General features: G+C 44.0%; 119 protein-coding genes, 1 tRNA gene, 1 rRNA gene and 1 riboswitch (1 of these 122 running past the window's edge). Of the genes, 73 read left to right on the top strand and 48 right to left on the bottom strand.

All coding sequences use genetic code 11. From position 1 onward, the window contains the following. Together pstB and B3014_RS12340 are read left to right on the top strand one after the other, a co-directional pair. A protein-coding gene (gene pstB / locus B3014_RS12345; protein WP_414683053.1) for a phosphate ABC transporter ATP-binding protein PstB crosses the window boundary here: on the top strand, positions 1 to 569 show its 3' portion. 253 nt of this gene lie to the left of the window's left edge; 569 of the gene's 822 nt are visible here — the last part of the coding sequence; the start codon falls outside the window, past its left edge; the stop codon is at positions 567 to 569. Positions 570 to 583: 14 nt separating this feature from the next. Further along, a complete protein-coding gene (locus B3014_RS12340; RefSeq protein ID WP_289244478.1) occupies positions 584 to 1,300 on the top strand; it encodes a hypothetical protein in 717 nt (238 codons plus the stop codon). Here B3014_RS12340 and B3014_RS12335 read toward each other — a convergent pair whose 3' ends face one another. The 19 genes from B3014_RS12335 to B3014_RS12245 form a co-directional block, all read right to left on the bottom strand. After that, complete coding sequence (locus B3014_RS12335) at positions 1,301 to 1,600, bottom strand: hypothetical protein (RefSeq protein WP_289244479.1); 300 nt, start codon at positions 1,598 to 1,600, stop codon at positions 1,301 to 1,303. A gap of 66 nt (positions 1,601 to 1,666) precedes the next feature. Further along, entirely contained in the window at positions 1,667 to 2,398 is a 732-nt protein-coding gene (locus B3014_RS12330) for a hypothetical protein (protein ID WP_289244480.1), read from the bottom strand. 11 nt (positions 2,399 to 2,409) lie between these two features. Further along, positions 2,410 to 3,636 (bottom strand): beta-ketoacyl-ACP synthase, encoded by a 1,227-nt coding sequence (locus B3014_RS12325; RefSeq protein ID WP_349675880.1) that lies wholly within the window; start codon positions 3,634 to 3,636, stop codon positions 2,410 to 2,412. Beyond that, entirely contained in the window at positions 3,636 to 4,361 is a 726-nt protein-coding gene (locus tag B3014_RS12320) for a 3-ketoacyl-ACP reductase FabG2 (RefSeq protein ID WP_289244481.1), read from the bottom strand. Before B3014_RS12320 ends, B3014_RS12325 begins: the two co-directional genes overlap by 1 nt. Continuing rightward, positions 4,358 to 4,810, bottom strand: coding sequence for a hypothetical protein (locus tag B3014_RS12315; protein WP_289244482.1), 453 nt, complete (start codon positions 4,808 to 4,810; stop codon positions 4,358 to 4,360). The genes B3014_RS12320 and B3014_RS12315 overlap by 4 nt, the downstream gene beginning before the upstream one ends. Next, positions 4,807 to 5,988, bottom strand: a complete 1,182-nt coding sequence (locus B3014_RS12310) for a beta-ketoacyl-[acyl-carrier-protein] synthase family protein (protein ID WP_289244483.1) — start codon at positions 5,986 to 5,988, stop codon at positions 4,807 to 4,809. The genes B3014_RS12315 and B3014_RS12310 overlap by 4 nt, the downstream gene beginning before the upstream one ends. Before the next feature lie 7 nt (positions 5,989 to 5,995). Next, positions 5,996 to 6,400 carry a DUF3261 domain-containing protein gene (locus tag B3014_RS12305; RefSeq protein WP_289244484.1) on the bottom strand — a complete coding sequence of 135 codons (405 nt, stop codon included), beginning with the start codon at positions 6,398 to 6,400 and terminating at the stop codon, positions 5,996 to 5,998. A 128-nt stretch (positions 6,401 to 6,528) separates the two neighbouring features. Next, positions 6,529 to 7,764, bottom strand: coding sequence for an NAD(P)/FAD-dependent oxidoreductase (locus B3014_RS12300; RefSeq protein WP_289244485.1), 1,236 nt, complete (start codon positions 7,762 to 7,764; stop codon positions 6,529 to 6,531). Then, positions 7,739 to 10,057: an MMPL family transporter gene (locus tag B3014_RS12295; protein ID WP_289244486.1), complete on the bottom strand. Its 2,319-nt coding sequence runs from the start codon at positions 10,055 to 10,057 to the stop codon at positions 7,739 to 7,741. The genes B3014_RS12300 and B3014_RS12295 overlap by 26 nt, the downstream gene beginning before the upstream one ends. After that, positions 10,057 to 10,623 carry an outer membrane lipoprotein carrier protein LolA gene (locus B3014_RS12290; protein ID WP_286303656.1) on the bottom strand — a complete coding sequence of 189 codons (567 nt, stop codon included), beginning with the start codon at positions 10,621 to 10,623 and terminating at the stop codon, positions 10,057 to 10,059. The genes B3014_RS12295 and B3014_RS12290 overlap by 1 nt, the downstream gene beginning before the upstream one ends. Continuing rightward, positions 10,620 to 11,027 carry an acyl-CoA thioesterase gene (locus tag B3014_RS12285; RefSeq protein ID WP_286303655.1) on the bottom strand — a complete coding sequence of 136 codons (408 nt, stop codon included), beginning with the start codon at positions 11,025 to 11,027 and terminating at the stop codon, positions 10,620 to 10,622. Before B3014_RS12285 ends, B3014_RS12290 begins: the two co-directional genes overlap by 4 nt. Beyond that, the gene (locus tag B3014_RS12280; RefSeq protein ID WP_289244542.1) at positions 11,024 to 11,971 is read right to left on the bottom strand and encodes a hypothetical protein; all 948 of its coding nucleotides are present in this window, start codon (positions 11,969 to 11,971) and stop codon (positions 11,024 to 11,026) included. Before B3014_RS12280 ends, B3014_RS12285 begins: the two co-directional genes overlap by 4 nt. Further along, complete coding sequence (locus B3014_RS12275) at positions 11,961 to 12,710, bottom strand: glycosyltransferase family 2 protein (RefSeq protein ID WP_289244487.1); 750 nt, start codon at positions 12,708 to 12,710, stop codon at positions 11,961 to 11,963. The genes B3014_RS12280 and B3014_RS12275 overlap by 11 nt, the downstream gene beginning before the upstream one ends. Further along, positions 12,703 to 14,388, bottom strand: a complete 1,686-nt coding sequence (locus B3014_RS12270; protein WP_289244488.1) for an AMP-binding protein — start codon at positions 14,386 to 14,388, stop codon at positions 12,703 to 12,705. The genes B3014_RS12275 and B3014_RS12270 overlap by 8 nt, the downstream gene beginning before the upstream one ends. Beyond that, positions 14,385 to 14,927 (bottom strand): hypothetical protein, encoded by a 543-nt coding sequence (locus B3014_RS12265; RefSeq protein ID WP_289244489.1) that lies wholly within the window; start codon positions 14,925 to 14,927, stop codon positions 14,385 to 14,387. Before B3014_RS12265 ends, B3014_RS12270 begins: the two co-directional genes overlap by 4 nt. Next, positions 14,924 to 15,178 (bottom strand): acyl carrier protein, encoded by a 255-nt coding sequence (locus tag B3014_RS12260; RefSeq protein ID WP_289244490.1) that lies wholly within the window; start codon positions 15,176 to 15,178, stop codon positions 14,924 to 14,926. The genes B3014_RS12265 and B3014_RS12260 overlap by 4 nt, the downstream gene beginning before the upstream one ends. Positions 15,179 to 15,187: 9 nt before the next feature. Next, entirely contained in the window at positions 15,188 to 15,448 is a 261-nt protein-coding gene (locus B3014_RS12255) for a phosphopantetheine-binding protein (protein ID WP_289244491.1), read from the bottom strand. Further along, positions 15,432 to 16,199 (bottom strand): lysophospholipid acyltransferase family protein, encoded by a 768-nt coding sequence (locus B3014_RS12250; protein WP_289244492.1) that lies wholly within the window; start codon positions 16,197 to 16,199, stop codon positions 15,432 to 15,434. The genes B3014_RS12255 and B3014_RS12250 overlap by 17 nt, the downstream gene beginning before the upstream one ends. A 5-nt stretch (positions 16,200 to 16,204) precedes the next feature. Beyond that, positions 16,205 to 16,933, bottom strand: coding sequence for a beta-ketoacyl synthase chain length factor (locus B3014_RS12245; RefSeq protein ID WP_289244493.1), 729 nt, complete (start codon positions 16,931 to 16,933; stop codon positions 16,205 to 16,207). Positions 16,934 to 17,120: 187 nt separating this feature from the next. Here B3014_RS12245 and B3014_RS12240 point away from each other — a divergent pair, with 187 nt between their 5' ends. The 3 genes from B3014_RS12240 to B3014_RS12230 all read left to right on the top strand — a co-directional run bounded on the left by B3014_RS12240 (position 17,121) and on the right by B3014_RS12230 (position 20,316). Further along, positions 17,121 to 17,561, top strand: coding sequence for a hypothetical protein (locus tag B3014_RS12240; protein ID WP_289244494.1), 441 nt, complete (start codon positions 17,121 to 17,123; stop codon positions 17,559 to 17,561). Continuing rightward, positions 17,551 to 18,282, top strand: a complete 732-nt coding sequence (locus tag B3014_RS12235) for a 4'-phosphopantetheinyl transferase family protein (RefSeq protein WP_289244495.1) — start codon at positions 17,551 to 17,553, stop codon at positions 18,280 to 18,282. The genes B3014_RS12240 and B3014_RS12235 overlap by 11 nt, the downstream gene beginning before the upstream one ends. Before the next feature lie 261 nt (positions 18,283 to 18,543). Next, entirely contained in the window at positions 18,544 to 20,316 is a 1,773-nt protein-coding gene (locus B3014_RS12230) for a methanol/ethanol family PQQ-dependent dehydrogenase (RefSeq protein ID WP_286306105.1), read from the top strand. 588 nt (positions 20,317 to 20,904) lie between these two features. Here the strand turns inward: B3014_RS12230 and B3014_RS12225 are convergent. The 3 genes from B3014_RS12225 to B3014_RS12215 form a co-directional block, all read right to left on the bottom strand. After that, entirely contained in the window at positions 20,905 to 21,738 is an 834-nt protein-coding gene (locus B3014_RS12225; RefSeq protein ID WP_289244496.1) for an OmpA family protein, read from the bottom strand. Between the two features lie 160 nt (positions 21,739 to 21,898). Continuing rightward, a complete protein-coding gene (locus B3014_RS12220; RefSeq protein ID WP_289244497.1) occupies positions 21,899 to 23,041 on the bottom strand; it encodes a PilT/PilU family type 4a pilus ATPase in 1,143 nt (380 codons plus the stop codon). A gap of 11 nt (positions 23,042 to 23,052) precedes the next feature. Then, positions 23,053 to 24,090 carry a type IV pilus twitching motility protein PilT gene (locus B3014_RS12215; protein WP_286303641.1) on the bottom strand — a complete coding sequence of 346 codons (1,038 nt, stop codon included), beginning with the start codon at positions 24,088 to 24,090 and terminating at the stop codon, positions 23,053 to 23,055. Between the two features lie 90 nt (positions 24,091 to 24,180). On the opposite strand from B3014_RS12215, the gene B3014_RS12210 reads away from it, so the two are divergent. The 6 genes from B3014_RS12210 to pyrE all read left to right on the top strand — a co-directional run bounded on the left by B3014_RS12210 (position 24,181) and on the right by pyrE (position 28,768). Beyond that, positions 24,181 to 24,870, top strand: a complete 690-nt coding sequence (locus tag B3014_RS12210; RefSeq protein WP_286303640.1) for a YggS family pyridoxal phosphate-dependent enzyme — start codon at positions 24,181 to 24,183, stop codon at positions 24,868 to 24,870. A gap of 48 nt (positions 24,871 to 24,918) precedes the next feature. Then, a complete protein-coding gene (gene proC, locus B3014_RS12205) occupies positions 24,919 to 25,752 on the top strand; it encodes a pyrroline-5-carboxylate reductase (RefSeq protein WP_289244498.1) in 834 nt (277 codons plus the stop codon). Continuing rightward, complete coding sequence (locus tag B3014_RS12200) at positions 25,745 to 26,314, top strand: YggT family protein (protein ID WP_289244499.1); 570 nt, start codon at positions 25,745 to 25,747, stop codon at positions 26,312 to 26,314. Before proC ends, B3014_RS12200 begins: the two co-directional genes overlap by 8 nt. A gap of 63 nt (positions 26,315 to 26,377) precedes the next feature. Beyond that, positions 26,378 to 27,526: a homoserine O-succinyltransferase MetX gene (gene metX, locus B3014_RS12195; protein WP_289244500.1), complete on the top strand. Its 1,149-nt coding sequence runs from the start codon at positions 26,378 to 26,380 to the stop codon at positions 27,524 to 27,526. Further along, complete coding sequence (gene metW, locus B3014_RS12190; RefSeq protein WP_286303636.1) at positions 27,526 to 28,128, top strand: methionine biosynthesis protein MetW; 603 nt, start codon at positions 27,526 to 27,528, stop codon at positions 28,126 to 28,128. The genes metX and metW overlap by 1 nt, the downstream gene beginning before the upstream one ends. Continuing rightward, positions 28,124 to 28,768, top strand: coding sequence for an orotate phosphoribosyltransferase (gene pyrE, locus B3014_RS12185; protein ID WP_289244543.1), 645 nt, complete (start codon positions 28,124 to 28,126; stop codon positions 28,766 to 28,768). The genes metW and pyrE overlap by 5 nt, the downstream gene beginning before the upstream one ends. Positions 28,769 to 28,771: 3 nt before the next feature. On the opposite strand, the gene B3014_RS12180 is transcribed toward pyrE, so the two are convergent. Further along, positions 28,772 to 29,527 carry a sulfite exporter TauE/SafE family protein gene (locus tag B3014_RS12180; RefSeq protein WP_289244501.1) on the bottom strand — a complete coding sequence of 252 codons (756 nt, stop codon included), beginning with the start codon at positions 29,525 to 29,527 and terminating at the stop codon, positions 28,772 to 28,774. Positions 29,528 to 29,555: 28 nt separating this feature from the next. Between B3014_RS12180 and B3014_RS12175 the strand changes: the two genes are divergently transcribed. Continuing rightward, on the top strand, positions 29,556 to 30,209 hold the full coding sequence (locus tag B3014_RS12175) for a DUF4124 domain-containing protein (RefSeq protein ID WP_289244502.1): 654 nt from the start codon (positions 29,556 to 29,558) through the stop codon (positions 30,207 to 30,209). Here B3014_RS12175 and hisC read toward each other — a convergent pair whose 3' ends face one another. From hisC to B3014_RS12125, 10 genes are all read right to left on the bottom strand, one after another. Beyond that, a complete protein-coding gene (gene hisC, locus B3014_RS12170) occupies positions 30,210 to 31,265 on the bottom strand; it encodes a histidinol-phosphate transaminase (RefSeq protein ID WP_289244503.1) in 1,056 nt (351 codons plus the stop codon). A gap of 2 nt (positions 31,266 to 31,267) precedes the next feature. After that, a complete protein-coding gene (gene hisD, locus B3014_RS12165) occupies positions 31,268 to 32,569 on the bottom strand; it encodes a histidinol dehydrogenase (RefSeq protein ID WP_289244504.1) in 1,302 nt (433 codons plus the stop codon). Continuing rightward, entirely contained in the window at positions 32,562 to 33,206 is a 645-nt protein-coding gene (gene hisG / locus B3014_RS12160) for an ATP phosphoribosyltransferase (protein WP_289244505.1), read from the bottom strand. Before hisG ends, hisD begins: the two co-directional genes overlap by 8 nt. Then, a complete protein-coding gene (gene murA, locus B3014_RS12155) occupies positions 33,199 to 34,482 on the bottom strand; it encodes a UDP-N-acetylglucosamine 1-carboxyvinyltransferase (RefSeq protein WP_289244506.1) in 1,284 nt (427 codons plus the stop codon). Before murA ends, hisG begins: the two co-directional genes overlap by 8 nt. 23 nt (positions 34,483 to 34,505) lie before the next feature. Next, a complete protein-coding gene (locus B3014_RS12150) occupies positions 34,506 to 34,727 on the bottom strand; it encodes a BolA family protein (protein WP_289244507.1) in 222 nt (73 codons plus the stop codon). A gap of 18 nt (positions 34,728 to 34,745) precedes the next feature. Next, a complete protein-coding gene (locus B3014_RS12145) occupies positions 34,746 to 35,051 on the bottom strand; it encodes an STAS domain-containing protein (RefSeq protein WP_289244508.1) in 306 nt (101 codons plus the stop codon). Beyond that, positions 35,048 to 35,593, bottom strand: coding sequence for an MlaC/ttg2D family ABC transporter substrate-binding protein (locus B3014_RS12140; RefSeq protein ID WP_289244509.1), 546 nt, complete (start codon positions 35,591 to 35,593; stop codon positions 35,048 to 35,050). Before B3014_RS12140 ends, B3014_RS12145 begins: the two co-directional genes overlap by 4 nt. Before the next feature lie 90 nt (positions 35,594 to 35,683). Next, positions 35,684 to 36,145 carry an outer membrane lipid asymmetry maintenance protein MlaD gene (gene mlaD, locus B3014_RS12135; RefSeq protein WP_320167367.1) on the bottom strand — a complete coding sequence of 154 codons (462 nt, stop codon included), beginning with the start codon at positions 36,143 to 36,145 and terminating at the stop codon, positions 35,684 to 35,686. A gap of 8 nt (positions 36,146 to 36,153) precedes the next feature. Next, positions 36,154 to 36,933, bottom strand: coding sequence for a lipid asymmetry maintenance ABC transporter permease subunit MlaE (gene mlaE, locus B3014_RS12130; RefSeq protein WP_286303624.1), 780 nt, complete (start codon positions 36,931 to 36,933; stop codon positions 36,154 to 36,156). Further along, positions 36,930 to 37,733: an ABC transporter ATP-binding protein gene (locus tag B3014_RS12125; RefSeq protein WP_289244510.1), complete on the bottom strand. Its 804-nt coding sequence runs from the start codon at positions 37,731 to 37,733 to the stop codon at positions 36,930 to 36,932. The genes mlaE and B3014_RS12125 overlap by 4 nt, the downstream gene beginning before the upstream one ends. 216 nt (positions 37,734 to 37,949) lie before the next feature. Here B3014_RS12125 and B3014_RS12120 point away from each other — a divergent pair, with 216 nt between their 5' ends. Genes B3014_RS12120 through B3014_RS12110 form a run of 3 tightly spaced genes read left to right on the top strand, consistent with a single transcriptional unit; the run spans position 37,950 to position 40,249 of the window. Beyond that, positions 37,950 to 38,513: an SRPBCC family protein gene (locus B3014_RS12120; RefSeq protein ID WP_289244511.1), complete on the top strand. Its 564-nt coding sequence runs from the start codon at positions 37,950 to 37,952 to the stop codon at positions 38,511 to 38,513. A gap of 7 nt (positions 38,514 to 38,520) precedes the next feature. Next, on the top strand, positions 38,521 to 39,504 hold the full coding sequence (locus tag B3014_RS12115; protein ID WP_289244512.1) for a glutaminyl-peptide cyclotransferase: 984 nt from the start codon (positions 38,521 to 38,523) through the stop codon (positions 39,502 to 39,504). A 16-nt stretch (positions 39,505 to 39,520) separates the two neighbouring features. Beyond that, positions 39,521 to 40,249 (top strand): class I SAM-dependent methyltransferase, encoded by a 729-nt coding sequence (locus B3014_RS12110; protein WP_289244513.1) that lies wholly within the window; start codon positions 39,521 to 39,523, stop codon positions 40,247 to 40,249. Between the two features lies 1 nt (position 40,250). Here the strand turns inward: B3014_RS12110 and B3014_RS12105 are convergent, their stop codons facing one another. The 3 genes from B3014_RS12105 to B3014_RS12095 all read right to left on the bottom strand — a co-directional run bounded on the left by B3014_RS12105 (position 40,251) and on the right by B3014_RS12095 (position 44,570). After that, a complete protein-coding gene (locus B3014_RS12105) occupies positions 40,251 to 41,579 on the bottom strand; it encodes a replication-associated recombination protein A (protein WP_289244514.1) in 1,329 nt (442 codons plus the stop codon). After that, positions 41,576 to 42,208: an outer membrane lipoprotein chaperone LolA gene (lolA, locus tag B3014_RS12100; protein WP_289244515.1), complete on the bottom strand. Its 633-nt coding sequence runs from the start codon at positions 42,206 to 42,208 to the stop codon at positions 41,576 to 41,578. The genes B3014_RS12105 and lolA overlap by 4 nt, the downstream gene beginning before the upstream one ends. A 64-nt stretch (positions 42,209 to 42,272) precedes the next feature. Further along, complete coding sequence (locus tag B3014_RS12095; RefSeq protein ID WP_289244516.1) at positions 42,273 to 44,570, bottom strand: DNA translocase FtsK; 2,298 nt, start codon at positions 44,568 to 44,570, stop codon at positions 42,273 to 42,275. A 134-nt stretch (positions 44,571 to 44,704) separates the two neighbouring features. On the opposite strand from B3014_RS12095, the gene trxB reads away from it, so the two are divergent. Genes trxB through B3014_RS12075 form a run of 4 tightly spaced genes read left to right on the top strand, consistent with a single transcriptional unit; the run spans position 44,705 to position 48,501 of the window. Further along, positions 44,705 to 45,640: a thioredoxin-disulfide reductase gene (gene trxB / locus B3014_RS12090; protein ID WP_289244517.1), complete on the top strand. Its 936-nt coding sequence runs from the start codon at positions 44,705 to 44,707 to the stop codon at positions 45,638 to 45,640. A gap of 50 nt (positions 45,641 to 45,690) precedes the next feature. Further along, positions 45,691 to 46,131: a universal stress protein gene (locus B3014_RS12085; RefSeq protein ID WP_289244518.1), complete on the top strand. Its 441-nt coding sequence runs from the start codon at positions 45,691 to 45,693 to the stop codon at positions 46,129 to 46,131. Positions 46,132 to 46,135: 4 nt separating this feature from the next. After that, entirely contained in the window at positions 46,136 to 47,413 is a 1,278-nt protein-coding gene (locus tag B3014_RS12080) for an MFS transporter (protein ID WP_289244519.1), read from the top strand. Positions 47,414 to 47,469: 56 nt separating this feature from the next. Further along, positions 47,470 to 48,501 (top strand): GGDEF domain-containing protein, encoded by a 1,032-nt coding sequence (locus B3014_RS12075; protein WP_289244520.1) that lies wholly within the window; start codon positions 47,470 to 47,472, stop codon positions 48,499 to 48,501. On the opposite strand, the gene B3014_RS12070 is transcribed toward B3014_RS12075, so the two are convergent. Next, positions 48,494 to 48,778, bottom strand: coding sequence for a hypothetical protein (locus B3014_RS12070; RefSeq protein ID WP_289244521.1), 285 nt, complete (start codon positions 48,776 to 48,778; stop codon positions 48,494 to 48,496). The two genes, B3014_RS12075 and B3014_RS12070, sit on opposite strands and share 8 nt — an antisense overlap. A gap of 1 nt (position 48,779) precedes the next feature. Next, positions 48,780 to 50,024 (bottom strand): M48 family metallopeptidase, encoded by a 1,245-nt coding sequence (locus B3014_RS12065; protein ID WP_289244522.1) that lies wholly within the window; start codon positions 50,022 to 50,024, stop codon positions 48,780 to 48,782. A gap of 114 nt (positions 50,025 to 50,138) precedes the next feature. Between B3014_RS12065 and orn the strand changes: the two genes are divergently transcribed. From orn to B3014_RS12035, 6 genes are all read left to right on the top strand, one after another. Continuing rightward, positions 50,139 to 50,696, top strand: a complete 558-nt coding sequence (gene orn / locus B3014_RS12060) for an oligoribonuclease (protein WP_289244523.1) — start codon at positions 50,139 to 50,141, stop codon at positions 50,694 to 50,696. Between the two features lie 64 nt (positions 50,697 to 50,760). Next, on the top strand, positions 50,761 to 50,919 hold the full coding sequence (locus tag B3014_RS12055) for a DUF2256 domain-containing protein (RefSeq protein ID WP_289244524.1): 159 nt from the start codon (positions 50,761 to 50,763) through the stop codon (positions 50,917 to 50,919). Then, the gene (locus B3014_RS12050) at positions 50,855 to 52,387 is read left to right on the top strand and encodes an exonuclease domain-containing protein (RefSeq protein ID WP_289244525.1); all 1,533 of its coding nucleotides are present in this window, start codon (positions 50,855 to 50,857) and stop codon (positions 52,385 to 52,387) included. The genes B3014_RS12055 and B3014_RS12050 overlap by 65 nt, the downstream gene beginning before the upstream one ends. A gap of 5 nt (positions 52,388 to 52,392) precedes the next feature. Continuing rightward, positions 52,393 to 53,931 carry a cryptochrome/photolyase family protein gene (locus tag B3014_RS12045; protein WP_289244526.1) on the top strand — a complete coding sequence of 513 codons (1,539 nt, stop codon included), beginning with the start codon at positions 52,393 to 52,395 and terminating at the stop codon, positions 53,929 to 53,931. After that, positions 53,931 to 55,322 (top strand): deoxyribodipyrimidine photo-lyase, encoded by a 1,392-nt coding sequence (gene phrB, locus B3014_RS12040; protein ID WP_289244527.1) that lies wholly within the window; start codon positions 53,931 to 53,933, stop codon positions 55,320 to 55,322. The genes B3014_RS12045 and phrB overlap by 1 nt, the downstream gene beginning before the upstream one ends. A 58-nt stretch (positions 55,323 to 55,380) precedes the next feature. Beyond that, positions 55,381 to 56,760 carry a sensor histidine kinase gene (locus B3014_RS12035; RefSeq protein ID WP_289244528.1) on the top strand — a complete coding sequence of 460 codons (1,380 nt, stop codon included), beginning with the start codon at positions 55,381 to 55,383 and terminating at the stop codon, positions 56,758 to 56,760. Here the strand turns inward: B3014_RS12035 and B3014_RS12030 are convergent, their stop codons facing one another. Together B3014_RS12030 and queG are read right to left on the bottom strand one after the other, a co-directional pair. Next, complete coding sequence (locus tag B3014_RS12030; RefSeq protein ID WP_289244529.1) at positions 56,761 to 58,698, bottom strand: methyl-accepting chemotaxis protein; 1,938 nt, start codon at positions 58,696 to 58,698, stop codon at positions 56,761 to 56,763. A gap of 54 nt (positions 58,699 to 58,752) precedes the next feature. Continuing rightward, complete coding sequence (gene queG, locus B3014_RS12025; protein ID WP_289244530.1) at positions 58,753 to 59,823, bottom strand: tRNA epoxyqueuosine(34) reductase QueG; 1,071 nt, start codon at positions 59,821 to 59,823, stop codon at positions 58,753 to 58,755. 45 nt (positions 59,824 to 59,868) lie between these two features. On the opposite strand from queG, the gene B3014_RS12020 reads away from it, so the two are divergent. From B3014_RS12020 to B3014_RS12000, 5 genes are all read left to right on the top strand, one after another. Next, positions 59,869 to 61,350, top strand: coding sequence for an NAD(P)H-hydrate dehydratase (locus B3014_RS12020; protein WP_289244531.1), 1,482 nt, complete (start codon positions 59,869 to 59,871; stop codon positions 61,348 to 61,350). A 9-nt stretch (positions 61,351 to 61,359) separates the two neighbouring features. Next, on the top strand, positions 61,360 to 61,815 hold the full coding sequence (gene tsaE, locus B3014_RS12015) for a tRNA (adenosine(37)-N6)-threonylcarbamoyltransferase complex ATPase subunit type 1 TsaE (protein WP_289244532.1): 456 nt from the start codon (positions 61,360 to 61,362) through the stop codon (positions 61,813 to 61,815). 98 nt (positions 61,816 to 61,913) lie between these two features. Beyond that, positions 61,914 to 63,260 carry an N-acetylmuramoyl-L-alanine amidase gene (locus B3014_RS12010; RefSeq protein WP_289244533.1) on the top strand — a complete coding sequence of 449 codons (1,347 nt, stop codon included), beginning with the start codon at positions 61,914 to 61,916 and terminating at the stop codon, positions 63,258 to 63,260. A gap of 33 nt (positions 63,261 to 63,293) precedes the next feature. Next, positions 63,294 to 64,949: a DNA mismatch repair endonuclease MutL gene (mutL, locus tag B3014_RS12005; RefSeq protein WP_289244534.1), complete on the top strand. Its 1,656-nt coding sequence runs from the start codon at positions 63,294 to 63,296 to the stop codon at positions 64,947 to 64,949. A 32-nt stretch (positions 64,950 to 64,981) separates the two neighbouring features. Next, positions 64,982 to 66,082: a hypothetical protein gene (locus tag B3014_RS12000; RefSeq protein ID WP_289244535.1), complete on the top strand. Its 1,101-nt coding sequence runs from the start codon at positions 64,982 to 64,984 to the stop codon at positions 66,080 to 66,082. Between the two features lie 81 nt (positions 66,083 to 66,163). On the opposite strand, the gene B3014_RS11995 is transcribed toward B3014_RS12000, so the two are convergent. Together B3014_RS11995 and B3014_RS11990 are read right to left on the bottom strand one after the other, a co-directional pair. After that, entirely contained in the window at positions 66,164 to 69,265 is a 3,102-nt protein-coding gene (locus B3014_RS11995; protein WP_289244536.1) for an efflux RND transporter permease subunit, read from the bottom strand. A 41-nt stretch (positions 69,266 to 69,306) separates the two neighbouring features. Next, entirely contained in the window at positions 69,307 to 70,389 is a 1,083-nt protein-coding gene (locus B3014_RS11990; protein WP_289244537.1) for a hypothetical protein, read from the bottom strand. Positions 70,390 to 70,528: 139 nt separating this feature from the next. Here B3014_RS11990 and B3014_RS11985 point away from each other — a divergent pair. From B3014_RS11985 to dhaL, 9 genes are all read left to right on the top strand, one after another. Next, positions 70,529 to 70,604, top strand: a tRNA-Phe gene (locus B3014_RS11985). A gap of 317 nt (positions 70,605 to 70,921) precedes the next feature. Continuing rightward, complete coding sequence (locus tag B3014_RS11980) at positions 70,922 to 72,121, top strand: porin (RefSeq protein ID WP_289245366.1); 1,200 nt, start codon at positions 70,922 to 70,924, stop codon at positions 72,119 to 72,121. A gap of 444 nt (positions 72,122 to 72,565) precedes the next feature. Beyond that, complete coding sequence (locus tag B3014_RS11975) at positions 72,566 to 73,531, top strand: ABC transporter substrate-binding protein (protein WP_289245365.1); 966 nt, start codon at positions 72,566 to 72,568, stop codon at positions 73,529 to 73,531. A gap of 108 nt (positions 73,532 to 73,639) precedes the next feature. Beyond that, a complete protein-coding gene (locus B3014_RS11970) occupies positions 73,640 to 74,587 on the top strand; it encodes an ABC transporter permease (RefSeq protein WP_289245364.1) in 948 nt (315 codons plus the stop codon). 9 nt (positions 74,588 to 74,596) lie between these two features. After that, positions 74,597 to 75,505: an ABC transporter ATP-binding protein gene (locus B3014_RS11965; protein ID WP_289245363.1), complete on the top strand. Its 909-nt coding sequence runs from the start codon at positions 74,597 to 74,599 to the stop codon at positions 75,503 to 75,505. Continuing rightward, positions 75,505 to 76,269: a creatininase family protein gene (locus B3014_RS11960; RefSeq protein ID WP_289245362.1), complete on the top strand. Its 765-nt coding sequence runs from the start codon at positions 75,505 to 75,507 to the stop codon at positions 76,267 to 76,269. Before B3014_RS11965 ends, B3014_RS11960 begins: the two co-directional genes overlap by 1 nt. Before the next feature lie 26 nt (positions 76,270 to 76,295). Beyond that, on the top strand, positions 76,296 to 77,666 hold the full coding sequence (gene glnT / locus B3014_RS11955; RefSeq protein WP_289245361.1) for a type III glutamate--ammonia ligase: 1,371 nt from the start codon (positions 76,296 to 76,298) through the stop codon (positions 77,664 to 77,666). 85 nt (positions 77,667 to 77,751) lie between these two features. Continuing rightward, positions 77,752 to 78,201 carry a nickel-responsive transcriptional regulator NikR gene (nikR, locus tag B3014_RS11950; RefSeq protein ID WP_007147022.1) on the top strand — a complete coding sequence of 150 codons (450 nt, stop codon included), beginning with the start codon at positions 77,752 to 77,754 and terminating at the stop codon, positions 78,199 to 78,201. Between the two features lie 75 nt (positions 78,202 to 78,276). Beyond that, on the top strand, positions 78,277 to 78,906 hold the full coding sequence (gene dhaL, locus B3014_RS11945; protein ID WP_289245360.1) for a dihydroxyacetone kinase subunit DhaL: 630 nt from the start codon (positions 78,277 to 78,279) through the stop codon (positions 78,904 to 78,906). Here the strand turns inward: dhaL and dhaK are convergent. Then, positions 78,903 to 79,889, bottom strand: coding sequence for a dihydroxyacetone kinase subunit DhaK (gene dhaK / locus B3014_RS11940; RefSeq protein WP_289245359.1), 987 nt, complete (start codon positions 79,887 to 79,889; stop codon positions 78,903 to 78,905). The genes dhaL and dhaK overlap by 4 nt on opposite strands. A 24-nt stretch (positions 79,890 to 79,913) precedes the next feature. Continuing rightward, positions 79,914 to 80,759 carry an HAD-IIA family hydrolase gene (locus tag B3014_RS11935; RefSeq protein WP_289245358.1) on the bottom strand — a complete coding sequence of 282 codons (846 nt, stop codon included), beginning with the start codon at positions 80,757 to 80,759 and terminating at the stop codon, positions 79,914 to 79,916. Positions 80,760 to 80,952: 193 nt separating this feature from the next. Between B3014_RS11935 and hxlA (B3014_RS11930) the strand changes: the two genes are divergently transcribed. The 7 genes from hxlA (B3014_RS11930) to prmB all read left to right on the top strand — a co-directional run bounded on the left by hxlA (B3014_RS11930) (position 80,953) and on the right by prmB (position 87,186). After that, positions 80,953 to 81,594, top strand: a complete 642-nt coding sequence (gene hxlA, locus B3014_RS11930; protein ID WP_007147026.1) for a 3-hexulose-6-phosphate synthase — start codon at positions 80,953 to 80,955, stop codon at positions 81,592 to 81,594. A 311-nt stretch (positions 81,595 to 81,905) separates the two neighbouring features. Next, positions 81,906 to 82,223 (top strand): hypothetical protein, encoded by a 318-nt coding sequence (locus B3014_RS11925; protein WP_286303584.1) that lies wholly within the window; start codon positions 81,906 to 81,908, stop codon positions 82,221 to 82,223. Positions 82,224 to 82,373: 150 nt separating this feature from the next. Then, positions 82,374 to 83,357 (top strand): transaldolase, encoded by a 984-nt coding sequence (locus B3014_RS11920; RefSeq protein WP_286303583.1) that lies wholly within the window; start codon positions 82,374 to 82,376, stop codon positions 83,355 to 83,357. A 166-nt stretch (positions 83,358 to 83,523) separates the two neighbouring features. After that, the gene (hxlA, locus tag B3014_RS11915; RefSeq protein ID WP_286303582.1) at positions 83,524 to 84,159 is read left to right on the top strand and encodes a 3-hexulose-6-phosphate synthase; all 636 of its coding nucleotides are present in this window, start codon (positions 83,524 to 83,526) and stop codon (positions 84,157 to 84,159) included. Between the two features lie 11 nt (positions 84,160 to 84,170). Beyond that, positions 84,171 to 84,710 (top strand): 6-phospho-3-hexuloisomerase, encoded by a 540-nt coding sequence (gene hxlB, locus B3014_RS11910; protein WP_289245357.1) that lies wholly within the window; start codon positions 84,171 to 84,173, stop codon positions 84,708 to 84,710. Positions 84,711 to 84,853: 143 nt separating this feature from the next. After that, positions 84,854 to 86,263 carry a 3-isopropylmalate dehydratase large subunit gene (gene leuC, locus B3014_RS11905; protein ID WP_289245356.1) on the top strand — a complete coding sequence of 470 codons (1,410 nt, stop codon included), beginning with the start codon at positions 84,854 to 84,856 and terminating at the stop codon, positions 86,261 to 86,263. Then, positions 86,260 to 87,186 (top strand): 50S ribosomal protein L3 N(5)-glutamine methyltransferase, encoded by a 927-nt coding sequence (gene prmB / locus B3014_RS11900; RefSeq protein WP_289245355.1) that lies wholly within the window; start codon positions 86,260 to 86,262, stop codon positions 87,184 to 87,186. Before leuC ends, prmB begins: the two co-directional genes overlap by 4 nt. On the opposite strand, the gene B3014_RS11895 is transcribed toward prmB, so the two are convergent. Both B3014_RS11895 and mutH read right to left on the bottom strand, forming a co-directional pair. Continuing rightward, positions 87,183 to 88,496, bottom strand: coding sequence for a diguanylate cyclase domain-containing protein (locus B3014_RS11895; RefSeq protein WP_289245354.1), 1,314 nt, complete (start codon positions 88,494 to 88,496; stop codon positions 87,183 to 87,185). The genes prmB and B3014_RS11895 overlap by 4 nt on opposite strands. A 57-nt stretch (positions 88,497 to 88,553) precedes the next feature. Continuing rightward, the gene (gene mutH, locus B3014_RS11890; RefSeq protein WP_289245368.1) at positions 88,554 to 89,225 is read right to left on the bottom strand and encodes a DNA mismatch repair endonuclease MutH; all 672 of its coding nucleotides are present in this window, start codon (positions 89,223 to 89,225) and stop codon (positions 88,554 to 88,556) included. A gap of 117 nt (positions 89,226 to 89,342) precedes the next feature. Between mutH and B3014_RS11885 the strand changes: the two genes are divergently transcribed. Together B3014_RS11885 and B3014_RS11880 are read left to right on the top strand one after the other, a co-directional pair. Beyond that, complete coding sequence (locus B3014_RS11885; protein WP_349675882.1) at positions 89,343 to 90,209, top strand: ABC transporter ATP-binding protein; 867 nt, start codon at positions 89,343 to 89,345, stop codon at positions 90,207 to 90,209. Positions 90,210 to 90,214: 5 nt separating this feature from the next. Further along, positions 90,215 to 90,997 carry an ABC transporter permease gene (locus B3014_RS11880; RefSeq protein WP_289245352.1) on the top strand — a complete coding sequence of 261 codons (783 nt, stop codon included), beginning with the start codon at positions 90,215 to 90,217 and terminating at the stop codon, positions 90,995 to 90,997. Here the strand turns inward: B3014_RS11880 and dusA are convergent. Continuing rightward, entirely contained in the window at positions 90,994 to 91,986 is a 993-nt protein-coding gene (gene dusA / locus B3014_RS11875) for a tRNA dihydrouridine(20/20a) synthase DusA (protein ID WP_289245351.1), read from the bottom strand. The two genes, B3014_RS11880 and dusA, sit on opposite strands and share 4 nt — an antisense overlap. A 72-nt stretch (positions 91,987 to 92,058) precedes the next feature. On the opposite strand from dusA, the gene B3014_RS11870 reads away from it, so the two are divergent. The 25 genes from B3014_RS11870 to B3014_RS11750 all read left to right on the top strand — a co-directional run bounded on the left by B3014_RS11870 (position 92,059) and on the right by B3014_RS11750 (position 114,362). After that, entirely contained in the window at positions 92,059 to 92,751 is a 693-nt protein-coding gene (locus B3014_RS11870; RefSeq protein WP_289245350.1) for a M48 family metallopeptidase, read from the top strand. Positions 92,752 to 92,822: 71 nt separating this feature from the next. Beyond that, positions 92,823 to 92,901, top strand: a riboswitch (S-adenosyl-L-homocysteine riboswitch). Between the two features lie 91 nt (positions 92,902 to 92,992). Further along, positions 92,993 to 94,153, top strand: a complete 1,161-nt coding sequence (gene metK / locus B3014_RS11865; protein ID WP_289245349.1) for a methionine adenosyltransferase — start codon at positions 92,993 to 92,995, stop codon at positions 94,151 to 94,153. A 21-nt stretch (positions 94,154 to 94,174) separates the two neighbouring features. Further along, positions 94,175 to 95,485, top strand: coding sequence for an adenosylhomocysteinase (ahcY, locus tag B3014_RS11860; protein ID WP_286303574.1), 1,311 nt, complete (start codon positions 94,175 to 94,177; stop codon positions 95,483 to 95,485). Between the two features lie 63 nt (positions 95,486 to 95,548). After that, a complete protein-coding gene (gene metF, locus B3014_RS11855; RefSeq protein ID WP_289245348.1) occupies positions 95,549 to 96,400 on the top strand; it encodes a methylenetetrahydrofolate reductase [NAD(P)H] in 852 nt (283 codons plus the stop codon). A 94-nt stretch (positions 96,401 to 96,494) separates the two neighbouring features. Next, positions 96,495 to 97,949 carry an RNA polymerase factor sigma-54 gene (locus tag B3014_RS11850; protein WP_286303573.1) on the top strand — a complete coding sequence of 485 codons (1,455 nt, stop codon included), beginning with the start codon at positions 96,495 to 96,497 and terminating at the stop codon, positions 97,947 to 97,949. A gap of 35 nt (positions 97,950 to 97,984) precedes the next feature. Continuing rightward, positions 97,985 to 98,311 (top strand): ribosome hibernation-promoting factor, HPF/YfiA family, encoded by a 327-nt coding sequence (hpf, locus tag B3014_RS11845; RefSeq protein WP_286303572.1) that lies wholly within the window; start codon positions 97,985 to 97,987, stop codon positions 98,309 to 98,311. 16 nt (positions 98,312 to 98,327) lie between these two features. After that, positions 98,328 to 98,789, top strand: a complete 462-nt coding sequence (locus tag B3014_RS11840) for a PTS sugar transporter subunit IIA (RefSeq protein WP_286303571.1) — start codon at positions 98,328 to 98,330, stop codon at positions 98,787 to 98,789. Between the two features lie 2 nt (positions 98,790 to 98,791). Next, complete coding sequence (locus B3014_RS11835) at positions 98,792 to 99,310, top strand: HPr kinase/phosphorylase (protein WP_289245347.1); 519 nt, start codon at positions 98,792 to 98,794, stop codon at positions 99,308 to 99,310. 117 nt (positions 99,311 to 99,427) lie between these two features. Beyond that, the gene (locus B3014_RS11830; protein WP_289245346.1) at positions 99,428 to 99,835 is read left to right on the top strand and encodes a PTS sugar transporter subunit IIA; all 408 of its coding nucleotides are present in this window, start codon (positions 99,428 to 99,430) and stop codon (positions 99,833 to 99,835) included. Continuing rightward, positions 99,832 to 100,101, top strand: a complete 270-nt coding sequence (locus tag B3014_RS11825) for an HPr family phosphocarrier protein (protein ID WP_289245345.1) — start codon at positions 99,832 to 99,834, stop codon at positions 100,099 to 100,101. The genes B3014_RS11830 and B3014_RS11825 overlap by 4 nt, the downstream gene beginning before the upstream one ends. Continuing rightward, positions 100,098 to 101,846: a phosphoenolpyruvate--protein phosphotransferase gene (ptsP, locus tag B3014_RS11820; protein ID WP_289245344.1), complete on the top strand. Its 1,749-nt coding sequence runs from the start codon at positions 100,098 to 100,100 to the stop codon at positions 101,844 to 101,846. Before B3014_RS11825 ends, ptsP begins: the two co-directional genes overlap by 4 nt. Before the next feature lie 176 nt (positions 101,847 to 102,022). After that, entirely contained in the window at positions 102,023 to 103,381 is a 1,359-nt protein-coding gene (gene mgtE, locus B3014_RS11815) for a magnesium transporter (RefSeq protein ID WP_289245343.1), read from the top strand. 24 nt (positions 103,382 to 103,405) lie between these two features. Next, entirely contained in the window at positions 103,406 to 104,503 is a 1,098-nt protein-coding gene (aroC, locus tag B3014_RS11810; RefSeq protein ID WP_289245342.1) for a chorismate synthase, read from the top strand. 9 nt (positions 104,504 to 104,512) lie between these two features. Then, positions 104,513 to 105,676: an MFS transporter gene (locus B3014_RS11805; RefSeq protein WP_289245341.1), complete on the top strand. Its 1,164-nt coding sequence runs from the start codon at positions 104,513 to 104,515 to the stop codon at positions 105,674 to 105,676. Between the two features lie 124 nt (positions 105,677 to 105,800). Beyond that, entirely contained in the window at positions 105,801 to 107,150 is a 1,350-nt protein-coding gene (locus B3014_RS11800) for a Na(+)-translocating NADH-quinone reductase subunit A (protein ID WP_289245340.1), read from the top strand. Between the two features lie 3 nt (positions 107,151 to 107,153). Further along, a complete protein-coding gene (locus B3014_RS11795; protein WP_289245339.1) occupies positions 107,154 to 108,362 on the top strand; it encodes an NADH:ubiquinone reductase (Na(+)-transporting) subunit B in 1,209 nt (402 codons plus the stop codon). Between the two features lie 4 nt (positions 108,363 to 108,366). Then, complete coding sequence (locus tag B3014_RS11790) at positions 108,367 to 109,191, top strand: Na(+)-translocating NADH-quinone reductase subunit C (protein ID WP_289245338.1); 825 nt, start codon at positions 108,367 to 108,369, stop codon at positions 109,189 to 109,191. Between the two features lie 3 nt (positions 109,192 to 109,194). Continuing rightward, complete coding sequence (locus tag B3014_RS11785; RefSeq protein WP_286303560.1) at positions 109,195 to 109,857, top strand: NADH:ubiquinone reductase (Na(+)-transporting) subunit D; 663 nt, start codon at positions 109,195 to 109,197, stop codon at positions 109,855 to 109,857. Then, positions 109,858 to 110,466, top strand: coding sequence for an NADH:ubiquinone reductase (Na(+)-transporting) subunit E (gene nqrE / locus B3014_RS11780; protein WP_286303559.1), 609 nt, complete (start codon positions 109,858 to 109,860; stop codon positions 110,464 to 110,466). After that, positions 110,466 to 111,683, top strand: a complete 1,218-nt coding sequence (gene nqrF / locus B3014_RS11775; RefSeq protein WP_289245337.1) for an NADH:ubiquinone reductase (Na(+)-transporting) subunit F — start codon at positions 110,466 to 110,468, stop codon at positions 111,681 to 111,683. Before nqrE ends, nqrF begins: the two co-directional genes overlap by 1 nt. Next, positions 111,684 to 111,881, top strand: a complete 198-nt coding sequence (gene nqrM / locus B3014_RS11770) for a (Na+)-NQR maturation NqrM (protein ID WP_286303557.1) — start codon at positions 111,684 to 111,686, stop codon at positions 111,879 to 111,881. Between the two features lie 21 nt (positions 111,882 to 111,902). Further along, positions 111,903 to 112,364 carry a CBS domain-containing protein gene (locus B3014_RS11765; RefSeq protein ID WP_289245336.1) on the top strand — a complete coding sequence of 154 codons (462 nt, stop codon included), beginning with the start codon at positions 111,903 to 111,905 and terminating at the stop codon, positions 112,362 to 112,364. 61 nt (positions 112,365 to 112,425) lie between these two features. Next, positions 112,426 to 112,641, top strand: coding sequence for a DUF2007 domain-containing protein (locus tag B3014_RS11760; protein WP_289245335.1), 216 nt, complete (start codon positions 112,426 to 112,428; stop codon positions 112,639 to 112,641). Between the two features lie 63 nt (positions 112,642 to 112,704). Further along, positions 112,705 to 113,658, top strand: a complete 954-nt coding sequence (gene cysK / locus B3014_RS11755; protein ID WP_289245334.1) for a cysteine synthase A — start codon at positions 112,705 to 112,707, stop codon at positions 113,656 to 113,658. Between the two features lie 332 nt (positions 113,659 to 113,990). Further along, on the top strand, positions 113,991 to 114,362 hold the full coding sequence (locus B3014_RS11750) for a cupin domain-containing protein (RefSeq protein ID WP_289245333.1): 372 nt from the start codon (positions 113,991 to 113,993) through the stop codon (positions 114,360 to 114,362). A 733-nt stretch (positions 114,363 to 115,095) separates the two neighbouring features. On the opposite strand, the gene rrf is transcribed toward B3014_RS11750, so the two are convergent. Then, positions 115,096 to 115,210: ribosomal RNA gene (gene rrf / locus B3014_RS11745) — 5S ribosomal RNA — on the bottom strand. Positions 115,211 to 115,343: the final 133 nt, after the last annotated feature.

Raw genomic sequence — 115,343 nt, 5'->3', positions numbered from 1 at the left:
ACAAACATGATATCTACAGCAAAAAGGTCGATGCAGTCATCGTCAGACGTTATATCGGCATGGTGTTCCAGTTACCTAATCCTTTTTCTATGAGCATTTACGATAATGTTGCCTTTGGCCTGAGACTAAACGGTTACAAAGGCGATGAGGAAGAGATGGTCGTTAAAGCACTAAAACGTGCGGCTATCTGGAATGATGTCAAAGATAAATTGAAAAACAGCGGATTATCTTTATCAGGTGGTCAGCAACAACGTTTGTGTATTGCCAGGGCCATTGCCACAGAACCTGATGTGTTATTAATGGATGAACCTTGTTCAGCTCTAGACCCGATTGCCACGCGTCAGATCGAAGAGTTGATGGTAGAACTGAAACAACACTACAGCGTGGCTTTAGTCACACACAATATGCAACAAGCCATGCGTGTGGCTGATACAACAGCATTTCTGGGTGTAGATATTTCACAAGGTGGCCGTACTGGTTATCTGGTTGAAATGGACGACACCAAAAAGATTTTTGAAGATCCTCAACAGTTATTAACCAAACAGTATGTGCGAGGTGAGTTTAGTTAATCTAAACCATTATTATGGGTTCATCATCACTTAATGCTGTTCACAGTGCGACACAACATGATCTGACAGGCAATATTGCTCGACTCAATATTAGCGCTGTCAGATCACGTCTGCTTGATACGCAAAAACACTTTGATAAGATTAATAAAACCCTCACCGTTCAGAGAACACCACCATCTAATGAAGTGATTGAAAACATTGTTGCCGGCTACGCCAAGATAGATTTTTATCTGGCGAATGACATTGATCTTTTCGCCATGGGTAATTCACATTTACTGTTAGAACTTAATCACATAGTGCTTTATCACACTTCATCAATATCTGAAGAAGAATCTCAACATCAATTTAAAGCAACAAAAGCCCACTTCTACGCAGCACGTAATGGTGGTATTGGTCAGCTTATGGACTGGTTGGCACTCAATCAACACACCAATATTTGGAAGCGAACGGCCGGTTTATTCACCAATATACTGAGTCAGCCTCAACTGTTTCTGGAAGGCAATCATCGTACAGGTTCACTCATCATGAGTTATTTACTGATGCATGAGGGCTATCAGCCGTTTGTGTTGTCTTACGAGAATGCCAGACATTTTTTCGAGCCTGCTGAACTGACCAAAAAACGTCGTAAGAAATCATTAGTCGACGATTTTATTTATCTGCCAAAACAAACACGTAAATTTGCCAAGTTGCTGAAAGACGAGCAAAAAAGACAATCTTTTTTGAAAAATTAGCTAGTGATAACGGGTCGTAGACGTTTTTTCTTTTAATTCACCGCGATTGGATTCAATAATTCTTTGAAACTTCTCCGGATCTTTACGAAGAATATCGATATATTCACTGACCAGGTCATGCCACTGATTACCACCATGAATAGCAAACTTTTCCAAAGCAACTAACAATAATTTGGCTGCCACTCTAAGTTCTTTACTATCAGCCTCACCATACCAATCAAGCAGCTCATTATAGAGCTCTTCGATCTTTTCCAGAGGCGTGAACTCTACAACCATCTCTTCAGAATCTTTGTCACTCATCTCAGCACTCTTTAAATGAAGTTGTCTCTGGGCAAACAGTTATGTAGAAAAAAGGGCTTACTCCAGTTACTTAGCATATTTTTGAATTTTTCGATGTGGCGTCTTCTCAGCTACTTCCGCCAACAGAGCTTCATGTCCAGAGTCTTGTTTAAGCACTTTACAGATCCAGGCGGCCGTATCTTGCCCCAAGGCATCCAAACCAGGGTTCATGTACATGCTCTCTAACTGCTCAGTAAATAAAGCCATAAGTTCAGGGTCATGAATATTTTCATGAAAAGAAGCTCGCGCGGCCAGTCGCTGTGTGTAGCTATCACCCGTTTGTATCATCCGCATATACATCTGAACTTCAAACGGTTTTTCCGGTTGTTCGATTACCACATGACTTAACTGACGCTGGACCGAAATATAAGTACTTAAGTCGCTCAAGGCCTTTTTGGCATGTCGTTTAACTTTTGACTCCGCCGCTTTTTTTGCTAACAGTTCAAGCGTCGATGTGTATTTTGGGTTCCCACTGTATCCCAGCGCTCTTACCTCATAGGCCATCAAATTACGCTTATCTGAGTCATATAGCTTTTCTTGGTAATTTGCCAATAAATCGGCTTCCAACACATCATATAAGCGAGGATCTGAAATACCTGACCACTGTAAACGTTCCAGGACAGTCTCTTTGCGTTCTTGTGAACCTGTTTGCACCACATTTAATACTGCATCAATCTGCTCATCTTTACTCTGATAAGCCACAGCATTCATTGAAAGTGCGGTGAATAGTAATGGAATAAGCTTCTTCCCTAAAGTCATGAGTTATCCTTTTAGTTCCATCGTTGAAAAATAAGTGACGTGTTAATACCGCCAAATGCAAAGTTATTAGACATCACATAATCGGTATGAATTTGCCTGGGAGCATTCATGATGTAATCCAGCGTGCCACAATCGGGATCGACTTCATCCAGATTTGCCGTCGCATGAAACCAATCACTGTTCATCATTTCAATAGCGACCCAGGCTTCTAATGCACCACACGCACCTAATGTATGACCAGTATAACTTTTAAATGAGCTTATCGGCGTACTGGAACCAAACACGGCTTCGGTTGCCGTGGTTTCAGCAATGTCTCCACGATCGGTAGCCGTTCCATGAGCACTGATATAGCCAATATTTTCAGGCTCAATAGCGGCATCTTGTAGCGCTAATTCTATGGCCTTTTGCATGGTAGCAGCTGAAGGCTGAGTCACATGACTGCCATCCGAATTTGTGCCGAAACCAATCAGCTCAGCATAAATAGTCGCACCTCTGGCTTGTGCATGTTCCAGCTCTTCTAAAATCAAGGTACAGGCACCTTCGCCAATTACCAGACCATCTCTGTCTTTATCAAAAGGTCTGGGAGATAAATGCGGTGTATCATTCTTAATACTGGTGGCATATAAAGTGTCAAAGACTGCGGCCTCAGTAGCACATAACGCCTCACAGCCACCCGCAATCATAATTGTCTGTTGGCCGGCTTTGATGGCTTCATAAGCATAGCCAATGGCCTGACTCCCAGAAGTACAGGCACTTGATGTTGTTAATACACGACCTCGCAAACCAAAATAGATACCGATATTCACGGGAGAGGTATGCGCCATCATTTTAATATAGGAGTTTGCATTCAGTCCTTCGCATGAGTGATTCAATAGCATATTGCCAAAATCGGCGACAGCACCGGTATCACCAGCCGAAGAGCCATATGCCACACCAACCTCACCACTATGAAGAATAGGATCTTTAAGAAGACCAGCCTTCTCTAGTGCGAGCTCGGTACTCAAAACGGCTAATTTAGCCACTCGCCCCATACTGCGTAAATCCTTACGCTTATAATGCGCAGGCATTTCGAAGTCTCGTACCGGTGCACCAAGGCGCGTATTTAACTCAGCATATTTATCCCACTCATCAATGCGGCAAATCCCCGTTGTCATCGTTTCCAGGTGATGGCGAATAGTGGCCCAATCATTTCCTATAGGCGAAAAACCCGCTACGCCTGTTACAACTACGCGTTTCATCAGACCATTCCACCATTCACTGAAATGACTTGGCGCGTAATATAGGCAGCACCTTCTGACATTAAAAAACTCACCGTCGCTGCGACTTCTTCGACTTTACCAACACGTTGCATCGGTATTAGTTTCATCGCTTCATCCATGAAAACATCTTCTGTCATCTCTGTATCAATTAACCCCGGCGCGACACAGTTCACTGTGATTTTACGTTTAGCTAATTCAATAGCGAGGGCTTTGGTCGCACCGATAATACCGGCTTTGGCAGCACTATAATTAACCTGTCCACGATTACCAGCCACGCCAGAAACGGATGACATAGTGACAATCCGACCGGGTTTACGTCTTCTCACCATCGGCATGGTGAGTGGCTGTAATACATTATAAAAACCATCAAGGTTCGTTCTTAATACCAGATCCCACTCTTCACCAGGCATAGCAGGAAAAGCATTGTCTCGCGCAAGGCCAGCATTACAAACCACACCATAATACGCACCATGTTCTTCAACATCCGCTTCAAGCACTGCCTGGCATTGCTTTCTATCAGCAATATCAAACTGTAATATGCGAACCTGCCGACCAAGGGCTTTAACCTCTTCAGCCACGGCTTCAGCCTCAGTCCGCTTGCTACGGCAATGCAGCACGATGTCATAGCCATCATTCGCAAGCTTAATCGCAACAGCGCGGCCGATACCTCGGCTTGAGCCTGTTACTAATATGGTTTCGCTCATTGTTTTGCTTCCTTAATAAACTGACTGGCATCGTCTGGTTGAAATACATTTAAATTCGCTGTGGCTTCCACATTGAATGCCGTCAACATGCCTTTAAATACATGTAATCCATTTTCAGCCACCATGTCTCGCTCGACTCTCACCGTTAACGTCAGTCCAGTAGCAAACCATGGCACGTTCGATTCATAACGCCGTGTGCCGAGTAGAAACCCAAGCTTGGGTGGCTGATTTTGTTTTCTTTCCTGCACACCTGAAAAAGCCGCGATGGCTTGAGCAAGGTATTCCAAACCAACCCATGCCGGCACGCCCTGTTCCTCTGCAAATAACGTGGCTGAGGAGATATCGACCTCCGCTTCCAACCAGTCATCGCCATAGGCTGTCACACGACTTAACAATGACATGGTGCCTGAATGGGGTACAAGTTCGTCTACAGAATACTCAATACTCATTCTGCTCGTTCCATCACTAAGGCCACATTATTACCGCCAAAAGCAAAGGAATTGCTTAATACGCGTCGTACAGGTGTTGATGTGTGCTGACGCGTCACAAAATTCAGTTCTGGCAATTCAGGATCAGCATTGCCATCCCAGTGATGAACTGGCAACACAGCATTGTCCATTAAGGTTAGCCAGCAAATAGCCGCTTCTACTGCACCCGCAGCACCTAGTGTATGTCCTGTCATGGGCTTGGTAGAGCTACATAAAACCGATGCAGGAAAAACACGACTAACAGCTCGCGACTCCATTTGATCATTCAACGGCGTCGCTGTGCCATGTAGATTCACATAATCAATGTCATCAGCTTTCAGACCAGCATCAGCCAATGCCATTCTCATGGCTCGTTCGGCTCCAGTTCCTTCTGGTTCTGGGGCAGAAATATGGTGGGCATCACTACTTTCACCAACACCTGATAACTTAACACCTTCAGGATTAGCAGAGACAATAAACAACGCACCAGCCTCCCCAATATTGATGCCATTTCTATTCTGACTAAATGGGTTACAAATCGATTTGCTGACCGCTTCCAATGCTGAAAAGCCTTGTAGAGTGAGCTTACACAGTGTGTCGACACCACCCGCAATAACCACATCACAAAGCCCGGCAGTAATAAGCCTCTTGGCTGAAGCCAAGGCTTTGGCACCTGATGAACAGGCTGTAGATACAGCATAGACCGGACCTAAAGCGCCAGATAGTGTTGCAATGAACTCGGCCGTATTGGCCATTTCCTGAATCCTGTAATGATAGTTTTCAGGTAAGCCATTTCCTTCGACATAAGACTGGATAGCGTTCTCAGCATCAGAAATACCCGATGTACTGGTTCCAATCACCACACCGACTCGCTCAGCACCATAGTTTTTTATGGCCTCATCAACCCTTTCCTGAATCTGATGATATACCGCCAAAGCCAGTTGGTTATTTCGACTTTGCCAGCATGCCTCTTCCATTGGAATATCAGGTAATACTTGTTGACACATAGCGACAGGCACAGGCTCTGTACCATAGGCACCAGACAGGGTCATGAGATCGTTTGGTTCAGCCTCAAGTCCACACTTAAGTTCCAGTATATTGTGTCCGGCAGCACACACTACCCCTACCTGATTCAGGTAAACATTTTTTTTATCAGTCACACTGTTATCAACTCTGTAAGGGCGAAATCATCACACGGTAATGATGCTGTTTATGGTGAATATCAACGTTATCATCAGACATCCTTACGTCAAGGATAAGTGTATTACCTTTATATAAACGGCGATAATTCGTAGTAAGTTCAACTTGCCAATTCAACCGTTCATTATAATACTTGTGCACCGTTTTTTCTGGCCACAACGCAAATTGCATAACAGACATCACTTCTTCGAGAGGTAATGTCATATCCGTCAGATTAGTCGCTTGAAAATGGTTACCGTCATAGTTCATTTTCAGCAGAGTCTGGCCAGTTGGTGTTATCACAGCCACACGAAAATCCAACGTTGTAAACCGACTCAAGGCAATAAACGACTGTGGCTGCTTATCTTGAATCACGGTGACTTTTTGTTTCATCAGTCCCGCCTTTGGTCCCTCAGCGGGTGATAATAATAACAACGTATTTTCTGGCATCAGTAATGGCCGAAACAGACTACACGCTGTCAGCGTAAAAAATAGGAGGCCTAAGAATAGGATGCGCGGCATTACCTGTTTCTGCATAACTCTGCCAGAGAACTTAACCGCTTCACATCTTTCACGTATGGGTTGTGCGTGTCCCAAGCGTATCCGGCCAAAATAGAACTAATCATCCGTTTTATAGGTGCATTTTTATTTCGGGTAAAAATAACATCCTGTAGCCTGCCATCGTACCAGGCTTCAACAAACTCTTTAAAAGTATGAATCCCCTGCTGTAGCGGCAAAACAAAGACGTTATGCCAGTCCACTTCTTCCCCCTGTAACTGCTTATCAAGTACGGAAGCAGCCAAACTGGAGGACTTGAGTGCTATCGTTACTCCGGAAGAAAACACAGGATCCAGAAATTCACCCGCATTGCCCAATAAGGCGTAGCCATCCCCATAAAGCTGTGAAACATCACAGGCATAGCCGGTAAGCTCACCAACCCGAGTATCAAAGTTTGCCTGTTTTAGTAACGTCGCCATCCAGCCTGACTCATTAATGAGCTGTTTGAGTTTATCCTCAGTCTCACCATCCAGTTGCTGAATAAATGCCTGTGTAGCAACGACACCAACGGATGAACGGCCATTACTAAACGGTATCAACCAATACCAGACATCTTGGAAGTCGGGATGCACTGTAATGAGAATTTTATTGCGATCATAAGTTTCATCCTGTATTCGGTCTTCAATGTGTGTAAACAACGATGTCCTTGATGGAAAGTTTGACGGTTTATCCAAGCCTAATAAGCGAGGTAATACACGCCCATAACCGCTAGCATCCAACACAAACTGACTGCTCAGTTTATAGACATCGCCATCTTCATCCGCTACGGTGACATACGCCGTTTTCTGGTGATATTCAAATGCAGTGACGGTCTGCCCATAACAAATCTCAACACCTTGCTGCTCAGCAGTATCAGCCAGAATTTTGTCAAACTTATCGCGTTGTACCTGATATGTCGTCCCCCACCCCTCAGTGAACTTCTCGTTAAAATCAAATGATTCATAACGTTCTGCACAGCTGAAGGCGGCGCCATTTTTAAATTGGAAACCGGCCGCATGAACGGCATCCAACATATTGGCCTGCTCAAGAAAACGCATACTCTGCGGCAGCAAACTTTCACCAATGGAGAATCGCGGGAAATACGTCTTCTCCAATACTACTACTCGGTAACCACGCTGATTTAATAACGCAGAAACAACTGCACCTGCTGGCCCAGCGCCAATGACGATAATGTCATACTGACTTTGTGTTGCCTTCAACACTCTCTCCTTGAGTTATACGACGAAAAAAGGTCGCTAAAATCCACACCCATGACAATCCCAACAATACTGTCAAACCAAAATGCATCAATACTGGTGTCTGACTCAACGCTAATAGACCAAAAGCCATTAAACTTGTCAGCACCGACAATGTGACCGCTAACCAGGTTTGAGTCGCCCCTGAGGTTTCTGTCAAAAAGATTCCCATATCAATGCCAATACCTAACACCAGAATTAAGGCCATAAAATGAAACAAATTCACGCCAGGTAGCACAGCCATTAATATCGCTAACGTAAAGAAGGAGGCTAACATGGGCGGCAAAATAATTCGCCAAGTGGCGTTTTTATAGCGCCAAAATAAAATGGCAAAAACACCAATATAGGCCAAACACATCCACAACATAATTTGTTGTCGATAATCCTGCATCAAGTTTGAAATGGCATCGACCTGATCCACTAAAATCAGTTTTGGCACCGTCGCTTGTAACTGCACTAATGCCTGTGCTGATAATGAGTTCGAGGAGGCGAGACTGATAACTGTCGCTAAACCGGCTTGTTCTGACTCAATAATCGGTGAGGACAGTAATCCCCCCTGCTCATCTTTTCTGTCAGGTGTTAAGCGGTTCAGTTTGTCATTATCAAGTTTATGCCAAGCTTGCCCAGTCATCTGCTCGGAAGCGTTCAGCAATTTATATAGCGAACTCAATTCTTGCTGGTATAAGCGTGCCACTCGTTGACTATTATTAGTCTGTGTTTTCTTCGATGGCACCGATTCCGAAAGCATGCGGTAATGAGAAATTTGACCTTGTTGCTGTAGCCTTTCTAATACGGGTTTGAGTTGCTCTTCTTGTTGTAGACAGAGTTCTATTTGCTCGCAGGGGTTTAACAAAAACTGTGTACTACTGTTAAGACCTAAAGCGTGTTGGACATATTGCTCTTGAGCTAGCAACTCAGGGGGAGATGTTTGTAATAGCCGGATATCATCTTCTGTTTCGCCATAAAACACACTGATTGCAGCGGCAATAGTAAGGAAAATTAAGAGAATACGGACAGAGAGACTCTGCCCAACACTTGGTAGCTGTTGTTGCCAACGATAAATCCTATCACTTAATCGTGGCGTCGTGATCGGCAAGCGTCTTGTCATTAATGGCAACCATAATACGACTGTTAACCAGGCTGAAATTAGTCCGACAATAGAAAAAAGTGCCATCTGTCGCAGCCCTGGGAAAGGGGTAATCGCTTGAGCAGCATACGCCAAAACACTTGAAAGTAGACCTAATGCTAACCCTGGCAAGATATGCGATATAACATCTCGCCGTTGTTGTCGTTCACATAAAAAATGCAGGGCATAATCAATCGCCACACCGATTAAGCCAGCTCCAAAGGCAAACGTCACGATATGTACGCGTTCAAACATCAAAAACGCTACAGATGAGGCCACGATTAAGCCAATAAAGACAGGGAGTAATAATAAAGTGACACTATAAAATCGTTTAAAAACCCACCACATCAGCAGCACAATGCCGAGCAGCGAACCGATACCTATCGTCGACATTTCTTTTTGTGCTTGCTTGGCACCAGCATCGGCATGAACCAGTAAGCCAGAGAGCTGCAGCGAGACACCTTTATCTTCCAGCTTGTCTTTTTGCTGCTGATAAACACCTAAAACCGCTTTCTGCGTTGCCATTGAAAAAGCATCATCCGCTAAATTCACTATCACGAGATAGGTATCATTTTTTCCTCTGAGCTTTAGATAATCATCTTCTGAAGTGACATTAATGGGTGATTCCAACTGCTCTAACCACGATGACATCAGACCAAAAGGGTCATCAACCAGCGAATGTCCACCAAGACTCACGGGATTCAAAATGCGTGACAATGCTCGTTGTTTAACGATATCGCTTTTGTCAGTATCAATAAGTGTGACTAACTCATCTGTCAGCAAACCATAACGATAAGGGTAAAGCGTCTGTTGATACTGTGTGAGCGTGGAAGCTTCAAATTGTGACAGCACAGAACTGACTTGTGGCAATGCACGAAGAGAATCCGCCAGAGCTGTCGAAGACGCTTGTCTGATTTCTTTATCCGATGCTGTCACCAGAATAAGTAGTCGCTGAGAAAACTGCCGTCCCATCTGCTCAGAAGCGGCTTTAACGAGAGGCTGCTGCTCAGATTGTGGCAACAGACTCATCATACTGGTATCTAATACTGGCCGATTAGAGGCTGTAATACCTATTAGCAGTAGGACAACAAGTAGCCAAACCCATGCCAAGAATTTAAAGAAATTGTTCATCAGTGCGACTGCGATAATTCACTAAATGTAATATGTGTTTTATCACCATTATGTTCGTTCAATGTGACTTCTCTAAGCCATTTATCTCCTGATAACTCCACACTGCTGACAACTTGTTTTAAGGTCTGTTTTTTGGGCGTTAAGGTCACATGCCACTGCTCACCATGCTGTTCACCATTGGCATAGAAAAACTCGGCTAAGTCGTGCCATTGCGCGGTTAACACAGCAAAAAAGATGTTACTCAGGATCTGAACTGAGGGATTTTTATCCGTTTTGATATGCAAAATTTCATTATTTCCCTGACGGCTGACAATATCATCAGGTGTCATTGTCAGTTCATTTTCTATCGGTGTTTCAGTCATCCAATGGATGAACTGATGACGTTGGTATTCAAATCTCCCTTGGGACGTTAAGGTAGTATCAAACTCGACAATCTGCTTCTGTTGCTCGAACCGCCCCTGAAGAGAGGCTGGAGAATCTGTGAGTTTGGCAAGTAAGTCGTAAGATAATTCTGCCTGTGCGGAAAAACTAATGAACAGCATCATGAGCATAGAGAGTCTGATCATGCTGTCACCCCAATTTTTTCAAATAAAATAGCGGGTGAGACAAATAACATTTCATTATTTGACATATCCACGGCGACTTGTACGGTATAGCCTTTGGTCAGTCTTTGCCCTGTAACCAAGTCATCAATCTGATAGTTTATTTTCAGACGATTCTCCCACTCCACCAGCGTTGCTATCACCTTCACTTTTTGTTGAAACTTTAGTGGGTGTGCATAACGAATACGTAAATCAATCACAGGCCAGGCATACCCTGACTGTTCCATTTCCGGATAGTTATATTCAATTTTATCCAATAAGGCACAGCGAGCAATTTCAAAATATTTCACATAATGACCGTGCCAGGCAACGCGCATCACATCAACATCGTGAAAAGGGACTTCAATAATCGTTTCTACCTGAATCACTGTTTCTCCTCAGTTTGCTGAGTTTGTGGTGTCATTTTTTGCCAAAACGGATAAAAATTAAACCATTGCAGAGGGGCAATATGGCAATAATGAGCCAATCTATCAGCATATTGTTGGACAGTATTTGTTAATAAAGCCTGCCGTTGCTGTCGAGTGAAAGATAACTTTTCAGAAAATAACTCTGTGTAGATGTGATACATCTTGTCTTGCTTAAGGCAAAACATCAGATAGACCGGACACTTTAATAAACTCGCTAATAGAAAGGCGCCTTGAGGCAAAGCCGCTTGTTCACCTAAAAAGGTGACTTCAGAGACTCGTTGCTGACCAGTGACCGGTGTTCTATCACCAGCAATAACAAGAAACTCTCCAGCTTCAACACGTTCAGCCATCATCATGGCAAAGGCCGGGCTCATATCAGTCACTTGATACATCTTAACCTGTGTCGTATTGCCTACCTTTTTCATTAAGGCATTAAATTTTTCAGCATGTTGGGTGTAGACCAGCAAGGTCAATTTCAAATTCGGCTGTTGATGTGCCAATGCATTACAGACTTCGGTATTACCCAGATGGGATACCACAATAATACCGCCCTGCTTTTGTTCAATAGCCGCTTCAAACTGACCGTCACTATGAAAGCGTACATCTTTGAGTTGAATACGTCCCATCCATGCCAGTAATTTATCCAGCAGAATGTCAGCAAACATAAGAAAGTGTTTAAATGACGATAACCTACCTAAGTCAGGATAGGTCTCGGTTAGTCGTGATAAATAATGTTGTGAAGCTTTTCTAGCTTCTCGACGGGTTAAATAATAGTAAGTCATCACCGGAAATAAGCAGAGACGAAAAGCCCATCGACCAAAGACCCGATAACAAAATAATAGAATCTGCATGCCGATGACCGTCCCGGACTCGGCCACACGCGACCAATGCGAATTATTGACCATCACGTTTACGCCATAATAAACACGGCATACGCCACAACATGCCAAAAAACAGCCGTGTATGCATGAGCGTAATCAAACCATTATCCTTCCATAAAAGAAAGTGAGAAACACCATCCAGCGGATAATGCACTTTCGTCGGTAAATTAGTGACTTTCTGATAACGCCATAGCCATCTGACGATGACTTCCGGATCAAAGTCCATACGGTTACCACAGTGAAAAAGCAGCGTTACAGTCTGTTGCAGCGGATAAACCCGAAACCCACACATACTATCTTTAATGCTAAAGGATAAGGTATTAATCCAGATCCATATATGAGTCAGATAACGACTGTATAAACGTATTTTAGGCACTGATTCATCATACTGAGGGTAGCCAGTGATAAGCGAGTCTGGCTCACTTTCTGCTGCTTGAATAAAGCGGGTAATATCTGCCACATCGTGTTGACCATCCGCATCGATTTGCAATCCATGTGAATAGCCATTATCCAACAACCATCGCAGACCCGCCTTCACCGCGGCGCCTTTACCGCCGTTCACTTCTAGGCGAAGCAAACTTAACTGATGCGGAAACTGTTCAGCAAGAGCAATCAATGTTTGCTGACAGGGTATATCACTGCCATCATCCACCAATAGAATAGGCAATCCAGAGGCCATGACTTGGGCCACAATCGTCCCAATCGCATGTTCATGGTTATACACTGGGATCACAATGGCAGGATTAAAGATATTTTCAGGCATAACAAACCTTTCCGCTTGAGTGAACGCCCTTCTCAGAGGAAAAACTGAAACTCAATTTCTGCTTGGAGTGGTCATAACTTAACGATAAGCTGACTACACTTCCGGGCAGGATCAGTTGTTGAAACTTAATCGCTTCCAGTCGATGGAAATGACCTGAAATATTAAGATATTTTTGTCCGAGCTTGGCTGCCCAGTGCAATTGCACAACGCCAGGTAAAATAGCCTGCTGTTGAAAGTGCCCATCAAAATACAGAAGCTCTTCAGGTATGCGACAGCTGAAATCCGCCGCCTGTTCACTCACAGTTTCAGCTTCAATGATAGGCCAAACTGTATCGGGCTTATCAAACAATGCTGTGAGCGCATTCATGGTTAATTTTCCTTGTGTATTCACTGGCATCGCCTCAATAAAACGCCAGCGTCTCGGCAATAAAACAGGCTCAAACTGATCGGCTAATGAGTGTTTCATGCTTTTTATAAGTGCTTTTCTTCCCTGAGTGATGAGCTGCTGCTGACCGCTCTCAGATAACACGGCCACCACGGCTGTTTCTGTACGCTTTCTGCTCAAGAGTATGGCTCTTGCTTCAGCAATCCATGGGTGCTCTATTACTGCATTGGCTAATTCAGTCAATGAGAGGCGTTTTCCCTCGACTTTCACGATAGGGTCATGCCTGCCTAGCAAAGCAAAATCACCCTGAGGATCAAATTCAATATGATCAGCTAATACATATGAATTTCCACCCTGAACAAATCTTACTTCAAGCCCACCCGTCTCCACTGTCTTTAACTGAACATGAGAAAGTTTATGCCACAAAGCATCGTGCTCAGTATCTTGTTGACAGCGCCAAGCGATGGCCCCGGTTTCAGTACTGCCATATATCTCCTTAACTCGCACATCGAGATAAGCAGACACATTCATACTCTCGGTTCGGGTTAATGGTGCGGCTGATGAATAAACCTCAACACAATTATTTTTTACTAAATTCCAGTCCTGCTCGGCATTCATTCTTGCTAGATGCGCCGGGCTGGAAATCAAACAGAATCGTCCGTACAACGAAGCAGAACGGATCAATTCCTCAGGATACTCATGTAACTTCGCGCTAAATGCCTGCTGATAGCAAAAAGGTCTTAATAAACGAAATATCACGCCATACATATGCTGATGTGTGACTGTAGCAAGCACCACTTCAACGTCTTCGCATGAAAGACAATCCAATGCGGCTATTTCTCTATCCAGCGCCTGTAGAGATTTATCAATACATTTCGGCTGCCCCTGCGAACCGGAAGTAAATACCTGTAAGGCAATCAAGTCAGTACTGGCTTTCTGCCACTGCCATACCTCGTGATGCTCATCGCTTGGCTGGGCAAACGTATTTTGCTCAAACTCCCCAACAAAGCCATCGACATGGTGTTGAAGTCTGGCAACCGTTGCAGGAAGCTTGTCAGCAGATAGGCATACCGTCCCTTCTAATTGCCATAGCGCTAGCATGATAGCCAGACACTCAAACGCATCTGAGTGATAGACGGCCCAGTATTGTCCTTCATGTTCTTTAATACTTGCTATCCAGGCGGTAACACGTCGTTTTAATTCTGCACAATCCCGCTTTCTGTCACCATCGATAGCGATCACGACATCATCATTACCTTGCCACCAGCTAAACAAACTATAAGGAATCGTCATTGTCGCCTTACTCTTTGTCGAATAAGCCATTCAACACTGAACATGACAGCGATAAGCACATAAGCAATCACGCCGTTATATAACATCCAGGCTTGGGATGACATAAAAAAGACGGTGATAAAAGCGATTGTCGCATTTAAAAGAAAAAAGACACTCCAAGCGATAGTGACCTTCCGAGTATAGGCTATCCCTTCTGCCGGTAAATCAGGTTCTCTGAGTTTCGCCAGTTTTTCAATCACTGACTCCTTGGCATGTAAACTCATCACAAATACGGTAAATAAGCTCAGGTTGATCATCACCGGATATAGTTTTAATGCGGTACTCGTTTCACTGAATAAGACAAGACTCACGAGCAATGCCACCATAAGCGTAAGCATGAGTCGCTCTTGCCACAAAGTGGCGAGCCAGAACCGACTCAGTAATAAGAGCCCCAAAAAAACAATTAATGTTTGATAGTGATTACTGTGTAAGCCCCAAAAGACAATAAACGGATAGGCGATAGATAACAGGACAGAAAACAGCCTGATAGCAGTCTTCATTGCTCGTTATTCAATAACTTATCTACTTGCTCAACAATATCCTGAACGGTACGAACCATTTTAAAATCGTCTGGCTGAATTTTTTTCTTGGTCATTTTTCTTAACTCGATAACAAGATCAACCGCATCAATACTATCGATATCCAAGTCTTCATATAAATTCGATTCAGGGCTGATATCTGCTGGATCGATTTCAAACAGCTCTTCAAAAACCGCCACTACTTTTTCATATATTTCTTGCTGACTTTTCATGATGTTGTTCTATTTTGTTCTATGTTCTTCAACCAGAGCAGCTAAAGCACTCACACTGGCAAAATGTTGCCTTGTCTCTTCCGAGTCTGACTTAAGTTTAATGCCATATTGCTTTTGTAGCGCTAAACCAATCTCCAGTGCATCAATCGAGTCGAGTCCAAGTCCATCCACAAATAAGGGTTCGTCACTGTCGATATCCTCAACATCGATATCTTCCAGATCGAGGCTGTTGATAATCATTAATTTTATTTCATTATGCAGTGCGTTCACGCAATCCTATCTCCTCATTAAAATACTGACTTAACGCAGAGGTTAAGTTTCTTGCGGCAACAGAAGGTTTATCCTGTTTTATAAAATCGGTAATAGCTATCGGCTCTGCCACTGTAATCTTGAAATGTGGCTTGCTATCAGGGATTTGGTACCAAGGTTGTCCTTTGGTCAACGTGACAGGCTGACAATCAATTAAAACCGGGGTAACGTCAACTTGAGTCCTAACTGCAACATTGGCTGCACCACGCTTTAAGGTTAATACTTTTCCAGGAATTGAACGTGTTCCCTCAGGAAAAATAATCAGCACATCACCATGTTTAAACGCAGCTTCAGCCGCTGCAATCACATCGTCCACGCTATCATCATTAACAATGTAGCCAGCGGCTTTCAGTGGGCCTCGCGTGAACGGATTACGCATCAACGCACTTTTTACCACGCAGTTTGCTTGTGGGATCAGAGAGATCAGAAAAACGACATCTATCAAAGTCGGGTGATTGGCTAAAACAAGCTTGGCTTCCTTTAATCGATCAATATCTTCAAGCTCATATGAAAGGATGCCCATGCTTTTCATTAATCGAATATAAACCCGAAAGCTATGATGAATAAAGGCTTTGCCTCGTCTTTCTCTGCGCTGTACATCTCCAGGCAACAGATAAATAACAGGAATGACGACCAACGGAATGATAATTCCGCCCAAGCCAAAGAGTAAGAAACTAACAGCTGTTGCTAATAATCGCCAAAGTCGCTGCACATTTCTCACCGTTCTAACCTTCTAACACGCCAACAACTTGCTGATGTGGTGAGCTTAATCTCTTGCTGATAGCTCATTAACAGCGAAATAAAATCAAACAGTCCTTGCTCAGAACTGAATGAAGAATCAAATGTGGGTTCACGTGCAAACTCTATGGCTGAATCAAGGGTTTCATCATGACTGACAATAAAGGCAACGGCCACAGGAAAAGGTAAACTTTGAGAAAACCATTGATAAATATCGGGTAATGGTACGTCATAGATAACACATAACACCTTGCCATAGACTTCTAGCTGTGCAGCAGCCTCATGCAATGTGCTCAGTACTAAATTTTCAGTACTGGCTATCGCTGTAATAGGAGCAACATCCTGACGAGCGATCGACAACAATCCACCTACCGCATTATGCACAGCCAGACTGAAACTGGTTGGTGATAAAGGCTCACTGTTACCAATATCTTTTAATAATGATAATGTCAGCGGCGTATCACCATGACGGGAAGCGAAGATCGTAGAAATCCCCTGTTTGCTCTCCATCAGGTTAAACGTGGCTTTCGCAGCAATTTTACCCAGCGTCGTAAAACGACGACGCAACAAAGCTGGTACCTGTTTTATCTGGATAGGTGTATTTTCGGATGGTTTGCTATCAATATCATCAAACCACTTCATCCATGCGTCTGTATCATCCATGCCAGGTGCCAAGGCAGACCATGACTCCAACTTCAGCTTAATCAATGAGTCAACCTCTGTGATGTCATGCGAGTCCGTTCGGTTAGCGTTTGTGTCTAACGTTTGTCATAAACTAATCAAGTATTGGAAGAATTCTACTTTCATCATTGATATATGCAAGAAAAAACATGGAAATTGTAGTAAAACAGCCGATGAACTATACTGCCCGCTTTTTACACATGGACGTTATCTCATGAAAAAAGTCTTTTCGATATTGATTCTTGCCACTATGGTGTTATCTAGCCAAGCCTTTGCTCGAGATACAAAACACCTTTTTTCAATCAAAGAGGCAATGGAATCGGCTGACTTCAAAGAAAAGCTGGACCCCACCATTCGCTTTATTTTTGGTCAACCAGCAGATACAAAAGTCCTTGAAGACAAAGGTAACTTCGTAAGCAATAAAAAAACGAACGCCTTTAATAAAACCGACAAAGAGGCGTGTGAATGGGTTCTCCTCAGTGCACTACTCTCATTCCAAGATAGAGTCCGAGCTGAAGGTGGTAATGCCGTTATAAATATAGAGAGCTATTACAAAAAGAACGCATTTATCAGCACAAGCGAGTATGAGTGCCATGCAGGCGCTATTATCGCTGGCGTCGCTTTGAAGGGTGATGTCGTTAAACTTGCTGAATAAACACCTACACTGCCCTCAACTCTGGTTAGCCAACCTTGAGGGCAGTTCAGATTCTCTTAATTCAGATTTTTTAGACGAATCGAGTACTCAAAGATATCACCGACTATCCTCCCCCAAAAAGCGACAACAATTTTTATTAAGCCGATGGTTAATTAAATACGCCGTTAATCATCTGTTTGGTATTCACTTTGAGGATGTGGTTATTGATGACAACACGGATACCTGTCCCAAACTCCCCCAATTAACCAGCCCCTTCTTTTGTAGCCTGTCCCATAGCCATGACTGGGTAGCTATTGTGTTTGCAGACTTACCATGTGGTGTTGATATAGAAATTAAGAAACCACGTAACAATATGATTGGCATGGCCAAAAGTTTTATGTCTAAGCGAGAATATGAACTTTACTCCTCAAACACATCTCAAGATTATTTTTACCAATGCTGGTGCATAAAAGAAGCGTTTTATAAATCTCTGCCGAGATCAACACAATTCAAAACACCTTTCCATACTATTGATACTGGGAGGTTGAGCCAGTCTCCTAACTGTACTTTATCTTCATTCACATCTGAGCAATATCAGCTCGCAGTCTTTTTCTCATCCACAATAGAAATGATGGATGCTTATTTAGTTGCGCCCCAAAGCAATGCCACTCGACCTTTTACATCCACAAGTCCAATGATTGTTAGCTGGGAGCATTTCCCCATTCGCTCTCTTTGTAAATAGTTTGCTCTAAGATACTCCCCCTACCATCGTTACTTGTCTGAGATTCCAATCGGCCATTATTTTTGGAAACAAGTGCAATTAGTTCCTTTTTTTGACTGTTAGTCTTTCCCTACCCCTCGGGGATTATCAAACATGATTTTGTGTTTGGTAAATGATGACTTATAGAAAAGCCTTCTGTTTTTTTATACGTCAGCGTTTGGTAAAGAAGTGGCGACTTCAGCTTCCGCTTACTTCTATATCTTAAGTTTGAAGGGAAAAATGATGAAAAAAACAACAATATCTCTGGCTTTAATGTCAGTTGCTCTACCCATGACAAGTTATGCAGATGAATTGCTTTCTATGCAAAAAGACCCGAATGAGTGGGTGATGTCAGCAGGTAACTATGAAAATCATCGCTATAGTGAATTAACGGATATCAATAAAGAGAACGTTAAAGATCTGAATATGGCCTGGTCATTTTCAACAGGTGTATTAAAGGGTCATGAAGGTAATTCACTTGTTATTGGCGATACCTTATACATTCATACGCCATTTCCAAACATTGTGTATGCATTAGACCTAAACAATGACGGTGCCATCAAATGGAAATATGAACCCAAACAAAACTATGATGACACCGTACCTGTTATGTGCTGTGACGTCATCAATCGTGGTTTAGCTTATGGTGATGGCAAAATCTTCCTAAACCAGGCCGATACTACATTGGTAGCTTTAGACGCGGAAACCGGCAAAATGGTTTGGTCTGATAAACGCGATGATCCCAGAGTCGGTGCAACTAACACGGGGGTTGCTCATGTATTTAAAGATAAAATCGTCGTTGGTATCTCTGGTGGTGAGTTTGGTGTTCGTGGTTATGTTCAGACTTACGATTTAAATGGTAAGTCTTTATATAAAGCCTACAGCACAGGTCCTGATGCAGAGATGTTGGTGGATCCTGAAAAAACAACATCGATGCTGAAACCTGTTGGTGAAAATTCATCATTAAACACCTGGAAAGGTGATCAATGGAAAATTGGTGGTGGTACTACATGGGGATGGTATTCATACGATCCGGATCTGAACCTGTTTTACTATGGTACGGGTAACCCATCGACATGGAATCCACTGCAACGTCCTGGTGATAACAAATGGACTATGTCATTGTTTGCCCGTGATTTAGATACAGGCATGGCGAAATGGATTTATCAAATGACGCCACATGATGAATGGGATTACGACGGTGTCAACGAAGTCATTCTTGCCGATCAAAAAGTCAAAGGCAAAATGCGCAAAACAGCAGTGCATTTTGACCGTAATGGTTTTGGCTACACCATGGATCGTGCATCAGGTGAATTATTAGTCGCCAACAAGTTTGATCCTTCGGTTAACTGGGCGAATAGCGTTAATCTGAAAACAGGCTTACCCGACCGTAATAAACAGTTCTCTCCTGAACATAATGGTGAAGATACAAACACGACTGGAATCTGCCCGGCAGCACATGGTGCTAAGGATCAACAACCTGCTGCATACTCACCAAAAACGGGCCTGTTCTATGTGCCAACCAACCATATTTGTATGGACCTGGAACCATTTGAGGTGGAATATTTAGCGGGTCAACCTTATGTAGGCGCCTCAGTCAATATGTTTGCGGCTGAAAAAGACAATATGGGCAACTTTATTGCCTGGGATGCACGTGAAGGTAAAATCGTCTGGTCTGATAAAGAAAGGTTCTCAGTATGGTCAGGCGCTTTAGCGACAGCCGGTGATGTCGTCTTCTACGGTACTTTAGAAGGATATTTAAAAGCAGTTGATGCTCAAACTGGACGTGAGCTATGGCGTTTCAAAACCCCATCAGGCATCGTGGGCAATGTGAACACCTATAAACACGATGGCAAACAATATATTGCTATCTTGTCAGGCATAGGTGGCTGGGCTGGTATCGGCATGACCAACAACCTGGAAAATGACACCGATGGCTTAGGTGCTGTCGGCGCCTACAAATCTTTATCAAGCTGGACTTCTTTAGGTGGCGTTCTGAGCGTGTTCAGCCTATAAGATCATCCTTATACTATAGATTGACACAGTGCATAAGACTCCGGTGATAGACATATCATCGGAGTCTTTTTTTATGGAGGATCAATTTATTTTCTCTGCTTCCAAAGAAAACAGCTTGCACGTTGAGGTGACCTTATTAATCCTCAATCTTTTTAAATGGATTTTCTTCAGGCAAAAAAAAGCCCTCATCAGAAAACTGAAAGGGCGAAGGGAAAACCAATGAAAGCCGTAAAGCTGAAATTAATAATAGATAAACAGGGCTTATTCTAATATAGGAAAAACTCCTTTTATCTCTCAGCTCAAGTCAGTTTTTTCTCTCCTATTAGATAATAGAATTGTTCCACTCAAACCTTAGAGGAGTACTTGTAGTCAAGAATCGACCACTGAGAGAGGGCTTACAGATCAAAGCAAACAGATATAACTCGCCTAGTGTTCTCCATACCCATTGCAAACCAAGTCTGCATGAGTGCTTAACTACTCTGCAGTGGCTGATGGCTACTATAACGATTTAATCATTCTCCTGGATAAGGATAAAAAAAAGGCCCTGCAAGCAGGGCCTTTTATCATCACTTGTGATGTTGTCTTGTTTTATTCGTTAACAACGAAATCAACACGACGGTTTTTCGCTCTTCCAGCGTCTGTATCATTTGTAGCAACTGGGAATTTTTCACCCATACCTACTGGGATCAGGTAGCTACCATTGATACCACGAGAAGTCAGGTAGTCAACAACAGACTGAGCACGTTCTTGTGACAGTTGTTTGTTGTATGCTTCAGTACCGATGCTATCAGTGTGACCTTCAACACGTACTTCAACAACGCTATCAGTATCTTTCAGAACAGAAACAGCTTCTTCAAGAATTTGTTTCGCATCGTCAGTCAACGTCGCTTTATCAAATGCGAAATTAACGCCTTCTAAAGACAGCACTTTTTCACCTGCTAATGGGCAACCATCTTGGTCAACGATGACGCCTTTAGGTGTGTTAGGACACAGATCTTTGTAATCAGGCACTGCATCACCATCAGAATCGAGCGCACAACCTACGCGGTCAACAGTCACACCAGGAGGTGTTTGTTGGCACATGTCGATACCGTCGTACACACCATCTTTATCTGTGTCATATGCACAACCATTTTGATCAACTAAGGCACCTGGAGGTGGCTCTACAGCACATACTGGTTTTTCTACTGCTGCTTCTTGTTCTTCTTCACCGTTAGGGCAAAGTAATAGTGCGAGCATTGAACCTACTACAGCACTTCCAGCTGCAGCATCAGAATCACCTGCGGCAGCGCCTGCGGCACCACCAACTAGAGCACCACCTACTGCACACATAATGTTTTGGTTAGTTGTTTTCGGATTACCCGCACAACCAGCCAGCAAAGCTATTGCAAACGCTGCTGACAGGAGTTTTGATAATTTCATATTGCCTTCCTTTTCCGTAGAAAAATAAATGAACACGTCTTAAATTTTGATTTGCTCAATACCGAGTGTGGTACTTTCGCTACATATTAAACCAGTATTTGCTTGACGTCTAATAGATCTTATTAGTGATTGCGTGAATGCTGTGTCAAAAAAACAACAGCTACATACGCCCTATTACATCCTCAGGTTCAGCTTGTAAGGATAAACTGGAAACAGCACTGTCTTTAGCCAGTTCCCCCGACTCCATACCCAATTTAATCATTAGCCGTACTTCGTTAGCTGAGTCAGCGTTACGTAAGGCTTCCTCGTAGCTGATTTCACCGGCTTTGTACAAGTCATAGACGGCCTGATCAAATGTCTGCATACCCAGCTCTTTAGAGCGTTTCATCACTTCTTTAATTTCATAAACCTTGCCCTTCTCGATCAAATCAGCAATCAGCGGCGTATTCAGAAGCACCTCAACCGCAACAGCCCTGCCCGAGCCATCTTTTTTAGGGATTAGTCGCTGAGCGATAACGGCTTTCAGATTTAAGGAAAGATCTAAAAATAACTGTTGATGACGCTCTTCAGGAAAAAAGTTGATAATCCTGTCCATCGCCTGGTTCGCGTTATTTGCATGTAAGGTGGATAAACAAAGATGACCGGTTTCGGCAAATGCGACACCGTAATCCATCGTCTCACGGGTACGTATCTCACCAATCATGATCACATCCGGCGCCTGCCGCAAAGAGTTACGAAGCGCGATTTCATACGAGTCAGTGTCTATTCCAACTTCTCGTTGTGTAACAACACAGCCAGCGTGTTTATGGTCAAACTCAATAGGATCTTCAATCGTCAAAATGTGACCCGTACTATTCTGATTACGGTAACCGATCATGGCAGCCAATGTCGTTGACTTACCACTGCCTGTTGCACCAACAAAAATGACTAAACCACGTTTTGTCATCGATAATTCTTTGATGACTTGAGGCACATGGATGTCTTCAATAGTAGGAATCTCGTCTTTAATTCGACGCATCACCATGGCAATTTTATTGCGTTGATAAAGAGCACTAATACGAAAACGACCTGCGCCCTTAGTCTCCAGTGCGTAGTTACACTCTTTTTCACGCTCAAATGTTTTTTTCTGAGCATCAGACATCGTGCTTAATACTAAATCCCTGGCCTCATCATCCTGCAGTGCATCTTGTGAGAGTGTCGCCATACGCCCATTGACCTTTAAGGTGACGGGCCGACCAGCGGTGATGAACACATCTGAAGCATCATGTTTCACAGCGGCTTTTAAAATTGTGACAATTTCCATATCACACCTCTTTAACGGAATAAGTCTTTATTAACAGCACGTGGTAATGCTTCCTGTTTTGTCACTTTTTGTCTTCTGACCAAATCTTGTAAACACTGATCTAACGTTTGCATACCAATAGCGCCGCCCGTCTGAATAGCAGAGTACATCTGCGGTACTTTATCTTCGCGTATTAGATTTCTGATGGCAGGCGTGCCAATCATGATTTCATGCGCAGCAATTCGACCACCGCCGACTTTTTTCATTAATGTTTGCGAAATAACCGCGCGCAATGATTCAGATAACATGGAACGCACCATATCTTTTTCCGCAGCAGGGAACACGTCAATGATGCGGTCAATGGTTTTTGCTGCAGACGAGGTATGTAAGGTACCAAAGACTAAATGCCCGGTTTCAGCGGCTGTCAACGCCAATCTAATTGTCTCCAGATCACGTAACTCACCTACCAGAATGATATCTGGATCTTCACGCAAAGCACTTCTAAGCGCTTCACTAAAACCATGTGTATCACGATGCACTTCACGTTGGTTGATCAAACATTTTTTACTTTGATGTACGAATTCGATCGGGTCTTCTATGGTTAAAATGTGTTCATTATCTTTTTCATTTCGATAATTAATCATGCCTGCCAGCGTGGTGGATTTACCTGAACCGGTTGGCCCGGTGACCAATACAATTCCGCGATGATTGTCCGCTATGGTTTTAAAAATATCGGGAGCGCCAAGATCTTCAAGACTCAGTACTTTGGATGGAATCGTTCTAAAAACAGCCGCTGCACCGCGGTTCTGATTGAAAGCATTGACACGAAAACGAGCCAAGCCCGGCACCTCAAATGAGAAATCAGCTTCCAGGAACTCTTCAAAGTCCTTGCGCTGTTTGTCATTCATAATGTCATAAATCATCGCGTGAACATCTTTATGTTCCATCGCTGGCAGGTTAATGCGCTTGATATCACCATCGACACGGATCATTGGCGGCTCACCTGATGAAACATGTAAATCCGAAGCATTGTTTTTTGCGCTGAACGCAAGCAATTCAGTAATATCCATCAACGATTCCTATGCGGTTTGGTGTAGTCTAGTTAATTGAAAATTTAAGCAATGTGTATAAAGGTATCGCGCCCTTATGAGGCTTGCAACATGACAGATGTAAAAAAACGTTTCCAACAAATTCATCACGAAATATCGACATCGGCATCTTCCGCACAACGTGATCCGAAAAGCATACAATTATTGGCCGTCAGCAAAACATGGCCTGCAGAGGCATTGCGTGAAGTGGCGTTACTCGGTCAGCGCCAGTTTGGTGAAAACTATTTGCAGGAAGCCTTGGATAAGATTGATGCTTTAGCTGATCTTGATCTGGAATGGCATTTCATTGGTCCTATCCAATCGAATAAAACCCGTGATATCGCCGGGCATTTTGATTGGGTTCAGAGCGTTGATAGAGAAAAAATTGCCCGCCGTTTAGATGAGCACAGACCGGATTCACTTGCGCCTCTCAATGTCTGCATACAAATCAATATTGATGAAGAAGACACCAAATCAGGCACCAGTCCGGAAAAGCTACAGACATTGGCTGACTATATCGCCACTCTCGATAAGCTTTGCCTAAGAGGATTGATGGTTATTCCCTCTCCCAAACAATCCACCGACGAAGAAAAAGACAGCTTCTCACGTGCTTATGAATTGTTTCAGCAATTACGTCAGACATACCCGCAGGTTGATACTCTATCTATGGGAATGAGTGCAGATATGTCTACAGCCATCGCTTGTGGCAGTACAATGGTACGCATCGGGACAGCATTATTTGGACAACGTGATAAACGTTAAGCATTTAATGCATCAAATTCCAACGAATACAGATACAAAGGTGAACAAATGAAGCAATGCACAATCGCATTTATTGGTGGCGGCAATATGGCGCGCAGCCTGATAGGCGGGCTGATTAGTAATGACTTTGCCGCTGATAACATTCATGTTTCTGATGCAAACACTGAAGCACTGGATAATTTAACCTCACGCTACAGTGTCAAAACATTCACTGACAATCTGGCTGCGATTGCTGATGCTGATGTAGTGATTCTGGCGGTAAAACCGCAGCAGTTGCAATCCGTCATTCGCCAAATCTCACCGGCTTGGCAACAAGATAAATTACTCATTTCTATTGCGGCAGGTATTCGATTGGATGACATCACTCGCTGGTTAGACTTTGAACAAGCTGCGATTGTCAGAGCCATGCCAAATACACCCTCTTTGGTTCAGGCGGGCGCTACCGCTCTATGTGCCAATGATTACGTGACATCCGCTCAACATGAATTAGCGGAATCCATGTTAAGAGCGGTTGGCCTTGCTTTGTGGATTAGCGATGAAAAACAGATGGATGCCGTAACAGCTCTATCTGGCAGTGGCCCTGCGTATTTTTTCCTGGTGCTGGAAGCGCTGCAAACAGCAGGAATGGAATTAGGGCTTCCAGAAGAAACGGCACGATTACTCGCGCTGGAAACCAGCTTTGGTGCAGCTAAAATGGCATTGGAAAGTGATGAGTCAGCCTGCGTCCTTCGTCAACGTGTGACATCGCCTGGCGGCACAACAGAGCGAGCGCTCGATGTGTTTGAAGAAGGCGATCTACGCGGATTATTTAGCAAAGCACTCACGGCAGCAGCTCAACGCGCTGATGAACTCGCTGAACAATTAGGACAAGACTATGACTAGTGGTTATATAAGCAACCCTCTGATTTTCCTGATTGATACACTCATCTATCTATACATGGTGGTGGTTGCTCTGCGTTTGATCATGCAATGGGCACATTGGGAATATCACAACCCAATGGTGCAGTTTATTATCAAACTCACTCAGGTACCGGTGAAGTTTCTTCGCCGCTTTATCCCTGCTGCAGGTCGCTGGGATACAGCCACGCTGGTATTACTCATCAGTGTGACACTAATAAAAATGATCGCTGTGGGTTTACTCGCTGGCATAATGCCTCAAGGTATTTTATGGCTCACCATTCTCCTGGCAGAATTATTTCAACTATTCATCAATATTTTTACTGTCAGTATCATCATCGAAGTGATTTTAAGCTGGGTAACCCCGGCAGGCACGTACAACCCTGTCGCGCCATTAGTCAGTAAGATGAATGCTCCATTACTTAGACCTGTCAGAAGGACCATCCCTCCTATTGCAGGAGTAGACTTATCTCCACTGTTTGTATTACTGGGGTTACAAGTTTTATCAATGTTAGTCATGCCATTATTAGCAGGTCGCTATATATGATCCAGATTGCGCTACAACGGCAGTCTGATTAGACTTAACGCTTTTTACGGGAATCAACCATATATGCCGGAATCTATACCAGCTGACTCTGTTGGTCTGGTGAAACCATCGACAATTCATATCGATATACCACTTCAATTGGACTGTGGTAAGACGTTGTCAAGTTATGACTTAGTCTATGAAACCTATGGCTCATTAAATGAAGATGGCAGCAATGCTGTACTGATTTGTCACGCTCTTTCGGGTGATCATCATGCCGCCGGTTACCATACGATGGAAGACCGCAAACCCGGTTGGTGGGATACGGCTATTGGTCCGGGTAAGGCGATCGATACCAACCATTTTTATGTTGTGTGTCTGAATAATTTGGGTGGCTGTAAAGGTTCCACAGGCCCCAACACCATCAACCCGGAAACAGGTGAACTCTTCGGCCCTGACTTTCCTATTCTGACCGTGCCTGATTGGGTTCGTAGTCAAGCAATGCTGGCTGATCGTCTAGACATTGAGCAATGGGCAGCCGTCATTGGTGGCAGCTTAGGTGGCATGCAGGCTTTGCAGTGGTCAATCAGCCTGCCAGAACGTGTTCGCCATGCTATCGTCATCGCGGCTGCACCTAAACTTTCAGCACAAAATATTGCGTTTAATGAAGTGGCTAGAACGGCAATAAAATCTGATCCTGATTTCCATGATGGTTATTACATAAAACATAACACCCTGCCACGCCATGGCTTGGGATTAGCTCGTATGTTAGGACATATTACCTATCTGTCAGATGAGGCCATGGGTGAAAAGTTTGGTCGCGAATTACGTAATGGTGCCATTCAATATGGCTACGACGTCGAGTTTCAAATTGAAAGTTACCTACGTTATCAAAGTACCAGTTTCGTTGAACGCTTTGATGCCAACACCTATTTATTAATGACCAAAGCACTGGATTATTTTGACCCGGCACAGGACTTTAACCATGATCTTGTCGCGACTGTTGATAAGATTCAGGCGAAATCGCTCATTATCTCGTTCACAAGTGATTGGCGCTTTTCACCAGAGCGCTCAAAAGAAATTGTTAATGCGATGCTGGCTGCCGGTAAATCCGTCTGTTATGCCGAAATCGAGGCTCACCAGGGTCATGATGCGTTTTTGATGCCAATACCTCGTTACTTAGAAATCTTTGGTACCTATATGCAACAAATTGCTGCTGAGGGGGCGAAGTGATGGCCTTACGTGTTGACCAGCAAATTATCAGTGACTGGATTCCTAATGGTGCCAAAGTTCTGGACTTAGGGTGTGGTAATGGCAGCCTGCTCAAGCATTTGCAACAACGAGATATCACTGGCTACGGTCTGGAAATCGATAACAGTAAGTTTGCAGAATGTATTCAGGCCGGCATCAACGTTATCCAGGCAGACTTGGATCAAGGTTTAGCGCAATTTGCCGATCAGAGTTTTGACTTTGTTATCTTGTCGCAAACCTTACAAGCGATTCAACGCCCAGACTTCTTACTGCAGGAAATCGTCCGTGTTGGCAAGAATGGCATTATTGGTTTTCCAAACTTTGGACACTGGCAATGTCGAATGCAATTAGCGCTGGGCGGCAAAATGCCGGTCTCAAAGACACTGCCGAATGCCTGGTTTGAAACACCGAATATCCATTTATGTACGATTAAAGATTTTGAAAATCTTTGTGATGACTATCACCTTAACGTGCTTAACAGAAGCATTGTTAATCACAACAATAAAGACAGTCTAGGAATACGTTGTCTGCCTAACTTATTTGGTCAGGTCGCGATTTACCGAGTTCAAAAACAACATGATTAAACAGTATCAAAAAGAATTTATCGAGTTTGCCTTAGCCACAGGTGTTTTACGATTTGGCTCATTTACGCTCAAATCAGGCCGTCAAAGTCCCTATTTTTTCAATAGCGGCTTATTTAATAGTGGTGCCAGCCTGGCTAAACTCGGCCGATTCTACGCTCAAACTATTGCTGATTCTGAACTGAAATTTGATGTGTTATTCGGCCCCGCCTATAAAGGCATACCTCTCGCCTCTACCACCGTTGTTGCGCTGGCCGATCAGCATAATCAAGATATGCCATATGTGTTTAACCGAAAAGAAATCAAAGATCACGGTGAAGGTGGTCAATTGGTTGGCGCAGAACTCAAAGGCAAAGTACTTATCATCGATGATGTCATTTCTGCCGGAACCTCCGTAAGAGAGTCTGTTGAGATCATCCGTGCCGCAGGTGCAGAACCCGCCGGCGTGATTATCGCTTTAGATAGACAGGAACGCGGTCAGGGTGAATTATCAGCCATACAAGAAGTTCAAGCCGAACATAATATTCCTGTATTGAATATCATTTCTCTCAACGATCTTCTAGGTTATTTGAAAGACAATCCTGATTTTGGTGAGTTTTTGCCAGCCGTGGCGGCTTATCGAGAACAATTTGGTGTGGCTTAAACATTAGCCGTAGATTAATTTCACAGATATACACAAAGTCACGATTTCAAATGCACGTTTAATCCAACGATTACCATGTTTTATTGCCAGATGAGATCCCAGATAACCGCCCAGTAATGAGCCAAGTAGCAATGCTGGCAACCAATCCCAACGAATATCACCTAGCAGCCCCAGAGTGATAGCACCTGCACCATTCCAAAACAACCCGACCATTATCAACGTGTAAGCGACTGCACGCTGATAATCCATACCAAACCAGCCTACCAGCCATAATGTCACAAAAAGCCCGGTACCTGAGGTCAGAGAGCCATTTAAGAAGCCTATCAGAAATAAAACCAATCCCCCCATGATGCAGCCGCTCCAATCTCTGTGTACAGGCACGTAATGTTGACCTAACTGTGGTTTGAGAATGGAGTAAATCCCCAATCCACCGGTTAACATGCCCAATGCTATTTCTGCCCAACGATCAGGGACCAGCAAAATAATATTTCCACCCAGTACGACTCCCGGCAGTCCTGTTAGTAACATTAATAAAACAAATTGGCGTTCTAATCGGCTTGTTTTCAAATAGCGCAAAACAGCGCCAATTCCTAGAGCCACACTAGCGACTTTATGAGTCGCTAATGCAATAGAAAAACTTAATCCGAGAAAGATTAATACGGGAAATTGGATAAGCCCGGCACCACCACCTGAGAAGGCAGAAAAAGTATTGGCTACCAATGAAACCAAAAACAAGATAAATTGATCGAGAAAACTCAAAGATGACTCCAATCACACAGACATTATCATGATACGTAAATTATTCCTGTTCTTATTCTTCTGCTTATTCAGCCTTTCCGTCTCAGCAGGTCAGCTATACCGCTTCCCTGACGAGAATGGTGTGATGACATTAAGTACCTCGCTGCCATCTGCTGCAGCACAGAAAGGCTACGACATCATTGATGCTGAAACCATGCGTCTTATTGAGCGTGTACCAGCGGCCCTAACAGAGCAAGAATTGCTCGAGCAGGCTGCACAGCAAAAAGTCGAAGAAGAAGCGCGTCTGCAAGCTGAAGCACAAGCCAAACAGGCAGAGGAAGCCCGTCAGGCACAACAGGCTTATGATAAAACATTACTGATTACGTATCGCTCGGAAGCTGATCTTATTCGCGCACGTGATAGTGATATAGCTTATCGACAAGAACAGATTGAGATGCATCAACAAAAGCTACCTGATCTCAAACAGTATCTCTATCAACTACAAAATGAAGCTGCTCAACGTGAGCTAAGTGGCGCCAAAATCACTGCTAATATGCAAAAACGCTTAGATGCAGCAAAAGAAGAAATTCAAGTAAGACAGCAAGCTATTAATGATCTGAAAGCCGAGATCACACAGTTAGAAAGTAAATATGATCATGATCTCAAACGACTGAAATACCTGTTTAAACCTAACAAACAATAGTTAAACTAACGTATCCATAACCGATAATAATTGCTGGTTTTCAGTTGCAGTGCCAATAGAAATCCGTAAAAACTGTTCAATTCGCGGTTTGTTAAAGTGTCTAACGATAATGCCTTCTTTTCTAAGTCCAGCCGCAATATCAGCGGCCTTGGCCTGCTTATGCGAAGCAAAAACAAAATTGGCAGCTGAAGGCAGCACATCAAACCCTAACTCTTGAAGCCCTGTTACCACTTTATTTCGTTCATCAATGACTGCCTGACAGGTGTCTTTGAAATAGGCTTTATCCTTCATCGCTGCAATTCCAGCAGCAGAGGCCAAACTGTCAACGGGATAAGAATTAAAACTGTCTTTAACCCGAATCAATGCTTCAATCAGTTCAGGTTGACCAATCGCATAACCTATCCTGAGACCAGCTAGGGACCGCGACTTTGACATTGTCTGTACAACCAAAAGATTAGGATAATCTTTGACCAGACTGACGGCAGACTCACCACCAAAATCAATATATGCTTCATCAATCACTACAACTGAATCGGTATTCTTTCGTAGTAATTTTTCGATGTCAGAAAGCGCTAATAAACAGCCTGTAGGCGCGTTGGGATTAGGAAAAATAATCCCACCGTTGGTATTGCTATAGTTATCCACATCAATCTCAAATGCATCATTTAACGGTACTTTGTCAAAGCTTATCTGATAAAGCTGACAATAGACCGGATAAAAGCTATAGCTGATGTCTGGAAATAAGATAGGCGATTCATGCCTAAACAGCGCATTAAACACATGTCCAAGAACTTCGTCAGAGCCATTTCCGACAAACACATACGCGCTATCGATCTGATAAAAATCAGCGATTGCTTGCCGTAGCTCGGCTGATGTCGGGTCCGGGTATAAACGCAAGCGATCACTTGCCGCCATGCGAATGGCCTCAATCACTTTTGGTGATGGGCCGTACGGATTTTCATTGGTATTGAGCTTCGTTAAATTGGCCAGTTTGGGTTGTTCACCTGGCACATAAGGGTCTAACTCTTTAACAAAACCGCTCCAAAAGCGACTCATGATTAATCCTTAAGACGATATTCTGCTGATCTAGCATGTGCTGTGAGACTTTCACCGCGAGCTAATACCGATGCTACCTTACCTAAGCTCTGTGCACCCTGCTCCGATACCTGAATCAGACTAGAACGTTTCTGAAAGTCATAAACACCCAATGGTGAACTAAATCTTGCTGTTCTTGATGTAGGAAGAACATGGTTCGGTCCGGCACAATAGTCACCTAGTGCTTCAGGCGTATAACGGCCCAAGAAGATAGCACCTGCATGGCGGATTTTTTTAGCCATCTCCATCGGCTCATCAACAGACAATTCTAAATGCTCAGCAGCAATAAAGTTGGCGACTTCTATAGCGGTATCCATATCTTCAACATGAATCATCGCAGCACGGTTCTGCAATGATGTCGTGATGATATCTTTGCGTTCCATTGTCGGCAAAAGTTTAACAATGGAGGCGTTCACTTTTTCCAGGAAATCTGCATCAGGTGAGATAAGTATCGATTGTGCGTCTTCATCATGCTCGGCTTGCGAAAACAGGTCCATCGCAATCCAATCTGGATCGGTTTTACCATCACAAATAACTAAAATCTCGGAAGGTCCAGCAATCATATCAATACCCACGGTACCGAAAACCATGCCTTTTGCTGTCGCGACAAAGATATTGCCTGGGCCGACTATCTTATCGACTTGTGGAATCGTTTCTGTACCATAGGCCAACGCAGCTACAGCCTGGGCACCACCCACAGCAAAAATACGGTCAACGCCAGCAACTGCCGCCGCGGCGAGTACTAACTCATTCACTTCGCCATTAGGCGTCGGGACCACCATAATCAACTCTTGGACACCAGCCACTTTTGCTGGAATCGCATTCATCAATACCGATGATGGATAAGCCGCTTTACCACCAGGCACATAGAGTCCTGCCCGATCTAAAGGCGTCACTTGTTGACCAAGTAAGGTGCCATCTTCTTCGGTATAGCTCCATGAGCTCTGTTTTTGATGATCGTGATACTGACGTACGCGCTGAGCAGCGGCTTCAAGGGCTTGTCTTTGCTCTGACGGAATATTTTCTAATGCGGCTTTAGCACGATCCAAACTAATCTCAAGATCAGACATCGTTTCAGCAGTCACGCGATCAAACCGGCGACTATACTCAAGCACAGCCTCATCACCACGAGACTTCACCTCAGCAAGAATTTCTTTGACAATGTCTGTCACTTTGTCATCTGACACACCTTCCCAAGCGAGGATATCTTCCAAAGCGCTCCAAAATTCAGCTTGTGAGGCACTGAGCTGTTTTATTTCAATCATTATTTTGTTCTCTGACTGCGTCTCTAATGTGTTCAATAAAAGATTGCATTCGTTTATGTTTCATTTTCATTGATGCTTTATTGACCACTAATCTTGAGCTTATATCCGCAATATGTTCCATCGGAATCAGCCCATTCGCACGTAAGGTATTACCTGTATCGACAACATCCACGATACGATCTGCCAGCCCAACCAATGGCGCCAGCTCCATAGAGCCATAAAGCTTGATGATTTCGACCTGTTCACCCTTTTCAGCATAAAAGCGACGGGTACTCTCAACAAATTTTGTAGCAACTCGTAACCTGCCAGAACGCATTTCATCATCAGGCTTACCAGCTGTCATCAATTTGCAACGAGCTATGTTTAGATCAACAGGTTCATATAACTCTGCATGAGGGTGCTCCATCAATACATCTTTACCCGCGACACCAATATCAGCACCACCATATTCCACATAGGTTGGGACATCTGATGCTCTGACAATAATCAATTTTACATCTGGCAGGTTAGTATCTAGGATGAGCTTACGACTGGTTTCCGGATCATCTACGGGAACGATTCCGGCAGCGGCGAGCAAGGGTAAGGTTTCTTTGAAAATACGTCCCTTTGACAAAGCTAGCGTTAAGGTATCAGACATCTGCAGACCTCGCTGAGCTCGGAATTCGACGAATTTTCGCACCTAATTGTTGCAGTTTTTCTTCAATACATTCATAACCACGATCAATATGATAAATACGTTCAACGACTGTTTCGCCTTCAGCAACTAAAGCTGCCAAGACTAAACAGGCTGAAGCACGTAAATCCGTCGCCATGACGGGAGCAGCCGTTAGATAATCATGACCTTTACATACCACCGTATTACCCTCGATCTGAAGGTTGGCACCCATCCGTTGCATTTCCTGAACATGCATAAAGCGATTTTCAAAAACGGTTTCAACGATAGTAGCCTGCCCTTCAGCAATACTGTTTAGCGCAGTAAATTGTGCCTGCATATCAGTTGGGAAAGCGGGATATGGAGCAGTTCTGATATTGACCGCTTTAGGTCTATTGCCATGCATATCCAGAGAAATCCAGTCATCACCGACACTGACAGAAGCGCCCGCTTCTTCAAGCTTCAGCAGAACAGATTCCAGTTGGTTGGCATCTGTATCTTTTAATTTGACACGACCCCGCGTGATGGCCGCAGCCACGAGATAAGTGCCGGTTTCGATACGGTCAGGCAATATCTGGTATTTGGTGCCTGAAAGCGATTTAACACCTTCAATCACCAGGGTAGCGGTGCCAATTCCAGATATTTTCGCTCCCATCTGGTTGAGATAATTTGCTAGATCAACAACTTCAGGCTCTCTGGCAGCATTCTCAATCGTGGTTGTACCTTGCGCCAGTGTAGCCGCCATCATCAGGTTCTCTGTACCGGTAACGGTCACCTGATCCATGAAAATATGAGCCCCCTTTAAACCCTTACCACTGGTAGCACGGATATAACCATTTTCTACGCGTATATCTGCACCCATTTGCTGTAAGCCACGCAAATGTAAATCAACCGGACGTGAACCAATCGCACAACCGCCAGGGAGTGACACATCCGCTTTACCGTATTTTGCTAATAAAGGACCTAAAACAAGGATGGAAGCACGCATAGTTTTCACAAGATCATAAGCGGCTTCGGTATCGGTTAGTGTCGTGGGATCAATCACGACACCTGAGCGTTCATCGACAGTAAGTGTGACACCCATGCGACCTAATAACTCTAGAGTGGTGGTGATATCATGCAGATGTGGCACATTCCCGATACGTACCGGAGAGTCGGCCAGTAACGCGCCCATTAAAATCGGAAGCGCAGCATTTTTTGCACCTGATATTCGTATTTCACCATCAAGCGCTACACCGCCACTAATAATCAATTTGTCCATAACAGTCTTTGTGTTGTCTACTGCTAGGCTGCAGAAGTTTTTAGTGATAAGGCGTGAATTTCACCACTGGTAAATTTATCACCCAGTGTTTCTTTCACCATTTTGTGCTGTTGTACTAAGGTCTTTCCAGCAAATGACGGGCACACAACGCGCGCATCAAAATGCTGTCCATCGTCACCAAATACCTGTACATCAGCATCAGATAAACCCGCTTCAATCATTTCTTTAATATCAGATGCTTTCATGAGTTATAACTTTCAACTTTATTTTAGGGGCAACAATTCATCCAGGCCTGAGGCCTTGGCAATCGCGTCCATCTGTTCAGGCAGGTGCTTGAATGTGATGGGCTTGTTGGCATTTTTTGCGGCTCTCATCCAATCAAGAAGAAGTGCCAATCCTGCACTGTCTGACTCGGTGACTCCCTGCAAGTCGACTTCGATGTCTGACACCGAATCAAAAACACCTTTTGTTTTTATTAAGGCTTCTTTTGCTGAGTCCAGTGTGACTGGACCAGATACCAAGAAAGCTTTGCTGGCATCATCATATTTGATAGCGAACGGTTTACTCATGATTTCAATTTTGCATTACGTTCAGCTAAATCACTGATAAGGCTGTCAACGCCTTTGTTACGAATCTCTGTAGCAAAGCTTGAACGATAATTGGTCACTAAACTGATGCCATCAATCTTCACATCGTAAACTTTCCACTCACTGCTATCATTTTGAAAAAGTGATAGCGCCATTGGAATGGATGGACCGGCAGGCTGAATGACTTCCATAGGAACAGTAACACGTTTCCTGGATACATCATCACGGAAAGGTAATAAACGAATCTCTTCGTTTGTATATTCAAGCATGGCTGTCGAGTAAGTTCTAATCAATAGCAGGCGAAACTCTTCAACAAATTGAACGCGTTGTTCTTTATCCAGTTGACGCCAGTTTTTTCCTAGAGCTAATTTAGACATTTTTTCAAAGTCAAAATATGGCATGAGAATATCTTCAACCAATGAATAGATTTTCTCAGGACTTTTCTCAAGCTCAGCTTGGTTATCTTCTAACGCTTTGAGCATTTTATCGGATGCATTTTTTACTAGCGTTTGAGGTTCAGACATATTCTCCGCTGAAACAAGCAAACTTGTAGCCAAGAAAAAACATGTGATCAGAGATAACAGTGATTTGCTCATGATTTTGTAAATGTTCATTTATTCGCCTTCAGCTTTACTGTACAAAAATTGGCCGATAACCTGTTCTAACACAAGTGCGGGTTGAGTCAGGGTTATGACATCACCATTTTTTAAAGATTCATCTTCAGCACCGGCAACGAGACCAATATACTGCTCACCTAATAAACCAGACGTATAGATACTGGCAGAGGTATCGAGTGGAATATTATCAAACTGTGGATACATATTGAGCGTCACTTTGGCATCAAACGTTTGAGGATCAAGCGTAATGTTGGTCACACGCCCCACTCTGACTCCCGCCATAGTGACAGGGGAACGCACTTTCAAACCACCAATATTTTCAAACTCAGCGATGAGTTCATACCCACTTTCTTCTGTTAAATCTCCCAAATTGCTGACTTTCATTGCCAACATAAACAATGCTGCAATCCCCGCCGCGACAAACATTCCAACAGTAATTTCAGTACTTTTACTCTGCATCATTCTCTCTAATCTCCAAACATCAACGCAGTCAGTACAAAGTCCAGCCCCAAAATGGCAAAGGCTGAATGTACTACTGTACGAGTTGTCGCTCTCCCCACACCTTCTGATGTGGGCATAGCATCATACCCTTCAAATAAGGCAATCCATGTCACAACGAAACCAAAAACAATACTTTTGATAACGCCGTTAAAAATATCTTCGTATAAATCTGTTTTTGCCTGCATCTGCGACCAAAAAGCGCCGTCATCAACGCCTAACAGACCATGTCCAACCAGAAAACCACCTAGTACACCGACGGCACTGAAGATGGCAGCCAGTAAAGGCATTGAAATGACCCCGGCAAAAAAACGGGGAGCAATAATTCGTTTCACAGGATCAACAGCCATCATTTCCATGCCTGATAACTGTTCTGTACTTTTCATTAAGCCTATTTCTGCAGTCAAGGCTGAGCCTGCACGTCCAGCAAAGAGTAATGCTGTCACCACAGGACCGAGTTCACGCACTAGAGACAGAGAAACCATGACACCCAGTGACTCTTCGGCACCGAAATCAACAAGCGTATTATACCCTTGCAGCCCCAAAACCATACCAACAAACAAGCCAGAAATGACGATGAGCATGACAGAGAGTACGCCAATCGAAAACAGCTGCTGGATAACAAGGGAAAACCGCAAGAACAAACCAGGAATGCCAGCGATCATTGAAGCCAATAAAATGTGGGCACGTCCCAGCCGCTCGAATAGACCTAGTCCCCAACGACCAAGGCCTCGAATATAATTTATCATGCATTGTCCTCAGGGTTGAGTAAGTCCTCAGCAAAGTCCGGGCCGCCGTAATGGAAGGGTACGGGCCCATCTGGTAAGCCCTGCATAAACTGCTTAACCCATTCTGAACCTGAGCGTTCCAGTTGTGCCGGTGAACCATGTTCGATAATTTTGCCTGCCGACATAAGATAGATGTAATCAGCAATTTCAGCCGTTTCGGCTACATCGTGAGAGACGACAATACTCGTCAACTTCATGGCGTCATTCATACGATGAATCAAATTCACCAGCGTCCCCATTGAGATAGGGTCCTGACCGGTAAAAGGTTCGTCATACATAATCATCATCGGCTCGAGAGCGATTGCACGAGCAAGGGCAACGCGTCTTGCCATACCGCCTGATAATTCATTAGGCGAAAGATGACGTGCATTACGAAGCCCTACAGCTTGCAACTTCATCAGAACAAGATCGCGAATCATGGACTCTGGCAGGTTGGTGTGCTCACGGAGTGGGAAAGCGACATTATCAAATACATTGATATCTGTTAGTAGCGCACCGCTTTGAAACAGCATTCCCATTCGTTTTCGGAGTTCGTAGAGTTCAGAATGTGACAACTTGTGAACATTCTGACCATCGACTTCTATCGTGCCTTTATCTGGTCGAAGTTGGCCACCAATCAGCTTAAGTAACGTTGTCTTGCCGGTACCACTCGGGCCCATAATCGCAGTCACTTTACCGCGTTCGATATCGATATTCACGCCATCAAAGATGGCTCGATCACCACGATAAAAGTGCAAGTCCCTGATTTTTATCAGTGGCACAGGCTTCTCCGCTTGTTGAGTTAGACATAAAGGGGGTTAATTTTCATTAATATGTATGACTAAGTCAAATATCCATGTGGAAAATATTAGATACTTCCGCTAGAGTGTGCAGTCCAACTTATGGTGATATGTGTTCGATGACATTTGTTCAGACTGTGTTCAGGATGGCTTTGTTAACGTCACTGTCGGATTTATTAAAAAACGGAGATAGAAATAATGAAAAAATTATTGCAGTTTTTTGCCATAGCAGTTGCACTGTTACCAATGGTAGCCAGCGCTCATGGTCCAACACGACAGTCAGTTAAAGAAACAGTACTTATTAACGCCTCTCCTGAAAAAGTTTGGGCTGTTCTGGGTGATTTCACAGCAATTGACAAGTGGCATCCAGCTGTTGCGAGCGTTGAAATGTTAAGTGATAAGCAACGTAAGCTGACTTTAAAAGGTGAAGGTCACCCAACCATCACTGAAGAGTTGCAAAAACTAGATAACGAAAAAATGATGATGATCTACAAGATCGAAGATATGAGCGTTATCAAAACAATTACATACAATAGTAAAGATACACCTTACTACACACTACCAGTAAACAACTACAAATCTTGGTTATCAGTTAAAGCAAAAGATGGTGGTTCAGAAGTCACATGGAAAGGTAAGTTTTACCGTTCTTTCATGGATAACCCACCTGTTCCAGAAGGCCAAAGTGATGAAGATGCGGTTAACGCTGTTAAAGGTGTTTACACATCGGGTCTGAACAACCTGAAAACAATGCTGGAAAAATAATTCCATCATGTGTTTCAAAAATATTCAAAAGGCGGCTCTTAGAGTCGCCTTTTTTCTTACAGTCGTTTTCACTTTATCTGCCTGTGCTGATGATAAGACTGAATATGCTCTAATCACTAATCAGCTCTCCAGTACTGTCAGCGTCATAGATTTAAGCACTCAGACGGTTATCAAAACGATTCCAGTAGGTGAGCACCCTGCCGGCATCAGTGTGAGCCCGCACCATGATATGGCTTTTGTTACCAATCCCGATGGACAAACGATTTCAGTGCTTGACCTAAAGTCATTAACGGAAACACGTCAAATCAAAGTCGGACCTGGACCAGTCGGTGTAACCGCCTCTAAAAGTGGTACACGCGTCTATGTAGCAGACTGGTATGAAAATAATATTCGTATCATTAATCCTGATTCTGGCGAGTTGATAGATACGATTGCAGTAGGCAAATCCCCTGCCGGCCTGGTTATTGATGAAGAAAACCAGCGTCTTTACGTTTCCAATCGTGACGATAACACAGTGTCATTTATTGACCTGAGCAATGATCAAGTGACGCATACAATTGAGGTTGGAGAGTCACCATTCGGGCTGGCGATTTCACCAGATGGCTCACGCGTTTATAGTGTGAATGTCAAAAGTAGCAATGTCACAGCCATCGATACCAACACAGCAAAAGTTGTTGAGACAATTCAAGTCGGTGACTGGCCATACTGCGCTGTTGTCAGCAAAGATAATAAAAAACTCTACGTTATTAACCAAGATGAGGCCACCATCTCTGTCGTTGACACGACCTCTTTTGACGTCAGCAACACAATCGACATTGAAGACACACCTGAAGGCATTGATATTAGTGCCGATGGTTCACAGCTTTATGCTGTCAACTGGGGTGATAACACCGTTTCTGTCATTGACACTAAAACAGAAAAAGTTATCAATTCAATCAAAACAGGCAAAGGCCCTCGTTCCTTTGGACAATTTATTACGACCGTTGAATAACGCATTAGATAGTCTCGTGGCAGTAAACACGCAAGCACTGCCACGAGCACAGTCCCTCGAAAAAAGACTCTCCGTTCCAATCAAGGTTATTGATAAGTCATTAGTACAATTATTGATTGAAGAGCACCGTTTGAGTCTTCAGATACCTGATATCGGTAATCCTGTTTTTATCGATTTCACATCAGGCAAGTATGATCACCGGCGTAAATTTGGTGGTGGTAAAGGTCAGCCACTAGCCAAAGCTGTTGGCATGAAACAAGGCCATATCCCAAGCATTATTGATGCTACCGCAGGCTTTGCCAGAGATGCTTTTGTCCTAGCCTCCCTAGGCAGCACGGTCACTATGCTTGAGCAAAGCCAGGTGATAAGTTTGCTCATCGAAGATGCCTTACAACAGCAGGAGATGGCTCCCGAAGTAAAAGTTATTACACAACGAATGACCATCCATTATGCTAATGCTATTGATTTTTTATCGACAGTGCAGGAGCAGCCGGATGTCATTTATATGGATCCTATGTATCCCAGTCGGGATAAATCGGCATTAGTTAAAAAAGAGATGCAGGCACTACACCAACTAATTGGACCGGATACACATAGTGCAGAATTACTCACTGTGGCCAGACACGTAGCTCTACGACGAGTCGTAGTGAAACGTCCCAAAGGTGCTGAGTTTGTTGGTAATCAGAAGCCAAGTGCCAGTATTCAGAGTAAAAATACTCGCTATGATCTTTACGTTAACAGCTAGATTATTTTTGACGGGCCTGCTTATCCATGGCTCTTAACCTGTCTAGTTTTTCAGCTATTTTTATTTCAAGACCACGATTCACGGGTTGATAGTATTCACGTTCGCGCATTGATTCTGGGAAGTAGGTTTCCCCCACAGCATAAGCATCGGGTTCATCATGAGCATAACGGTATTCTCTGCCATACCCTAATTCTTTCATCAATTTGGTGGGCGCATTTCTTAGATGTACCGGTACTTCAGCCGAACCATGTGCTTTGGCATCATGCATGGCCGCTTTAAAGGCGGTATACACCGCATTACTTTTGGGGGCACAGGCTAGATAAACAACTGCTTGAGCTATCGCCAGTTCGCCTTCCGGACTACCGAGTTTGTCAAAGCTTTCCCAGGCATCGAGAGCGATACGTAAGCCTCTGGGATCAGCATTACCGATATCTTCAGCCGCCATTCTAACCACTCTTCGCATCAGGTAAACAGGATCGCAACCGCCATCCAGCATTCGGCACAGCCAATAGAGTGCAGCATCAGGCGCTGAGCCTCGCACGGATTTATGAAGTGCTGAAATTTGATCGTAAAAAGCTTCACCGCCTTTATCAAAGCGTCGAATCGTGCCGGATAACACTTCAGCAAGATCATGCTCATCGACGGCTTTCTGACCTTTGCTATCGGCCAAATCGACGGCTATTTCAAGTAGATTTAACACTCTGCGGCCATCACCATCAGCAGTTTGTGCTAATTGATCTCGCAAAGTCTCGCCCACCTCAATGCCTCTGTCGGCCAACCCTAACTCCTCATCTGACATGGCTCTATCAATGATTTGGCGTAAATCTTCAGCCTCTAAGGATTTGAGCACATACACCCTGGCTCGTGAGAGCAAGGCATTATTTAATTCAAAGGAAGGATTTTCTGTAGTAGCGCCAATAAAGGTAAAAGTACCATCTTCAACATAAGGTAAAAATGCATCTTGCTGAGATTTATTAAAACGGTGCACTTCATCCACAAACAGCATGGTTCTACGACCACGCTCCTGCAATAACTGCTGAGCACGTGCAACTGCCGCTCGGACCTCTTTCACCCCCGCCAACACAGCTGAGATAGTAATAAACTCAGCATCACAATAACCTGCGATGAGTTTAGCTAGAGTGGTTTTACCAGTACCGGGTGGCCCCCAGAAGATCATTGAATGCGGATGACCTGAAGCAATCGCCTGACGCAATGGCTTACCCGCTCCCAACAAATGTGTCTGCCCGATATACTGGTCAAGCGTCTTTGGACGCATACGATCCGCTAACGGACGCCCAGCTAAGTCATCAACTTGATCAAACAAACTCACTGTTGCGCTTCACCTACAATATCTATGCCTTCAGGCGCACTAAATTTAAACGTGTCTTTTTTAAATGTCGGATTAATTTTCACCTGAGTGAACATCAAACGTGTTCTTTGGTCGAAGCTGTCACGCATGATCATTTGCTGTAATTCATCTTGATTAAAAGCCAGCATAACGGATTGAAAGTTACTGCTGCTCTGTTTTGGCGTTAACTCCACCCAGGTTAAGCCATCATCCGATTTTAAGTTACGAATATTGTAGCTATCTTCGGGTAAAGCTTGTCCTGATAATAAGGTTGCAGGCGTATCTTCTAACGCTTCGTTTTGCGCCTTCACGGTAACTTGTTCTAAGTCCACATCATAGAACCAAACATTCATACCATCAGCCACGATATGCTGAGGGTATGGGTCATTGTAATCCCAACGAAACTTGCCAGGTCTTGCCAATTGAAACTGACCTTGGGCCTGTTCAACTAAATTGCCATCAGGATCCAAAACGGTTTGTTCAAAGTGAGCCTGAAATGTATTCACCTGTTTGACAAAATGGTTGAGCTTTTCTGTGCCGCTCATATCTGCCATGGCAACAACAGGAAGCAACAACAGCAAAAAGCCTTGTGCTAATTTTTTTATGGTCATTCAATGACTCCGAAAGATAAATTGCATGTTTTACTGACTCCAGTTTGTCAGCCTGGTTCCTGATTTAATCGCGTGGCGGGGGTGCCAGAACTTCACGGCTACCATTACCCTGCATGGCAGAAACAACGCCAGCTGCTTCCATAGCCTCTACGATACGTGCAGCCCGGTTATAACCGATTTTCAGTCTGCGCTGGATTCCTGAAACCGATGCCCGGCGACTTTCGACGACGATTTGCACAGCCTGATCATAGAGCGGATCTGACTCTGCATCACTTGGGTCACCGATACCACCATCGCCGTCATCACTGCTCTGATCTTGGGTAATTTCTTCAAGATAGTTAGGCTGTGAATTTTTCTTTAAATGCTCAACAACATTATGGACTTCATGGTCATCCACAAATGCACCATGGACACGTTCAGGCAGTCCACTCCCCGGAGGTAAATAGAGCATATCGCCCTGCCCTAGCAGCTGCTCAGCCCCCATTTGATCAAGAATGGTTCGAGAATCAATTCGCGAAGACACTTGGAAAGCCATACGTGTCGGAATATTGGCTTTAATTAACCCGGTGATAACGTCAACAGAAGGTCGTTGTGTCGCCAAGATAAGATGAATCCCTGATGCCCGTGCTTTTTGCGCCAAACGTGCAATCAGCTCTTCAACTTGTTTACCAACCACCATCATCATGTCAGCAAGCTCATCGATAATCACAACGATAAAAGGGAGTGGCTCTAAAGTGGGCCCAACTTCACCCGGCTCCACCTCAATTGTTGGATCTTTAATTGGCTCACCGCGTTCAATCGCCTCTCTGACTTTTTTGTTATAACCAGCGATATTACGCACGCCTAAAGCAGCCATTAATGGATAACGACGCTCCATCTCAGCAACACACCAACGCAGAGCATTAGCGGCTTCTTTCATATCCGTTACAACTGGCGCTAATAAATGTGGAATATCTTCATAAACCGACAGCTCCAGCATTTTTGGATCGACCATGATCATACGTACATCTTCTGGTGTTGCCTTGTACAGCAAACTCAGAATCATCGCATTTACGGCCACCGATTTACCTGAGCCAGTCGTCCCTGCCACCAGTAAGTGAGGCATTTTTTCTAAGTTAGCGACTACTGGACGGCCAGCAATATCTTTACCCAGCGCCATCATTAGCAATGATTTGCTATTCTCGTATTCATCACAGGCCAGAATTTCACGAAGACGAACAATTTCACGACTCTCATTAGGGATTTCTAGACCCACAACAGGTTTACCCGGAATGACTTCAACGATACGAACACTACTGATGGATAGCGCTCTTGCTAAGTCTTTAGCAAGGCCACTGATACGACTGACTTTAATGCCAGGAGCCGGTTGCAATTCAAACCGGGTGACCACAGGGCCCGGCTGAACTTCTACAACCTGAACGTCTACGCCAAAGTCTTTTAGTTTCAGCTCGACTTGTCGAGACATGGCTTGCAAGACGTCTTCGCTATAGGCCTGCTTACTCGGTTGAGCCATATCTAATAAAGCTAATGCTGGCATACCTGGCGCATCTGGTGTTTCAAACAATGGCACTTGTTTTTCTTTTTCTTCGCGCTTGCTTGGCTCTTTTTTCTCTAAGACTGGCTCAATGCGCACTTTTGCCTTGTGCTGTAACTTTTCTTTTTCCTGATGAAAAGTCTCTTCCCGTTTTTGACGAGTACGCTTGGCTTCCAACTCTTCCTTGATTTCACGCACCCAGCGGGCCACATGAATAGCCACGATCATGGCCATCGCTCCTAACTTATCAATCACCATCAACCAGGATAGCCCGGTGAAAAGCGTGACCCCAGTGAGTAGGACCGCCAGCAATAACAAACTGGTGCCAGAAGCGCCAAATACCGACTCAAAACCATGCCCAACCACTTCACCTAACACACCACCAGCCCCGAGAGGTAACAGTGCGGCATAGTCGCTCAGACTAAGAGTAGACAGACCACTGGCTGCAGCCAGAGCCATCAATAAGCCGACCATTTTTAATACCCAGAAATGCAGAGCATCTTCTGTATCAGCGCGCTTTCCCCAGCTAAACAATAACCAGCCACTGAAACCAATCATTAATGGTGATAGATAGGCGGGAAAACCAAAGCCATAGAGCAGAGCATCAGCTAACCAAGCGCCAACTATGCCACCACTATTGGCAATGATGTCATCTGTTCCGGTCGTTGACCAACCAGGGTCGGTAGGTTGATATGACCATAAAGACAAGAGTAAGTATGCCGCTAATGCGACTGACAAAATCAGTGCTGCCTCACGCAGACGGAAGCCGACTGCGCCAGAGTTGAGTTCTTGTTTCTGCTTGTCATTTACACGTGTCGACTGTGCCACTGTGATATTTCCAACCCTGCCAATAAATTAACGCTTGATTTTAACACAGCTTTTGAAGTTAGATGCTTGTCCAAAATCATCGCAATGGTTACTCTAACTATAGATATCTGATAACTCTCTTGGAGGCTCCACTTATGGCAGACAGCAAACACTGTCGTTTACTGATTTTAGGCTCAGGTCCAGCGGGATATACTGCCGCGGTTTATGCTGCTAGAGCAGCATTAGAGCCTGTATTAATTACCGGTATCGAACAAGGTGGACAGCTAACCACCACTACCGATGTCGACAATTGGCCAGGTGATGATGAAGGTGTACAGGGCCCAGAACTGATGCAGCGTATGCAGCGCCATGCGGAACGTTTTGGTACAGATATTATCTTTGATCATATCCACACCACAGATTTAAGTCAGCGCCCGTTCCGTTTAATCGGTGATGCAGGTGAATATACGGCAGATGCCTTGATTATTGCGACAGGTGCATCAGCCAAATATTTAGGTATGGAGTCGGAAGAGGCCTTTAAAGGTCGTGGTGTGTCTGCCTGTGCAACCTGTGATGGTTTCTTTTATAAAGGTCAACACGTCGCTGTTGTCGGTGGTGGTAATACCGCTGTTGAAGAAGCTTTATACCTGTCCAATATTGCTTCGAAAGTCACCGTCATTCACCGCCGTGACTCGTTCCGCTCTGAAAAGATTTTGTCCAATAAACTGCTGAAAAAAGCAGAAGAAGGTAATGTAGAAATCTTGTGGAATCACACGTTGGACGAAGTCATTGGTAATGAGTCTGGTGTCACCGGTATTCGTGTGAAAAGCACGGAAGATGGCTCAACACAGGAGGTTCCTGTACTTGGTGTCTTTATTGCGATTGGTCATCAGCCTAACACCGGCATATTCAAAGGCCAGTTAGAAATGGAACATGACTACATCATCCTTAAAAAAGGAACACAAACCAGCGTGCCAGGCGTGTTTGCTGCAGGTGATGTATCCGATCCTATTTACCGTCAAGCGATTACGTCGGCGGGAGCTGGATGTATGGCGGCATTAGATGCCGAACGTTTTTTGGATAATGATTAAATAATACGATGAGGGGGCTGACCAGCCCCCTTTTTCATGAGGGAATAGACATGAAATATCAGCATATTTTGATTGCAACTGACTTTTCAAAACAAAAAGATCTGATTAGTGCAAAAGCACAAGAACTTGCTGAACAACATCAGGCAAAGCTCAGTATTTGCCACATTATCGAAGATTTCCCTTTAACTGATTTTGCTTATGAACCGATGATCAGTGTTGATATTGATATGCGTGATGCCTTGTTAGAATCAGGGAAAAAACAACTGGCGGCATTGGCTGAAAAATTATCCATTCCGGCTTCACAACAGTGGGTTGAATTGGGAACACCGGGACATGATATTGTCCGTGTGGCTGATGAGAATAATGTTGATCTGATTATTGTTGGCTCACATGGCCGACATGGTTTTAAGCGTCTATTAGGGTCAACGGCTAATGCCGTATTACATCATGCTCATTGTGATGTCCTTGCCGTCAGGTTAAAGGACGACTAACCATTTGAAACATTCTTCCTTATTAAGCACGGTAAAATTACCGGGCTTTATGAGCTTTATTGCCGTCGCTTTTATTAATGCCATGGTGGATTTGGGCCATAAAATCATCATTCAGAACACGATTTTTAAGATATATGATGATCAAACGCAGGTGGCGTTGACGGCGATTGTGAATGGACTCATTCTCTTACCCTTTATTTTCTTATTCAGCCCGGCCGGCTATCTTTCTGATCGTTTTTCCAAACCTTTCATCATGAAAGCATCGGCTTTCTCAGCCATCATCATTACCTTGTTGATTACGCTAGCTTACTATCAGGGCTGGTTTTTATTTGCCTTTTTCATGACGTTAATACTGGCCATTCAAAGTGCGCTCTATTCTCCCGCCAAGTATGGTTATATACGGCAACTTGGTGGTGACAAGCATTTATCCGCAGCCAATGGCTTTATTCAAGCGACGACGATTGTTGCCATCTTGAGTGGAATTATTGTTTTTACCGTGTTGTTTGAATGGTTGTTGATAGACCAGCCATATCATGATGAGGTTTCGTTACTGCGTCATATCGCCCCGGCAGGTTGGTTGTTGGTGATTCTATCTATTGTAGAGTGGCGCCTCGCTTGCCGATTGACTGATAGAAATAAGTCGACTGATTTCACACGGTTTCCCTGGAAAGATTACATCAAAGGTTATTTGCTAAAAACAAATGTGAAAAACTTATATACCAATCCGGTTATTTGGTACTCCGTATTGGGGCTGTCATTCTTTTGGGGAATTTCGCAAACATTTCTCGCCGTATTTCCTGCCTTTGCAAAAATGGTATTGGCTGAAAATAGTACGATGATAATTCAAGGCTTATTGGCTTGCTCAGGCATTGGCATTGTCGTCGGTTCGTTATTGGCAGGTACAGGCAAGCATGGCCTGATAAAAACCTCTCTCATACCTTTGGGTGCGATAGGTATGAGTATTATTCTTTTTATTATCCCTACACTGAGTTCCGTCTCGGCATTTGCAGTCTCAATTTTCTGCTTTGGTTTATTTGGTGGCCTATTTATTATTCCGCTCAATGCGCTTATACAGTCACATTCTCCTAAGCGAATACTCGGCACTGTATTGGCAGGTAATAATTGGATCCAAAATCTCGTGATGATAGCTTGTCTGATTGTGACGTTTATCGCAGCTCAGCTAATGTTATCCAGCAAAACGATCTTAACTGTTTTACCCTTCATCACCGTTCTACTGGCGTGCTTTGTCTGGTGGTGCAGTAAACGACCACGAGATACTTGATTTAATTAACAAATTAGTGAATTCTTCTAAAGAGTTGCCAACATGGAATATAGCAAGTGAGCAAAACTTTATCGTTCCCCCCTGTTTATCAACACGCGTTTCAACAAGCCTCAGAAAATCTTCGTCAGAGCTTATTACTGGCTAATCGTTACCAGACGCCGATCACCCCCGTGAACTATGCCGTCTGGTACGAATATGTGTCAGGTGACAATCAGGATTTGGTGAACAGCATTGATACCCGTTTAAAGAAAAATGACCCCATTACCCCGGAAGTGACACAATATCTTTATGAGAAATATGTGCTGATGGGCATGCCTGAACGTCTCAGTAATACGAATAATGGGCTGAAGCTGGTTGTTGATAATACGCTGGAAAATATCAGTAGAGTTGAAGCTGCAGCCTCAGAATGTAATGAAGGCCTCACTCAAAGCCAGGTAAAACTTGAAAGCTGTAATGATATTGATGAACTAAAAACGCTGGTCAGCCAGATCTTGACCAATACCCAACAAATTACCAATAGCAGTGGTGAGCTAAAGACTGAATTGACGCGCTCAACAGAAGAGATAATGAAACTCAGACAAGAGTTGGAAGCTGTTAAAGAAATGGCAAGAACAGATAGTCTAACGGGGCTGCTTAATCGGGGAGCTTTTGATAATGAGCTTCAAAAGCTATGTAGCAAAGGTCATGCGTTTAGTCTTGTTTTATTCGATATCGATAAGTTCAAACGGCTGAATGACAGTTTTGGACATTTACTGGGTGATAAAGTCCTGCAGTTTTTTGCCTCACTATTAAAAAGTCACTCTAATGACATTCATATTGCGGCTCGCTTTGGCGGTGAAGAATTGGCTATGCTATTTGTTCATTGCAGTCTCGAAGAGACCTTTATGATCACGGAAAAGATTCGTGAGAAATTTGCGGCAAGCCGCCTGAAGAAAAAAGGCAGCCATGAGTCTATCGGACAAGTGACAGTGTCTGCAGGCATCAGCACTTATCAAAACAACGATACACCGATTAGTTTGATTGAACGTGCTGATCAGGCGCTTTATCGTTCAAAAGCAGACGGCCGTAATCAAGTGAATTTTATTTAAGGTGATAAAAAGTCGAATTTAAATAATCAACCACCGCGCGTTTTTGTTGCTCATTCCAGCTAACATCAGCTGCTTTAGCACAATACGAAACACGCTTCTCAAGCGCGGCTATACTTTTAATATTTTTCTCATCTCGGCTGTATAACTGGTATGCATCACCACCGCTCAATGATGCATGACACTGCAAGCAAGCAGCATCATGCAACTGTTTACCATTGGCATGCACGATAGTGCATAACACCAGTCCGCCAAAAAAGGTCACTGTTTTTTGCAACATATCAGGCAGAGTTCGTTTGTAAGTGAGCAATCCGCATAGCCGCCGGAGGATGCGAATCATAAACAGCAGAAACCAGTGGATCCGGAGTTAAGGTACTGGCATTTTCTTTATATAACGCCACCAATGCCGCGATCAGATCATCTGCACTTGATACCGAGGCAGCATAGGCATCGGCTTCATACTCATATTTACGAGACAAGGATGTCATCAGTGGGTGTAAAAAGAACATAAATACGGGGATGACTAACATGAACAAGGCAAGTGCCATAGCATTCGACTGCTGGCTAACCCCCAAGCCTTCATAGAACCAGGTCTGATTTGATGCCCAGCCCAGCAATGCCAGACCAATCAAACTAATCACAGCCATCACCACCATATTTTTGACCACATGCTTGCGACGGAAATGGCCCAACTCGTGCGCTAATACAGCTTCAATTTGGTCTTCATTTAAGGTGTTGAGTAAAGTATCGAAGAAAACAATGCGTTTATTACTTCCCAGTCCTGTGAAGTAAGCGTTGCCATGACCGCTGCGACGTGAACCATCCATCACAAAAATACCTTGGCTTTTGAAACCACACCGGGCTAATAAATTTTCCACACGTTGCTGTAAATTGGCATCCTCCAGTGGCGTAAATTTATTGAACAAAGGGGCAATAAAGGCAGGATAAGCCCACATCATAAACAAGGCAAAGCCAATCCAAGCCGCCCAAAGATACAGCCACCAGAATTCACCTGTACTTTGCATCATCCACAAGGCGATCCAAATCAATAAGGCACCCATGATAAGGGTCAACAATGTTTGTTTAATAAAGTCAGAGAAGAACAGAGCCGGGGTATTACGGTTGAAACCAAACTTATCCTCTAAAACAAATGTTCTGTAATAAGAAAATGGTAAGTCTAATAATGAACCAATGACAATAAAGCTCAATAGGAATAATATGCCGGTCAGCATGGGCGATAGACCCAGTCCATCCCAAGCTGTCGAGAGTAAGGACAGACCACCGCCAAATGTCCATGCCAGCAGGATAATCACGCCATAGACATTTTCTTTGCGACCAAAGCGACCTTTTGCCACAGTATAATCTGCCGCTTTTTGGTGAGCGCTAAGACTAATCTGTTCTTCAAATGCTTTTGGCACTTTATTACGATGCGCCTGAACATGTTTACCTTGACGCATTGATAACCAGAGTTCAGTTGCTGTCATCAAAAACAAAGCCGCTAAAAATATCCAGCTAAATTCGTTCATAAATATCTATCCAATTTGAATCTTTATAAAATGTCATGCAGAGTAGCCTTTGATACAATCACAGGCAAGTAAGTTCAACCAGTCTAAGTCCAACTCAAAAAAAAGACGGAGCCCATGGCCAAAAGTAAAAACAATCTCATCTGGATCGATCTGGAAATGACCGGTCTTGATACTAATAATGACTATATCATTGAAATAGCCACCATTGTGACAGATGCACATCTCAATGTGTTAGCAGAAGGCCCGATATTAGCCATTCATCAAGACGATGCTATTCTTGATGGCATGGATGAGTGGAATACCCGCCAGCATGGCAAATCCGGTTTGGTTGAGCGTGTTCGTAACAGCACACTTAATGAAGCGGATGCTGAACAACAGACCATTGAATTTCTGAAAAAATACGTTCCTGCTGGTGTCTCGCCAATGTGCGGAAACAGCATCTGTCAGGATCGCCGATTCCTGGCTCGATGCATGCCTGATCTGGAAGCCTATTTTCATTACCGCAACCTTGATGTCAGCAGCCTTAAAGAACTGGCTCGACGCTGGGCTCCTAAGGTCGAAAAAAGTTTTAAAAAACGTTCATCACATCTTGCTATGGATGACATCAAAGACTCTATTCGCGAATTAGAACATTACCGCGAACTCTTTATTAAGCTTCCTGAAGCAGAATAAGCTGTTCACATTGATTTCACAGATAGCACGACAAGCTATCTGTGAAATTATTTAGTGAATAGTTGTGACACACACCAAAGCCACACTCCCCGTCAAAATTTGTCCTATCTGTCAAAGGCCGTTTACATGGCGTAAAAAATGGCAGCGAAATTGGGATAATGTCGTCTATTGTTCACAACGCTGTCGTCGACATACCCGTTCATCCGTCTCGCATCATGACTAAGTTGACTTGTTTCCCTGAGCACATGATTTTATTGGACTGTGAAACCACCGGTGGTCGGGCCAGTCGGGATCGCATTACTGAAATAGGACTGATTGAGATTAAAGACGGTGAAGTTCAGTCGCGCTGGCAAAGCTTAATTAATCCTGGGCGTCCCATCCCACCATGGATTCACAAAATCACAGGCATCGATGATGAGATGGTGGCTGATGCTCCCGCCTTTGAGGATATAGCAGAATCCTTATACCAACGTCTGAAAAACGTTATTCTGGTTGCTCACAATGCCCGTTTTGACTACAGTTTTCTCAAGCAGGAATTTAAATGCGCAGGCTATGATTATTCAGCCAAAACACTGTGCTCGGTAAAACTCAGCCGACGACTTTTCCCTCAACATCAAGGGCATAGCCTGGATAAAATCATCCAGCGCCATCAGATTGCCGTGAAAGATCGGCATCGAGCAATGGCTGATACGGAAGTTATTCTGACGTATTTCACTCTCATCCAACAACAAATCGATGCAGCAGTCATCCAGCAGACAATTGCCGATATATTAAAACGACCCAGCCTACCGAGCCATCTTGATAATACGCTTATACAGAAATTACCCGAAAAGCCGGGTATTTATCAGTTCTATGATGAAGGCGGCACACTGCTCTACATCGGTAAATCTGTCAATATTAAGGAGCGTGTACTCAGCCATTTTTCAGCAGATCATCGGCATCACAAAGAACTTGATATCAGCCAGCAGTTACATCATATCGATTGGATTGAAACACCCTCTGATTTTGGCGCTCAGTTATTGGAAAACAGCTACATCAAACAAACTTCGCCGCGTTACAACCGACGCCAAACCAAAATAAAAAAACTGTATCAAATCAACAAAACGCTTAACAAAGACGGCTATGCTGAATTAGATATTATGCTGGCTGATATGAGGGATGCTTCTGATATTACTAGCAAATACGGGCTGTTTCGCAGTAAAAAACAAGCACAAACCAAGTTATTAGACCTCATCTCTCAATACAAACTATGCCAACGTCTCTGCCACATAGAAAAGAAAGCATCCGGCCCTTGTTTTAGTTATCAGCTAAAAAAATGTCTCGGTGCCTGTTGTGGTAAAGAGCAAGCAAAGCTTTATAATCTACGTGTCGATATGGCCTTGACCCACATCAAAAATCAGCAATGGCCATGGTCAACGCCAATTATTGTGGAAGAACAATCTCCAATGAACAACGGCGTCGATAGTCATTTTCATCTTATCGATCAATGGTGTTATCTGGGACAGGTAGACAGTCATAACACGCCAAACACCCGGTTGTTGAAGCAGCCGCAGGATTCGATCTTCTTTGATATTGATACCTATAAAATTTTATTACGCTTCCTGGCCCCTACGAAACTGAGTCACTTTCCCTATCTCAGGACTCATCCTCTGGAAAATTCAGCCAGTGTTTCCATGAATAGTTGGGGGTAACACGGGTGAGGCTGAATATCATTCTAGGCGACCAACTCAATTGGAATAGCCTTATCTGGCAAGGTGTTGATAAAACCACTGATATTTTCTGGATGGCAGAAGTCGCTCAAGCCTCTCTGCAGCCAGCATCGAATAAAAACAGAACCGTTATCTTCCTCTCTGCCATGCGGCACTTTGCTAAAGAGATAGAAAAAAAAGCGTTTGATGTCATCTATTATCGCATCACGGATGGCTTCAACTCGTTTTCCGAGGTTTTAACTCATACATTTAATCAGCACGACATTACGGAAATACGTTGCGTATTACCTGGCGATTATCTGGTTATGCAGGAAATTGAACACATCGTAAAACAACATCGTTTAAAGATAGACTGGTTAGAAGACAAACATTTCATCGCCAAACGTGGCGAGTTCAGTCAGTGGTTAAAACAACGTAAAAAACCCACCATGGAATACTGGTATCGCCATTTACGTGAGTCACGCCACATTCTGATGGAGCAGGACAAACCCACTGGCGGGCAATGGAATTTTGATAAATCGAACCGGCAAAGCTTTGCGAAACATGGTCCAGACCCAATCAAAGAGAATCCAAACTATTCTGTCGATGACATCACACAGGATGTTATCGACATCGTAGAGAAACACTTCTCACAACTGCCAGGCAAGCTCGATACGTTTAACTGGCCAGTTACTCGTCGCCAGGCGTTGATTCAATTACGTCATTTTATCGACCACTATCTGCCTTCATTCGGCGATTACCAAGATGCCATGTGGACGGATCAGCCTTTTTTATATCACGCGCGCTTATCGGCCAGCTTAAACCTTAAACTGTTAGATCCGCAGGAAGTGATCGATGCTGCAGAAGAGGTTTATCAAAAAAACAAAGCACCTCTCAACGCGGTAGAAGGTTTTATTCGACAAATATTGGGCTGGCGAGAATATGTCAGGGGCTTATATTGGGCACATCGAAAAGATTGGCTTCAGTTTAATGCGCTGAACGCCAAACGTGATTTACCTGCGTTTTACTGGACAGCAGATACGGATATGCATTGTTTGCATCAAGCCTTAAAACAAGTCATTGATTATGGTTACGGGCATCACATTCAGCGGCTTATGGTAACGGGCTTATTTGCTCTGTTGTGGCAAGTCGACCCCAAACACATTCATCAATGGTATCTGGGCATGTACGTTGATGCCGTCAGTTGGGTAGAAGTGCCGAACACGCTAGGTATGAGTCAATACGCTGATGGCGGTATTGTCGGCAGTAAACCCTATATTGCCAGCGGTGCTTATATCAACCGCATGTCAAACTACTGTCAGCATTGTCCATTCGACCCAAAACAGGCTTCTGGTGATAAAGCCTGCCCTTTTACCACCTTGTATTGGTATTTTATCGATCAGCATAATGACCTCATTAGTCACAACCCACGTCTGGCGATGCAAGCAAAAAACTGGGAAAAAAAATCACACACAGAACAACACGCCATCCGTGAACGAGCCGCATGGTTATTTCAGCATATCGACAAAAAGCATAAGGACACCTAATGTCAGCATCACATTTAGTCTGGTTAAGAAATGCTCTACGTTTAGATGATAATCCTGCCTTCGCTTTAGCACAGCAGCGTGGCGATATTCAGGTTTTGTTTATTGCGACACCCAAACAATGGCTGCAACATAATGAATCTGACGCCAAACTTGGTTTGAAAGCAGCCTCACTGAATGATTTAAATCAAAGCCTCGCCAAGAAAGGCATTCAATTCACGCTGTTAGAGGTGGATTATTTTGTTGATGTCCCCGCTGCTTTAAGTCAGTTTTGTGAAGAAAATAAGATTGAGTCTGTCTGGTTTCAGCAAGAAACCGCCTTGGATGAGTGCAGACGTGATGAACAGGTTGGACAGACTTTATTAGCCAACCATATCGAATGTCATGCCCTTGAGTCTGATCTGCTTGTACCGATTCCAGTACTGACTCAACAGGACGAACCTTATAAGGTATTTACTCCCTACTATCGTCGTTGGCGTACGATTCTTGAAGACCGGGCACGCCCTCCATTTGATGAACCAGAAAAGCAAGGTAAGCCGATAAAAGTCAACGATATAAAGCCTGACTGGGCTGGCGACTATCGCGAAGATCTATGGCTGGCTGAAGAATCAGACATCCTGCAAAAGCTACAGCAGTTTTGTCAGAAAAAACTTAAAGCCTACCCAGAAAAGCGTGACATGCCAGCCACACCGGCGACCAGCACTCTGTCACCGTATCTAGCGATGGGTCGTTTGGGTCCGAGACGCCTTCTACATACTATTCAATATTATTGCGCGGAGCAGAATCTGCACTGGCAGGATAATGACTGGCTAAGAGAATTAGCTTGGCGTGACTTTTACCGACAATTACTCACGCATTTCCCCGATCTTAATAAAGAAAAGCCCTTCAAACCAGAAACGGAAAATCTGGTCTGGAATGACAGCGAATCGGCATTTGAGGCCTGGTGTGAAGGCAAAACGGGCTTTCCGATTGTGGATGCGGCCATGCGCCAATTAAATCAAACCGGCTGGATGCATAACCGCTTACGCATGGTTGCGGCCAGTTTTTTAACCAAACTTTTGTTTATCGACTGGCGCAAAGGGGAAAAATATTTCATGCAAACCCTGATTGATGGTGAGTTTGCGGCAAATAATGGTGGCTGGCAATGGAGTGCCTCCACAGGTTGTGATGCTGCCCCGTATTTCAGAGTATTTAATCCTCAGCGGCAATCTGAAAAGTTTGATCCTGATGGTGAATTTATTCGACGCTTTGTACCAGAGTTAAAGTCTCTTTCAGCAAAACAGATACATGCACCAAGCTCGGCACAACGAAAAGAATGTGATTACCCTGAACCAATCATAGATTACAAAAAAGCCAGACAAGAGGCGATCTCTGCATTCGACTCATTGAAGTAGACAGCGGAGACGCTTTTTAAGTATTTGAAATTCGTCGAAATTGACATATGATTCGCTGATGTTCTATGGCGAATCACACGGCTATGTTGATCCCGCTCTGCCAGAGCTGGACTCAGATGCCTTAAAACAAGTTAAGCAACAAGCGGCAAAAGATCTGGCCAAACGCACTATATCCGGCGGCCTGATCGTGTTTTTAGCTCTGCTTATTTCCGCCTATTATTCGCCGATCATGAATGATGCCCCCTTTTTTACCTATTTTTTATTTGGGTTGATGGGCCTCCTCTTTTTATGCCGCCTGTACGTTGTCTTCTCCATCCTGAACACACCACATGCTGTAGACATGAAACTAAAACAGCTTTTTGTGGTGTTCTTTTTCTCAGCTCTGACTTGGGGTATTTACGTCGCGGTTTGCCTCTACCTGTATCAAACCTTATTTACTAATATGGTCGTACTGATGTTTACCATTGGTATAGGTGCAGGTGCATTGACTAGCCTGTTTATCTGGAAAAAGCTGGCTCGAATGTATTTATGCATGATTTTTCTGCCCATCATCGTATCAACCATGCTCAAATGGAACCTGAGTACAGTGAGTATTTTATTTGGACTGATTTCGTATATGATTTTTTTGCTGATACAAGCATCTCGTGCTAACGCAGAGTATTGGCAGTCACTCTATTTAACCAAAATACTTCAACAACAGACCTCTGCGCTTCAACAAGCAAAAGAACTCGCTGAAACGGCCAATCGGGCCAAGACAGAGTTTTTATCCAGTATGAGCCATGAGTTAAGAACCCCTCTGAATGCCATATTGGGTTTTACACAATTACTCAGAACGGATCCAAAATCGCCCCCGCATTCGCAACAGGCCGAGAGCCTTGACCACATCATGAAAGCAAGTAAGCACCTACTAACATTAGTTAATCAGGTGCTTGATCTGGCAAAAGTGGAAAGTGGTCACCTGGATTTAAAATTAAAGCCCACCCATATGGGCAACACCGTCACAGATTGTCTGTCACTGGTGGATAGCTTAGCGAGGCAGAAACAAATCAAACTCTTTATCGCCGACGATCCCAAGGTTTATGTCAATGCTGATCCTATGCGCTTAAAACAAATCCTGATTAATTTGTTGAGTAATGCCATCAAATATAACCGACCGGAAGGCAGTTTAATGTTGGAATATAAAAAGCAGACAGATTCACTTCGTGTGCTGGTGATTGATACCGGGCCAGGTATTTCCCATGAAAATCAGCAATTATTGTTTTCTAGTTTTTCTCGATTAGGGCAAGAAAATTCGACAACAGAAGGCAGTGGTGTAGGCCTGGTTATCACCAAAAAACTCATTGAAGCAATGGGTGGACGAATTGGTTATCAAAGTAAAGAACAGCTTGGTTCAACCTTTTGGTTTGAACTGCCATTGGCTGCTCAACCTATATCCTGATCACTGCTTTAAGGCCACCACTAATAGTTTCAGCTCTTCACTGATAGTCGTTAAGCCTCTTCCAGACTGACCAATACCCACAATATGTTGATTCACATCAATTGAACTTGATTTAATCTGCTCTGCCGCGCGGGCAATGTCATCAACGGTCGCCGTTTGCTGTTGCGTAGCCGTAGCAATCGATGAATTCATTTGCGTAATATTATCCATTGCCGAAACAACGGGTGCCATGGCGAGATTCGCTTCATCGGTCTGTGCTGCGCAACGTTTTGCGGCAGCACTTTGGCGACCAACAATACTGGTCGCCTCCACACCGGAAGTAGCGAGTTGCTCAATAATCGCTTTAATTTCTTCCGTTGATTCAGTGGTTCTCGATGCCAACAATCGAACTTCGTCTGCCACAACGGCAAAACCTCTGCCATGTTCACCGGCTCTGGCGGCCTCAATAGCCGCATTTAATGCTAATAAATTGGTTTGTTCTGCCACACCCTGAATGACTTCCAGTACAGACTGAATATTTTGACTATTTTGTTCAAGACGATGAATAACCGTTTCTGCATCAAGTAAATCCGTAGCAAGTTGTTGTGTCGCCGTTGATGCCAGGCTGAGCTTATGCCGAGCAGAATATGTGGCTTCGTTTGCTTGCCCAGCAAACTCTGATGCATCTGTCGCGTTATTGGCGACCTCCTTAAATGAATATGATAACTGCATAACGGCGGTAGCCACCTGATCAGTCGTATGTTGTTGCTGTTGCGTCAGTGTCGAAGTAGCTTCGGACTCCTCTTGCAAGGTTCGACTGGCGTTAATCAACGTTTGCGCCTGATGGTCTAATTTATCAATCAAATCGCCGAGATACTGCTGCAAGTGAAGTGCTGCCTCGACAACGGAGTTGGTCTCACTAAAAGCCAGTTCAGAAGTCAAACTCTGCTGATAATGACCACCAAGCATGGCTTTAAAAAAGCCATCAAGTTTGAGCAAAAAACGCATCAAACGATTTTGCATGACAAACTGTAGACAAAGCGCAGGGATAATAAAGACAAGTGCCAGCAATACTAACCACTGCAAGCGTTGCGTAATATCCGCCTTTATCTGGCTAATTTTGCTCTCATAGTCAGCCAGCATCGCTTGAAAAGCCAGCATTTCTTGATTCAAGTCTTCTCTGCTTGCCATGACTTGTTGCTGCATGGCCTGGGTATTGCGGATTTCTTTTTCGTAACGCTGAGTCAGGCTATGTAAAGAAGCAATACTGAGATCGCCGATCTCATCGGGCTCTTGTGGGATTAATGCCTCTTCATCTACCTCTGTGTAGATACCAAATCGCGGCATGGCTTCCAGTTGCTTAACCAACTCTGCGAAATGCTGATTTTCGTCCAATAAGGTTTTCTCAATCGCTTTATCCTGGGTCTCAAGATATCGCTGTCGATATAAAGAGATTTGATTCAGGCTATGCTCAAGATCCACCAGCTTCTGAAGAAAATCCGCAATCTGCCAGGCTGGGGTAGATTGTGCTTTTTCTGCATAACGATTCAAGCTCAGTAAGTCACCGTTACGTTCCCGCTCGTTATTCATTAACAAGGTTTGAGGATTAGCTGAAAGTTTGCCTGCAGAGCGCACTTGTTGAACTTCTGACTGCAATGCATCGATACCACTCTGTATGGCTGTATTATCCGACTCACTCAGCCAGTCAAACGTTTTTGTTTTCATTGCATCGAGCTGATTTTCTGCATCCTGAAGTAAATTGGCCTGGCCCGAGGCTAAATAACGTTCCAGCAAAATACGTGTATCAATATCAAACACATTTCGATATTGCTTAAATTCCTGAGTGATTTGATAAGGCTTATCGAGTTGATACCAACCCCAGACAGCAACAACAGCCGATAATATGAGTGCAAAAACAATAACAAAACTAATCAGGCGGGATACAAACGATAACTTCACTTAACTTCTCAGCAGTCAAAAACACGCTGAGTGTAAAGTGTATCAATGACAGCTTTATGACATCTTATGCTGCTGTAATGCCCAATCAATATGCTCTTGGACCATATCTGACACCTGATTTGAACGAGTCATTAATGCCTCAATGACTGACGGACTGGTTTTGGCATTACCCAGAGCAACAGCAATATTTCGTAACCAGCAGTCATAGCCAATTCGCCGGATAGGACTCCCTTCCAGGCGTGACAAAAAGGTTTGCTCAGACCACAGAAACAAATCAACAAGCTGCGGCGCATCTAAGCCCTCTCGGGGTGAATAGTCTGACTCTGTGGTCGCCTGAGCATACTTATTCCATGGACAGACCAACTGGCAATCATCACAGCCATAAATCCGGTTACCCATTAAAGGTCTGAACTCTTCCGGAATCGAACCGCGCAATTCAATGGTTAAGTAAGAAATACATCGACGTGCATCGACTTCATAGGGCGCTACAATGGCTCGTGTTGGGCAAATATCGATACAGGCGGTACAGCTACCGCAGTGAGCGGTTACTGACGGTGTTGGTGGCAATGGTAGGTCGGTATAAATTTCACCCAGGAAAAAGTATGAGCCATGATCACGATTTAGCACATTGCTGTGTTTGCCTATCCACCCCAGCCCAGCTTTTTCCGCGATTGCTTTTTCCATCACCGGTGCACTATCTGTAAAAACACGATAACCAAACTCGCCGACTTCTTTTTGAATGTGCTGGGCAAGTTTGGCCAGGCGTTTTCGCATCAATTTATGATAATCACGACCCAAAGCATAACGGGAAATAAAGGCTTTCTCATCATCATCAAGCACGGACCAGGGCTCGGCTGCTTCTCCCGGCCAATAATCCATTCTGACACTGATAATACTGACTGTGCCTTCAACTAATTGGGCTGGGTGAGTCCGTTTACTACCATGCTTTTCCATAAAGCCCATGTCACCATGAAAGCCTTTTTCCAGCCAGTTTTGTAATCGCTGATCTGCCTCTGACAAATCAAGATCAGTGACACCCAGCGCCTGAAATCCCAGCGAACGCGCCCAACGTTGCATACGTAAGATAAAATCCTGCCATTCGATGTCAGTGTTTTGTTTGTCCATAAACCTATTATAAGCTGTCGGGATTGAATTAGAGGGGATCGACTTATGCACATCTTGCCGGATCGTTTATATACTGCCGCGCAAACACGTGAAATTGATCGCACCATCATTGAAGACCATCACATTAGCGGTAGCGAACTCATGTCTCGTGCAGCAAAAGCCGCACTGGATATTTTGATGAGGTCTTGGCCACAAGCCAAACATATCACCGTATTTTGCGGAGCAGGGAATAACGGTGGGGATGGGTATGACCTTGCTCATCAGGCGATTAATAAAGGTTTCCTTGTCGACCTTATCGAGCTGGGTCAGCCTGATAAAATGAGTGATGAAGCCGCCCATGCGAGACAAGGCTTTTTAAGTACAGGTCATAAGCCTCAAGCTTTTAGTGATCAAGTTGCGGAGACCGATGTCATTGTTGACGCGCTGTTCGGTACAGGCTTGGATCGCCCTGTAACAAGTCATTATGCAGAAGCTATCGCCGCCATCAATAACACGGTTCAGGCTCGCATTTTATCGATCGATATCGCCTCAGGCCTTAATGCGGATACCGGAAAAGTCATGGGCATCGCTGTGAAAGCGGATATCACCGTGAGCTTTCTGGGATTGAACCAAGGCTTGTTCACGGGAGACGGTCCACACTATAGCGGACGCATTTATTTTGATGATTTAGAAACACCAGAGAGCCTATATAAAACATTACCTACATCAAGCCAACTCGCCCGCTTCGAGCACTATAAACCACAATTAAAACCAAGAGCGCGTTCAGCTCATAAAGGGGACTTTGGTCATTTACTGGTCGTGGGTGGCAATCGTGGCATGTCAGGTGCTGCGAGAATTTGTGCTGAATCTGGAGCCCGTACTGGAGCAGGACTTATCAGTGTTGCTACACATCCTGAGCATGCTCACTGGCTGAATCTTGACCGTCCTGAATTAATGGTGAGCGCAATAGATTCAGCGACTGATTTAGCAAAGTTATTAGAGAAAGCCTCAGTAATAAGTTTTGGCCCGGGTTTAGGTCAAGATACTTGGTCTACCCCCATGTTTAATTCACTTCTCGAAGTAGAAAAACCGATGGTCATGGATGCAGATGCCCTAAATTTACTCAGTCAGCGTCCTGTTTACAAATCAAACTGGATTCTGACGCCTCATCCTGGTGAAGCAGGCAGATTGTTGGGTATGAGCAGCAGTGAAATAGAAGCAGACCGCTTTCATGCTGTGAAACTTATTCAGCAAAAATACGGGGGAGTTGTTGTGCTTAAAGGATCAGGGTCATTGATTTGTGATGGCAGCACCACACTAGTATCAACGGTAGGCAATCCTGGTATGGCAAGTGGGGGAATGGGCGATGCATTGACCGGTATTATCGGTGGCTTACTTGCACAGAAAATGTCACTCTTTGATGCTGCCAGTCTTGGTGTCATACTTCATGGCATGGCCGCTGACAGAGCAGCCAAAGAACATGGAGAACGGGGATTACTCGCATTAGACTTATTACCTCATCTTCGTCATCTGTTGAATTTAAAATAAGAAAAGAACGTGCATAGATATCTTGATAACGAACAAGCGACCCTCAGCCTGGGTAGAGACCTTGCCATGCTGATGCCTGACAAGCTCTTCACCATTCATCTAGAAGGTGAACTGGGCGCAGGAAAAACGACCTTCACCAGAGGCTTTGTGCAAGCGCTTGGGCATCAGGGTAATGTCAAAAGTCCCACCTATACTCTTGTTGAACACTACCAGCTTGATCACAGGGATATTTACCACTTTGATTTATATCGTCTCAGCGATCCCGGTGAGCTTGAATTTATGGGTATCGATGATTACTTTCATAACAATGCCATATCATTGATTGAATGGGCGCAACGCGGTCAGGATTTTTTACCAGCGCCCGACCTGATGATTCACTTATCGTACCAATCAACCGGAAGACAGGTAGAGATTCAAGCAATGACAGCTTTGGGTGAAGAAGTCTGTGGAAAACTTCACAAATAGTTCAACTTTCCCTTGTATCTCATTTATTTAGAAAGAAAACTTGATTTTAATTTTAAGCAAAGAGAAAATAACGGCCAAGTGATCATAAGGGTGTTGAGATGGTCCGTCTCCTACTAAGTTTTTTTCTGCTATTTTTTACAGCGCCAACATGGGCTGATGCCATTCAAGGTCTGCGCGTGTCTTCAGATAATCAGAGTGCACGCTTAGTATTTGATCTTGATAACAAAGTCAGTTACAACGCATTTACTTTAGCCAACCCCGATCGTCTGGTCATTGACTTAAAAGGCTTTCAACAACGTGATAAGTTGACGATTCCATCGTTGATAAATACCCCAATAAAAGCCGTGCGCTATGCCGCCTATGATCAAAATACATTACGCGTGGTATTGGATTTAGCCCATGAGGTGAAATACCAAACCCAAACGCTACCACCGCAGAAAAACTACCCTAACCGCTTAGTGGTTGATCTTCTGTACACACAGAAACAGCTCAAACAATCTATTGCTGAAGTCAAAGAAGAAGCCTTGAACACGCCTTCGGAGGCTGCTCAGAATAAGGTTGAACAAGAACAAAAAGTCATCAAAACCAATAAAATTCTACCGCGTAGAGATATTGTTGTAGCCATTGATCCTGGACATGGTGGTCAGGATTCTGGCGCAGTAGGTGCTCACGGCACTAAAGAGAAAGACGTGGTGCTCGCTATCGGAAAACGACTGGCCAAACTAGTGGATCAAGAGCCTGGAATGCGTTCGTATTTAACCCGAGACAGTGATGTATTTATCAGTTTGCGACAGCGTATCCGCCGCGCTCGGGAAAACGGTGCTGACATGTTCATTTCCATCCATGCTGACGCTTTCACCAATCGCAAAGCCCGAGGATCGTCTGTCTATGTTTTATCCAGTCGTGGTGCGAGTAGTGAAGCAGCGCAGATTCTTGCAGACAGAGAAAATGCGGCTGATTTAGCCGGAGGCATCAGCCTGGAAGATAAGGATGATTTATTGGCGTCGGTCTTACTTGATCTGTCTCAAACAGCCAGCTTGGAGGGCAGTTTGGAAGTCGGTCAGACTGTCTTGTCAGGTCTTAAACGTGTCGGTCATGTTCACAAAAAACACGTCGAATCCGCTGCTTTTGTGGTGCTCAAATCGCCTGATATCCCCTCTATTCTGGTCGAAACAGCCTTTATTTCTAATCCAGAAGAGGAAAGGAAACTCAAAAATGCTAGTCATCAGAATAAATTGGCTCACGCCATGATGGTCGGCATTCGTAATTATTTCCAACAAAACCCGATTCCCGGCACTAGCCTGCCACAACAACATATTGTCAGTCGCGGTGATACTCTGAGCATGATTGCTCAGCGTTATCGCGTGAAGATGGCCGATATCAAATCGGTGAATAATCTGGCTTCCTCCGAAATTCACGTTGGCGATGTATTAAAAATCCCCTAAACCTCTTGCCGCTCATACGTTAAACTTTAGCGTATGAACGCGACCAGAATTCACGCCCTACCTCTTCACCTAGCCAACCAAATTGCTGCTGGCGAAGTAGTTGAGCGTCCAGCTTCAGTACTTAAGGAGCTCGTTGAAAACAGTATTGATGCAGGTGCAACTCAAGTAGATATCGTGATCGAGGGTGCGGGCAATCAGCTTATAAAAGTCACTGATAACGGCGCTGGCATTCATCCTGATGATTTAGCACTTGCCTTAAGCCGGCATGCCACCAGTAAATTACATAGTAGCGAACAACTCAGTGTGATTGGCAGCTTGGGGTTTCGCGGTGAAGCCTTACCCAGTATTGCCTCTGTCACACGTTTGAGTCTCACGTCAAAACAAGCAGAACAGCCATGTGCCTGGCAAGTGCGATCCGATAAGCTAGAGCCGGAACCTGCTGCTCATCCTGATGGGACAACCGTGAGCGTAGCAGAGCTCTTTTTTAATTTGCCCGCGCGTCGCCGCTTTCTGCGAAGTGATAAAACAGAGCTTCATCATCTAATGACAACTTTCTATCGACTCGCTTTGAGTCGATTTGATATTGGGTTCAGTGCACGCTTTGATGAGCAAAGTTATATCAAACTACCCGCACTCAAATCAGCCGATTTATATCCTCAACGACTGGCAAAAATCTGTGGTCAGGCTTTTGTTCGTCAGGCCAACTATCTAGAACAATCCTTTGAAGATATTCATTTATCAGGCTGGGTGAGTAAAGCCTCCGCCCATCGCGCTCAAACTGATGTGCAATACTTTTTTATTAATGGTCGTGTCATCAAAGATCGGGTGATTAATCATGCCATACGCCAAGCCTATGGAGATCGGCTTCCACCCGGACGTCAGGCGGCATACGTGCTGTATTTGAACATGCCTCTGGACCGAGTGGATGTCAATGTACACCCGACTAAACATGAAGTCCGTTTTAGAGATGCACGTTTGATTCACGGCCTGATAAACAAAGCCATTCAGGAGGCTATAGCAGAAACACCGGCACCAGATAAGCTCCAGACAGAGTTAAGTTTGCCAGATTCCGAACAGGTGAATGAGCAGGCGTCAACTTATCAGGCAGAAAGCACATCTGTAGACAAGGCTAAAGCTGTTAAGTCATTACCTGAGACCATTAATTGGTCATCAGCCTCAATCTTACATGGCCGGTTTATGGTTCTGAATACGCCAGAGCCAGCATTGATTGATCTTCAACGAGCAGACAAAAAGATTCGCCAGCAACAACTTAAACAAGCGATTGATCAGAAAAACCTGACCTCCAGACCGATTTTAGTGCCTGTACGCTTGCCTATTTCTACTGCTCAAATCGGCCAATTCCAACGCTATAAAACAGATTTATCTGCGTTCGGTATTGAGTTTGAAACCGACAATGAGACTCTGACCATTAAACGTATCCCCTTTCTGTTATCACAAGTCGGCCTTCCAGAATTGGTTCATCGTTTAGCCACTGTACTTGAAACTGAAAACAGTGATCATGCCTCATTAATAACAGATGCATTAATGCAGTTATTACCAGATAACCCGGTTCATAGTCCTGAACAGGCGAAATCTATTATTGAATGCGTGTTAAATAATAAAATCGATAAAACAGACTGCTATCAGAAACTTGATCCCGCCTTACTGACTGGCTTATTCTCGTCTTAAATAATAATGACACTAATCCAGAGAGAAATTTTATGGCTAAGTCTGCCCGATCAGTTCCATCCCTTGTCCCTGCAATCCTAGCTTTAATGGTACTGCTGGGTCTGGCCTATTTACTCTTTGCAGACTTACAACCCTCCCGCACGGAACACACGGTTTCGCCACCGATAGAAATCGAAGATCCAGAAATAGAAGAAGTGACTATTGAACCTGTCTCACCTACCGAAGATCAGCAAGCCATCATAGAAAAAGAAGCAGAACAATTTGTGGATCATCTGGGTAGTAAAGCCGTGACGTTAAATGACAAACAAGGTGAGTTCGTGCGGAAAGATGGCACTATTGTGATCCCCAAAATAGAAAAACGTGAGACGACCATCGGTCAGTTACTTGCTGATAAAAGTCTGAGCGCAGACACCCCAGTCACCATAAAATACACAGAAACTGAAAAGCAACAAACGACATTACAAGCGCTTGATGACACTACTGAAGATAAAAATACCTTTGTCACTATTGAACAAGCCGATGGCAGTCGACAACAGCGGCCGCTTATTGATTTGCTCAACGCTGATAATGTCGACAAAAGTGCACCTATTACGGTGATTACTGAGCAAGATGTACAGAAGAAAACGACCATTGGCCAATTATCACAATCAGATTTACCTGAAGATCGCCTGCTTGAAGCGGAAATAGATAAAGGCTCTATCGAGTTGTCAGTTAACGACATCGTCAAATCGGGTGGTTTAGAGGACAGTGCTCTATTCTATCTGCATCGTGTGACTGAGGCCGATCGTCAAGGTTTATGGGGGATTATTCAGTCTGGCTTGATCCAACGTTTTCGTCAGGGTCTGGCACTTGAAGGTATCAATAAAGATTTAGTCAGAGTCACCATTCCTGCTGATGCCGATGAACCGCTACCTACCGGATTGAGCTCATTTCTTGGCAAGGTGTTAAACAATAAAGTGGAGTCTAGCTATATCTATAACTACACCACCAGCACGATGGGACATAATCCAGATTTAATCTACCCAGGACAGCAACTGATATTGATTCATTTCTCCTCTAAGGAGCTAAAAGACATTTATCAGTTCTTTGCCGATCAACGCAATGAGCAAGCACAAACCTTTGCTATTCACTGATGATTATAGAAATTGCTTTTTTTGTCGTGGTGTTACTGATTATTGGTATCGCCTTTTTAATTCCATTTGATTAATCGGTGCTCAGAGCTGCGCTTCTCTGCTGGTTTTGAATCGTCCGTAGCGAAGCATGACACTTGGCAATACCAATAAATTTAATACCGTGGAAGAAATCAAACCACCGATAATAATACTGGCCATCGGCCCCATAATCTCACGGCCAGGGCTATCCGAGTTTATCGCTATGGGTAACATGGCGAGCGCTGTGACCAAAGCCGTAATGAGTATTGATGGTAAGCGTTCTTGTGCCCCTCGGATGGCAGTATCCAGATTCCAGGCCGCGCCCTCTTCTGTCACCATGTATTGGTAATGTGACACCAGCATAATGGCATTACGCAATGTGATACCAAATAGCGTCACGAAACCGACTAATGAACCAATCGACAACACGCCGTTGGTTAAAACCACGGCCAGCACACCGCCGACTAGAGAAAACGGTAAATTAATCAATACCAATATCATATTGCGAAAGCTTTGTAAGGCCACGTAAAGCAATAACAAAACAGCCAGGCCTGCCAAGGTGGAATGCACAATCAAATCCTCACGTGACTGCGCTTGTGCCACTGCCGCACCAGTAAACTCAGGATAGATATCTGCGGTGAAAGCGACTTCATCATGTACACGTTGTTTCAGCTCAGCAAAAAAAGAACTCAGATCACGGTCAGTGACATTAGCCGTGACCGTTTGCAAACGCTGTGACCCACGATGCTGAATCATATGGCGTCCCGAGACCTGCTGAATCACCGCAATGTCCTGTAAGCGTAACATCACACCTTCTGGCGTCTGTATGGGTAAGGCTCTTAACTGCTGAGGTTGTTTACGCAGTTCTTCAGGTAACACAACCACCACATCAAACACCTGATTGCCTTCATAGACTTGGCCTACAACAGCCCCATCAAACCCCGTTCTCACTGCCTGCATCACTTCTGCAGGACGCAAGCCCCAATAAGCCAGCTTGTCTAAATCCAGCCGCACTTCAAGCTGTGGTTCGCCGGGAGGGGCTCGAAGCTGAACATCAGCGGCGCCATCAATATCCCTCATAACTTCTGCCACTTCTTGTGCAGTCTGGTCCAACGCATCTAGGTTCTTGCCATATATATTGACGACAATGGGTGAGGTATAACCAGAAATAGTTTCATCAATACGTTCTGTTAAAAACGTATTCACCTCCGAGTTCACGCCGGGAAACGCTTCTAATATTTCACGAATTTCATCCAGTATCCGCTGCTGAGAAGGCCCGTCCATCGGCTCAAGATCCACTTCATATTCACTATAGTGTGTGCCAAACGTATCGGCACCACGTTCTGCTCTTCCCGCCCATTGTGAGGTTGAACGTACACCGGGTATTTCCGCCACCCGCTGCTCTATACGACCACCTATTCGCAACGACTCTTCTATAGATGTACCTGGTACGCTCGCGGTATGAATAATATAATGACCTTCACGAAGTTCCGGTAAAAAGCTGCCTCCTAAGAAGGGTAATATCGATAAGCCCGCTACGCAGAAACCCAGAACACCAAGCAAGGTTAGTCTTGGAAAGTGGCTTATCGCAGATAGCACACGACCATAAATAGGTTTGATCATTCGAATCAAGGGTGGCTCGTCATGACTGACATCTCCTGCTCGGGTCAGCAAGATATGACAAAGCGCTGGCGTGACCGTCAATGCCACGGCTAGTGAGGCAAAAATGGCCAGAATATAAGCTTCACCCAATGGCTCAAACATACGACCGGCAACCCCACTTAATGTCAATAATGGCACAAAGACCAGCATCACAATAAAGCTGGCATAAACCACTGAACTTCTTACTTCCATTGACGCTTCATACACCACTTCCATGGTGGGCTTAGGTGCTGCTAGCAGGGCATTTTGCCTTAATCGACGAAAAATATTTTCGGTATCAATGATGGCATCATCGACCACTTCCCCGAGAGCGATGGCCAGCCCCCCCAGGACCATAATATTGATATTGATGCCAAATTCCAGCAAGACAATCATGGCTGCAAATAAAGACAAAGGGATGGCCGTCATTGAAATGACAGCGGTACGGATATTAAATAAAAATAAAATCAGCACCAGCATGACCAGTCCACCACCGACCATCAAATGTTCTTGGATATTGACGAGTGATGTCTGGATATAGTTTGCAGGTCGGAATAAATCATCATGCAAGGTAATGCCTTCAGCACCGAAACCATCTTTGAACTCATCTAAAGCAGCCTCAATGCCTTCGGTTACTGCCAGTGTATTCGCTTTGTATTGACCAATGACCATTAACACAACGGCAGGTTTACCACTGATAGCAGCACCACCAATGGTTGGTGCTGGCGCTTCTTTTACAGACGCAATATCACCCAGTCGCAGAACAGTATTACCTTCTTTTCTCACTACAACTTTGGCTAGCTGTGTGGCATTGAGCGGTTGTCCGCTGACTTGAATGGTCATTCGTTGATTCTGGTTTTCAACAAAGCCGGTGCCCATAATGCCGGTAGCTTGCTGCGCGACTGTCGTCACTTCATCGATCGAAATACCATATTTCGCTAATTTGTCGGGTTTTATCTGAATTTGTAATTGACGCTCATGACCGCCAAACACATTAATATCTGCCACGCCATCGACGCTCAGCAACCTGGGAGCCAATGTCCAGTCTACAAGCGAGCGCAATGTCATCAAGTCTTGCGAATCAGACGTCAGTCCTATGGTCATAATCGTGCCGGATGAGGATTCTAATGGCACCATCAATGGAGCGCCCACGCCAGCCGGTAAGACTTCTTTTAACCCCAATAAGCGCTCAGATACTAACTGCCTGTCCAGATAAATATCCGTATTGTCGTAAAAGGTTAGCGTCAACACCGAAAGACTGGGTATAGACTGAGAACGGATTGATTCCATCCCCACTAGACCACCCAGCGCGTTTTCTAAAGGCTGCGTCACCAAGACTTCTACTTGCTCAGCCGTTAGGCCTTGGGCTTCTGTTTGAATGATGACCTGTTTAGGGGCGAACTCTGGAAAAATATCTAAGCTGGAGTTAGATAACTTATAGACACCATAAATAAGTAACATCGAAGCCAGAGCGACCACCACGCCACGAAAGCGTACCGAAAAAGCAACGACTTTAGATAGCATGCAGACTCACCTTAATCAGCTGACTAAAACAGAAGCGGCATTTAATCATCATCGTCCTCATCATGAATCTGCCAGCGGAACTCTTCTGATAACAACATTTGAGCCCCTGAAATCACGACCTCATTACCTTCCTCAAATTCGCTTTGTGTAAATATACCGCCAGCGACCAACTTGCCCTCACTTAAAGGTATACGTTTGTAGCTTGCTTCATTCAATTGGATGTAAGCCCAAGGCTGTCCCGAATACCAGACAATAGCCTCGTCTGGAATATGAAAGCCTGAATCAGGATCACTATTTTCTGGAATCCAGGCATCCAAACGCATACCTAAACGAAGCTTGCCGGTCGCAATTCGGAAATAATACGTTTCACCCTGAATTTGTTTTGCACTGACATAGGCTGGGGAAACGAAATAAGCTTTTCTTGCAGAAGCGCGGTCCCCCGCACGAGAGACTCGAATCACATTCACATCTGCTGGCAACGATGACTCGATAGGCAGTGTCACCATTAATAATGTGTCATGACGATTAATTAATCTTTCCAGCTCTTTCGAAGATTTATCCATAACCCAGTTCGCAATGGATTCACCCCAGCTTTGAATCAACTCTGTTTTTGCGTCTTCAAGCTGAAATGCCGCAGAGTCAAGATTGGCCTTGGCTTCACGCCAGCTGGTTTCCGCATAGATCACATTCTTACTGGCCACACTGCCGGTTCCCTTTGCCAGCTTCTTCAGTCTTTCCCACTCCAATCGGTCTGCCTTTTCAGTCACGCTTGCAATCGTGACGGCCGATCGTAGCTGATTTAATCGCGCACGCCATTGAATCAGTTCGCGGATATCCACGACTTCTGCATAAGCCTTAAACTCAGGAAACAAGAGCGTTTTGTGTAGTGTGAGCGTGTCAATGCCCGCGTAGGGAATCGTTTCATCCGCTAGCGTGACGATGAGCGGCTGGTTAGCATTCTCTTCCTCTTCACTGTCATCATCATCCTCAAACTGCTGATGACTGGAAACCAACTCTTCGAGTCGCTCGTTCCACGATTTATCCCAAAACGACCCGACGAAAATAACCGCGAGAGCAGTTAGAATGATCAATGCCCATAACCACTTCTTATTTGATGCCGACATTCAGTTATCCATTGAATAATCAATAAAAATAGCTGGTCATTAGAGCATGCCCCACTGAAGCGGACAAGTATGGAATAGAATTAATGATGATTTCCCCTTGACATCACACCTGTCAGAAGGTTTAATACGCACCCTTATCGGCTCGATAGCTCAGTTGGTAGAGCAAGGGATTGAAAATCCCTGTGTCCCTGGTTCGATTCCAGGTCGAGCCACCACGAATTATAAAAAACCCAGACTTCTGAAAAGAAACTGGGTTTTTTATTGCCTGTCACTTTTGTTGCATAATTTCCACAATAAATTCTTATCCCCATAGCAACACCTATCACGCATTATTCCGCTATTTCGCATAGCAGACATCACCAACGCTGTGGTAAAAAAAACACAGAAATGTGATTTTCTCGTCAAAATAAAAAAAATTGTTGTAAAAGTGTTGCATTAGATTTTTTTATATGCAAAATAGCTAACAACCGAGACATATCCGGTTACGAGAGAGACTTAAAGTAATCTGTTAACAATTAGAAGGTGAAACAGAATGAAATTATTAAAAAAATCAACACTGGCTTCTTTAGTCGGTGCAGCAGCATTAACAGCTGCTGGTGCAGCTAACGCAACAATCGTTGTCGGTGGTGAAAACGGCTACGAATTCAGCGTTGACGGTAACATCAACCAGTTCTTCATCGCTAGCGACCAAGACAGCGCTAACGGTGGTTTCGATCAAAACAACCAACAAGTAGCTAACGGTCTGTTACCTACATTCTTTGGTTTTAACGTGGCAATGCCTGAAATCAATGGCCTTAAAGTTGCAGCACGTGTTTCTATCTCACCATCAACTAACAATGGCAGCTACTTCAACGAAAACCAAGGCGGTAACGACGCTATGGAACAACGTGAAGCATTTGCAACTGTTGACGGTTCATTTGGTCAAATCATGTTAGGTAAAGGTCTAGGCCTTTATGCAGCTAACAACATCCTGTTAGACCAAACTTTATACGGTGTAGGTGCGACTGGCGTCACAGCAGCTGGCGATCAAAACACTGGAACAACTTCTTTAGGTCGTATCGGTTGGGGTTATGAGTACGCTAACTGGCGCTCACAAATCCGTTACACCACTCCTGATATGAATGGTTTCAAAGCAGCGATTGCTGTTGCTGATTCTGATGACTTTTTACAAGCGACTGGTACTGGTTTTGAAAAAGACGCTCGTTATGAAGCATCTTTAAGCTACGCTACTGCATTTGACGGCGGTTCTATGAAACTGTGGTTAGATGGTATGACTCAAGACGTTCGTTACAGCAATGCTACAGGTAGCGAAACTTCTGATGCATACACTGTTGGTGGTCAATTAATCTTCGGTGGTTTTGAAGCAGTTGCTACTTACTATGACAGCAAAGGTCAAGGCGTTAACGGTTTAGGCACTGGCGCTTTCAACACAAATGGTAGCGCACGTGACGGTGATGGTTACTACGCACAGTTAGGTTACCGTTTTGGTGGCCAAACATTTGTTGCCGCTTCTTACGGTGAATCTACTTTAGATAGAGACAACACCAACGCTAGCCTTGGTGATGCTGCTGACTTAGATACTAACTCTATGGCAACTATTGGTATCTACCATGATGTAACAGCTAACTTGAAATTGGTTGCTGAATACTCACAAATGGAAACTGAATACCACAACCAATCATCTGATGATGAAGTTGATGTATTATCTGTTGGTGGTTTCATCAGCTGGTAAGCTAATCTGAAACAATTCATTTGAATTGATTCAAAGCTTAATAAAAGAGCCTCAACCTTCGGGTTGGGGCTTTTTTTATACTCTTCTTTTCGCGATCACAACCTCCTCTTCTATTTAATAACATCATTTCCAAATTAGCTTCTACAACAGCGCGCACTTTTGGGGCTTTTTATCAATTCACGTGTCTTTTTAGTGCATAAGCATCTGGTATTAGCCGATGTAAAACTCTGCAATAAGATCAGATCTTCACTTACTACCATTTCACTTACTATTTTCTATCACCCGCTGAAAGCCTTATTTTTGTTGGTTTTACTTCAATATTGCCTCATCCATTTATTGCAACTTTTCTATCCTAACCATACAAGGCCCCATGGTCTGGCACAGTTACTGCAAAACTGAGTATTACCAAATTGGTAAATCGTAATACTAACCGGGGTATCTAAAATGAAAAAAAGACTATTTCTTTCTGCTTTCGCAGGTTTATTACTTTCAGCTAATGCCAGTGCAGAACCACTAAAAATTGGCTATAGCGATTGGCCAGGTTGGGTGGCTTGGGAAATCGCCATCGAAAAGAAAATGTTCGATAAAGTTGGAGTGGACGTGCAGTTTGAATGGTTTGATTACGTCGCTAGCATGGACGCCTTCGCTGCGGGTCAGTTAGATGCGGTGACGATGACTAATGGTGACGCCCTAGTCACAGGTGCCACAGGTGCCCAAAATGTCATGATCTTGATCAATGACTACAGTAACGGTAACGATATGATTGTGGGTGCGCCCAGCATTAACTCCATTACCGATCTGAAAGGCAAAAAAGTTGGCGTCGAACTCGGCTTTGTGGACCATTTATTATTGCTGAACGGTTTAGAAAAAGCCGGCATGACTGAAAGTGATGTTGAACTAGTGAATGTGCCCACAAATGAAACACCACAAGTCTTGGCATCAGGCCAGGTCGAAGCTATTGGGGCTTGGCAACCAAACTCAGGTCAGGCATTAGATTTAGTGCCAGGATCGAAACCTATTTACACCAGTGCCGATGAACCTGGTCTTATTTATGATGTGTTAGCTGTTTCTCCATCAAGCTTGGCAACTCATCGCGATGAATGGAAAAAAGTTATCGATGCCTGGTATATGGCGGTTGATTACCTCAATGATCCAAAAACACGTGATGATGCCATCAGCATCATGGCTGCTCGCGTTGGTATTGAACCCGAGGCGTATAAAGCCTTTATCGATGGTACTAAGATTTTGACTAAAGAAGAAGCTCAAGGCTTTATGAAAAAAGCAGACGGCTTTGGTTCGCTTTATGGTTCAACAGAAATTGCGGATCAATTCAATGTCGACAATAAGGTCTATGCCGATAAACAGACTGTCGATAATTACATCGATCCTTCTCTTTTATTAGGCGAGTAAAAGACTAATAGGCACCGGTCATCAACCGGTGCCTCCCCCTCTTCCTGAAATTTTATGTCATGACCAGGCAGGGGATCGTGTTGTCTGAAAATAGCAAAGGTACTGTTTATGTCACTCTTTTCAGTTAATAAACCGCTTGAGCCACGTAGTCGACAATTAGTGACTATCAGCAGTTTTGTATTACCCATTCTTCTTTGGTGTCTGGTCAGCTATGTCCCATTTATTTGGCACCCGGAAGTAGAAGTCACTTCATCCGGCTCTGTGAGTTACTTTCGTGAAGGAATGCTAGTTGATAAAGCGGTTTTTAATGCTGAACTCGACAAAGCTTCCGCAGCAGGCAAGGCCATACCAGAAGGCATACCGGCCAACCCTATTTACTTGCCCGCGCCACATGAAGTTGTCACCGCTTTCTATACGTCGTTTACCACCGAACCCAAACGTAGCAGTGAGCTGTGGTTACACGAAAGTCTATGGAGCAGTATTCAGGTTATTTTTTATGGATTCCTTTTGTCATCCATCATAGGCATTCCCCTTGGCGTCTTAGCTGGGACCTATGACTTTTTCTCTCGATTATTTGAACCCTTTATCGAGTTCTTCCGCTACCTACCTGCGCCAGCATTTGGTGCATTGGCGGTGGCGATTCTTGGGATTTATCAAGCGCCAAAAATTGCGATTATTTTTATCGGTACCTTTTTCCAGCAGGTTTTGATCGTCGCCAATACCACCCGAAAACTGGACCCAGCCTTACTGGAAGCGGGTCAAACATTGGGCGCAAATAATCGCTCCATGCTATTTCGCATCGTATTACCTGGCATTTTGCCGGATTTATACCGCGACACCCGCATCCTGCTTGGCTGGGCCTGGACCTATTTGATTGTGGCGGAATTAATTGGCACCAGCTCAGGTATTACCTGGTTTATCACCCAACAAGCACGCTACAAAAACTTCGACAACGTCTTCGCCGCCATCATGATGATCGGCATTTTAGGCCTGACCATTGATTTATTACTAGCCTGGTTTGGACGTCGTCTTTTCCCTTGGCAGAAAGCGAATTAGGAGCACGAGATGAGTGAACCAACCTTACCCGATTATCGCGTTCAGTCAGATGCTGTTCGAGACCGTTTTGCCCGCATCAAAAAACGTCCAGTCACCATGGAAGTGACAGGATTAAGTAAAACCTTCCAAAGCCGACATGGCACGGTGACCGCATTAAAAGATATCAATCTGAGCATTCATAAACGTGAGTTTGTTTGTGTGATTGGGCCATCAGGCTGTGGTAAATCCACCCTGATTCGCATTCTGGCAGGCCTTGAGCAAGCCACCGAAGGTGAAGTCAAACTGGATGGCAAAGTCGTCGATAAACCGGGGCCAGAACGCGGCATGGTATTCCAAGGTTATACCTTATTTCCATGGCTAACCGTCAAGCAGAACGTGATGTTTGGTCTACGTGAATCTGGCTATGACAAAGGCACAGCAGAAGCTGAAGCTAGACAGTGGATAGACTTAATTGGTTTAGCACGTTTTGAAAACAGCTACCCCCATCAACTCTCAGGAGGTATGAAGCAACGTGTTGCCATTGCCAGAGCTTTAGCCAATAAACCTAAAGTGCTATTGATGGATGAGCCATTTGGAGCCCTTGATGCTCAAACTCGCAGCAAAATGCAAGCTTATCTGATGGAGATATGGAAAAACATTGATGTGACGGTGTTTTTCATTACCCACGATCTGGATGAAGCCATTTATCTAGCTGATCGCATTCTGGTGCTAAAAGCCAATCCAGGCGAAGTACAAGAAGTGATTGAAGTACCGGTACCTCAACCTAGAAATCCAGATCAATTTTTATCACCAGAATTTATCGCCACTAAAAAACGACTGGAAGAACTGATTCACCCTCCCAAGCAGGATGATGATGAAGATCACCTGAACCTTGTCCGCATGGTGCCAGTAAATGATGAAGTTGGGAGCGTTTTCTAATGTATGAATTAGCACAAATGACATGGGAAGAAGTTGCCGAGGCAGTAAAAAAAGGTGTTGATACCGCTTTACTGCCTGTAGGTGCCACCGAACAGCATGGGCCACATATGGGCTGTGGTATGGATTCGGCTATTGCTGACACCTTATGCAAAGAAGTAGCAAAGCAGACACCGGTTATTTTATTACCCACCCAGCCTTATGGTTGTTCTATCGGTCATTCTAAAAGATGGCCAGGCACGATGGCACTCAATCCTAAAACATTGATTGATGTGATTTCCGATATCGGTGACTGGGTAGCCTCTTCCGGTATTAAACGCCTGTTACTGATCAATGGCCATGTGACCAATGCCGCTCCACTTCGTTGCGCCTTGGAAATGCTCAGAGCACGTCATGATGATTTGATGATCGGCTTGGTTCACACCGCTCAAATTTCGGAACGTGTTCGCAAAGCCCATCACGACGATGCTGAAGACTGGCATGCCAATCAAGCCGAAACCGCTTTGATGATGGCCTTACACCCGGAGGTAGTGCGTGAAGATAAATTAGTTGACGCAGATGATCCGGACCGAACTGATGGCTGTGTGTTCAGTCATCCTGTCAATCGCACCAGTTTAAATGGCGTGACAGGTAAACCCTCCACTGCAACAAAAGCTGAGGGTGAAGCACTTTTTTCATGGATGTGTGAAGACTTATCTCAACTGGTGATGAGAGCAATTAAGGAACAACCGCCGCTTGATCAAAGCTACCACCAGTCTCTCTTATAAATCATTAACCAAAGAAGGGTAATCTCATGATTAACATCAAAACTGATGATGAAATCAGAAAAATACAAGAAGAATTAAAAAGCAAAGGCGTGAAATACTGCATGGGTACGTATGTGGATATCCATGGCGTACCGAAAGGTAAAGTTGTCCCGCTCTCGCATTTACATCATATGGCACATGGCTCAGAGCTTTATACCGGTTATGCTGTCGATGGTTTGGGACAGCAGCCAAATGATGATGAAATCGCCTCTGTGCCAGATTTAGATCATATTATTCAACTACCATGGCAACCAGAAATTGCCTGGATGCCAGCCGATAATACCCTATACAAAAAACCGTATATGCTCAGTACTCGTGTTTTACTCAAATCTGTACTGGAACAAGCAAAAAAGCTCGGTTATGGCATGAATCTGGGTATTGAAGCAGAAGTTTACCTGGTGAAGAAAAATGAAGATGGCACCCTGTCTGTGCCTGATCCAGATGATAAATTGAAAAAACCCTGTTATGACACTCGCGCTTTTTTAAGTAATTTTAGCTGGTTAGACAAAATGGCCACCAGCATTGATGATCTGGGTTGGGGGCTTTACTCCTTCGATCATGAAGATGCCAATGCACAGTTCGAGTTCGACTTTAACTACGCTGATGCCATTACCAGCTGCGATCGCTTTACTTTCTTGAAGATGATGGCAAAAGAGTATGCTAAACAAGAAGATTTATTAGCGACATTCATGCCTAAACCATTCTCAAATAAAACTGGAACAGGCGCTCACTTTAATATGTCGCTTTATGATTTGGAGACTGGAGCCAATCTTTTCCAGTGCAAACCTGAAGAAGATGAGCATGGCCTCGGCTTAACCAAATTAGGCTATCAGTTCATTGCCGGTGTATTAAAACACGGGCCCGCTTTATGTGCGGTGTTTGCGCCAACTGTAAACTCATATAAACGACTGGTTCGCCAGGGTGATATGCCTTACTTCACTTGGGCACCGGTATTTAACTCGTTTGGCTCGAATAACCGTACCAACTCAGTTCGGGTGCCGATGGGTGGTGGTCGTTGTGAATCACGCAATGCCGATGGCGCTGTCAATCCATACCTTGCAGCCGCTCTGGTGCTCGCAGCTGGTCTAGAAGGTATCAAAGAAGGCCTGGATCCTGGTAAACCTCAGGAACGTAATCTGTATGAATTAACTGAAGCAGAACGTGAGGAATTAGGCATTCAATTCTTACCCAGAACGCTGGACGAAGCCATTCAGGCATTTGCTGCTGATCCGTTTATGGAAGAAGTCCTGGGTAGTGAGCTGAGAAACGAATTTATTCGTTACAAACAAGCTGAGTGGAATGAATACCACACTGTGGTTAGTGCATGGGAAGTGGAGCGCTATAGCCACTTGTTCTAAAAATAAGGTGACATCACCCCGGTTTTAGCCGGGGTGATAGTCTTGTCCATCCAGACAATAATGATGACAAACTTCAGGAGTTCGCATGAGCAAAGAAAAAGTCAGTCGTATCAGTATCTCATTACCTGAAAGTCTGCTGGAAGGTTTAGATGAAATGGTCAGTAAACGGGGGTTTGAAAGTCGCTCTCAGGCTATTTGTGACATGATAAATTTACAAATCAATGAACATCGCGCCCAGCAGGGTGATACAGTCATGACCGGCACCGTTAATCTGGTTTACAATCATTCCGTACCCGGCCTGCAAAAACGTCTTCATGATCTGCAATATGAATACATTGATGAGGTCATCAGTAACCTCAATGTCAATTTAACCCATACCAACACACTGTCAGTCATTCTGGTTCAAGGCCCAGCTAATCGCCTGAACATGATCGCCGACAAAATGATTACCTTGCGAGGTGTGGTGTATGGACGCTTATTATTGAACGCCGACATCATTCCACCCATCCACCCGTTACCTCCGAAGCAAACATAAAACGATGGTTGTCAGTTGACCTGATGCTATGGATTCAGTAGTTTTATGCTCTGCGATAAACTCATTGGCCTAAACATGACTGATACCACTTTTCTCCCCACTCTTCTCGCTGCAATTCAATCTGAAATACTTAACAATGAAGCGGAGATTTCTGCGTTGGATCGAGCCATTGGTGATGGTGACCATGTCACCAATCTATTACGTGGACTTGAGGGGTTGACTAAGCAAAATGATGAACTGATTCAACTTGATTGGTCAGCAGCATTCATGAAAATGGGTATGACTCTAATGTCTACTATGGGTGGCGCATCAGGCTCATTGCTGGGTTCCATGTTTGTGAGTATGGGGAAAGCCGCTAAAGATCAAGATATGGATCTGACAGCGGTTTCCACTATTTACTCAGTAGGTGTTGAGTCAATAAAAGCACGAGGAAAAGCCGATATCGGTGAAAAAACCATGCTGGATACCCTGATTCCAGTGATGCAATCATTGCAAAGTGATGCTGAACAAAATGCAGACAAAGCGACGGTTCTAAGTAATATGAAAACAGCCGCTACACATGGTATGCAATCAACTAAAGACATGCTGGCCACAAAAGGAAGAGCATCATTTTTGGGTGAACGCGCCCGCGGTCACATCGATGCAGGCGCTCGTACATCACAACTTATTCTGTGCGTCATTGCTGATGAGTTAAGTAAAAACTAAATCCCCCAACGTAATGCCGCCGTATGTACAGGTGCATCCCAATACTGCAGTATTTCGTCATCCATCAATGTTAGCGTAACAGAGCAACCCGCCATATCCAGTGATGTGGTGTAGTTGCCTACCAGTGAACGCACAATTTCTATATCACGCTCCTCAAAAAAATGAGAAGCGATATCATAGACTAGGTACAGCTCCATTAATGGTGTCGCCCCAAAGCCATTCACATGTAGTAACACGCGCTGTCCTTTCGCTGGCTGCAAATCCTCATCAATCGCTTTAGCCAGTATCTGAACTAACTCATCAGCAGTCGTTAAGTTCATGATTTCACGACCGCGCTCACCATGAATTCCAACCCCCATTTCGACTTCATTATCTGTAATATCAAAAGTGGGTTGACCCAAGGCAGGTACCGTACAACTCGTTAAAGCCAATCCCATCGACGCTGTGGCATTGACGACTTTGTCACCCAGCTTTTTACAAGTGGCTAGATCAGCGCCTGCTTCTGCAGCCGCACCGACGATTTTTTCTACAATTAATGTCCCTGCGACACCTCGACGGCCAGTACTGTGATCTTTGGGTAAGGATACGTCATCATTCACCAGTACAGTTTCATGTGGGCAGTCCAACATTTCGGCCGCAATTTCAAAATTCATCACATCACCGGCATAATTTTTAACAATAAACAACACGCCAGCACCAGCTTCAACAGTCTGAGCAGCCATCATCATTTGATCAGGAGTAGGTGATGTAAACACCTGTCCAGGACAAGCCGCATCTAGCATGCCTTTTCCCACCAATCCAGTATGTAATGGTTCATGACCAGCACCACCACCAGAAATCAGAGCGACTTTGTTTTCAGACTTATTTTTTCGACTAACAAATTGGGGTTGTTGATTGAATTGAATAATATCGCTGTGTGCTCTAGCAAATCCACTCAAACTCTCCTCAAGCACACTGTCCACAGCATTGATTAATTTTTTCATCTCTCGCTTCCTTTTTATATCTAGCTAGTTTTCCAAGGCCTTGGTGAGTGCCGCCAAATCATCCAGAATCCATGTGGGTTGATAATCAACCTGCTCAACATCCTCAGCAGAAGACACACCGGTTAATACTAAGACACTGCGGATACCCGCATTAACAGCACCCAAAATATCCGTATTAAGACGGTCACCTATCGCAATGGTTGTCTCTTTTGTTGTACCTAAAATTTTCAAAGCCTGTTCGTACAAAATAGGCGCTGGTTTTCCAATTGATATCGGCTTGACACCGGTCACAGATTCTAGTGCAGCAAGTACGCCCCCATTACCCATAACTTCACCGAGCTCAGTAGGTAATGTGGCATCTGAGTTTGTTGCATAAAAGACAGCACCCGCATTGATATTTAGGGTTGCCGTTGCCAATTTATCCCAACTTAAGTGGCGATCGAGTCCTGACACAACAATATCTGCTGTTCGCCCTGTGATACCTTTTTCAGGCTGATCTACTTCGTATAACTCTGTCAGCACAAATCCATTATCACGCAGGGGCTGTTTTAGACCATCCTCCCCGATTACAAAAACGCGTTTTTTATCTGCTGATAAGTGTTCACACAAATAGCTAACTGTGGCCATACTGGAAGTGAGAATTTCGTTCGCAGCGACATCAATATTCATTGAGGCTAATTTTTCTATATATTGCTGCTGAGTCAAACTGGCGTTATTTGTCGCCAAAACAAAAGGTATGTGTTTTTTTCTCAATAGTTGAAAAAACGCTTCCACTCCTTTCATGGGTTTATTGCCATGCCAAAGCACCCCATCCATGTCAATAATCAGACCAGCTACATTATCCAAACAGACCGCAGATTCTGTATTCAAAATAGATCCTCGCAACTATGTAATTTGGTCAAAAAGAGTCGCATAATGCAAATCATTGTGTCCAGTAATAAAAAAGAAGCTAAATGTTGAGATCAAGTCAAAAATTGACAGCATCTGCAAATCTGCTTTATAGTCTGCGAGCGTATTTTCAACGTAATAACTCATAAATTAAATTAATTAGGAGCATGTCAGCATGGCAAAAGCACTTATTCAAATGGCACTGGATTCTCTGGATTTCGATCAAACAATCGCGCTTGCAGAGCAAGTTGCTCCTTATGTCGATATCTTAGAAATCGGTACACCTTGCATTAAATATAACGGTCTTGAACTGGTTACTGCACTGAAAAGCAAATTCCCTAACAACCTGATCCTGGTTGACCTGAAAACAATGGACGCTGGTGAATACGAAGCGACTCCATTCTATGAAGCAGGTGCTGACATCTGTACAGTATTAGGTGTTTCTGACAAAGCGACAATGGGCGGCGTAATCAAAGCAGCTAACGCTAACAACGCTGAAGCTCAAATCGACTTAATCAGTGTTAAAGACAAAAAAGCAGTTGCAACTGAAGCAGCTCGTAACGGTGCTCAAATCATCGGTGTTCACACTGGTCTTGACGCACAAGCTGCTGGTCAAACACCTTTCGCTGATCTGAAAGATATCGCTAGCTTAAACTTAGGCGTGCGTATTTCAGTAGCCGGTGGTCTGAACAAAAACACTATTCAAGACACTGTTCGTGCTGGCGCAACAATCGTTGTTGTTGGTGCAGCAATCTACGGTGCGGATTCTCCAGCTGAAGCAGCTAAAGAATTACGTGCTTTAGTTGACGCAGCATAAGCAAATATTGCTTAAAGAAGAAAATAAAACGAGTGGTCAATGACCGCTCGTTTTTTTTCATGCTTACCTGGTTGATTTATTAATTTAAATAATGAGGTAAGATATTGGTCAATGTGTATTGATAATAATTACGATTTTAATTGACCAATATCAATAATTCAGGATGGGTTAGTCACAAATCAAGTCGACTTTTAGGCATATGCTAAGGTTCTTCCGACTTGCCACGATTAATCTAAAATAGTAATTTACCCGTTGCACCAACCTCGTTTTGTTGGGCAGATGGGGTTAAAATGTAACAGGGGTATAATATTATGAGTGACAAAGGTTTCTTAGCATCAGTTTGTGGATTTTTTAAAAGCCTGTTTTCATCAAGTCCTAGTTCTGCTCCAACCAGCAGTGCTAAGCCAAGCAGCCCAGCAGCAGCAAAAACGAATGATGGTTTGACAGGTGTTGAGCGTTATATCAGAAACCAATCGAATAGTGGCTCACAACTAACTGGTGTTGAAAAATACATCAGAAATAAAGCAACAACCGTCACCGTTATCACTAGCGTTGAACAATATATTCGTAACAAAGCACAAGCTAAACCAATGACAGGTGTTGAACGTTACATTCAAAGCAAAGGTTAAGTTAACCTTCAGCTTGCACCCAAGATTTACGGAATAAAGCCGGGCAGTAGTCCGGCTTTGCCGACATAATAATCAAAAAAATCAACCATACAGTCTGCGTGATATCACGTTGACTGTTAATTTTTAACTTAAAAATTAAAGGTACGAAACATGGCTACTTTACTTGATCAGCTTAAGGAAATGACCGTTGTTGTCGCCGATACTGGTGATATTCAAGCTATCGAAAAATTTACACCTCGTGATGCTACAACTAACCCTTCACTGATTACTGCTGCAGCTCAAATGCCACAATACCAAGGTATTGTTGATGACACATTGAAAGCGGCTCGTGAAACATTAGGTGCAGATGCACCCGCGTCAGAAGTAGTTTCTCTGGCTTTTGACCGTTTAGCTGTTTCATTTGGTCTGAAAATTCTGGATATCGTTCCAGGTCGTGTATCTACAGAAGTTGATGCGCGTTTGTCATTTGATACTGAAGCAACTATCGCTAAAGGTCGTGACCTGATTGCTCAATACGAAGCAGCAGGCGTTTCACGTGAGCGTATCCTTATCAAAATCGCAGCAACCTGGGAAGGTGTAATGGCTGCTAAAGTTCTGGAAGAAGAAGGTATTCACACCAACTTGACTCTAGTCTTTGGTCTGCACCAAGCGGTAGCTTGTGGCGAAAATGGTATCCAACTGATTTCACCTTTCGTTGGCCGTATTCTCGACTGGTACAAAAAAGACACAGGCCGTGATTCTTACGAGCCAGCTGAAGATCCAGGTGTTGTTTCTGTTACTCAAATCTATAACTACTTCAAGAAGTTTGGTTTAGAAACCGAAGTAATGGGCGCGAGCTTCCGTAATGTCGGTGAAATCACTGAGTTAGCAGGTGTTGACCTTCTCACTATTTCTCCAGCCCTACTGGATGAATTACATTCAACAGAAGGTGACTTACCACGTAAGTTAAATGTTGAAGATGCGAAAGCATCGGATGTTGAACGCATCAACATGACAGAAGAAACCTTCAAAGCTATGCATGCTGAAGACCGCATGGCGACTGAAAAATTACAAGAAGGTATTGATGGTTTTGCTAAAGCTCTTGAAACACTTGAAGAGTTACTGGCTAACCGTCTTGCAGAACTGGAAAGCTAATTCGTCAGAATTAAATTTCCCCGTATTCAGCCCACTCCATTGGTGAGTGGGCCCGAATGCAGCAGGGTCAGTGAAATTGACTTGTCACTGATTTCTGCATATAGTCCCGCTTCACATAAGCAAGCGTGATAACAATAATTTTTACTATAAATTAGGAGTATGTAACATGGCTGAAATCCAAATGGCTCTTGACTCATTGGACTTTGACGCAACAATGGCTCTGGCTGAACAAGTAGCGCCATATGTCGATATCCTTGAAATCGGTACACCTTGTATCAAATACAACGGTCTGAAACTGGTTAAAGCATTGAAAGCAGCTCACCCAGACAAAAAAATCCTGGTTGACCTGAAAACAATGGACGCTGGTGAATACGAAGCGACTCCTTTCTTTGAAGCTGGTGGTGACATCACTACAGTTTTAGGTGCTTCTGACATGGCTACAATGAAAGGCGTTATCAAAGCTGCTAACGCAAACAACGCTGAAGCTCAAATCGATTTAATCGGTGTTGAAGATAAAGCGGCTGTTGCTAAAGAAGCGGCTTCTAACGGTGCACACATCATTGGTGTTCACACTGGTCTTGACGCACAAGCTGCTGGTCAAACACCTTTTGAAGATCTGAAAACTATCGCTGGTTTAGGTCTGAACGTTAAAGTTTCTGTTGCTGGTGGTATCAACAAAGATACAATCCAAAGCACAGTTCAAGCTGGTGCTGACATCGTTGTTGTTGGTGCGGCTATCTACGGCGCTCCATCTCCAGCTGAATCTGCAAAAGAACTGCGTGCATTAGTTGACGCAGCATAAGGATTAGAAAAATGACAATGCATCGTGATCTAGTTGTAAACAAAATCACTGATATTTTAGGGGCTACTGACAGTTCTCTTGAAGCTGAATTCGTTGCCATGTGTGATGGTGCTAAACGCATCTTCATTACAGGTGCCGGACGTTCACGTCTTGTTGGTAACTTCTTGGGTATGAGGTTGATGCATAGTGGTTACACCGTATACGTTCAAGGTGAAATCAGCACACCTAGCATCCGTGAAGGCGATTTATTAATCGTTATCTCAGGTTCAGGTGAAACAACTCAGTTGGTTTCATTCGCGAACAAAGCTAAATCGGAGAACGCTAAAGTAGTATTAATCTGCTCTAAAGCTAGTTCAACGATTGGTGATATAGCGGACAAGACAATTCAAATTGGTAACGATGATAGCTTTGCTCCTACAAAGGGCATGCCTATGGGTACTATGTTTGAATTATCGACATTGATTTTCTTGGAAGCCATCGTTTCTCATCTTATCCATGAGAAAGGTATTCCAGAAGAAGAAATGCGATACAGACACGCTAATATGGAATAATCACTTTTCCTTAGCAGTAAAAATGAAACGGGTAACTTTCGGGTTACCCGTTTTTTTTTGCCATCAGTTCAGATAGAGCTTACATCTCTGACGCTGTATAATGCCAGGATACTTATAACTCACTAATCGGTTTTAATAGAGATATGTCAGCAAAAACACTTTACGATAAGCTTTGGGAACAACATGTCGTTCGTTCTGAGTCAGATGGCACGACAGCTTTACTCTACATTGATCGTCACCTGGTTCATGAAGTGACTTCCCCCCAAGCATTCGAAGGGCTCCGTTTAGCTGAACGTAAACCTTATCGCCTAAATTCAATTTTAGCGACGCCAGATCATAACGTCCCTACTTCACATCGCGAACAAGGGATTGCTGACCCTATTTCACGTTTGCAAGTAGATACGCTCGATAGCAACTGCGTCGAATTTGGTATCACTGAATTTGGATTAAATGATTTACGGCAAGGTATTGTGCATGTTGTTGGCCCCGAGCAAGGCGCAACACTGCCTGGTATGACGGTAGTTTGTGGTGACTCTCACACATCAACTCATGGTGCTTTCGGTGCGCTAGCGTTTGGTATTGGTACTTCCGAAGTCGAACATGTCATGGCTACTCAATGCCTGATTCAACGTAAGTCCAAAAACATGCAAGTGCGTGTCGAGGGTCAGGTTAAACCCGGCATCACAGCGAAAGACATCGTTCTGGCTATCATTGGTGAAATCGGTACTGCAGGTGGTACAGGCTATGCCATCGAATTTGCCGGTGAAGCGATTCAGGCTTTGAGTATGGAAGGTCGCATGACGGTCTGTAATATGACCATAGAAGCTGGCGCGCGTGCGGGGATGATTGCGGTTGACGAAACCACGATTAACTATCTGAAAGACCGTCCTTTTTCGCCCTCTGGTGAAAACTGGGATAAAGCCGTCAACGCCTGGCGTGAACTTCACTCAGATGATGGTGCTCATTTTGATAAAGTCGTGGTACTCAAAGCAGAAGAAATTAAACCTCAAGTCACTTGGGGCACGTCTCCTGAGATGGTTGTTTCAGTTGACTCGTCTATTCCCGATCCTGTCAAAGAATCAGATGCAGTTAAACGCAACGGCATGGAAAAAGCGCTCAAATATATGGGGCTACAAGCTAATCAGCCGATTACAGATATCTATTTAGACCGAGTATTCATTGGATCCTGCACAAACTCTCGCATTGAAGATCTGCGTGAAGCTGCAGAAGCCATTCAGGGCGGTAAAGTCGCTGACAGTGTGAAACAGGCCATGGTTGTGCCTGGCTCTGGTTTAGTTAAACAACAAGCAGAGCAAGAAGGTTTGGATAAAATCTTTATCGAAGCCGGTTTTGAATGGCGTGACCCGGGCTGCTCAATGTGTCTGGCCATGAACGCGGACCGTCTCGAAGCAGGTGAGCATTGTGCATCGACGTCAAACCGCAACTTTGAAGGCCGTCAGGGGCAAGGTGGAAGAACACATTTAGTTAGCCCCGCCATGGCTGCAGCAGCTGCGATAGCTGGTCACTTTGTTGATATCACACAAAACGTATGATTGATTACCTAGCTGTTCAATCTGAATTAAATACTTTTCGTGATTTTTTACGATGGTCTACATCCCGCTTCAATGAAGCGGGATTATTTTTTGGTCATGGTAATGAGGATGCATTTAATGAAGCATCACAATTGTTACTGAGTAGTTTGCATCTTCCTGTCGATACGCTTCCGGATGTATTTCTCGACGCCAGACTCACGCAGGATGAGAAGCGGACCCTACTCATCGCTATTGAAAAGCGGATTGAGAAACGTATTCCACTACCTTATCTCACCAATGAAGCCTGGTTTGCTGGTTTACCTTTTTTTGTGGATGAACGTGTCCTTATTCCCCGCTCCCCTTTTGCTGAATTAATAGAAACACAGTTCCAACCATGGGTCGCTGCACCTGACTCCATCACACGAATTATAGATATGTGTACTGGTAGTGGTTGTATTGCTATCGCATTGGCAATGGCCTTTGAGCAAGCTGAAGTCACAGCCAGTGATATCAGTTCTGATGCCTTAGATGTCGCTAGAGTAAATCGTCAGAAATATGGATTAGAGGATGAACTGACGTTGCTTGAGTCGGATATATGGCAAAAGATATCTACCGATGAAAAATATGATCTGATTATCAGTAATCCGCCCTATGTGGGAGCAGAGGAAATGGCTTCTTTGCCTGAAGAGTATCGACATGAGCCAAACTCAGCACTTGAAGCAGATGATAGTGGTTTAGCCTTAGTCACAAAAATTCTTTCCGGTGCGGCCGATCATTTGACAGAAAATGGTCTGATATTTATTGAAGTAGGTAACACCGATCTCGCTGTGGATGATAAATGGCCGGAGATTGCGTTTACCTGGCTAGAGTTAGAAAACGGTGGCCACGGTATCTTCATGCTGGACAAAGACCAGTGTGAACTCTTTAAACAGCTTTACGGCTAATCGTTATCACTCAACTCGGGAATGGATTCAGGCTCTGTATACACTTTAACGCAATTACGTCCCGCCATTTTAGCCTGATACATTGCTTTATCTGCTAACTCAAACAAACTGTTGAGATTATCGTTATCTGTTGGCCGTAATTGAGCAATCCCGACACTGACGGTCACGTCTAAGTCAGCTGGTTTGAGTTTTCTCAAACGTTGCACCATGCGATCCATCATATTTTTTGCTGAAGCTAGGTCGCACTCAGGCAAAAGTAAAACCAACTCATCACCAGCCCAGCGAGCAACAAGATCCACGTCACGCACATGACGTTTCAACCATGAACCAAGCTCAGCTAACATCTGATTACCACGTTCAAAACCATGATGTTCGTTGATTTCTTTGAGGTGATCGATATCAATCACAGCCAGAGATAAACAACGACTAAAGCGGTAAGCCTCACTGAAGTATTTACCTGCGAATTCGCGAAGTGCATGACGATTAAATAAGCCCGTCGTATCATCCAGCATAGCCAGACTGTGTAAAGACTTTTGCTGGGTACGCAGTTCCTGTGTCGTCTGGTAGCTGGTGACATGATTAAATACACGCTGTCTCAACTCTTCACGCACAATCGGTTTTGACACATAGTCATTAACGCCAAGATGGAATAGTTCAATCTTGCGAGACATATTGTCAAAACCAGACGTAGCAATAATGGGCACATTGCTATATTCACTTTGCATACGCCGAATTTTTCGTACCAGCGTAATGCCACTCATACTGCCTTCAAGCATGATATCTGTAATGACCAGATCGTAGTCACCACCTTTGAAGGCTTCCCATGCACTTTCGGCATAGTTGTAGGCGTCAACATCCAGCCCCATATCTGTCAACAAATCGATAATAATGGTTTGCAGTACCCGGGAGTCTTCGATAAATAGAACTCGCCCACTTAATTGTCGTGTCTCACGCTGGCTGATTCGACAAAGATAAGTATCCATTTCTGACATATCACTTTTACTGAAGATATCAGTCGCACCAGCCAACAGTGCCTGTTTAAGAATCTTTGAATTATCATGCTCTGTTAGCACTAACAGCGTGGCAAAATCGTAGCCCTTCAAAGCTCTGAGCTGACTACAAAACTCACTACTGGCATAGTCAGACAGATTGTCAGAACAGCACACTAAACGATACTTTCCTGCCGCGGCTTTTACCAAGCCTTCGCCACCTGTTTTGGCGGTATCTACGTTGAAACCAGCCGACTCTAATAAATTGAACATATGCTCACAAAAATCTGGTGAGCTATCGATAACTAGTGCGTTTAGCATGTCTCTCTACTTTTCCGAGTAAAACAAAATTAGTCCATTAATTTTGCAACGTTACCATCAATTTAACGCCTTCGCGAGTAACTGCTTGGTAAAAACGGTTCTTAGATAAAAACCGCGAGGATTCATAAAAACCGTTTCGCCTTCACTATCCGAACTTTTTGCAAGAACTCGACTGTGTGCTGCTTTAGGTCTGACTTGTAAATATTGCCCCTCTCTGGCTGTCAGTTCAGACTGCTCTCCCATCGTTAAACGATCCATCAATTCTTCCCAGTCAGCTTTTAATAAATTTTCTTCTGACGGGTCAGGTTGCCATAACCAGCCACTCCCAATGTAACGCTCAGCAAGCGGAATAGATGAGTCAGCCTCAATGGGTATCCACAATACATGTGAGAGTTTTCTTTTTACCCAACTATTGTCCCAACTTAAGGCTTCGTATTCGCCTGTTGAAACAGTGCAAACATAGGTCGACTCTTTCGGTTCACCATTGGCGTTTAAAGGTAAGGTTTTTAATTCAATGCCTAAGGAGATAAAATCTGGTTCAGCCTGATTACCGGCATCAGCACCAAGACAGGCCTCTAATAGCTGACCAACCCATCCTTTATTCCTCATGAGATCTGCAGGTACAGCGCAACTCAACTCCTGTGCAATCTGACCTAAGCTTTTTCCAGCGATTTGCTGACAGCGCCGCATTAATTCATCTATTGTTTTGGGAGGGGATTGTCTAAACATATTTTTCAAAATTCTCATCTCGCTGTTGGCATGATAACCTAGCCACCTTTATCACGCTTGAGAGAGACAGTGAAAGCATTATCTATCAAGAATCTAAGCAAAACTTACCGCAATGGCATGCAAGCCTTAAAAGAAATTAACCTGGATGTAGAGCAAGGTGATTTTTTTGCTTTGCTCGGGCCTAATGGTGCGGGAAAATCAACGACTATCGGTGTTATCACCTCACTGGTGACTAAAAGTACAGGATCTATCCAGGTTTTTGATACGGACCTGGACATCGATGCTGAACAAGCTAAAAGCTATATCGGACTGGTCCCACAAGAGTTTAACTTTAACGGTTTTGAGCAGGTTAAGCATATCCTTGTCGCCCAGGCCGGCTATTATGGTATGCCCACAAGCCAAGCTGAGCCAAGAGCAGATGAGTTACTCAAACAGCTGGGTTTATGGGAAAAAAGAGACACCCCTTCTCGCTCCCTGTCAGGTGGCATGAAACGTCGACTGATGATTGCCCGAGCGTTGGTTCACAATCCAAGATTATTGATTTTAGATGAACCAACTGCTGGCGTTGACATTGAGCTTCGTCGTTCCATGTGGACATTTTTGAGAAAAATTAATGCCGAAGGCACCACCATTATATTGACGACACATTATCTTGAAGAAGCCGAGAGTCTATGTCGCAACATCGCGATTATCGATAAAGGGCAGATAATTGAAAACACCGATATGAAGTCCCTACTCAATCGCCTTGATAAAGAAACCTTTGTTTTAGACCTCAAAGAACCACTAAACGATACATTCCAGCTCAAAGGATTCGATTATCAACAAATCGATAACACCACTTTAGAGGTTGAAATTCACCGTGGTGAATCGTTAAACAGTGTTTTTGAACAACTGAGTCATACAGGTATTGAAGTCACCAGCATGAAAAATAAAGTAAATCGTTTGGAAGAATTATTTCTCAACCTTGTTGAGAAGTCGGAGTAATACCTATGACACCAACTCGTCGCCAAAGACACTGGGTCGCCTTTTCCACATTGCTATATCGTGAAATCCGTCGTTTCTTCAGAATATGGCCGCAGACCATCTTGCCCCCAGCCATTACGATGACTTTATATTTCATCATTTTCGGTAATCTCATAGGTAGCCGTATTGGTGAAATGGGTGGTTTCAGTTACATTGAATATATCGTGCCCGGCATTATCATGATGGCCGTGATCAATAATGCCTATTCAAATGTGGCCTCCTCGTTCTTCAGTGCCAAGTTCCAAAATCACATTGAAGAGCTGATTGTGGCACCCATTCCGAATTACTTGATTTTGGCAGGTTATGTCGCAGGTGGTACGGCTCGGGGGCTGTGTGTGGGGATTATCGTGACACTGGTATCACTGTTCTTTACTCACCTGCCGGTGGAACATATTTTTATTACCATCAGCATGGTATTTCTCAGTGCGGTTTTATTTGCATTGGGTGGGTTCATCAATGCGATTTATGCACGCAGTTTTGATGAAATTGCCATCATCCCGACCTTCATTCTAACCCCGCTAACCTATCTGGGTGGAGTGTTTTACTCTATCGATTTATTGCCAGACTTCTGGCAAAACGTTTCACTATTGAACCCTATTTTGTACATGGTCAATGCTTTTCGTTACGGTATGCTGGGTATTTCAGATATCCCTATCATGGCAGCCTTTGGCATCATCATGCTGTTCATCGTAGCACTCACCGTATATGCCTTATATCTGTTGAAAAAAGGCACTGGCCTCAGAAACTAAACCTTGTCGACCAGACTTAAGGCTTGTTGAACTGTGTGAATGCCTGCGTCTCCTAAGTGGGCATTCTCACTTAAATGCCGCCGCCAGCGTCTAGCACCTGGTTGGCCTTGAAATAAACCTAGTAAATGTCGTGTGATAGATTTCAGCGGTCGTCCTTGTTTCATTCTTTGCTCGATATACGGCAACATAGCTTCAATGACATCATGTCGACTTGGCTTGTCAGTAGCCGCTTGCAGAAAAATGCGTTCATCCGCATCGATAAGCAGGTACGGGTCATGATAAACCGCTCTACCCAGCATGGCGCCATCCACATATTGCAGATGCTGCTGGGCTTCTACCAAACTATGAATACCGCCATTAATATCGATGTGTAGGTGTGGATAGTCCTTTTTGATGTGATAAACACGTTCATAATCCAGGGGTGGCACATCACGATTTTCTTTTGGACTTAAGCCTTTAAGCCAGGCCTTACGGGCATGTAGAATGAAAATATTACAGCCTGCAGCTGATACAGCATCAACGAAATGAGTCAGAAACTCATAACTGTCGTGCTCATCTATGCCCAAACGGGTTTTAACAGTCACTGGTATAGTCACCGCGTTTTTCATCGCCGCTACGCCTTCAGCGACTAAATTCGGTTCAGCCATCAAGCAAGCGCCAAAACTGCCCGATTGCACTCTGTCACTTGGGCAGCCGACATTCAGATTAATTTCACTATAACCAGCATCTTCGCCCATCCTGGCACACTCAGCCAAAGCAGCGGGGTCAGAACCGCCCAGTTGAAGTGCCAACGGATATTCAGCGGCATCATGTGCTAAAAATCGCTGTCTATCACCATGAATCAACGCCCCTATGGTCACCATTTCTGTGTAGAGCAAAGCATGTTTCGAAATAAGCCGTAACAAATAACGAAAATCACGGTCGGTCCAATCCAACATGGGTGCAACGGATAATTTTCTGGAGTCTATAAAAGATAATGATGATGACATGATTCAATTGACGTAGATTAATGGGACATTTTCTCAAATCAGCTGACAAAAATCTGCTTATAACGATTATTTATGACACATACACACCCTGAAGGCTTTGATTACACCATTATTCGCAGTTCACGCCGTAAAAGTATGGCGTTGGTTATTAAGCAAGGTGAAGTCATTGTGCGGATACCAACGACACTTGCAGTCAAAACAGCACAAGACTTTGTGGATAAAAAAAGGGCGTGGATAAAACAAAAACTTGAACAACTGCCAGTCACCAGAGACACCGTTTACGCAGATGGGGAGTCTTTTTTATTTCTAGGGAACATGTATCAATTAGATATTCATACCAGCAGCGCTGAAAATACCATTAAACACATCGACAATCGCATACAGCTCTATACCAAGAAAAAAGATATATCGGCAGAAGGTATTAAACGTCAACTGGAAAAATGGTACCGGCAACAGGCTAATGAAATTCTGACATCACGATTTTTTCAATTGGCAGAAGCGTATCAGTTCTTTCCTAAAAGTCTTACCATAAAAACCTATAAAGCTCGCTGGGGAAGCTGTTATCGCTCGGGCGATATTCAGCTAAATTGGAAACTTATCATGGCCACTGACAAAGTCATTGATTACGTCATCCTTCATGAGCTTTGTCACCTCAGGCATCATAACCACTCAAAGGCTTTCTGGCAGTTGGTAGCGGACATCTGTCCTACATACAAAGAACACAAGCTATGGATGAAACAAAATGGAGACCGATTAACGCTCTAGACCACGCTGTGTGACGACTTTGTGAAGATAATTAAGCTTGAAAAATTCTCTATATAGATTAATATGTCATTTCGAATAAGGAACGCTGCAACAGGTGGTTAACCTGCTAGGCTTATTCAATACTCCATTATTTAACTGCGTTCATTATTAACAGGTAACTGATAGTAATGAGCGAGATTTATTCCCCCTCAAATAGCACAACTATCATTACCACAATCTCATTGTAATGAGGAAGTTGACTATGAGTAGCAATTATCTTTTCACTTCTGAATCTGTATCGGAAGGCCACCCAGACAAAGTTGCCGATCAAATTTCAGATGCCATCTTGGATGAAATTCTTCGCCAAGATCCCCATGCTCGCGTGGCTTGTGAAACATTAGTAAAGACAGGCACCGCCATCGTTGCTGGTGAAATCAGTACTTCAGCATGGGTCGATCTCGAAGATGTTGTTCGTAAAACCATCACCGATATCGGTTATAACAGCTCAGATGTGGGTTTTGATGGCCAAACCTGTGCGGTTATGTCTCTTATTGGTAAACAATCCTCTGACATCGCCATGGGCGTTGATAGAGACACAGAAGAAAATCAGGGCGCGGGTGACCAGGGTTTAATGTTTGGTTATGCCAGTAACGAAACTGATGTTCTCATGCCAGCACCGATTACCTACGCACACCGTCTGGTAAAACGCCAATCAGAAGTTCGTAAAAATGGCGAGTTAAGCTGGCTACGTCCAGATGCTAAAAGCCAAGTGACATTCATCTATGAAGATGGAAAACCTGTTGGTATTGATGCCGTTGTATTATCCACACAGCACAGCCCGGATATTTCACAAGCCAGTCTTCATGAAGCGGTGATGGAAAGCATTATCAAACCCACACTGCCCTCTGAATGGCTAACTAAAGATACAAAAATCCATATCAACCCTACCGGACAATTTATTATCGGTGGTCCTGTCGGCGACTGTGGTCTGACAGGCAGAAAAATCATCGTTGATACCTATGGTGGTATGGCTCGTCATGGTGGTGGTGCTTTCTCTGGTAAAGACCCATCAAAAGTCGATCGCAGTGCGGCTTATGCAGGTCGTTATGTAGCGAAGAACATTGTTGCCGCAGGCTTAGCCGATCGCTGTGAAATCCAGGTGTCTTATGCCATTGGTGTGGCTGATCCGACTTCTATCAGTGTAGAGACATTTGGTACCGGAAAAATTTCTCAAGAAAAACTGGTCGCCCTGGTTCGTGAACACTTTGATTTACGACCAGTTGGCTTAATTAAGATGCTCGATTTAATCAAACCTATCTACCAACCAACAGCGGCTTATGGTCACTTTGGCCGTGAAGATGTTGATTTTAGCTGGGAAAGAACAGATATGGCAGATGTATTACGCGACGCTGCCGGTTTATAAAAGAATTTGAGGAAACGAACAATGGAATCACCAATCGAAAATTTAACCCCTGATTATAAAGTTGCTGACATCAGCTTGGCTAAATGGGGCCATCAAGAAATTAAAATTGCTGAAAGCGAAATGCCAGGTCTAATGGCCTTACGTGAAGAGTATGCTGGCCAAGCGCCACTGAAAGGTGCTCGTATCGCCGGCTGCTTACATATGACGATTCAGACAGCCGTATTGATTGAAACCTTAGTCGAACTCGGCGCTGAAGTTCGCTGGTCATCATGCAATATTTTCTCGACACAAGACCATGCCGCAGCCGCAATTGCTGATCAAGGTATTCCAGTATTTGCCTGGAAAGGTGAGACAGAAGAAGAAGCGGTTTGGTGTATCGAACAAACGATCATGGGTCCAGACAACTGGCGTCCGAACATGATTCTGGACGATGGTGGCGATTTAACTCAGATAATGCATGACAAGTATCCAGAGTTACTAAATGACGTGAAAGGCCTGTCAGAAGAGACAACCACCGGTGTTCACCGTCTGTATGAAATGATGAAAGCAGGCACATTGAAAGTGCCAGCCATTAACGTCAATGACTCTGTCACTAAATCCAAGTTTGATAACCTTTATGGTTGCCGTGAATCACTACTCGACGGTATTAAACGCGCCACGGACGTGATGATCGCCGGCAAAATCTGCGTTGTTTTAGGTTACGGTGATGTGGGTAAAGGCTGTGCACAGGCATTCCGTGGCATGGGCGCCACCGTTATGGTGACTGAAATTGATCCAATCTGTGCGCTTCAAGCCAGCATGGAAGGCTACCGCATTGTTTCTATGGATGATGTGGCAGCAATGGGCGATATCTTCGTCACCACAACAGGTAACATCGATGTTATCAACCATGACCATATGCTGAAGATGAAAAATGAAGCCATCGTTTGCAATATTGGTCACTTTGATTCAGAAATTGATGTCGCTTCCCTGCGTAAATATGAATGGGAGAACATCAAGCCGCAAGTTGATCACGTTATCTTCCCTGATGGTAAACGCATCATTCTGTTAGCTGAAGGTCGTCTGGTGAATCTTGGCTGTGCAACCGGTCATCCAAGCTTTGTGATGTCAGCCTCGTTCACTAATCAGGTCATGGCACAAATCGAGTTATGGCAAAATACTGACAATTATGAAAATAAAGTCTACGTATTGCCGAAAAAACTGGATGAAAAAGTCGCACAACTGCACTTGGGTCGGATTGGTGCCAACCTGACTACGCTGACAGACGAGCAATCAAAATATCTGGGGCTGGAAAAAACAGGTCCATTCAAACCTGAACACTACAGATATTAATCTTTAATCAATCTAAAAATGGGCTGAGTTTTCAGCCCATTTTTCTAATCAAAGTTAATGGATATGGCCAAAAATCTCACTTTAAGCTGCGAATTCTTTCCCCCAAAAACGGAAAAAGGCATTGCCAATTTAAGTAGTGTCCGAGAACAGCTTGCCCCTCTTAAACCTGAGTTTTTCTCAGTGACCTTTGGCGCAGGCGGTTCAACACAAGACAATACGATGGATGCGGTAATAGACATTCAAAAGCAGCATGCAGTGACTAACATTGATGCCGCCCCCCACCTTTCTTGTGTAGGCTCATCCGCGGAACGTATCCGTGCATTACTGGATACCTATCGCAATAATAATATTCACCGCATTGTCGCACTTCGTGGTGATCTGCCATCAGGTATGCAAGCACCAGGTGACTTTCGTTATGCCAGTGAGCTGGTTGAGTTTATTCGAAAAGAAACAGGTGACTTCTTTACCATCGAAGTAGCCGCCTATCCTGAAGTACACCCGCAAGCACAGTCTGCTGAACATGACCTTATCAACTTCAAACGTAAAGTGGATGCAGGTGCGAATAGTGCGATTACACAATATTTCTACAATATTGATGCATATCGTTATTTTGTTGATGCCTGTGAACAACAAGGCATTGATATTCCTATCATTCCGGGCATTATGCCCATCAATAACTATGCCCAGCTAGCTCGTTTTTCAGCAGGTTGTGGTGCCGAAATCCCTCGTTGGCTTCGCAAGAAACTCGAAGCTTTTTACGATGATACGGCATCAATGACTGCGTTCACCGTTGATTTTTTAACTGACTTTACTCAGCAATTAATCGATTTAGGTGTACCGGGTATACATTTCTACACCATGAATAAGGTTGACCCGACACTCACCATTTGTGATCGTTTAGGCCTGATTAAATAAATCTACAGTTAAGATTTTGTATGTAGCTGTAGGCAATGGCATAAGACTTGCGGTAACATATTTACATGGTCGTCAAAACACATAAAGAATTCTCGTGAAACCCTCATTACAGCTGCGTGTAGGCCAGAGTCTGTCAATGACTCCGCAATTACAGCAAGCCATTCGTTTGCTGCAATTGTCTTCGCTTGAGTTACAAACAGAAATTCAGGAAGCACTCGAAACCAACCCTTTGCTCGAAGTTGAAGAAGACTTTGAAGTTGACGAGAACGCACGCAAATCAAACACCGAAGATCAGACCAGTCGCGAAATCAGTGAGCTCGACAATCAGAATATTCCCGAAGATCTTCCTGTAGATAGCCAGTGGGAAGATACCTACGATTATCAACCCGTCAGTACCAGTAACAGCAATGTTATTCATGACGGTGATATGGAACGCGAGAATCAGGACGAGAGCACTGACTCGCTGCAGCAACACCTGCTTTGGCAAATGCGGCTGACTCATTTCACTGAAATCGAAGAAGCTATCGCGACTATCATTATTGATTCAATTGAAGATGATGGCTACCTGAAAACTTCTCTCGACGATATCCAAGCAAGCTTAGGTGAAGAATTTGCTGAAATAGAGTTAGATGAAATCGAGACCGTGCTTCACCGTATACAGCATTTTGATCCTGTCGGCGTTGCAGCCAGGGACTTACGAGAATGTTTACTGATTCAACTTCGGGTGTATGAAGCCTCAGGTCTACCTCATATTGATCTGATGAGAGAGTTAATTGATAAACATCTGGATACATTGGCCAAACGCGATTACGCCCAAATTAAGCGTGCTTTGAAAGTGTCGGATGATGAATTGACCGAATTGGTTCGCTCTATCCAGCTTTTAAACCCGCGCCCCGGCAGTCAAATCCAGACTGATACGACGGAATATATCGTTCCAGACGTGTATGCCAGAAAATCAAAAGGTCAGTGGGTCTTATCTCTTAATCCTGATAATGCTCCACGCTTGCAAATAGCTGAACACTACGCGCAACTGATCAATCGGGCTGATAACAGCGCCGAAAATACCTATCTGAAAAATAATCTGCAGGAAGCACGCTGGTTTCTGAAAAGCTTACAAAGTCGCAACGAAACCTTATTAAAAGTCACCGAAGCGATTATTGACAGACAAAAAGACTTTCTTGATTTTGGTGAGGAAGCGATGAAGCCGTTGGTATTGGCCGATATTGCTGAAGCCGTGGAAATGCACGAATCAACGATTTCCAGGGTCACAACGCGCAAATACTTACATACACCTCGCGGAATTTTTGAACTGAAATACTTTTTCTCCAGCCATGTCAGTACTGAGGCGGGCGGAGAATGCTCAGCTACAGCGATTCGCGCTATCATCAAAAAACTGGTTGCAGCTGAAAATCCACGAAAACCATTGAGCGACAGTAAAATTGCCGATATCCTCGGAGAACAAGGTATTAATGTCGCCAGACGAACAATTGCAAAATATCGTGAAACGTTGGCAATTGCGCCATCGAATGAGCGTAAACGACTGGTGTAAAACCAGTTATCATCACTCAAAAGGAGTCCAACATTATGCAGTTAAATTTAAGCGGACAACATATCGAAATCACTGACAGCTTACGCGATCACGTCAACAAAAAATTCGAAAAACTGACTCGCCATTTTGATCACATGACCAATGTTCATGTTGTGTTATCAGTAGAAAAACAACGTCAGAAAGCGGAAGCGACTGTTCATGTCAGCGGCGCAGACTTGTTCGCCTCAGATGAAAATGAAAACATGTATTCTGCTATTGAGAATCTGGTTGCCAAGCTGGACCGTCAAATCATTAAACACAAAGATAAAATCACCGATCATCATCAGTCAGTCGGTGCCGAAATGAAGCACAACGTCAACTAATAAGAGATTCTTTTTTATGCTAATTGCCGCATTATTGGTTAACGCTGACAGTATCAGCTTTCATGACAATGCTACGAGCAAAAAGAAAGTACTGGAAAACTTAAGTCAGAAGTTAGCCAGTAATACGAATGCGACAACAGCAGAAAAAATATTTCAGGTGTTATTAGAACGAGAAAGACTAGGCAGTACAGGACTGGGCAAGGGCGTGGCTATACCTCACGCCCGAGTCCCCGGACTGACTCATACCATCGCCGCTATGCTCACACTCGAAACACCCGTTCCTTTTGAATCCGTTGACAACCAACCTATCGATATTGCTTTTGGTCTACTCGTACCTGAAGAAGATACCGACCATCACCTACAACATTTGTCACGCCTAGTGACTTTATTTCGCGATCCGGAAATCTGCCAGAAACTGCGCAATGCAAATAGCGCAGAACAGATTTTTGAGTTACTTCTCTCCATCGACGAAGATTAATCGTGCCTCAAACTAGCCAACACCTCTCACTTCATGGAGTGATGGTCTGTGTTGATGGTTTAGGTGTTCTCATCAAAGGCCCACCAGGCATAGGCAAAAGCAGTCTGGCTCTTCAACTGATTAGTGAAGGTCATCAATTTGTTGCTGATGATGTGGTTGATATTCATCGTCACAAACATGAATTGATAGCGACTGCACCGTCCATACTGAAAGATCTCCTCAATACAAGAGAGCTCGGCACAATCAATATCAGGCAACATTTTGGCAGCGCGCACGTGCTGGATACCTGCCCATTACACTTTCAGCTAAACCTGCATGAGACATTAAAGCAGGAGAGTCAACTTGAAGGAAACCAGAGTAAGGAACGGATTCTGGACATAGCCGCACCAACGCTACACCTGTCATTATCAAATCCATCCTCGTTCAGTGTACGGTTGCTGACCTGGTTAAAAATGCAAAGAATGACAAATAATGCGAATGAACAGCTAAAATACCGGCAACAACAGCAAATTCAGCAATGAGCATTTCACATTAACTTGATGACATGTCATATATCTATTACATTCATTATCGTTTAAAGACAGAGGCTGAGCCAATTTGTCTATCTACAGCCATGGCTGTTTTTATAGAGAACTAATATGACCGTAGGCGTTTTACTCGTTTCGCACAATAACATCGGTACAGAGCTCATCAATACCGCTCGTCAAATGTTATCTTGCTGCCCTCTTCCGACGAAAGTCATTTCTATCGAAACCAAAGATAACCCGGAAGCCATTCGATTAGAAATGGATGAAGACTTAAAAAAACTTGATCAAGGTCACGGTATTCTCATACTGACTGACATGTTCGGTTCAACGCCTAGTAATATAGCGTGCGCCGTATCTGATAGAACAGATATCCGGGTGGTTTCGGGTCTCAATCTTCCTATGTTGATACGTGTTTTAAATTACCCAGCCCTTAATTTAGAAGAGCTCGAAATAAAAGCGTTAAGTGGTGGACAAGAGGGCGTAGTTCGCTGTCATCACACAGGCTACTCAAGAAAATGATGACAAGAACATTCACAATAATTAATAAACTAGGGTTGCATGCCAGAGCCGCAGCTAAATTCGTCACAACGGCATCAGCTCACCAAGCTAACATTACCGTCTCAAGAGAAAACAGAACGGTGAATGGAAAAAGTATTATGGGTGTGATGATGCTGGCAGCCGCAAAAGGCTCAGAAATTACAGTCACTGCTGAAGGTGAAGATGCGGAACAGGCATTAGCTTCCTTAGATACCCTGATAAATGATTATTTTGGAGAAGGTGAATGACACTTGAGTTGCAAGGTATTGGCGTCTCTCGTGGCATTGCTATGGGCCGTGCCCATATTCTTTTTCATAATCAACCAGATGTTCGTGAATATCTCATACCGGCTTTTGCTATTGAACAGGAAGTGGATCGTTTTCTTGATGCCATTGATCAAGCAAAACAACAATTAAAATCCATTCGTAATCATATTCCAGCAAATGCCCCAGCTGATGTCACTTCTTTCATTGATACACATCTATTAATGTTAAGCGACTCTTCGCTGAATAAGATTCCGGTCGATATGATCCGTCAGCGCCGTTGTAATGCCGAATGGGCCTTACAATTGCAGCGTGACGCCTTGATCAATGTCTTTAATGAAATGGATGATCCTTACCTCCGTACGCGCCGTGATGATGTGGATCATGTGGTCAACCGTATTCATCGTATTCTGGCGGATCAGGAAGTCGCTGATCACGAAATTCCTGATGGCCGACTCAAAGGCCACATCATTATCGCTGAAGATCTGACCCCGGCAGATACCGTACTGATGCAACATCAGGGAATTGTGGCTTTTGTCACCGAACACGGTGGCGCTACATCTCACACAACTATCTTAGCGAGAAGCTTAGGTATTCCTGCCATCGTAGGGGTTGAGTCAGTCCGACGCTATGTACAGGATAACGAACCGCTGATTGTCGATGGCGAGACAGGTGTGATGCTATTGGGGGCAGATGAACGCACCCAGTTTGAATATGAAGGCAGATTGATTGCTTTCCGTGAGCATATATCTTCGCTCAGTCGATATAAATCTCAACCCACTAAAACACGGGATGGCAAATCCGTCACGCTGTTAGCTAATGCCGAATTGCCAGAGGATGTCACCACTATTAGTAGTGCCGGCGCTCAAGGTATTGGGCTTTACCGTACTGAGTTCTTATACATGAACCGGTTGTCCCCTCCTGAGGAGGAAGAGCAATTGTCAGCATACCGTGATGTGGTTGAAGGTATGAATAATCAGCCAGTCACCATACGTACCTTTGACCTTGGCGCAGATAAAACAGTCGATGGTGGACGCAACCTGAACCAGACGGTTGTGACCAATCCGGCACTGGGCATGCGTGCGATTCGTCTATGTTTGACTCAACCAACTATGTTTCGTACCCAATTAAGAGCCATTTTGCGCGCCTCGGCTTACGGCAAAATCAAAATCATGTTCCCAATGATTTCCACCTTGAATGAGTTAGTTCAAGCCAAAAACATGCTGGAGCAATGTAAACAGGAATTAGATAAAGAGCATCTGGAATACGATCATCATATTCAGGTAGGCGCTATGATTGAGGTGCCAGCGAGTGCAGTCTGTGCCGAAATTTTCGCACAGCATGTCGACTTTCTCTCGATTGGTACCAATGATCTCATCCAATATACACTTGCCATAGACCGTATAGATGATCACGTCAACTACCTTTACGACCCGCTGCACCCTGCCGTATTACGACTAATCTATATGACGCTGCAAGCGGGTAAACAGCACAATGTCGATGTATCCATGTGTGGTGAAATGGCTGGCGATCCACGCTATACCAGACTCTTACTTGCCATGGGCTTGGAAAACTTCAGTATGCATCCCAATGCAATACTTGAAGTGAAACAGGTGATCAATGAAACCAATTTGAGTGAGTTACCACTCAATACATTGGATATTATGAATACAACGGATCCCATAGCCCTTGATTTGTTATTAGAAAATATTAATGGCCCCAACCACTAAGTTAGAAGGTAATAAACATTAGCATGGCTGTAATGAATGATTTTGATAGGAAAAAATCTCACTAAAACAGAGTATTTCAGTAGCCACGAGCTATCTCACGCTATCCAGTAAAGGCTAAGCAAGCTAAAATAAAGCCTAATCACAATCCTAAACACCTCCACCGTTGAGAACTGGATATGTCTGAGCTGGACCACGACCACGCCCTTAATCAATCAATCAATGCTTTATCCGATGCATTGCAAAGCGGACGTTTTGTCAGAATGCGTCGTTTACTGGCGGGCCTACATCCGGCAGAAACAGCTCATTTACTTGAATCTTTACCACCTAACGAAAGAAAAATCTGCTGGCCCCTGATTAATCCCGATCTGCGTGGTGAGGTTCTATCCTATATTGGTGAAGAAGTCCGTACCGATCTGATGACGGATATGGACACGGCCGATCTCATCAATGCCACCGAAGACCTTGATACAGACGATATCGCCGATATTCTGCAGGATCTCCCCGATCATGTTGTGCATGAAATATTACGTGCGATGGACATTCAACACAGGCGTCGTGTTGAAGCCGTTTTAGCCTATGACGAAGATAGCGCCGGTGGTTTGATGAACACCGACGTCACCACCGTCAGGACGGATATCACCTTAGAAGTCGTTTTACGTTATTTACGTATGCTCGGTGAGTTACCGGAAAATACCGACAGCTTATACGTTGTTGACCACAATGATCACTACCTTGGCACGTTAAGACTCTCTCAGGTAGTCAGTCGAAGTCGCTCATTATTGGTCAGTGAAGTCATGTCACATCAGGTGGATCCTATTCCAGCGAATATGACTGATCGTGATGTGGCAAGACGATTTGAAAAACATGACCTGATTTCTGCACCAGTGGTAGATAAAGATAACCGTCTACTTGGTCGTATCACCATTGATGACGTTGTAGACGTTATTCGTGATGAAGCAGAGCACTCAATGTTAAGCATGGCGGGCTTAGGCGAAGATGAAGATACTTTCGCAACAGTGAAAAAAAGCGTCAATCGCCGCTCCATCTGGCTTGCTGTTAACTTAATTACGGCTTTTCTTGCCTCATGGGTGATTGGCCTGTTTGAAACAACTATCCAAAAACAAGTCGCGCTGGCTGTTCTGATGCCAATCGTTGCCAGCATGGGGGGGATAGCCGGTAGTCAAACATTGACACTCGTTATTCGCTCGATGGCATTAGGTCAGTTGAACAGCAAAAATGAGCGCTGGCTGTTGCGCAAAGAAATGTTAGTAGGCGCCACCAATGGTTTGATATGGGCGACGGCTATCGCAGTCGTGACTGTGATCTGGTTTAATAGCCTGTCTTTGGGTCTGCTTATAGGTAGCGCCATTGTTATTAATTTAGTCGCAGCCGCATTAGCTGGGGTCACCATACCACTGGGGCTGAAGCGAATTGGTATTGATCCGGCTCTGTCTGGCAGTGTTTTGCTAACGACCGTTACAGACGTTGTTGGCTTTGTCGCCTTTTTAGGCTTTGCCAAATTATTTATTGTTTAACCTTAACGCCAATCGGAATGAGATATGTCAGGTAATACCTTTGGAAAACTCTTCACTGTGACCACTTTTGGTGAGAGTCATGGACAAGCTTTGGGATGTATCGTAGATGGTTGTCCTCCAGGACTTGAACTCACAGAAGCGGATCTCCAAAGAGATTTAGACCGTCGGCGCCCAGGTAAATCGCGCCATGAAACACAACGCCGTGAGCCTGACCAAGTTAAGATTCTATCTGGTGTATTTGAAGGCAAAACAACAGGTACACCTATTGGAATGTTGATTGAAAACGTTGATCAACGATCCAAAGATTACGGCAACATCATGCATCAGTTCAGACCAGCACATGCGGATTACACTTATCACCAAAAATATGGCGTGCGTGATTATCGTGGCGGTGGACGTTCATCGGCACGAGAAACTGCAATGCGTGTCGCTGCCGGCGGTATTGCCAAAAAATATCTTCGTGAACGTTATGGTATTGAAATACAGGCGTATTTATCACAACTAGGGCCGATAAAAATCGACACATTGGACTGGTCGCATGTAGAAAAAAGTGCCTTTTTTTCACCTGACCCAGATAAAGAATCCGAACTCGAAACCTATATGGATGCCTTACGTAAAGAAGGGAACTCTGTTGGAGCCAGAATTAATGTTGTGGCTCGTCATGTTCCTGTTGGTCTAGGCGAACCCATATTTGATCGTATTGATGCCGACATCGCCCATGCAATGATGAGTATCAATGCGGTCAAGGGTGTTGAGATCGGCGCTGGCTTTGATGCCGTTACTCAAAAAGGGACTGAACATCGAGATGAAATCACGGCTGATGGGTTTCTCAGTAATCATGCAGGTGGCATATTAGGTGGCATCACCAGCGGTCAGGACTTACTTGTCAGTATTGCTTTAAAGCCAACTTCTAGTTTACGTTTGCCTGGTCGTAGTATTGATACTCAAGGAAATGCGATTGAAGTTGTGACTAAAGGTCGCCATGATCCTTGCGTCGGTATTCGAGCCACGCCTATTGCAGAAGCAATGTTGGCACTAGTTCTGATGGATCACGTTTTACGTCATCGTGCACAAAATATGGATGTCGTAACTGATACGCCGATCATTCCAGGCCAAGCATAAATCGTTCAGGTGCCTTTATCCCAATTGCCATACTGGCGCCTGTCCGGCTTTTACTTCTTCTATTTTGCCTGTCTGGGGATCTTAGTCCCCTACTGGAGTCTATATCTAAAATGGGAAGGATTTAGTCCGAGTCAAATTGGTGAGCTGACAGCCATCTTGATGGGCTCAAGAATTATCGCACCTAATATTTGGGGGTGGATAGCAGACCATTACGATCGCCGAATGCGTATTGTAAGACTCGCTAGCTTTGCCACCATCATCGTATTTTCGGCAATATTCATCGAGCAATCATACCTTGCCGTAGCCATAATTTTGATGCTATTCAGCTTCTTCTGGAATGCATCATTACCCCAAGTTGAAGTCACTACACTGCAACATCTCGGTGAAGATAGTCATTATTACAGTAAAGTGCGTTTATGGGGGTCAATTGGCTTTATCACCATTGTCGTGATTTTAGGCAATTTATTGGAGCATTTTGAACCTGACATTGTCCCTACAGCACTGCTCTTTAGTGTCATTGGTATCTGGTTATTTAGCCTTACAGTACCTGAATCAGCAAAGACCGCTCATCACCAAACAACGTCGTTAAGAACCTTATTAAAAAGACCCAGCGTGATTGCTTTTTTGCTGGTTTGCTTATTGATGCAAGCAAGTCATGGTCCCTACTACACCTTCTATACCATTTACCTTGAACAGTATGATTACAGTAGCAGCTTGATTGGACAATTATGGGCGCTCGGTGTTTTAGCTGAAGTGGCCATATTTCTGGTGATGCATCGTTGGCTTCCCAAGTTCGGACTCCGTAATGTCTTCATGGCTAGCCTGTTACTTACAACACTGCGTTGGATTTTGATAGCCCTATTTCCGCAAAACCTTACTGTGCTAATTCTCGCTCAATTATTACATGCTGCAAGTTATGGTAGTTTTCATGCGTCTGCAATTGCTTGGGTTCATCGCCATTTCACAGGGCCAACACAAGGGAGAGGACAAGCCTTATACAGCAGTGCCAGCTTTGGTGCCGGTGGTGTGATTGGCAGCTTATTCAGCGGTTATATGTGGGATAGCCCTGGCGCCATATGGACATTTTTAATTGCTAGCGTGTTTAGCTTTTTAGGGTTCGTTCTTGCCTATAGATGGCTGAAAGAATCTGATCGCATTCAAGCAGATGAATGATTTAAGCTGATATTTATCGGGATTTCTGCTTTCTTTCATCAGAAACAATACTTATACTTACAAGCTGGGAATTTAACGTAACACAGATAGCAGGTACGTCCGTTGTCTCCTGATCAGGTGAAGTATGCATTTCTCGATTAAGAAAGGGCTAGATTTGCCCATCTCGGGGAAACCCGAACAAACTATCTATGATGGCAATAAAGTCAATTCAGTAGCCATATTGGGTAATGAATATGTAGGTATGAAACCTACGATGATGGTGGAAGAAGGCCAGAAAGTTAAACTCGGACAGCCATTATTCACTGATAAAAAGAACCCAGGTGTTCAATTTACCTCCCCCGGGGCAGGCATCGTAAAAGCCATCAATCGTGGTGCGAAACGAGCATTACAATCAGTGGTAATTGAGTTAGAGGGTGATGATGAAATCACTTTCGAACAATATGATGCTAACAATCTCGATAATCTAAAGCGTGCAGATATCACAAAAAACTTGATTGACTCAGGTTTATGGCTAGCATTCCGCACACGTCCATACAGCCGCTCCCCAGCTGTTGAAGCTGTCCCTGATGCGATTTTTGTCACGGCCATTGATACCAACCCTCTTGCCGCTGATCCCAGTATTATCATTAGCGAATATGCTGAAGAGTTTAAACATGGTTTAACGATTCTCAGTCAACTGACAGAAGGAAAAGTCTATGTCTGCCAGGCTCCAGACACAGCCCTTCCAGTCAATCAGAAAAATAATATCGAAGTTCATACTTTTTCTGGTCCCCACCCAGCAGGTTTAGCGGGTACACACATTCATTTCCTTGAACCGGTCAGCGCTAGCAAATCAGTATGGACTATCGGTTATCAAGATGTCATCGCCATTGGCAAGCTTTTCACAACTGGACGCCTCTGGGTTGAGCGCGTTGTTTCTTTTGCCGGACCACTGGTAAACAAGCCCCGCCTAATTCGCACACGTCTGGGCGCTAGCACCCAGGACTTAGTGTTTGGTGAAGTTCAGAATATTCAGTCTCGTATCATTTCTGGTTCTGTGTTGCATGGCCATACGGCTAACAACTGGGCAGCCTATCTAGGCCGTTTTCATAATCAAATCTCAGTGATTGCTGAAAGTGTTGAGCGTGAGTTACTCGGTTGGATTCGTCCCGGTGGTAAAGGCAAATTTTCTTCGCTTAATGTTTTCTTTTCGAGCATTTTTCGTCAAAAAGATGTCCCTTTAACGACATCACAAAATGGCAGTCCCCGTGCGATGGTTCCAGTAGGTGTTTTTGAACGAGTCATGCCACTGGATATTTTGCCGACACAGTTACTGCGCTCTTTGCTGGTTAAAGACACTGATACAGCACAACAGCTGGGCTGTTTGGAACTCGACGAAGAAGATTTGTCATTATGTTCCTTTGTCTGTTCAGGTAAATATGACTATGGCCCAGCACTTAGAACAAATTTGACACAAATTGAGATAGAAGGATAGTTGATGGCACGCTTAAGACGTTTTCTTGATCGTATCGAGCCACAATTTCAGAAAGGCGGCCCATACGAAAAGTATTTCGCGTTATATGAGATGGTGGATACGTTTATTTATTCACCCGCTGATGTAACAAGAGGCTCTCCCCACGTCCGTGATGCTATCGATCTCAAGCGGGTAATGAGCTATGTTGTTGTAGCCACATTCCCTGTGTTGTTATTGATGCTCTGGAATACAGGTTTTCAAGCCAACAACGCTATTACACAGATGGGCATGACAGACTTAGATGGCTGGCGTAATTGGATAATGAGCTCGTTAGGCATTGCCTACGATCCCAATAGTCTATTCGCTAATATGTTCCACGGGCTGCTTTACTTTTTACCCATGTACATCACCACACTCGTTGCTGGGGGTGTTTTTGAGGTCATCTTTGCAGCAGTCAGGAATCATGAAGTCAATGAAGGTTTCTTAGTCAGTTCCATGCTGTACACCCTCACACTTCCACCTTCAACACCGTTATGGATGGTCGCACTCGGTATCATTTTTGGTGTCGTTTTGGGTAAAGAAGTATTTGGTGGTACGGGTAAAAACTTCCTCAACCCCGCATTAACAGGCCGTGCATTCCTGTACTTTGCCTATCCTGCAGCTATGTCAGGTGACGCAGTATGGACTGCAGTCGATGGCTATACTGGTGCGACCCCATTAGCACTAGCAGCATCAGGTGGCATCGATGCTGTTGAGTCAGCAGGCTATAGCTGGTCTCAAACCTTCTTTGGCATTATGCCTGGCTCATTAGGGGAAACATCAACTCTCGCTATTTTAATCGGTGCTGCTTTTCTCATCTATACCCGTGTAGCCAATTTTAGGATTATTCTCGGCGTATTTTTGGGTATGTTTGCTACAACCCTATTATTTAATCTAATAGGCAGTGATACAAACCCTATGTTTAGTGTACCGTGGTACTGGCATTTAACGATGGGCGGCCTTGCTTTTGGTATGGTCTTTATGGCGACAGACCCTGTCTCAGCGGCAATGACAAATAAAGGCCGATGGATATATGGGGCATTGATTGGTTTTATGGCGATTATGATTCGTGTCGTGAACCCAGCCTTCCCAGAAGGTATTATGCTGGCCATATTATTTGGCAATATTTTCGCCCCCCTGATCGACTATTTTGTTGTTCAGGCCAATATCAAACGCAGATTGAAGCGAAGTTAACATCATGGCTGAAACTAATACAAAAAAAGGATTATTAGGTGGGTTATTAAATTTGCCTAATGATGATCCGAAAAAAACACTCTTTATCGCTATTCTGTTATGTCTGGTTTGTTCAGTCCTGGTATCTACAGCGGCCGTATACTTACGGCCGATACAAGACGATAATAAGAAAGCTGACATCAAAAAGAATATTCTTGCTGTCACAGGCTTAAATGATCAGTCTGGTAGCGTTGATGAATTGTTCAGTCAGTTTGAAGTGAAATTGATTGATCTAGATACAGGTAATTATGCTGACAAGGATATCGATCCCGTTAGTTATGACCAACGTGCGGCATCAGCTGACCCGCAAATGAGCATTAATATTGATGACAAGGATGATATTGCCGGCATTGGTCGTCGCGCTAAGTACGCACCTGTATATATTCTGAAAGATGGTGACAATATTCAACAAGTGGTGCTGCCTGTTCACGGCTATGGTTTATGGTCAACGTTATATGGCTTTTTAGCTCTGGAGAGTGACTACAACACTATTCGTGGTTTACGCTTCTATCAACATGCTGAAACACCCGGTCTTGGCGGTGAAGTTGACAACCCTAAATGGCGCGCTCAATGGATTGGCAAGAAAGTTTTTGATGAAGAAGGTAATGTAGAAATACGCGTCATTCGTGGGCATGTTGAGCCTAGTACACCTAATGCAGAATATAAAGTTGATGGCTTATCTGGTGCGACATTGACCAGTAATGGTGTCACCAACCTTCTACAATTCTGGTTAGGTGACCAAGGTTTTGGACCTTACCTGAAAAACATGCATTCGGAATTGGGGAAATAACTTATGGCAAGCCAAGCAAAAAATAATGTTATCGATCCTCTCATTGATAACAATCCAATTACACTTCAGGTACTGGGTATCTGCTCTGCATTAGCTGTTACCACTAACATGATGTCTGCACTCATTATGTCATTGGCTTTGACAACAGTAACAGCTTTCTCAGGTGCCTGTATCAGTGCTATCCGTAAACATATTCCTGGTAGTATTCGAATCATCGTCCAGATGACCATCATCGCTTCACTGGTGATTATTGTGGATCAGATACTCAAAGCCTACGCTTTTGAAGCGAGTAAACAGTTGTCTGTTTTTGTTGGCTTAATCATCACTAACTGTATTGTATTAGGTCGTGCAGAAGCATATGCAATGAAAAATCCACCGATGCTAAGCTTTTTGGATGGCATCGGTAACGGCTTAGGCTACAGTCTTATTTTGATGTTGGTGGCATTCTTCCGTGAGCTCTTGGGCGCCGGTAAATTATTTGGCTATCAAGTGATCCCAGTGGCCAATGACGGTGGTTGGTATATCCCAAATGGTCTTATGTTGCTGCCGCCTAGTGCTTTCTTTGTTATTGGCCTACTGATTTGGGCTGTTCGTAGCTGGAAGAAAGAGCAAGTTGAAGCTCCCGACTATCAAATCCATCAAGTTCATCGTACGGAGGTATTGTAGATGGAACATTATCTTAGCCTATTCGTACGCTCAATTTTTATTGAGAACCTGGCTCTATCCTTCTTTTTAGGGATGTGTACATTCCTTGCTGTATCAAAAAAGATTGAAACAGCACTAGGGCTTGGTATCGCTGTCATCATGGTTCAGACGATTACCGTACCGGCAAATAACTTAATTTACCAATATCTACTCAAGGATGGCGCACTGGCTTGGGCAGGCTTACCAGATGTTGACTTAAGCTTCCTTGGGCTCATCAGCTACATCGGCGTTATCGCTGCCATGGTACAAATCCTCGAAATGGCCATGGATAAATATGCCCCCGCCCTGTATAACGCGCTAGGTATTTTCTTACCATTAATCACTGTGAACTGCGCGATTCTTGGGGGAACCCTATTCATGGTTGAACGTGACTACAATCTATCTGAAAGTGCTGTATACGGGGTAGGTAGTGGTCTCGGCTGGGCCATGGCTATTACAGCTATCGCTGGCATACGTGAGAAACTCAAATATTCAGATGTACCTGATGGACTGCAAGGTTTGGGCATTACCTTTATTACCGCAGGACTTATGGCACTTGGTTTTATGGCATTTTCTGGGATTCAATTGTAATGGAAATCGTACTCGGCATCGTACTATTTACCCTTATCATCATGGCCTTAGTATTTTTGATACTAGGAGCACGCTCACGATTAGTCTCAACGGGTGATATTGAAATCGTCATCAATGATGAAAAAACCATCAAGACAAAAGCGGGTAGCAAATTACTAGGCGCACTCGCTGATGCAGATCTATTTGTATCTTCAGCTTGCGGTGGCGGTGGTACTTGCGGACAGTGTAAGGTCAAAATTTTTGAAGGTGGCGGCTCAATCCTTCCGACAGAAGAGTCACACATTACTAAGCGTGAAGCCGCTGAAGGTGACCGTTTATCCTGCCAAGTAGCGGTTAAACAGAACATGAAAATTGAAGTACCCGAAGAAGTTTTCGGTGTCAAAAAATGGGAATGTACTGTCCGCTCTAATCATAACGTAGCAACCTTTATCAAAGAGCTTGTTCTTGAACTGCCTACAGGTGAAGATGTTAATTTCCGTGCAGGGGGATTTATTCAAATTGAGTGCCCTCCTCATACGGTTGAATATAAAAGCTTCGATGTAGAAGATGATTACCGGGGTGACTGGGATCGCTTTGATATGTGGCGGTATAAGTCTGTAGTAAAAGAAGACGTTGTACGTGCTTATTCAATGGCGAACTATCCTGAAGAGAAAGGCATCATTATGCTGAACGTTCGGATAGCTTCTCCACCACCTGATAACGATGATATTCCACCAGGTCAAATGTCATCTTATATCTTCAATTTAAAACCAGGTGATAAGGTAACCATATCAGGACCATTCGGTGAGTTCTTTGCAAAAGACACTGACAAGGAAATGGTCTTTATTGGTGGTGGTGCGGGTATGGCACCTATGCGTTCACATATTTTCGATCAGCTTCGCAGAATTAAAACCGATCGTAAGATCAGCTTCTGGTATGGTGCCCGCAGTTTACGTGAGATGTTCTATACCGAAGACTTTGATGAGCTGGCTGCAGAGAATGAAAACTTCACTTGGAATGTAGCCTTATCCGATCCGTTGCCAGAAGATAATTGGCAGGGGTACACTGGCTTTATACATAACGTGCTGTATGAAAACTATTTGAAGGCTCACCCAGCACCTGAGGACTGTGAGTTCTATATGTGTGGTCCACCAATGATGAATGCTGCAGTCATTAATATGCTTGAAGATTTAGGTGTTGAACGTGAAAACATCTTCTTGGATGACTTTGGAGGTTAGATGACAACTTTTATCGCCGCATTTGTATTACTACTGATTATCACTGCTGCAATGGCAATAGGTGTACTATTCGGTCGTTCAGCGATCAAAGGCAGTTGTGGCGGTCTAAATCAAGTTGGATTGAGCGGAAGTTGTGGTGGCGCATGTTCTGCTCAGGAAAAAGAAGCATGCGAAAAGCGAAAAGCACAGCAAAAATAGCACCTATTTGAGGAGGTAAACATGTTAGCACCGTTGAAAGTTAAAGATTACATGAATGGTACTAAAATTACCTTCACGCCAGATATGGACATACTTCGTGCAATTAACCAACTTGTAGAATTCAAACTATCCGGTGCACCGGTCATTGATCATCATGGCAACCTCATCGGTTTCTTATCAGAAAAAGATTGTATGCAAGTTGCACTTAATGCGGCATATCAAGGTGAAGCGGCAGGTCAAGTCAGAGAATTCATGAACTCTGAATGTGCTACAGCAGATGTTGAAGACTCTATCATCGAAATAGCACAAACCTTTTTATCAACGGCATACAAATGTTTGCCGGTCATAAAAGATAACCGCTTAGTGGGCTCCATCACACGACAAAATATATTACGAGCTCTGCAGACATCATCAAATATCGAAAACAGCAAAAAACCCGCTAAACAATCCACAAAACAACAAATACATGTAACGACAAAATAACGTTTACCACGTTGTTTTTTAAACTGAGTGCCAGTCTCAATATTAATTGGAGACAAAACTAATGCAACTAGTATTTCGCGCTAATAATATTCTTGAGGCTCATATAGTCGCAGGTTTATTAAAAAGTCACGAAATTGAATGTCATGTTGGCGGACACTTCCTACAAGGCGCGGTTGGTGATCTCCCAGCTACAGATTTTGCTCATGTCTTTGTCGAGCAAGATAACATTGAAGCGGCTCAAGCGATAATTGATGGCTATGAAAATAATTCACTATAAAAGCACCGCAGCTGACTTGTAGTAAAAAGCGATATCAATAAGGTAACGAAGCGAATACATAATATGATATACAACAGCATACTCGATACGATAGGCAACACACCTGTTGTTAAATTAAATAATATCGCCCCAGATCATGTGAATATGTATGTAAAGGTTGAGTCCTTCAACCCGATGGGTTCTGTTAAAGACCGTTTAGCATACGCGATTATAGACGATGCTGAAAAACGTGGCGTATTAAAACCTGGTCAAACAGTAGTTGAAGCAACATCAGGCAATACAGGTATTGCGCTCGCTATGGTATGCGCAGCAAAAGGTTATCCTTTTGTCGCAACGATGGTAGAAACCTTTTCGGTAGAAAGACGCAAAATTATGCGTGCTTTAGGCGCAAAGGTCATCCTGACACCAGCCGCAGAGAGCGGTAAAGGCATGGTAAGAAAAGCTGAAGAACTTGCTGATACATATGGTTGGTTTTTGGCTAGACAGTTCGAAAATCCAGCTAATCCGGCTTATCATCGCAACACAACTGGCCCGGAGATACTCTCTGACTTTGCTGGTAAGCCTCTCGATTATTGGGTTTCAGGTTGGGGTACAGGTGGAACACTTACTGGAGCCGGTGAAATCATCAAAGCCGCTCGCCCAGAGACTAAAATAATTGCAACAGAGCCGGCTGCCGCTTCGATGTTAGCCGGTAATGACTGGGCTCCGCACAAAATCCAAGGTTGGACACCTGATTTTATTCCTGATGTATTAAATCGAAATGTTTATGACGAACTGTACTCAGTCACAGACGATGAAGCTAAAACTTGGGCGCACCGTTTAGCAAGTGAAGAAGGGATTTTTGTTGGCCTATCATGTGGTGGTACTCTAGCTACCGCGATGAAAGTAGCTGAAACTGCAAAGCCTGGAAGTACAATTCTAGCAATGCTCCCGGATACAGGTGAACGCTATTTATCAACGTATCTGTTTGAAGGAATGAATGAAGGCTCCGATGATGATTGGCTAGCAGGTCAATAAGATTCTAAAAATAGCCAAAGCAACTTCATTCATCTAACTACAGTAGTGTTATTAGGTTAATAGTAGGGGAGAGATTTTGATAGCCACCCTTTTCTCATCATTTGGAATTTATTTTCTTAAGGCTCTTAATTGAGATTCTTTACTGTTGGCTGCACTCGCGGATTAATCAAATAATCATTTCTAGTTATCGAATCAACATTTTGTTGGTCAATAGCATGGATATATATGTTTTAAACGTCTCTGAGTTCGTTAGAATATATCCAGCATGATTTTCTCCATGGACATTGAGCCAGCATCTACTCTGAGAAATTGATTTGAGATCTGACAGTTAAATGACAACTCCCACAATACATCGTTACTCACGAGAGAAAGAGTATTTCTTTTTTGAAGGGTGCTATATAAACGAACTTTCTAATGATTCACATGACTCTGATGTATCAATAGCTCAAGCCAGAGTTTGTCCAGGCGTCACGACACAATGGCATCGTTTAAACGCGACAACAGAACGTTATGTCATTTTAGAAGGGGAAGGATTAGTCGAACTAGGAGATAATCAAGCAGAACTTGTATCTGCAGGGGATATCGTCATTATTCCACCACTAACACCACAACGCATTACTAATAACGGCGGTTGTGATCTGATATTTTTAGCCATTTGCTCGCCAAGATTTACTGAGGCTAATTATCAGCTAGTTAATAAATGAAAGAATATTTTCACGCTGAAGATAACTTTATCATAACCCACTAAACAATATAATCTGAGGCATCAGAGACAGCTCTACATGTTTGTCTCAGTATGCTTAATGGTTTTTTAAAGCTGTTCCATCTTTTTTGCTCTATATAATAACCTCTATACGCGATTTCAGTATCTAATTCTCAGAATTATTATCAATTAAGTCTTGGTATAAAGCACCTCTAACGCATACTGCATTTAAGCGGATGGGTACATTCTACAGATAGTAGATGAATGTCTTCAGCGATCTGAGTTCAGTCCTCCCTCTTCCGGCGGCCAATTTAAACCCGCAATACGCTTCGGGCAGCCATTAAGTCTATTCAGATTTGGATTCTCATATAACGAACAAAGTAGTACTTTCTGCTTTCAGTTCGCTCAGTGTAGGGCTTAAGAACTATGAACTAGAGTATGGCCGTTATTTGCATGGATGTCATGTATGGCGATAACAGGAGCCGTTATCGGTGACCTACTTTGTTTGCCCCATCCCTGGTGCAAATCGCTACGCAAGTTCCCTTTGGTCGTCCAAAAACGTTCCTGACGTTTTTGTTATGTCCATGGATGGACGGTATGCAAAGCCATGTCTGGCACATGAGTTGTCCCGGTGATGTGGACTCATGACGCGTTCCCCTGTTCAAGAGAAGTCATGTCAATGTTTTAGATATAAAAAAAGCCCATCCGTTTGGATGGGCTTATTTTATATTAAAGCCTGGCAGTGACCTACTTTCACATGGGAACTCCCACACTATCATCGGCGCTAAGTCGTTTCACTTCTGAGTTCGGGATGGGATCAGGTGGGGCCAACTCGCTATGGCCGCCAGGCATAACTGGCATAGTCAGTTCTAAACTGACTCTCGGAAATCGGTAACAAGATATTGCGTAAAGAGTTCGCAACTCCCCAAGTTCCCTTGGGGTTATATGGTCAAGCCTCACGGGCAATTAGTACTGGTTAGCT

This window comes from Methylophaga sp. UBA678 (assembly GCF_002299105.1).
In the GTDB taxonomy this organism is placed as follows: Bacteria; Pseudomonadota; Gammaproteobacteria; order Nitrosococcales; family Methylophagaceae; genus Methylophaga; species Methylophaga marina.
This window is presented reverse-complemented; position numbering and strand designations above follow the sequence as displayed.

What these genes read in the sequence shown, in the direction of transcription:
- B3014_RS11965 (WP_289245363.1), top strand. Translation starts at nt 74,597, where the DNA reads ATGAGTGAACCAACCTTACCCGATTATCGCGTTCAGTCAGATGCTGTT.
- mutL (WP_289244534.1), top strand. Translation starts at nt 63,294, where the DNA reads ATGAACGCGACCAGAATTCACGCCCTACCTCTTCACCTAGCCAACCAA.
- B3014_RS11795 (WP_289245339.1), top strand. Translation starts at nt 107,154, where the DNA reads ATGGCACGCTTAAGACGTTTTCTTGATCGTATCGAGCCACAATTTCAG.
- B3014_RS11980 (WP_289245366.1), top strand. Translation starts at nt 70,922, where the DNA reads ATGAAATTATTAAAAAAATCAACACTGGCTTCTTTAGTCGGTGCAGCA.
- B3014_RS11920 (WP_286303583.1), top strand. Translation starts at nt 82,374, where the DNA reads ATGGCTACTTTACTTGATCAGCTTAAGGAAATGACCGTTGTTGTCGCC.
- dusA (WP_289245351.1), bottom strand. Translation starts at nt 91,986, where the DNA reads ATGTCATCATCATTATCTTTTATAGACTCCAGAAAATTATCCGTTGCA.
- B3014_RS11885 (WP_349675882.1), top strand. Translation starts at nt 89,343, where the DNA reads ATGCAAGCCTTAAAAGAAATTAACCTGGATGTAGAGCAAGGTGATTTT.
- mgtE (WP_289245343.1), top strand. Translation starts at nt 102,023, where the DNA reads ATGTCTGAGCTGGACCACGACCACGCCCTTAATCAATCAATCAATGCT.
- B3014_RS12280 (WP_289244542.1), bottom strand. Translation starts at nt 11,971, where the DNA reads ATGGTCAATAATTCGCATTGGTCGCGTGTGGCCGAGTCCGGGACGGTC.
- hisC (WP_289244503.1), bottom strand. Translation starts at nt 31,265, where the DNA reads ATGAGTCGCTTTTGGAGCGGTTTTGTTAAAGAGTTAGACCCTTATGTG.
- B3014_RS11880 (WP_289245352.1), top strand. Translation starts at nt 90,215, where the DNA reads ATGACACCAACTCGTCGCCAAAGACACTGGGTCGCCTTTTCCACATTG.
- B3014_RS11975 (WP_289245365.1), top strand. Translation starts at nt 72,566, where the DNA reads ATGAAAAAAAGACTATTTCTTTCTGCTTTCGCAGGTTTATTACTTTCA.
- orn (WP_289244523.1), top strand. Translation starts at nt 50,139, where the DNA reads ATGGCCAAAAGTAAAAACAATCTCATCTGGATCGATCTGGAAATGACC.
- B3014_RS12260 (WP_289244490.1), bottom strand. Translation starts at nt 15,178, where the DNA reads ATGAAAAGTCAGCAAGAAATATATGAAAAAGTAGTGGCGGTTTTTGAA.
- metX (WP_289244500.1), top strand. Translation starts at nt 26,378, where the DNA reads ATGCCGGAATCTATACCAGCTGACTCTGTTGGTCTGGTGAAACCATCG.
- B3014_RS12120 (WP_289244511.1), top strand. Translation starts at nt 37,950, where the DNA reads ATGAAAAAATTATTGCAGTTTTTTGCCATAGCAGTTGCACTGTTACCA.
- B3014_RS12150 (WP_289244507.1), bottom strand. Translation starts at nt 34,727, where the DNA reads ATGAAAGCATCTGATATTAAAGAAATGATTGAAGCGGGTTTATCTGAT.
- B3014_RS12320 (WP_289244481.1), bottom strand. Translation starts at nt 4,361, where the DNA reads ATGAGCGAAACCATATTAGTAACAGGCTCAAGCCGAGGTATCGGCCGC.
- B3014_RS12225 (WP_289244496.1), bottom strand. Translation starts at nt 21,738, where the DNA reads ATGAAATTATCAAAACTCCTGTCAGCAGCGTTTGCAATAGCTTTGCTG.
- nqrF (WP_289245337.1), top strand. Translation starts at nt 110,466, where the DNA reads ATGGAAATCGTACTCGGCATCGTACTATTTACCCTTATCATCATGGCC.
- metK (WP_289245349.1), top strand. Translation starts at nt 92,993, where the DNA reads ATGAGTAGCAATTATCTTTTCACTTCTGAATCTGTATCGGAAGGCCAC.
- murA (WP_289244506.1), bottom strand. Translation starts at nt 34,482, where the DNA reads ATGGACAAATTGATTATTAGTGGCGGTGTAGCGCTTGATGGTGAAATA.
- queG (WP_289244530.1), bottom strand. Translation starts at nt 59,823, where the DNA reads ATGGACAAACAAAACACTGACATCGAATGGCAGGATTTTATCTTACGT.
- mutH (WP_289245368.1), bottom strand. Translation starts at nt 89,225, where the DNA reads ATGTTTAGACAATCCCCTCCCAAAACAATAGATGAATTAATGCGGCGC.
- B3014_RS12050 (WP_289244525.1), top strand. Translation starts at nt 50,855, where the DNA reads ATGTCGTCTATTGTTCACAACGCTGTCGTCGACATACCCGTTCATCCG.
- B3014_RS12140 (WP_289244509.1), bottom strand. Translation starts at nt 35,593, where the DNA reads ATGTCTGAACCTCAAACGCTAGTAAAAAATGCATCCGATAAAATGCTC.
- B3014_RS11925 (WP_286303584.1), top strand. Translation starts at nt 81,906, where the DNA reads ATGAGTGACAAAGGTTTCTTAGCATCAGTTTGTGGATTTTTTAAAAGC.
- B3014_RS11870 (WP_289245350.1), top strand. Translation starts at nt 92,059, where the DNA reads ATGACACATACACACCCTGAAGGCTTTGATTACACCATTATTCGCAGT.
- phrB (WP_289244527.1), top strand. Translation starts at nt 53,931, where the DNA reads ATGTCAGCATCACATTTAGTCTGGTTAAGAAATGCTCTACGTTTAGAT.
- hpf (WP_286303572.1), top strand. Translation starts at nt 97,985, where the DNA reads ATGCAGTTAAATTTAAGCGGACAACATATCGAAATCACTGACAGCTTA.
- B3014_RS11765 (WP_289245336.1), top strand. Translation starts at nt 111,903, where the DNA reads ATGTTAGCACCGTTGAAAGTTAAAGATTACATGAATGGTACTAAAATT.
- ahcY (WP_286303574.1), top strand. Translation starts at nt 94,175, where the DNA reads ATGGAATCACCAATCGAAAATTTAACCCCTGATTATAAAGTTGCTGAC.
- nikR (WP_007147022.1), top strand. Translation starts at nt 77,752, where the DNA reads ATGAGCAAAGAAAAAGTCAGTCGTATCAGTATCTCATTACCTGAAAGT.
- B3014_RS12070 (WP_289244521.1), bottom strand. Translation starts at nt 48,778, where the DNA reads ATGTTGCAAAAAACAGTGACCTTTTTTGGCGGACTGGTGTTATGCACT.
- hisD (WP_289244504.1), bottom strand. Translation starts at nt 32,569, where the DNA reads ATGATTGAAATAAAACAGCTCAGTGCCTCACAAGCTGAATTTTGGAGC.
- B3014_RS11800 (WP_289245340.1), top strand. Translation starts at nt 105,801, where the DNA reads ATGCATTTCTCGATTAAGAAAGGGCTAGATTTGCCCATCTCGGGGAAA.
- mlaD (WP_320167367.1), bottom strand. Translation starts at nt 36,145, where the DNA reads ATGCAGAGTAAAAGTACTGAAATTACTGTTGGAATGTTTGTCGCGGCG.
- B3014_RS11750 (WP_289245333.1), top strand. Translation starts at nt 113,991, where the DNA reads ATGACAACTCCCACAATACATCGTTACTCACGAGAGAAAGAGTATTTC.
- hxlA (WP_286303582.1), top strand. Translation starts at nt 83,524, where the DNA reads ATGGCTGAAATCCAAATGGCTCTTGACTCATTGGACTTTGACGCAACA.
- cysK (WP_289245334.1), top strand. Translation starts at nt 112,705, where the DNA reads ATGATATACAACAGCATACTCGATACGATAGGCAACACACCTGTTGTT.
- B3014_RS12230 (WP_286306105.1), top strand. Translation starts at nt 18,544, where the DNA reads ATGAAAAAAACAACAATATCTCTGGCTTTAATGTCAGTTGCTCTACCC.
- B3014_RS12340 (WP_289244478.1), top strand. Translation starts at nt 584, where the DNA reads ATGGGTTCATCATCACTTAATGCTGTTCACAGTGCGACACAACATGAT.
- glnT (WP_289245361.1), top strand. Translation starts at nt 76,296, where the DNA reads ATGATTAACATCAAAACTGATGATGAAATCAGAAAAATACAAGAAGAA.
- B3014_RS12215 (WP_286303641.1), bottom strand. Translation starts at nt 24,090, where the DNA reads ATGGATATTACTGAATTGCTTGCGTTCAGCGCAAAAAACAATGCTTCG.
- B3014_RS12220 (WP_289244497.1), bottom strand. Translation starts at nt 23,041, where the DNA reads ATGGAAATTGTCACAATTTTAAAAGCCGCTGTGAAACATGATGCTTCA.
- leuC (WP_289245356.1), top strand. Translation starts at nt 84,854, where the DNA reads ATGTCAGCAAAAACACTTTACGATAAGCTTTGGGAACAACATGTCGTT.
- B3014_RS12325 (WP_349675880.1), bottom strand. Translation starts at nt 3,636, where the DNA reads ATGAAACGCGTAGTTGTAACAGGCGTAGCGGGTTTTTCGCCTATAGGA.
- B3014_RS12335 (WP_289244479.1), bottom strand. Translation starts at nt 1,600, where the DNA reads ATGAGTGACAAAGATTCTGAAGAGATGGTTGTAGAGTTCACGCCTCTG.
- B3014_RS11970 (WP_289245364.1), top strand. Translation starts at nt 73,640, where the DNA reads ATGTCACTCTTTTCAGTTAATAAACCGCTTGAGCCACGTAGTCGACAA.
- B3014_RS11990 (WP_289244537.1), bottom strand. Translation starts at nt 70,389, where the DNA reads ATGTCGGCATCAAATAAGAAGTGGTTATGGGCATTGATCATTCTAACT.
- B3014_RS12290 (WP_286303656.1), bottom strand. Translation starts at nt 10,623, where the DNA reads ATGATCAGACTCTCTATGCTCATGATGCTGTTCATTAGTTTTTCCGCA.
- aroC (WP_289245342.1), top strand. Translation starts at nt 103,406, where the DNA reads ATGTCAGGTAATACCTTTGGAAAACTCTTCACTGTGACCACTTTTGGT.
- B3014_RS11825 (WP_289245345.1), top strand. Translation starts at nt 99,832, where the DNA reads ATGATGACAAGAACATTCACAATAATTAATAAACTAGGGTTGCATGCC.
- B3014_RS12330 (WP_289244480.1), bottom strand. Translation starts at nt 2,398, where the DNA reads ATGACTTTAGGGAAGAAGCTTATTCCATTACTATTCACCGCACTTTCA.
- B3014_RS12175 (WP_289244502.1), top strand. Translation starts at nt 29,556, where the DNA reads ATGATACGTAAATTATTCCTGTTCTTATTCTTCTGCTTATTCAGCCTT.
- proC (WP_289244498.1), top strand. Translation starts at nt 24,919, where the DNA reads ATGAAGCAATGCACAATCGCATTTATTGGTGGCGGCAATATGGCGCGC.
- B3014_RS12305 (WP_289244484.1), bottom strand. Translation starts at nt 6,400, where the DNA reads ATGAAACAAAAAGTCACCGTGATTCAAGATAAGCAGCCACAGTCGTTT.
- dhaK (WP_289245359.1), bottom strand. Translation starts at nt 79,889, where the DNA reads ATGAAAAAATTAATCAATGCTGTGGACAGTGTGCTTGAGGAGAGTTTG.
- B3014_RS11995 (WP_289244536.1), bottom strand. Translation starts at nt 69,265, where the DNA reads ATGCTATCTAAAGTCGTTGCTTTTTCGGTACGCTTTCGTGGCGTGGTG.
- B3014_RS11830 (WP_289245346.1), top strand. Translation starts at nt 99,428, where the DNA reads ATGACCGTAGGCGTTTTACTCGTTTCGCACAATAACATCGGTACAGAG.
- B3014_RS12295 (WP_289244486.1), bottom strand. Translation starts at nt 10,057, where the DNA reads ATGAACAATTTCTTTAAATTCTTGGCATGGGTTTGGCTACTTGTTGTC.
- B3014_RS12200 (WP_289244499.1), top strand. Translation starts at nt 25,745, where the DNA reads ATGACTAGTGGTTATATAAGCAACCCTCTGATTTTCCTGATTGATACA.
- B3014_RS12275 (WP_289244487.1), bottom strand. Translation starts at nt 12,710, where the DNA reads ATGCCTGAAAATATCTTTAATCCTGCCATTGTGATCCCAGTGTATAAC.
- hisG (WP_289244505.1), bottom strand. Translation starts at nt 33,206, where the DNA reads ATGTCTGATACCTTAACGCTAGCTTTGTCAAAGGGACGTATTTTCAAA.
- B3014_RS11840 (WP_286303571.1), top strand. Translation starts at nt 98,328, where the DNA reads ATGCTAATTGCCGCATTATTGGTTAACGCTGACAGTATCAGCTTTCAT.
- B3014_RS11760 (WP_289245335.1), top strand. Translation starts at nt 112,426, where the DNA reads ATGCAACTAGTATTTCGCGCTAATAATATTCTTGAGGCTCATATAGTC.
- B3014_RS12035 (WP_289244528.1), top strand. Translation starts at nt 55,381, where the DNA reads ATGTTCTATGGCGAATCACACGGCTATGTTGATCCCGCTCTGCCAGAG.
- B3014_RS12240 (WP_289244494.1), top strand. Translation starts at nt 17,121, where the DNA reads ATGAAAAAAGTCTTTTCGATATTGATTCTTGCCACTATGGTGTTATCT.
- metF (WP_289245348.1), top strand. Translation starts at nt 95,549, where the DNA reads ATGGCCAAAAATCTCACTTTAAGCTGCGAATTCTTTCCCCCAAAAACG.
- nqrE (WP_286303559.1), top strand. Translation starts at nt 109,858, where the DNA reads ATGGAACATTATCTTAGCCTATTCGTACGCTCAATTTTTATTGAGAAC.
- B3014_RS11790 (WP_289245338.1), top strand. Translation starts at nt 108,367, where the DNA reads ATGGCTGAAACTAATACAAAAAAAGGATTATTAGGTGGGTTATTAAAT.
- nqrM (WP_286303557.1), top strand. Translation starts at nt 111,684, where the DNA reads ATGACAACTTTTATCGCCGCATTTGTATTACTACTGATTATCACTGCT.
- B3014_RS12115 (WP_289244512.1), top strand. Translation starts at nt 38,521, where the DNA reads ATGTGTTTCAAAAATATTCAAAAGGCGGCTCTTAGAGTCGCCTTTTTT.
- B3014_RS12085 (WP_289244518.1), top strand. Translation starts at nt 45,691, where the DNA reads ATGAAATATCAGCATATTTTGATTGCAACTGACTTTTCAAAACAAAAA.
- hxlA (WP_007147026.1), top strand. Translation starts at nt 80,953, where the DNA reads ATGGCAAAAGCACTTATTCAAATGGCACTGGATTCTCTGGATTTCGAT.
- B3014_RS11895 (WP_289245354.1), bottom strand. Translation starts at nt 88,496, where the DNA reads ATGCTAAACGCACTAGTTATCGATAGCTCACCAGATTTTTGTGAGCAT.
- lolA (WP_289244515.1), bottom strand. Translation starts at nt 42,208, where the DNA reads ATGACCATAAAAAAATTAGCACAAGGCTTTTTGCTGTTGTTGCTTCCT.
- B3014_RS12000 (WP_289244535.1), top strand. Translation starts at nt 64,982, where the DNA reads ATGGCTAAGTCTGCCCGATCAGTTCCATCCCTTGTCCCTGCAATCCTA.
- mlaE (WP_286303624.1), bottom strand. Translation starts at nt 36,933, where the DNA reads ATGATAAATTATATTCGAGGCCTTGGTCGTTGGGGACTAGGTCTATTC.
- dhaL (WP_289245360.1), top strand. Translation starts at nt 78,277, where the DNA reads ATGACTGATACCACTTTTCTCCCCACTCTTCTCGCTGCAATTCAATCT.
- B3014_RS12315 (WP_289244482.1), bottom strand. Translation starts at nt 4,810, where the DNA reads ATGAGTATTGAGTATTCTGTAGACGAACTTGTACCCCATTCAGGCACC.
- B3014_RS11960 (WP_289245362.1), top strand. Translation starts at nt 75,505, where the DNA reads ATGTATGAATTAGCACAAATGACATGGGAAGAAGTTGCCGAGGCAGTA.
- B3014_RS12210 (WP_286303640.1), top strand. Translation starts at nt 24,181, where the DNA reads ATGACAGATGTAAAAAAACGTTTCCAACAAATTCATCACGAAATATCG.
- prmB (WP_289245355.1), top strand. Translation starts at nt 86,260, where the DNA reads ATGATTGATTACCTAGCTGTTCAATCTGAATTAAATACTTTTCGTGAT.
- hxlB (WP_289245357.1), top strand. Translation starts at nt 84,171, where the DNA reads ATGACAATGCATCGTGATCTAGTTGTAAACAAAATCACTGATATTTTA.
- B3014_RS12145 (WP_289244508.1), bottom strand. Translation starts at nt 35,051, where the DNA reads ATGAGTAAACCGTTCGCTATCAAATATGATGATGCCAGCAAAGCTTTC.
- metW (WP_286303636.1), top strand. Translation starts at nt 27,526, where the DNA reads ATGGCCTTACGTGTTGACCAGCAAATTATCAGTGACTGGATTCCTAAT.
- trxB (WP_289244517.1), top strand. Translation starts at nt 44,705, where the DNA reads ATGGCAGACAGCAAACACTGTCGTTTACTGATTTTAGGCTCAGGTCCA.
- B3014_RS12010 (WP_289244533.1), top strand. Translation starts at nt 61,914, where the DNA reads ATGGTCCGTCTCCTACTAAGTTTTTTTCTGCTATTTTTTACAGCGCCA.
- B3014_RS12270 (WP_289244488.1), bottom strand. Translation starts at nt 14,388, where the DNA reads ATGACGATTCCTTATAGTTTGTTTAGCTGGTGGCAAGGTAATGATGAT.
- ptsP (WP_289245344.1), top strand. Translation starts at nt 100,098, where the DNA reads ATGACACTTGAGTTGCAAGGTATTGGCGTCTCTCGTGGCATTGCTATG.
- B3014_RS12065 (WP_289244522.1), bottom strand. Translation starts at nt 50,024, where the DNA reads ATGAACGAATTTAGCTGGATATTTTTAGCGGCTTTGTTTTTGATGACA.
- B3014_RS12020 (WP_289244531.1), top strand. Translation starts at nt 59,869, where the DNA reads ATGCACATCTTGCCGGATCGTTTATATACTGCCGCGCAAACACGTGAA.
- B3014_RS12265 (WP_289244489.1), bottom strand. Translation starts at nt 14,927, where the DNA reads ATGAAGACTGCTATCAGGCTGTTTTCTGTCCTGTTATCTATCGCCTAT.
- B3014_RS11785 (WP_286303560.1), top strand. Translation starts at nt 109,195, where the DNA reads ATGGCAAGCCAAGCAAAAAATAATGTTATCGATCCTCTCATTGATAAC.